The organism is Actinokineospora sp. NPDC051303, assembly GCF_055586285.1.
The window spans coordinates 171,026-281,243 of the sequence record NZ_JBVJIN010000002.1; the positions used below are offsets into that span (position 1 = coordinate 171,026).

General features: G+C 70.3%; 109 protein-coding genes and 4 tRNA genes (2 of these 113 cut by a window edge). 64 read left to right on the forward strand and 49 right to left on the reverse strand.

Annotated elements, in window-relative coordinates; genetic code table 11:
* The 7 genes from gyrA to ACZ6SD_RS02545 all read left to right on the forward strand — a co-directional run.
* Positions 1-1,988, forward strand: the 3' portion of a protein-coding gene (gene gyrA, locus ACZ6SD_RS02515) for a DNA gyrase subunit A (RefSeq protein WP_465315104.1). It extends 535 nt beyond the left edge of the window; 1,988 of the gene's 2,523 nt are visible here — the last part of the coding sequence; its start codon lies beyond the left edge, outside the window; its stop codon occupies positions 1,986-1,988.
* A gap of 31 nt (positions 1,989-2,019) precedes the next feature.
* On the forward strand, positions 2,020-2,856 hold the full coding sequence (locus ACZ6SD_RS02520) for a DUF3566 domain-containing protein (RefSeq protein WP_465315105.1): 837 nt from the start codon (positions 2,020-2,022) through the stop codon (positions 2,854-2,856).
* A gap of 57 nt (positions 2,857-2,913) precedes the next feature.
* Positions 2,914-2,987 (forward strand) — tRNA-Ile (locus ACZ6SD_RS02525).
* Positions 2,988-3,546: 559 nt separating this feature from the next.
* Positions 3,547-3,687: a DLW-39 family protein gene (locus tag ACZ6SD_RS02530; protein ID WP_465315245.1), complete on the forward strand. Its 141-nt coding sequence runs from the start codon at positions 3,547-3,549 to the stop codon at positions 3,685-3,687.
* Between the two features lie 39 nt (positions 3,688-3,726).
* Positions 3,727-3,802 (forward strand) — tRNA-Ala (locus ACZ6SD_RS02535).
* Between the two features lie 69 nt (positions 3,803-3,871).
* Positions 3,872-4,975 (forward strand): toll/interleukin-1 receptor domain-containing protein, encoded by a 1,104-nt coding sequence (locus ACZ6SD_RS02540; protein ID WP_465315106.1) that lies wholly within the window; start codon positions 3,872-3,874, stop codon positions 4,973-4,975.
* 79 nt (positions 4,976-5,054) lie between these two features.
* Entirely contained in the window at positions 5,055-6,056 is a 1,002-nt protein-coding gene (locus tag ACZ6SD_RS02545; RefSeq protein ID WP_465315107.1) for an alpha/beta hydrolase family protein, read from the forward strand.
* 57 nt (positions 6,057-6,113) lie between these two features.
* On the opposite strand, the gene ACZ6SD_RS02550 is transcribed toward ACZ6SD_RS02545, so the two are convergent.
* The gene (locus tag ACZ6SD_RS02550) at positions 6,114-6,536 is read right to left on the reverse strand and encodes a DoxX family protein (protein ID WP_465315108.1); all 423 of its coding nucleotides are present in this window, start codon (positions 6,534-6,536) and stop codon (positions 6,114-6,116) included.
* 149 nt (positions 6,537-6,685) lie between these two features.
* Between ACZ6SD_RS02550 and ACZ6SD_RS02555 the strand changes: the two genes are divergently transcribed.
* The gene (locus ACZ6SD_RS02555) at positions 6,686-7,228 is read left to right on the forward strand and encodes a DUF2020 domain-containing protein (protein WP_465315109.1); all 543 of its coding nucleotides are present in this window, start codon (positions 6,686-6,688) and stop codon (positions 7,226-7,228) included.
* 66 nt (positions 7,229-7,294) lie between these two features.
* Here the strand turns inward: ACZ6SD_RS02555 and ACZ6SD_RS02560 are convergent, their stop codons facing one another.
* A complete protein-coding gene (locus ACZ6SD_RS02560; RefSeq protein ID WP_465315110.1) occupies positions 7,295-7,987 on the reverse strand; it encodes a hypothetical protein in 693 nt (230 codons plus the stop codon).
* 118 nt (positions 7,988-8,105) lie between these two features.
* Here ACZ6SD_RS02560 and ACZ6SD_RS02565 point away from each other — a divergent pair, with 118 nt between their 5' ends.
* Positions 8,106-8,654: a peptidylprolyl isomerase gene (locus ACZ6SD_RS02565; RefSeq protein WP_465315111.1), complete on the forward strand. Its 549-nt coding sequence runs from the start codon at positions 8,106-8,108 to the stop codon at positions 8,652-8,654.
* A gap of 1 nt (position 8,655) precedes the next feature.
* Entirely contained in the window at positions 8,656-9,588 is a 933-nt protein-coding gene (locus ACZ6SD_RS02570) for a rhomboid family intramembrane serine protease (protein ID WP_465315112.1), read from the forward strand.
* Here ACZ6SD_RS02570 and ACZ6SD_RS02575 read toward each other — a convergent pair.
* Together ACZ6SD_RS02575 and crgA are read right to left on the reverse strand one after the other, a co-directional pair.
* Positions 9,585-9,998 (reverse strand): PH domain-containing protein, encoded by a 414-nt coding sequence (locus tag ACZ6SD_RS02575; RefSeq protein WP_465315113.1) that lies wholly within the window; start codon positions 9,996-9,998, stop codon positions 9,585-9,587. The genes ACZ6SD_RS02570 and ACZ6SD_RS02575 overlap by 4 nt on opposite strands.
* A 176-nt stretch (positions 9,999-10,174) precedes the next feature.
* On the reverse strand, positions 10,175-10,441 hold the full coding sequence (crgA, locus tag ACZ6SD_RS02580; RefSeq protein WP_091449932.1) for a cell division protein CrgA: 267 nt from the start codon (positions 10,439-10,441) through the stop codon (positions 10,175-10,177).
* A gap of 151 nt (positions 10,442-10,592) precedes the next feature.
* Here crgA and ACZ6SD_RS02585 point away from each other — a divergent pair, with 151 nt between their 5' ends.
* Both ACZ6SD_RS02585 and ACZ6SD_RS02590 read left to right on the forward strand, forming a co-directional pair.
* Positions 10,593-11,471: a class E sortase gene (locus tag ACZ6SD_RS02585; protein ID WP_465315114.1), complete on the forward strand. Its 879-nt coding sequence runs from the start codon at positions 10,593-10,595 to the stop codon at positions 11,469-11,471.
* Positions 11,471-11,626 carry a hypothetical protein gene (locus tag ACZ6SD_RS02590; protein WP_465315115.1) on the forward strand — a complete coding sequence of 52 codons (156 nt, stop codon included), beginning with the start codon at positions 11,471-11,473 and terminating at the stop codon, positions 11,624-11,626. The genes ACZ6SD_RS02585 and ACZ6SD_RS02590 overlap by 1 nt, the downstream gene beginning before the upstream one ends.
* On the opposite strand, the gene ACZ6SD_RS02595 is transcribed toward ACZ6SD_RS02590, so the two are convergent.
* Entirely contained in the window at positions 11,613-12,854 is a 1,242-nt protein-coding gene (locus ACZ6SD_RS02595) for an APC family permease (RefSeq protein ID WP_465315116.1), read from the reverse strand. The two genes, ACZ6SD_RS02590 and ACZ6SD_RS02595, sit on opposite strands and share 14 nt — an antisense overlap.
* A gap of 101 nt (positions 12,855-12,955) precedes the next feature.
* Here ACZ6SD_RS02595 and ACZ6SD_RS02600 point away from each other — a divergent pair, with 101 nt between their 5' ends.
* Entirely contained in the window at positions 12,956-13,618 is a 663-nt protein-coding gene (locus tag ACZ6SD_RS02600; protein ID WP_465315117.1) for an aminodeoxychorismate/anthranilate synthase component II, read from the forward strand.
* A 64-nt stretch (positions 13,619-13,682) separates the two neighbouring features.
* Here ACZ6SD_RS02600 and pknB read toward each other — a convergent pair whose 3' ends face one another.
* The 7 genes from pknB to ACZ6SD_RS02635 all read right to left on the reverse strand — a co-directional run bounded on the left by pknB (position 13,683) and on the right by ACZ6SD_RS02635 (position 23,347).
* Positions 13,683-15,677 (reverse strand): Stk1 family PASTA domain-containing Ser/Thr kinase, encoded by a 1,995-nt coding sequence (pknB, locus tag ACZ6SD_RS02605; RefSeq protein WP_465315118.1) that lies wholly within the window; start codon positions 15,675-15,677, stop codon positions 13,683-13,685.
* A gap of 106 nt (positions 15,678-15,783) precedes the next feature.
* Entirely contained in the window at positions 15,784-17,238 is a 1,455-nt protein-coding gene (locus ACZ6SD_RS02610) for a serine/threonine-protein kinase (RefSeq protein WP_465315119.1), read from the reverse strand.
* Positions 17,239-17,240: 2 nt separating this feature from the next.
* Entirely contained in the window at positions 17,241-18,731 is a 1,491-nt protein-coding gene (locus tag ACZ6SD_RS02615) for a penicillin-binding transpeptidase domain-containing protein (RefSeq protein ID WP_465315120.1), read from the reverse strand.
* Positions 18,728-20,197, reverse strand: a complete 1,470-nt coding sequence (locus ACZ6SD_RS02620) for an FtsW/RodA/SpoVE family cell cycle protein (protein WP_465315121.1) — start codon at positions 20,195-20,197, stop codon at positions 18,728-18,730. The genes ACZ6SD_RS02615 and ACZ6SD_RS02620 overlap by 4 nt, the downstream gene beginning before the upstream one ends.
* Complete coding sequence (locus tag ACZ6SD_RS02625) at positions 20,197-21,669, reverse strand: PP2C family protein-serine/threonine phosphatase (protein WP_465315122.1); 1,473 nt, start codon at positions 21,667-21,669, stop codon at positions 20,197-20,199. Before ACZ6SD_RS02625 ends, ACZ6SD_RS02620 begins: the two co-directional genes overlap by 1 nt.
* On the reverse strand, positions 21,666-22,124 hold the full coding sequence (locus ACZ6SD_RS02630) for an FHA domain-containing protein FhaB/FipA (RefSeq protein ID WP_091449922.1): 459 nt from the start codon (positions 22,122-22,124) through the stop codon (positions 21,666-21,668). The genes ACZ6SD_RS02625 and ACZ6SD_RS02630 overlap by 4 nt, the downstream gene beginning before the upstream one ends.
* A gap of 143 nt (positions 22,125-22,267) precedes the next feature.
* A complete protein-coding gene (locus ACZ6SD_RS02635; RefSeq protein WP_465315123.1) occupies positions 22,268-23,347 on the reverse strand; it encodes a DUF3662 and FHA domain-containing protein in 1,080 nt (359 codons plus the stop codon).
* A gap of 129 nt (positions 23,348-23,476) precedes the next feature.
* Here ACZ6SD_RS02635 and ACZ6SD_RS02640 point away from each other — a divergent pair.
* The 3 genes from ACZ6SD_RS02640 to ACZ6SD_RS02650 all read left to right on the forward strand — a co-directional run bounded on the left by ACZ6SD_RS02640 (position 23,477) and on the right by ACZ6SD_RS02650 (position 26,307).
* A tRNA-Leu gene (locus ACZ6SD_RS02640) sits at positions 23,477-23,559 on the forward strand.
* Positions 23,560-24,989: 1,430 nt separating this feature from the next.
* Entirely contained in the window at positions 24,990-25,622 is a 633-nt protein-coding gene (locus ACZ6SD_RS02645; protein WP_465315124.1) for a hypothetical protein, read from the forward strand.
* 10 nt (positions 25,623-25,632) lie between these two features.
* Positions 25,633-26,307, forward strand: a complete 675-nt coding sequence (locus tag ACZ6SD_RS02650) for an NAD(P)H-binding protein (RefSeq protein ID WP_465315125.1) — start codon at positions 25,633-25,635, stop codon at positions 26,305-26,307.
* On the opposite strand, the gene ACZ6SD_RS02655 is transcribed toward ACZ6SD_RS02650, so the two are convergent.
* Positions 26,271-27,587 (reverse strand): D-arabinono-1,4-lactone oxidase, encoded by a 1,317-nt coding sequence (locus ACZ6SD_RS02655; RefSeq protein ID WP_465315126.1) that lies wholly within the window; start codon positions 27,585-27,587, stop codon positions 26,271-26,273. The genes ACZ6SD_RS02650 and ACZ6SD_RS02655 overlap by 37 nt on opposite strands.
* Before the next feature lie 77 nt (positions 27,588-27,664).
* Here ACZ6SD_RS02655 and ACZ6SD_RS02660 point away from each other — a divergent pair, with 77 nt between their 5' ends.
* On the forward strand, positions 27,665-28,885 hold the full coding sequence (locus tag ACZ6SD_RS02660) for an amino acid deaminase/aldolase (protein ID WP_465315127.1): 1,221 nt from the start codon (positions 27,665-27,667) through the stop codon (positions 28,883-28,885).
* On the opposite strand, the gene ACZ6SD_RS02665 is transcribed toward ACZ6SD_RS02660, so the two are convergent.
* The 3 genes from ACZ6SD_RS02665 to ACZ6SD_RS02675 all read right to left on the reverse strand — a co-directional run bounded on the left by ACZ6SD_RS02665 (position 28,882) and on the right by ACZ6SD_RS02675 (position 30,940).
* Positions 28,882-29,436, reverse strand: a complete 555-nt coding sequence (locus tag ACZ6SD_RS02665) for a TetR/AcrR family transcriptional regulator (RefSeq protein WP_465315246.1) — start codon at positions 29,434-29,436, stop codon at positions 28,882-28,884. The genes ACZ6SD_RS02660 and ACZ6SD_RS02665 overlap by 4 nt on opposite strands.
* Before the next feature lie 813 nt (positions 29,437-30,249).
* On the reverse strand, positions 30,250-30,606 hold the full coding sequence (locus ACZ6SD_RS02670; protein ID WP_465315128.1) for a hypothetical protein: 357 nt from the start codon (positions 30,604-30,606) through the stop codon (positions 30,250-30,252).
* Between the two features lie 13 nt (positions 30,607-30,619).
* Positions 30,620-30,940 carry a hypothetical protein gene (locus ACZ6SD_RS02675; RefSeq protein WP_465315129.1) on the reverse strand — a complete coding sequence of 107 codons (321 nt, stop codon included), beginning with the start codon at positions 30,938-30,940 and terminating at the stop codon, positions 30,620-30,622.
* A gap of 216 nt (positions 30,941-31,156) precedes the next feature.
* On the opposite strand from ACZ6SD_RS02675, the gene ACZ6SD_RS02680 reads away from it, so the two are divergent.
* From ACZ6SD_RS02680 to ACZ6SD_RS02690, 3 genes are all read left to right on the forward strand, one after another.
* A complete protein-coding gene (locus tag ACZ6SD_RS02680; RefSeq protein WP_465315130.1) occupies positions 31,157-32,527 on the forward strand; it encodes a helix-turn-helix domain-containing protein in 1,371 nt (456 codons plus the stop codon).
* 42 nt (positions 32,528-32,569) lie between these two features.
* Positions 32,570-33,460: a phosphotransferase enzyme family protein gene (locus ACZ6SD_RS02685; protein WP_465315131.1), complete on the forward strand. Its 891-nt coding sequence runs from the start codon at positions 32,570-32,572 to the stop codon at positions 33,458-33,460.
* A gap of 141 nt (positions 33,461-33,601) precedes the next feature.
* Entirely contained in the window at positions 33,602-33,910 is a 309-nt protein-coding gene (locus ACZ6SD_RS02690; RefSeq protein WP_465315132.1) for a hypothetical protein, read from the forward strand.
* Positions 33,911-34,073: 163 nt separating this feature from the next.
* Here the strand turns inward: ACZ6SD_RS02690 and ACZ6SD_RS02695 are convergent, their stop codons facing one another.
* From ACZ6SD_RS02695 to ACZ6SD_RS02730, 8 genes are all read right to left on the reverse strand, one after another.
* On the reverse strand, positions 34,074-34,964 hold the full coding sequence (locus ACZ6SD_RS02695) for a VWA domain-containing protein (RefSeq protein WP_465315133.1): 891 nt from the start codon (positions 34,962-34,964) through the stop codon (positions 34,074-34,076).
* The gene (locus ACZ6SD_RS02700) at positions 34,961-35,488 is read right to left on the reverse strand and encodes an RNA polymerase sigma factor (RefSeq protein WP_465315134.1); all 528 of its coding nucleotides are present in this window, start codon (positions 35,486-35,488) and stop codon (positions 34,961-34,963) included. The genes ACZ6SD_RS02695 and ACZ6SD_RS02700 overlap by 4 nt, the downstream gene beginning before the upstream one ends.
* Complete coding sequence (locus ACZ6SD_RS02705; RefSeq protein WP_465315135.1) at positions 35,485-35,694, reverse strand: hypothetical protein; 210 nt, start codon at positions 35,692-35,694, stop codon at positions 35,485-35,487. The genes ACZ6SD_RS02700 and ACZ6SD_RS02705 overlap by 4 nt, the downstream gene beginning before the upstream one ends.
* Positions 35,695-35,776: 82 nt before the next feature.
* Positions 35,777-36,796: a copper resistance D family protein gene (locus tag ACZ6SD_RS02710; RefSeq protein ID WP_465315136.1), complete on the reverse strand. Its 1,020-nt coding sequence runs from the start codon at positions 36,794-36,796 to the stop codon at positions 35,777-35,779.
* Positions 36,793-37,338, reverse strand: coding sequence for a copper resistance CopC family protein (locus tag ACZ6SD_RS02715; RefSeq protein ID WP_465315137.1), 546 nt, complete (start codon positions 37,336-37,338; stop codon positions 36,793-36,795). Before ACZ6SD_RS02715 ends, ACZ6SD_RS02710 begins: the two co-directional genes overlap by 4 nt.
* 3 nt (positions 37,339-37,341) lie before the next feature.
* A complete protein-coding gene (locus ACZ6SD_RS02720) occupies positions 37,342-38,094 on the reverse strand; it encodes a YcnI family copper-binding membrane protein (protein WP_465315138.1) in 753 nt (250 codons plus the stop codon).
* Between the two features lie 70 nt (positions 38,095-38,164).
* On the reverse strand, positions 38,165-38,704 hold the full coding sequence (locus tag ACZ6SD_RS02725; RefSeq protein WP_465315139.1) for a hypothetical protein: 540 nt from the start codon (positions 38,702-38,704) through the stop codon (positions 38,165-38,167).
* A gap of 62 nt (positions 38,705-38,766) precedes the next feature.
* Complete coding sequence (locus tag ACZ6SD_RS02730; RefSeq protein WP_465315140.1) at positions 38,767-39,225, reverse strand: DUF6474 family protein; 459 nt, start codon at positions 39,223-39,225, stop codon at positions 38,767-38,769.
* A gap of 153 nt (positions 39,226-39,378) precedes the next feature.
* Here ACZ6SD_RS02730 and ACZ6SD_RS02735 point away from each other — a divergent pair, with 153 nt between their 5' ends.
* The 3 genes from ACZ6SD_RS02735 to ACZ6SD_RS02745 are packed head-to-tail and all read left to right on the forward strand — an operon-like array spanning position 39,379 to position 42,791.
* Positions 39,379-41,013 (forward strand): TM0106 family RecB-like putative nuclease, encoded by a 1,635-nt coding sequence (locus ACZ6SD_RS02735; protein ID WP_465315141.1) that lies wholly within the window; start codon positions 39,379-39,381, stop codon positions 41,011-41,013.
* A 54-nt stretch (positions 41,014-41,067) separates the two neighbouring features.
* Positions 41,068-42,153: an S-(hydroxymethyl)mycothiol dehydrogenase gene (locus ACZ6SD_RS02740; RefSeq protein ID WP_465315142.1), complete on the forward strand. Its 1,086-nt coding sequence runs from the start codon at positions 41,068-41,070 to the stop codon at positions 42,151-42,153.
* Complete coding sequence (locus ACZ6SD_RS02745; protein WP_465315143.1) at positions 42,153-42,791, forward strand: MBL fold metallo-hydrolase; 639 nt, start codon at positions 42,153-42,155, stop codon at positions 42,789-42,791. Before ACZ6SD_RS02740 ends, ACZ6SD_RS02745 begins: the two co-directional genes overlap by 1 nt.
* A gap of 183 nt (positions 42,792-42,974) precedes the next feature.
* Here the strand turns inward: ACZ6SD_RS02745 and ACZ6SD_RS02750 are convergent, their stop codons facing one another.
* Together ACZ6SD_RS02750 and ACZ6SD_RS02755 are read right to left on the reverse strand one after the other, a co-directional pair.
* On the reverse strand, positions 42,975-43,733 hold the full coding sequence (locus ACZ6SD_RS02750; RefSeq protein ID WP_465315144.1) for an SDR family NAD(P)-dependent oxidoreductase: 759 nt from the start codon (positions 43,731-43,733) through the stop codon (positions 42,975-42,977).
* A 102-nt stretch (positions 43,734-43,835) separates the two neighbouring features.
* Positions 43,836-44,798 carry an aldo/keto reductase gene (locus ACZ6SD_RS02755; RefSeq protein WP_465315145.1) on the reverse strand — a complete coding sequence of 321 codons (963 nt, stop codon included), beginning with the start codon at positions 44,796-44,798 and terminating at the stop codon, positions 43,836-43,838.
* A 98-nt stretch (positions 44,799-44,896) separates the two neighbouring features.
* Between ACZ6SD_RS02755 and ACZ6SD_RS02760 the strand changes: the two genes are divergently transcribed.
* Positions 44,897-45,844 carry an oxidoreductase gene (locus ACZ6SD_RS02760; RefSeq protein ID WP_465315146.1) on the forward strand — a complete coding sequence of 316 codons (948 nt, stop codon included), beginning with the start codon at positions 44,897-44,899 and terminating at the stop codon, positions 45,842-45,844.
* A 50-nt stretch (positions 45,845-45,894) separates the two neighbouring features.
* Here ACZ6SD_RS02760 and ACZ6SD_RS02765 read toward each other — a convergent pair whose 3' ends face one another.
* Positions 45,895-46,710, reverse strand: a complete 816-nt coding sequence (locus ACZ6SD_RS02765) for a helix-turn-helix domain-containing protein (RefSeq protein ID WP_465315147.1) — start codon at positions 46,708-46,710, stop codon at positions 45,895-45,897.
* Between the two features lie 221 nt (positions 46,711-46,931).
* Here ACZ6SD_RS02765 and ACZ6SD_RS02770 point away from each other — a divergent pair, with 221 nt between their 5' ends.
* Both ACZ6SD_RS02770 and ACZ6SD_RS02775 read left to right on the forward strand, forming a co-directional pair.
* Positions 46,932-48,704: a long-chain-acyl-CoA synthetase gene (locus ACZ6SD_RS02770; RefSeq protein ID WP_465315148.1), complete on the forward strand. Its 1,773-nt coding sequence runs from the start codon at positions 46,932-46,934 to the stop codon at positions 48,702-48,704.
* On the forward strand, positions 48,701-49,234 hold the full coding sequence (locus tag ACZ6SD_RS02775; protein WP_465315149.1) for a DUF1697 domain-containing protein: 534 nt from the start codon (positions 48,701-48,703) through the stop codon (positions 49,232-49,234). The genes ACZ6SD_RS02770 and ACZ6SD_RS02775 overlap by 4 nt, the downstream gene beginning before the upstream one ends.
* Positions 49,235-49,307: 73 nt before the next feature.
* On the opposite strand, the gene ACZ6SD_RS02780 is transcribed toward ACZ6SD_RS02775, so the two are convergent.
* From ACZ6SD_RS02780 to msrA, 4 genes are all read right to left on the reverse strand, one after another.
* On the reverse strand, positions 49,308-50,024 hold the full coding sequence (locus ACZ6SD_RS02780; protein ID WP_465315150.1) for a TIGR02391 family protein: 717 nt from the start codon (positions 50,022-50,024) through the stop codon (positions 49,308-49,310).
* A 233-nt stretch (positions 50,025-50,257) separates the two neighbouring features.
* Entirely contained in the window at positions 50,258-50,782 is a 525-nt protein-coding gene (locus tag ACZ6SD_RS02785; RefSeq protein ID WP_465315151.1) for a type II toxin-antitoxin system RelE family toxin, read from the reverse strand.
* 5 nt (positions 50,783-50,787) lie between these two features.
* Entirely contained in the window at positions 50,788-51,087 is a 300-nt protein-coding gene (locus tag ACZ6SD_RS02790) for a type II toxin-antitoxin system Phd/YefM family antitoxin (protein ID WP_465315247.1), read from the reverse strand.
* 50 nt (positions 51,088-51,137) lie between these two features.
* The gene (msrA, locus tag ACZ6SD_RS02795) at positions 51,138-51,806 is read right to left on the reverse strand and encodes a peptide-methionine (S)-S-oxide reductase MsrA (RefSeq protein WP_465315152.1); all 669 of its coding nucleotides are present in this window, start codon (positions 51,804-51,806) and stop codon (positions 51,138-51,140) included.
* A gap of 119 nt (positions 51,807-51,925) precedes the next feature.
* Here msrA and ACZ6SD_RS02800 point away from each other — a divergent pair, with 119 nt between their 5' ends.
* From ACZ6SD_RS02800 to ACZ6SD_RS02815, 4 genes are all read left to right on the forward strand, one after another.
* A complete protein-coding gene (locus tag ACZ6SD_RS02800; RefSeq protein WP_465315153.1) occupies positions 51,926-53,851 on the forward strand; it encodes a glycosyltransferase family 4 protein in 1,926 nt (641 codons plus the stop codon).
* The gene (locus ACZ6SD_RS02805; RefSeq protein ID WP_465315154.1) at positions 53,841-54,251 is read left to right on the forward strand and encodes a hypothetical protein; all 411 of its coding nucleotides are present in this window, start codon (positions 53,841-53,843) and stop codon (positions 54,249-54,251) included. The genes ACZ6SD_RS02800 and ACZ6SD_RS02805 overlap by 11 nt, the downstream gene beginning before the upstream one ends.
* Positions 54,248-56,068 carry a glycosyltransferase family protein gene (locus ACZ6SD_RS02810; RefSeq protein ID WP_465315155.1) on the forward strand — a complete coding sequence of 607 codons (1,821 nt, stop codon included), beginning with the start codon at positions 54,248-54,250 and terminating at the stop codon, positions 56,066-56,068. The genes ACZ6SD_RS02805 and ACZ6SD_RS02810 overlap by 4 nt, the downstream gene beginning before the upstream one ends.
* Before the next feature lie 149 nt (positions 56,069-56,217).
* Entirely contained in the window at positions 56,218-57,456 is a 1,239-nt protein-coding gene (locus ACZ6SD_RS02815; protein ID WP_465315156.1) for a flagellar basal body-associated FliL family protein, read from the forward strand.
* 27 nt (positions 57,457-57,483) lie between these two features.
* Here ACZ6SD_RS02815 and ACZ6SD_RS02820 read toward each other — a convergent pair whose 3' ends face one another.
* The gene (locus ACZ6SD_RS02820) at positions 57,484-58,815 is read right to left on the reverse strand and encodes an alginate O-acetyltransferase AlgX-related protein (RefSeq protein ID WP_465315157.1); all 1,332 of its coding nucleotides are present in this window, start codon (positions 58,813-58,815) and stop codon (positions 57,484-57,486) included.
* A 136-nt stretch (positions 58,816-58,951) separates the two neighbouring features.
* Here ACZ6SD_RS02820 and ACZ6SD_RS02825 point away from each other — a divergent pair, with 136 nt between their 5' ends.
* The 4 genes from ACZ6SD_RS02825 (at position 58,952) to ACZ6SD_RS02840 (ending at position 65,341) form a co-directional block, all read left to right on the forward strand.
* Positions 58,952-60,337: an MFS transporter gene (locus tag ACZ6SD_RS02825; protein ID WP_465315158.1), complete on the forward strand. Its 1,386-nt coding sequence runs from the start codon at positions 58,952-58,954 to the stop codon at positions 60,335-60,337.
* 121 nt (positions 60,338-60,458) lie between these two features.
* On the forward strand, positions 60,459-62,213 hold the full coding sequence (locus tag ACZ6SD_RS02830) for a hypothetical protein (RefSeq protein ID WP_465315159.1): 1,755 nt from the start codon (positions 60,459-60,461) through the stop codon (positions 62,211-62,213).
* 36 nt (positions 62,214-62,249) lie between these two features.
* Entirely contained in the window at positions 62,250-63,614 is a 1,365-nt protein-coding gene (locus tag ACZ6SD_RS02835; protein WP_465315160.1) for a DUF2252 domain-containing protein, read from the forward strand.
* Positions 63,615-63,715: 101 nt separating this feature from the next.
* Complete coding sequence (locus ACZ6SD_RS02840; RefSeq protein ID WP_465315161.1) at positions 63,716-65,341, forward strand: HsdM family class I SAM-dependent methyltransferase; 1,626 nt, start codon at positions 63,716-63,718, stop codon at positions 65,339-65,341.
* A gap of 49 nt (positions 65,342-65,390) precedes the next feature.
* On the opposite strand, the gene ACZ6SD_RS02845 is transcribed toward ACZ6SD_RS02840, so the two are convergent.
* Positions 65,391-65,466: transfer RNA gene (locus ACZ6SD_RS02845), tRNA-Gly, on the reverse strand.
* 226 nt (positions 65,467-65,692) lie between these two features.
* Here ACZ6SD_RS02845 and ACZ6SD_RS02850 point away from each other — a divergent pair.
* The 13 genes from ACZ6SD_RS02850 (at position 65,693) to ACZ6SD_RS02910 (ending at position 78,130) form a co-directional block, all read left to right on the forward strand.
* The gene (locus ACZ6SD_RS02850) at positions 65,693-67,222 is read left to right on the forward strand and encodes a sigma-70 family RNA polymerase sigma factor (protein WP_465315162.1); all 1,530 of its coding nucleotides are present in this window, start codon (positions 65,693-65,695) and stop codon (positions 67,220-67,222) included.
* A gap of 151 nt (positions 67,223-67,373) precedes the next feature.
* On the forward strand, positions 67,374-67,811 hold the full coding sequence (locus ACZ6SD_RS02855) for a DUF983 domain-containing protein (RefSeq protein WP_465315163.1): 438 nt from the start codon (positions 67,374-67,376) through the stop codon (positions 67,809-67,811).
* Between the two features lie 65 nt (positions 67,812-67,876).
* Complete coding sequence (locus ACZ6SD_RS02860; protein WP_465315164.1) at positions 67,877-68,740, forward strand: Fpg/Nei family DNA glycosylase; 864 nt, start codon at positions 67,877-67,879, stop codon at positions 68,738-68,740.
* A 72-nt stretch (positions 68,741-68,812) separates the two neighbouring features.
* The gene (locus ACZ6SD_RS02865) at positions 68,813-70,087 is read left to right on the forward strand and encodes a sensor histidine kinase (RefSeq protein WP_465315165.1); all 1,275 of its coding nucleotides are present in this window, start codon (positions 68,813-68,815) and stop codon (positions 70,085-70,087) included.
* Between the two features lie 19 nt (positions 70,088-70,106).
* Positions 70,107-70,439 carry a hypothetical protein gene (locus ACZ6SD_RS02870; protein ID WP_465315166.1) on the forward strand — a complete coding sequence of 111 codons (333 nt, stop codon included), beginning with the start codon at positions 70,107-70,109 and terminating at the stop codon, positions 70,437-70,439.
* Positions 70,440-70,550: 111 nt separating this feature from the next.
* On the forward strand, positions 70,551-71,423 hold the full coding sequence (locus ACZ6SD_RS02875) for a S49 family peptidase (RefSeq protein ID WP_465315167.1): 873 nt from the start codon (positions 70,551-70,553) through the stop codon (positions 71,421-71,423).
* Between the two features lie 114 nt (positions 71,424-71,537).
* On the forward strand, positions 71,538-72,347 hold the full coding sequence (locus ACZ6SD_RS02880) for a LytR/AlgR family response regulator transcription factor (RefSeq protein WP_465315168.1): 810 nt from the start codon (positions 71,538-71,540) through the stop codon (positions 72,345-72,347).
* Positions 72,344-72,736, forward strand: a complete 393-nt coding sequence (locus ACZ6SD_RS02885; RefSeq protein WP_465315169.1) for a hypothetical protein — start codon at positions 72,344-72,346, stop codon at positions 72,734-72,736. Before ACZ6SD_RS02880 ends, ACZ6SD_RS02885 begins: the two co-directional genes overlap by 4 nt.
* A gap of 31 nt (positions 72,737-72,767) precedes the next feature.
* Positions 72,768-74,561 carry a sodium/solute symporter gene (locus ACZ6SD_RS02890; protein ID WP_465315170.1) on the forward strand — a complete coding sequence of 598 codons (1,794 nt, stop codon included), beginning with the start codon at positions 72,768-72,770 and terminating at the stop codon, positions 74,559-74,561.
* A 282-nt stretch (positions 74,562-74,843) separates the two neighbouring features.
* The gene (locus ACZ6SD_RS02895) at positions 74,844-75,164 is read left to right on the forward strand and encodes a DUF485 domain-containing protein (RefSeq protein ID WP_465315171.1); all 321 of its coding nucleotides are present in this window, start codon (positions 74,844-74,846) and stop codon (positions 75,162-75,164) included.
* A complete protein-coding gene (locus ACZ6SD_RS02900; protein WP_465315172.1) occupies positions 75,161-76,834 on the forward strand; it encodes a solute symporter family protein in 1,674 nt (557 codons plus the stop codon). The genes ACZ6SD_RS02895 and ACZ6SD_RS02900 overlap by 4 nt, the downstream gene beginning before the upstream one ends.
* 70 nt (positions 76,835-76,904) lie before the next feature.
* Positions 76,905-77,228 carry a rhodanese-like domain-containing protein gene (locus ACZ6SD_RS02905; protein WP_465315248.1) on the forward strand — a complete coding sequence of 108 codons (324 nt, stop codon included), beginning with the start codon at positions 76,905-76,907 and terminating at the stop codon, positions 77,226-77,228.
* 2 nt (positions 77,229-77,230) lie between these two features.
* On the forward strand, positions 77,231-78,130 hold the full coding sequence (locus ACZ6SD_RS02910) for a DUF4328 domain-containing protein (RefSeq protein WP_465315173.1): 900 nt from the start codon (positions 77,231-77,233) through the stop codon (positions 78,128-78,130).
* A 309-nt stretch (positions 78,131-78,439) separates the two neighbouring features.
* Here ACZ6SD_RS02910 and ACZ6SD_RS02915 read toward each other — a convergent pair whose 3' ends face one another.
* A complete protein-coding gene (locus tag ACZ6SD_RS02915) occupies positions 78,440-78,739 on the reverse strand; it encodes a hypothetical protein (RefSeq protein ID WP_465315174.1) in 300 nt (99 codons plus the stop codon).
* A 406-nt stretch (positions 78,740-79,145) separates the two neighbouring features.
* Entirely contained in the window at positions 79,146-80,327 is a 1,182-nt protein-coding gene (locus tag ACZ6SD_RS02920) for a cytochrome P450 (protein WP_465315175.1), read from the reverse strand.
* Between the two features lie 107 nt (positions 80,328-80,434).
* Between ACZ6SD_RS02920 and ACZ6SD_RS02925 the strand changes: the two genes are divergently transcribed.
* On the forward strand, positions 80,435-81,391 hold the full coding sequence (locus tag ACZ6SD_RS02925; protein ID WP_465315176.1) for a DUF5926 family protein: 957 nt from the start codon (positions 80,435-80,437) through the stop codon (positions 81,389-81,391).
* Entirely contained in the window at positions 81,388-81,729 is a 342-nt protein-coding gene (locus ACZ6SD_RS02930) for a DUF952 domain-containing protein (protein WP_465315177.1), read from the forward strand. The genes ACZ6SD_RS02925 and ACZ6SD_RS02930 overlap by 4 nt, the downstream gene beginning before the upstream one ends.
* A 185-nt stretch (positions 81,730-81,914) precedes the next feature.
* Here the strand turns inward: ACZ6SD_RS02930 and ACZ6SD_RS02935 are convergent, their stop codons facing one another.
* The 3 genes from ACZ6SD_RS02935 to ACZ6SD_RS02945 all read right to left on the reverse strand — a co-directional run bounded on the left by ACZ6SD_RS02935 (position 81,915) and on the right by ACZ6SD_RS02945 (position 84,546).
* Positions 81,915-82,445 carry a ferritin gene (locus tag ACZ6SD_RS02935; RefSeq protein WP_465315178.1) on the reverse strand — a complete coding sequence of 177 codons (531 nt, stop codon included), beginning with the start codon at positions 82,443-82,445 and terminating at the stop codon, positions 81,915-81,917.
* A 267-nt stretch (positions 82,446-82,712) separates the two neighbouring features.
* Entirely contained in the window at positions 82,713-83,249 is a 537-nt protein-coding gene (locus tag ACZ6SD_RS02940; RefSeq protein WP_465315179.1) for a hypothetical protein, read from the reverse strand.
* Positions 83,250-83,319: 70 nt separating this feature from the next.
* The gene (locus ACZ6SD_RS02945) at positions 83,320-84,546 is read right to left on the reverse strand and encodes an arginine deiminase (protein ID WP_465315180.1); all 1,227 of its coding nucleotides are present in this window, start codon (positions 84,544-84,546) and stop codon (positions 83,320-83,322) included.
* 114 nt (positions 84,547-84,660) lie between these two features.
* Here ACZ6SD_RS02945 and ACZ6SD_RS02950 point away from each other — a divergent pair, with 114 nt between their 5' ends.
* Complete coding sequence (locus ACZ6SD_RS02950) at positions 84,661-85,227, forward strand: DM13 domain-containing protein (protein ID WP_465315181.1); 567 nt, start codon at positions 84,661-84,663, stop codon at positions 85,225-85,227.
* 250 nt (positions 85,228-85,477) lie between these two features.
* Here the strand turns inward: ACZ6SD_RS02950 and ligD (ACZ6SD_RS02955) are convergent, their stop codons facing one another.
* Genes ligD (ACZ6SD_RS02955) through ACZ6SD_RS02970 form a run of 4 tightly spaced genes read right to left on the reverse strand, consistent with a single transcriptional unit; the run spans position 85,478 to position 89,479 of the window.
* On the reverse strand, positions 85,478-86,392 hold the full coding sequence (gene ligD / locus ACZ6SD_RS02955; RefSeq protein WP_465315182.1) for a non-homologous end-joining DNA ligase: 915 nt from the start codon (positions 86,390-86,392) through the stop codon (positions 85,478-85,480).
* The gene (ligD, locus tag ACZ6SD_RS02960) at positions 86,382-87,836 is read right to left on the reverse strand and encodes a non-homologous end-joining DNA ligase (protein WP_465315183.1); all 1,455 of its coding nucleotides are present in this window, start codon (positions 87,834-87,836) and stop codon (positions 86,382-86,384) included. The genes ligD (ACZ6SD_RS02955) and ligD (ACZ6SD_RS02960) overlap by 11 nt, the downstream gene beginning before the upstream one ends.
* 35 nt (positions 87,837-87,871) lie before the next feature.
* The gene (locus ACZ6SD_RS02965; protein WP_465315184.1) at positions 87,872-88,678 is read right to left on the reverse strand and encodes a CPBP family intramembrane glutamic endopeptidase; all 807 of its coding nucleotides are present in this window, start codon (positions 88,676-88,678) and stop codon (positions 87,872-87,874) included.
* Between the two features lie 9 nt (positions 88,679-88,687).
* Complete coding sequence (locus ACZ6SD_RS02970; protein ID WP_465315185.1) at positions 88,688-89,479, reverse strand: DUF2470 domain-containing protein; 792 nt, start codon at positions 89,477-89,479, stop codon at positions 88,688-88,690.
* A 133-nt stretch (positions 89,480-89,612) separates the two neighbouring features.
* Between ACZ6SD_RS02970 and ACZ6SD_RS02975 the strand changes: the two genes are divergently transcribed.
* Positions 89,613-90,740, forward strand: coding sequence for a hypothetical protein (locus ACZ6SD_RS02975; RefSeq protein WP_465315186.1), 1,128 nt, complete (start codon positions 89,613-89,615; stop codon positions 90,738-90,740).
* Between the two features lie 144 nt (positions 90,741-90,884).
* Complete coding sequence (locus ACZ6SD_RS02980; protein ID WP_465315187.1) at positions 90,885-91,166, forward strand: hypothetical protein; 282 nt, start codon at positions 90,885-90,887, stop codon at positions 91,164-91,166.
* A 51-nt stretch (positions 91,167-91,217) separates the two neighbouring features.
* Here the strand turns inward: ACZ6SD_RS02980 and ACZ6SD_RS02985 are convergent, their stop codons facing one another.
* Positions 91,218-91,487 (reverse strand): hypothetical protein, encoded by a 270-nt coding sequence (locus tag ACZ6SD_RS02985; protein ID WP_465315188.1) that lies wholly within the window; start codon positions 91,485-91,487, stop codon positions 91,218-91,220.
* A 174-nt stretch (positions 91,488-91,661) separates the two neighbouring features.
* Here ACZ6SD_RS02985 and ACZ6SD_RS02990 point away from each other — a divergent pair, with 174 nt between their 5' ends.
* Positions 91,662-91,901, forward strand: coding sequence for a hypothetical protein (locus ACZ6SD_RS02990; protein WP_465315189.1), 240 nt, complete (start codon positions 91,662-91,664; stop codon positions 91,899-91,901).
* 110 nt (positions 91,902-92,011) lie between these two features.
* Here ACZ6SD_RS02990 and ACZ6SD_RS02995 read toward each other — a convergent pair whose 3' ends face one another.
* Entirely contained in the window at positions 92,012-92,542 is a 531-nt protein-coding gene (locus tag ACZ6SD_RS02995) for a hypothetical protein (protein WP_465315190.1), read from the reverse strand.
* An 84-nt stretch (positions 92,543-92,626) separates the two neighbouring features.
* Positions 92,627-93,802, reverse strand: a complete 1,176-nt coding sequence (locus ACZ6SD_RS03000) for a homogentisate 1,2-dioxygenase (protein ID WP_465315191.1) — start codon at positions 93,800-93,802, stop codon at positions 92,627-92,629.
* 70 nt (positions 93,803-93,872) lie between these two features.
* On the opposite strand from ACZ6SD_RS03000, the gene ACZ6SD_RS03005 reads away from it, so the two are divergent.
* Genes ACZ6SD_RS03005 through ACZ6SD_RS03015 form a run of 3 tightly spaced genes read left to right on the forward strand, consistent with a single transcriptional unit; the run spans position 93,873 to position 96,620 of the window.
* Positions 93,873-94,739 (forward strand): hypothetical protein, encoded by an 867-nt coding sequence (locus ACZ6SD_RS03005; RefSeq protein ID WP_465315249.1) that lies wholly within the window; start codon positions 93,873-93,875, stop codon positions 94,737-94,739.
* Positions 94,736-95,941, forward strand: coding sequence for a fumarylacetoacetase (gene fahA, locus ACZ6SD_RS03010; protein WP_465315192.1), 1,206 nt, complete (start codon positions 94,736-94,738; stop codon positions 95,939-95,941). The genes ACZ6SD_RS03005 and fahA overlap by 4 nt, the downstream gene beginning before the upstream one ends.
* Position 95,942: 1 nt before the next feature.
* Positions 95,943-96,620, forward strand: coding sequence for an IclR family transcriptional regulator (locus ACZ6SD_RS03015; RefSeq protein WP_465315193.1), 678 nt, complete (start codon positions 95,943-95,945; stop codon positions 96,618-96,620).
* A gap of 297 nt (positions 96,621-96,917) precedes the next feature.
* Here the strand turns inward: ACZ6SD_RS03015 and ACZ6SD_RS03020 are convergent, their stop codons facing one another.
* Entirely contained in the window at positions 96,918-97,517 is a 600-nt protein-coding gene (locus ACZ6SD_RS03020; protein ID WP_465315194.1) for a TMEM165/GDT1 family protein, read from the reverse strand.
* A gap of 323 nt (positions 97,518-97,840) precedes the next feature.
* Here ACZ6SD_RS03020 and ACZ6SD_RS03025 point away from each other — a divergent pair, with 323 nt between their 5' ends.
* The 4 genes from ACZ6SD_RS03025 (at position 97,841) to ACZ6SD_RS03040 (ending at position 104,655) form a co-directional block, all read left to right on the forward strand.
* Positions 97,841-99,313, forward strand: a complete 1,473-nt coding sequence (locus ACZ6SD_RS03025) for a cytochrome ubiquinol oxidase subunit I (protein WP_465315195.1) — start codon at positions 97,841-97,843, stop codon at positions 99,311-99,313.
* Positions 99,314-99,322: 9 nt separating this feature from the next.
* Entirely contained in the window at positions 99,323-100,330 is a 1,008-nt protein-coding gene (gene cydB / locus ACZ6SD_RS03030; protein ID WP_465315196.1) for a cytochrome d ubiquinol oxidase subunit II, read from the forward strand.
* A gap of 74 nt (positions 100,331-100,404) precedes the next feature.
* Positions 100,405-103,512 (forward strand): thiol reductant ABC exporter subunit CydD, encoded by a 3,108-nt coding sequence (gene cydD / locus ACZ6SD_RS03035; protein ID WP_465315197.1) that lies wholly within the window; start codon positions 100,405-100,407, stop codon positions 103,510-103,512.
* Positions 103,513-103,527: 15 nt separating this feature from the next.
* Positions 103,528-104,655 carry a GAF domain-containing sensor histidine kinase gene (locus tag ACZ6SD_RS03040; protein ID WP_465315250.1) on the forward strand — a complete coding sequence of 376 codons (1,128 nt, stop codon included), beginning with the start codon at positions 103,528-103,530 and terminating at the stop codon, positions 104,653-104,655.
* A gap of 212 nt (positions 104,656-104,867) precedes the next feature.
* On the opposite strand, the gene ACZ6SD_RS03045 is transcribed toward ACZ6SD_RS03040, so the two are convergent.
* The 3 genes from ACZ6SD_RS03045 to ACZ6SD_RS03055 all read right to left on the reverse strand — a co-directional run bounded on the left by ACZ6SD_RS03045 (position 104,868) and on the right by ACZ6SD_RS03055 (position 107,221).
* Positions 104,868-105,500 (reverse strand): response regulator, encoded by a 633-nt coding sequence (locus tag ACZ6SD_RS03045; RefSeq protein WP_465315251.1) that lies wholly within the window; start codon positions 105,498-105,500, stop codon positions 104,868-104,870.
* A 6-nt stretch (positions 105,501-105,506) separates the two neighbouring features.
* Positions 105,507-106,442 (reverse strand): type I pantothenate kinase, encoded by a 936-nt coding sequence (coaA, locus tag ACZ6SD_RS03050; protein WP_465315198.1) that lies wholly within the window; start codon positions 106,440-106,442, stop codon positions 105,507-105,509.
* 176 nt (positions 106,443-106,618) lie between these two features.
* Positions 106,619-107,221, reverse strand: coding sequence for a macro domain-containing protein (locus ACZ6SD_RS03055; protein WP_465315199.1), 603 nt, complete (start codon positions 107,219-107,221; stop codon positions 106,619-106,621).
* A 121-nt stretch (positions 107,222-107,342) separates the two neighbouring features.
* On the opposite strand from ACZ6SD_RS03055, the gene pheA reads away from it, so the two are divergent.
* The 4 genes from pheA to ACZ6SD_RS03075 all read left to right on the forward strand — a co-directional run.
* Positions 107,343-108,257, forward strand: coding sequence for a prephenate dehydratase (gene pheA / locus ACZ6SD_RS03060; RefSeq protein WP_465315200.1), 915 nt, complete (start codon positions 107,343-107,345; stop codon positions 108,255-108,257).
* Positions 108,254-108,862 (forward strand): histidine phosphatase family protein, encoded by a 609-nt coding sequence (locus ACZ6SD_RS03065; RefSeq protein WP_465315201.1) that lies wholly within the window; start codon positions 108,254-108,256, stop codon positions 108,860-108,862. Before pheA ends, ACZ6SD_RS03065 begins: the two co-directional genes overlap by 4 nt.
* A gap of 134 nt (positions 108,863-108,996) precedes the next feature.
* Positions 108,997-110,010, forward strand: a complete 1,014-nt coding sequence (locus ACZ6SD_RS03070; RefSeq protein WP_465315202.1) for an ATP-binding cassette domain-containing protein — start codon at positions 108,997-108,999, stop codon at positions 110,008-110,010.
* Positions 110,007-110,218, forward strand: partial view of an ABC transporter permease gene (locus tag ACZ6SD_RS03075; protein WP_465315203.1) — the beginning only. 598 nt of this gene lie beyond the right edge of the window; 212 of the gene's 810 nt are visible here — the first part of the coding sequence; its start codon is at positions 110,007-110,009; its stop codon lies off the right edge, out of view. Before ACZ6SD_RS03070 ends, ACZ6SD_RS03075 begins: the two co-directional genes overlap by 4 nt.

Sequence of the window (110,218 nt, forward strand, 5' to 3'; positions counted from 1 at the left end):
TCGGGATGGCGACCAATATTCCGCCGCACAACCTGCGGGAAGTCGCCGACGGGGTGGTGTGGGCGCTGGAGAACTGGGAGGCGTCCGACGACGAGACCCTGGCCGCGCTGATGACGCGGATCAAGGGGCCGGACTTTCCGACCAACGCGCTCATCCTCGGCACCCAGGGCATCGAGGAGGCGTACCGGACCGGGCGCGGCTCGGTGCGGATGCGGTCGGTCGTGGAGGTTGAGGAAGACGCCAAGGGGCGGACGATCCTGGTGGTCACCGAGTTGCCCTATCAGGTGAACCCGGACAACCTGATCGAGAACATGGCGCAGCTGGTCCGTGACGGGAAGCTGACCGGCATCTCCGAGATCGCCGACGAGTCGAACAAGCGCAGCGGCATGCGCATCGTCATCGGGCTCAAGCGCGACGCGGTGGCCAAGGTCGTGCTGAACAACCTGTACAAGCACACCCAGCTCCAGCACAACTTCGGCGTCAACATGCTGGCCCTGGTCGACGGGGTGCCGCGCACGCTGCGGCTCGACCAGATCATCCGGCATTACGTGAAGCACCAGGTCGAGGTCATCGTCCGGCGCACCCGCTACCGGCTGCGCAAGGCCGAGGAACGCGCCCACATCCTGCGCGGCTACGCCAAGGCCCTTGACGCGCTGGACGAGGTCATCGCGCTGATCCGCCGCTCTCCCAACGCCGACGAGGCGAAGGTCGGCCTGATCGAACTGCTCGACGTGGACGAGATTCAGGCCACCGCGATCCTGGAGTTGCAGCTGCGCCGCCTCGCCGCCCTGGAGCGGCAGCGGATCATCGATGAGCTGGCTGAGATCGAGCGCTACATCGCCGAGTTGCAGGCCATCCTGGACAGCCCGGAGCGGCAGCGGGAGATCATCCGCGACGAGCTGTTGGAGATCGTCGACAAGCACGGCGACGACCGGCGCACCCGGATCATCCCGTTCGACGGCGAGGTCTCCGTCGAGGACCTGATCGCCGTCGAGGACGTCGTCGTCACCATCACCCGCACGGGTTACGCGAAGCGCACCAAGACCGACCTGTACCGCGCGCAGAAACGCGGCGGCAAGGGCGTGCAGGGCGCCGCGCTCAAACAGGACGACATCGTGGCGCACTTCTTCGTGTGCTCCACCCACGACTGGATGTTGTTCTTCACCAACAAGGGCCGCGTCTACCGCGCCAAGGCCTACGAGCTGCCGGAGGCCAACCGCAACGCCCGCGGCCAGCACGTGGCGAACCTGCTCGCGTTCCAGCCCGACGAGCACATCGCCCAGGTCATCCAGATCAAGGACTACGCCGCGGCGCCGTACCTGGTGCTCGCCACCCGCGACGGCCTGGTCAAGAAGTCCCGGCTCATCGACTTCGACAGCAACCGCGCGGGCGGCCTCATCGGCATCAACCTGCGCGAGGACGACGAACTCGTCGGCGCGGTCCTCTGCTCAGCCGACGACGACCTGCTCCTGGTGTCCGCGGGCGGCCAGTCCATCCGCTTCCACGCCAGCGACGAGGCGCTGCGCCCGATGGGCCGCGCCACCTCCGGCGTCCTGGGCATGCGCTTCAACGCCGGTGACGAGCTGCTGACCCTCGGCGTGGTCAAAGAGGGCACGTTCGTGTTGGTCGCCACCGACGGCGGGTACGCCAAGCGCACCCCCATCGAGGACTACTCGGTGCAGGGCCGCGGCGGCAAAGGCGTGCTCACCATCCAGCACGACACCAGGCGTGGCAGGCTGGTGGGCGCGGTCATCGTCGAGCTGGAGGACGAGCTGTACGCGATCACCTCATCGGGTGGGGTCATCAGGACCACCGCCAAAGAGGTGCGCAAAGCGGGACGGCAGACCAAGGGTGTCCGTTTGATGAACCTGGGCGAAGGGACCACCCTGGTAGCCATCGCCCGGAGTGCGGAGGGGCCAGCCGAAGTGGCCGAGGTCGTGGAAGCGACCGACGCCGCCGAAGCCCCCGCGGCCGAGCCGACCGAGTAACACCGAACGCGCAGACGTAGGGAATCCGCTCGTGACACCACCCGAGAAGCCGGACACCGCCGGACCAGAGCCCGAGCACACGTCGGAGCGGACTTCGGTCATCGCCACCAGCGGCAAGCTCGACCCGCCCGGCCAAGAGCCGCAACCCAAGAACGACAACGACGACACCCCGGAAGACGCCACCGCCGAAAGTGACACCACGCCACCACCGTGGCAACGCGTCGCCGCCGACACCGAAGCCGCCGACCCCGCGGCGACCCGGCAGAAGCAACCGGACGCCGACACCACCCAGTCGATCCCCACCGCGGGCAACGGATTCGAGCCAGCGGCCTACCGGCCCGTGGACGAGACCACCGTCTCCGTCGAACGACCGGTCGTGACCGGCACCGCGGCAGGCCGCGTCTTCGGCGAACACACCCCGCCACGGGCTGCGGTCAACCTCGACAGCGGCGGCCTGCGCGCGGGCACCCAGAACCCGCCCAGCGCCCGCCGCCCCGGCCGCGGCCCCCGCCGCGCCAACCTGCAGATCCGCCGCTTCGACCCCTGGTCGGTGCTGAAACTGTCCCTCGTCCTCGGCGTCGCCCTGTTCTTCGTGTGGCTCGTCGCCGTCGGCGCCCTCTACGCCGTCCTCGACGGCATGGGCGTCTGGGACAAACTCAACGGCATCTCCAGCGAACTGCTGAACACCACCGACGGCACCGCCACCGGCCCCCTGATCAGCGCTGGCCGCGTGTTCGGTATCGCCGCCATCATCGGCGCCATCAACATCGTGCTGTTCAGCGCCCTGGCCACCGTCGGCGCCTTCGTCTACAACGTCTCCGCCGACCTCGCGGGCGGCCTGGAGGTCACCCTCGCCGAACGCGAGTAGGGGGGCCGATTTGGGAACGCGGCACGGCCTACGGTAACCTCTTGTCGCGTTCCACAAGGGCCTATAGCTCAGGCGGTTAGAGCACTTCGCTGATAACGAAGGGGTCGGAGGTTCAAGTCCTCCTAGGCCCACGGCCTCGGCCGACCCATGCTCGCGGAAAGCGCGAGCCGGGTCGGCCGTTGTTGTATCTGGGGGGCGACCCCCCAGACCCCCACGGTGCGGTCGGTGCTGAACCAGCGGGGCTCGCGCTTCGCGCATCGGGGTGAGTGCTGGTGGGGTGAGTGGCGGTGGTTCCTGTTTGCTTCCCCTCGTCCTGCTTGCTTCGCTCGCGCTCCTCGCGCTCGGTCTTGGGTCCTCGCTGCTTACCGGGGGTTCTCCTGCCCTCGCTCGCGCCTGTGCTCTTCCTCGGTCGTTCCTGTGCTTCATTGCTCCCTTGCTTGCTCGCTCCGCTTCTTCCTGCGGCTCCGGGCTCCTCTTCCCCTCGCTTGTCCGGTTCCTCTTCGTTCGCTCCTTCGCTCTCTTGCTGAGTCGCGCCGTCTGTTGCGCTTCCTCGCTTCCTCGCTCTCAGCTCCCTCCCTCCCTCCGCTTGCTTGTTGCCTTCTGCTGGTCTGGGTGGGCGGGGGTGAGGGGTGGGGGGTGTGGCAGACTGGTGGGGTCATTGGGTTGGTAGTGCCTTAAGGAGGCATGGACGTGAAGAAGCTGCTCGCGCTTGCCGTGGTCGCTGGTGGCGTCCTTCTGGTCGTGCGCCGGAAGAGTTCGGCGAAGGCGGAGGCGGCTTTGTGGCGTGAGGCCACCGCCCCTGCCGCCAACAACGGGGTCAAGAAGGCTTGATTGAGTGGTCGGCGCGGCCTCGGTGGTCGCGTCGGGCTAGGGGACGTAGCTCAATTGGCAGAGCACTGCCTTTGCAAGGCAGGGGTTAGGGGTTCGATTCCCCTCGTCTCCACCAGGTCTCGTGTGGGTGGCAGGAGTTTATCGCCGCCTGGGTGGGTGTTGGGGGCTCCACTAGCATGGGCGCATGTCGGTGGACAGCGTGGAGCGTCGGTACGACGTTTGTCTTTCCTTTGCTGGTGAGCAGCGGGCTTACGTGGAACGGGTGGCGGCCGCGCTGAAAGCGCGGGACGTGCGGGTTTTCTACGACACGTACGAGCAGGCCGACCTGTGGGGCGTGGACCTGTTCGAGCACCTGGACAAGGTTTATGGGAGCTGGTCTCACTATTGTGTCCTGTTCGCTTCGCGGGAGTATGCGGAGAAGGTGTGGACCAGCCACGAGCGCAAGAGCGCGCAGGCTCGGGCTATTAAGACCAAAGGCGACTACATTCTCCCGGCCCGGTTTGACCGGACGGAGATTCCTGGGCTTCGGGACACCCTGGGGTATATCGACCTCGATGGGGTGGAGCCGGAGAGGTTGGCGGAGCTGGTGGTCGCCAAGCTGTGTGGTGCGGGGATTCCGGTGGGGCGGCAAGAGGCCGCTGACATTGGGCCGCGGCTTGTTCAGACGCCGCGGAATCGGGGGGAGATCGAGAGGCTTGTCGCTGGTCGGCCTGAGTACTGGGAGTACCTGCTCTTCGGGGGTGAGGTGCTGGTGGCCAGGCAGGACATGCACGCGAAGCTGATGGACCACGAGATGAGGTTCGCCACCCGCGGCGCTTCGCTGCACTCGCGTGACGAGGCGGAGGAGCGGCTGCGGATGCTCATGGCGGAGCCGGTCGCGATCCTGGAAAACCTCATGAGGGTGTTCGACGAGCGGGTGCAGCGGCTCATTTTCGGGCAGCCGGGGGAAGCGGGGGACGTCAACAAGATTCGGCACGCCGCTGGGCGGTTTGTGCAGATTTTTGAGGAATTGGTGGACTGGACCCTGGTCACCCGGGGGATACGGGCTCCCGACGAGTTCGGGGATGTTTTTCAGAAGGCGGCCGCGGTGGCGGACCAGCCCATCGAGCAGATCAATTCCTTTGTGGACACCTTTGTCAGCCAGATAGACCGGATTCCGGAGTTGGTGGAGGCGGGTCAGGCGGACGGGCTGCGAGTGACGGTGCCATTCGAGATCACCTTCGATCCGGTGGTCATCGCCGAGTTGGAGGCCGAGATCGAGCGGGTGTTCAAGCGGCTTTCCGACTGACCAGGTGGGGGTTTTCCCTACCTGAGGTTGGGGGCTAGGCGGGTTCTGCCCGGCAGGCGCGGGCCATACGGTTTTGGGCATGAGTGTTGTGGCTTTGTCCATTGTGGGCAGTCTGGTGGTCGGGGGCGGGGTGGCGCCGGTGTTGCCGGAGCCGACGGGGGAGAGCGCGGTGGGGGTCGTCTCGCTGCGGCTCGTTGATCAGGGGCGGAAGGATTTCTTGGGGGGACAGCCGTTCCGCGAGCTGATGGTGGATGTGCACTACCCGGCGCTGCCGGGGACGGGGGAGCGCGCCCGGCAGATGACAGCGGGGGAGGCCGCCGCGTTCGGGGACCTGGCGGGGCGGTTCAACTACGGGGTCGAGCCGGGGACGTTCGACTGGGCGGCGGTGCGCACGCACGCTCGGCGGGACGCCGTGCCGGACACCCGGGGTGGGGCGCGGCCGGTGGTCGTCTACTCGCCGGGGCTGGGGGACTCGCGGACGTTCAACGGGTCGCTCGTGGACGACCTCGCCAGCCGTGGGTACGTGGTGGTGACCGTCGACCACACCTACGAGTCGTCCGGGGTCGAGTTTCCGGACGGGCGGGTCGCGCGGAGTGTCGTGTTCGACCGGGAGCCGACGATGGATCTGCTGCGCGGGATCGTGGACACCCGGGTGGCCGACGTCCGGTTCGTGATCGACGCCCTGCCGGACGGGCTGGTCGACCGGTCGCGGGTGGCGGTGGTCGGGCATTCCGCAGGCGGGTTCGCCGCGTTGCAGGCGATGCACGACGACCCGCGGATTCGGGCGGCGGTGAACTTCGACGGCCAGTTGTCGATCGGGTTCGAGGACGACGGGACGAACCTGTCCTCGGTGGCGACCGACGGGGTCGACCGGCCGTTCCTGCTGGTCGGCAGCAGGCCGCCCACCCCGTCGTGGCAGGCGCTGCTGGCGAACTCGACGGGGGAGCGGCGGGTGGCGACGCCCGCGAACGCGACGCACGCCTCGTTCACCGACGCCGAGGCGCTGCTGCGGCATGACCCGCACGGCCTGGTCGAGTTCACACGGCGCGCGGTCGCCGACTTCCTGGCGGAGCACCTCTAAGTTCCACGTGGAACCACGGGCGGGCGGGGACGGACCGGTCCCCGCCCGCCCGGCGCGTCAGCCCGCGACGGACGCCCGCTGGCGGGTGCGGTCGAACAGCATGTCCAGCGCCCACTTGCCGGGCCCGAAGAACACCACCAGCAGGAAGCTCCAGCAGAACATCGCCGACAGCTCGCCGCCGTTCTGCAGCGGCCACAGGCTCTGCGGCTGGTGGGCGACGAAGTACGCGTACGCCATGGAGCCCGAGCAGACCAGGGCGGCGGCGCGGGTGCCCAGGCCGAGTAACACCAGCGTGCCCCCGACGAGCTGGATGGCCGCGGCCCACCACCCGGGCCAGGCGCCGAACTCGGGGACCTGGCCGCCGCGTGGGCCGCCGAGCACGTCGAACAGGGTCGCGGCGCCGTGCGTGGCGAACAGCAGGCCGATGACGATCCGGAACAGGGCGAGCACGTGGGCCTTCGTTCGGTCGAACAGGTCCATGCCTGGCTCTCTTTCACTCGGGGCAGTCGGGTGAGCACGCGGGTGGACGTGGCGCGGGGCCACGTTCCTTCTAATGCCGGACGCTCCCCGCCCGGTTCAGACCAGTGGCCGTGACCACAGTTCCGGCGGTCTGATTGACTTGCCCCGCTATGAAACGAGCCGTGATCTTCGCCGCGCCCCTGCTCGCCCTCGCGGCGTGCGCAACCGACTCGACCGGCGGCCCGTCGCCGACGTCGACCCCGGCCCAGGCCGCCCCGCCGCCGGGCGCCACCGCCGCCGCGGTCGCGCCGCCGATGCCGGAGCCGGTCGCCGACGGCCCGTGCCCGTATCTGGAGAGCACGGACGTCGCCGACGCCAACGGCCAGCGGGTGACGAAGGTGCGCACGTCGGCGGACAAGCCGCAGCCAGCGTGCTTCTTCTACCGGCCGGACGGCAGCGTGCAGCTCACCGTGCGGATCTACGCCGGGGAGCCCGCGGTGGCCAAGGCGATCGTGGACGAGGCGGCGCCGATCGCGACGTCGAACCCCGCGTCCTCGCCCGCAGGCTGGAAGGGCGGCGCGCTGTCGGGCGACAAGGGCGCCGTGTACGCCGTCGCCAAGGCGGGGACCGCGGTCGTGGTCACCACGAACCAGGAGCAGACCATCAAGGCCCGCCGGATCACCGAGACCGTGATCGAGAACGCGGGCCTCTAGACAGGCCCTTGAGACAAACCAACGGCCGCGCCCCCGGCACCGGGGCGCGGCCGTTGTCGTGCGCGATCAGTTCTTCTCGGACGTGATCGGGTTCACCGGTGTCGGCTGGCCGTTGCGCTCCGCGGCGGCCGCGGTGGTCTCCGCCGCCACCGGCGGCACCGGGGTGACCGGCTCCGGGGCAGCCGTTGTCGGCTCCGGAGCGGCCTGCTCGGCCTTGCCGCGCAGCACCGCGGCGGCACCGGCGCCGACCGCGATCAGGACGAGCAGCCACGGCCACCGGCGACGCTTGTTCGCCGGGTCCTTGGCCGCTTCCTTCGCCGCCGCCCGCGCCGCCTTGAGCTGCTCGCGCAACTCGGCCCGGTACTGCTTCACCTGCGGCTTCAGGTCCTTCTTCAACTGCTTGACCTGCGCCTTCACCGGTCCAGCCGCCTGCACCGCTGAACGCATCGGCGCGGACTTGCTCGCGTCCTTGCGCGCCTGCTTGGCGGCCTTGGCCAGGTCCTTGCGGGCCCGCGCGGTCGTCTTCGCCAGCCGCTTGCGGGTGCGGCGGGTGGTGGCGATGACCTCTTCTCGCGCGACCTGCGCGGACTCGGCCAGCGCCTCGGCCACCTGCTGCGGGGCGACGCCCTTCGCGGCGAGCTTCAACTCCGCGGCGTGCGCCGCCTCGGCGCTCGCCTGTCCAGCGCGAACGGCACCTTGGCGCACCGCGCGCCAGCCGGTGCCGACGGCCTTGCCCACCGTCTCTCCGGCCCGGGTCATGGCTTCACCTCGTCATCAGTGTCATCGTCACTGTCATGCAGTGCTTAGACGGGACATTCCCGACCCATCAATCCTGCCCCTTCCAGACGGATCCTGCCGAAGATGGCACGATGAAGCGGTGGCAGACAGCAACGCATCCCTCGTTGGGACGAAGGTGACCGCCACCCTGCACACCTCGCAGGGTGACATCCGGCTCAACCTCTTCCCTGACCAAGCCCCGAAGACCGTCGGGAACTTCGTCGGTCTCGCGGAAGGCACCAAGCAGTACCAAGCAAAGAACGCCAAGGGGGAGACCTCTGGCCCCTTCTACGACGGTTCGATTTTCCACCGGGTCATCGACGGGTTCATGCTCCAGGGGGGCGACCCGACCGGCACCGGACGCGGCGGCCCCGGGTACAAGTTCGCCGACGAGTTCCACCCCGAGCTCCAGTTCAACCGCCCCTACCTGCTGGCCATGGCCAACTCGGGGGCGAACACGAACGGCTCGCAGTTCTTCATCACGGTGGCGCCGACGACCTGGCTGAACTTCAAGCACACGATCTTCGGCGAGGTCGCCGACCAGGAGTCGAAGAACGTGGTGGACGCCATCGGCCGCGCCGCGACGGGCCCCGGCGACAAGCCGGTCACCGACGTCGTGATCAACAAGGTCAGCATCGAGAAGCAGTGAGGTGAGCACCCCGCCGCATCAGCCTGACCCGCACGGGACGCAGGCGGGCCTGCCCGCTTGCGTCCGGCACGCGGGCCGTCCCACCGGGCTGAGCTGCACCCGGTGCGGCAGGCCCGCCTGCCCGGAATGCCTGGTCGAGGCCGCGGTCGGGTTCCACTGCGTCGACTGCGTCAACGAGGCCCGCCGCACGGTGCGGCGGCCGACGACGGCGGCGGGCGCCGAGCTGGCGAGCAAGCCGGTGCTGGCGCCCGTGCTCATCGCGATCAACGTCGCGATCTTCGTGCTGACCGTGGTGCTCGCGGGCGACCCGATCCACAACGAGCGCTCGGTGTTCTTCCACGCCCTCAGCGCGTACTCGCCCTCGATCGCCGACGGCCAGTGGTGGCGGGTGCTGACCAGCGGTTTCCTGCACTTCGGCATGATCCACATCCTGGTCAACATGATCGCGCTGTGGTTCCTGCGCGACATCGAGCTGTTGCTCGGCAAGGTCCGGTTCGCCCTGCTCTACGTCCTGTCGCTGCTCGGCGGCAGCGCGGCGGCCTACGCCTTCGGCAACCTGGGCGCGGAGGGCGCCGGGGCGTCCGGCGCGATCTACGGCCTGCTCGGCGCGCTGGTGATCGCGGTGATCCGGCTGGAGCGCGACCGGCACACCCTGATGACGGTGCTCGGCGTGCTCGCCCTGAACCTGGCCATCAGCGTCCAGGTCACCGAGATCTCCCTGTCCGCGCACCTCGGCGGCCTGTTCGTGGGCGTGGCGGTGACTGTCGGGATGCTCTACGCGCCGCCCGAGCGGCGGCCGAGGTGGCAGGTGGGCACGGTCGTGCTGGTGACGGTCGCGATCATCGGCCTGTTCGCCGTGCGCACGCCGCAGGTCGCCGAGGTGACCTACTGCGTCGACCCGACCAGGCCGCCCTGCTACCAGATCGTGCCCTAGGTCCGCAGCCGCAGGAGCTCGTCGACGACGTCGCGGGGGTCGGCGCCGAGGTCGAGTTCGCCGAGGATGACCAGCGCGGGGCGGGCGGCGTTGTCGGCGTCGATCTCGACGGCGGTGGACTCGCGGCCGAAGCGGCGGTTGCGCACCAGTCGGACGTTCACCTCGCCCCAGGACCACCGCCTGCGCCCGGTGAGCCCGCGCACGGTTAACCCGGTCGAGTCAGCGGCCAAGCGGGGGCGGGCGACGGTGCCGAACAGGGCCAGGGCACCGAGCATGACGGCGGCGACGGCGAGCAGCAGGGCTCCTCTGGGGTCGCCGATGAGCGCCGCGGCCAGCGCGGCGGCAGCGGTGAGCAGCCAGGCCACCCCCACGACCGGAGGTCGGGGCGCCCAGCGTGCCGAGCGGTCCATCGTCACCGGTCCCCATCGACGGCGCGGCCGGAGCGGTCATCCACGGAAGTTATCCACAGGAGATATCCACAATGGGGATGACTTACATCCATGTGGTTCAGTCACGCTGGGCCAAATGGGGTAACCAATCGGGCACTCGGCTGTGCACACCGTGGTGGGCAGCATCGAGGGGATGGTTACCGCCAGCGCATGGTCATCAGCAGCCCGGCGATCATCAGCGCGAAGCCGATGGCGAAGTTCCAGTTGTTCAGGTCCGCCATGAACCCGATCTTGTCGCCCGCGATGTAGTTCACGACCAGCCACGCCAGGCCGATCAGCATCACGCCAAGCATCACGGCGATGTAGAGCGGGTGTGACGGCCCCGCGGGCTTCACCTTCACCGGCGTGCGGCGGTCGGCCGGCGGTGTGTACACGGCCTTCTTGCGGACCTTGGACTTCGGCATGCTGTCCTCGCCTGACGTGGAGCGTTGGATGCGGTCGTGCTGGCATGGGCGCAACTGACGGCCAATGCAACACGTTAACGTAACTGAGCGGTCCGTCGAATCACCAGTCGCCAACGATGCGGATCCGCAAGCGATCCGAGAGGAGCCACCCGTGCGCGCGCTCGACCACAGCGACCCGGCCAGTGGCCTGGTCAGCCCTGGTCAGGGGCCGCGGCGGGCTGATCCGGTGCGGACGCTCCTGCGGGTCGTCGGCGAACTGTTCATCACCGCTGGCCTGGTGATCCTGCTGTTCGTCGTCTACGAGGTCTACGTGACCGACCTCGTCTCCGCGGGCAAGCAGCGCGACGCCACCGCGGCCCTGGACGACCGCTGGAAGGGGCCCGACCCCGTCGATCCGGCCGACCCCGAGCGCGTCGAGCGGTTCGAGGGGCTGAGCGAGGGCGCCGGGTTCGCGAAGATGCACGTGCCGGTCTTCGGCGCGGACTACTCGTTCACCATCATCGAGGGCACGACCGAGAAGACCCTGGAAATCGGCCCCGGGCACTACGTCGACACCGCCTACCCCGGCCAGCCGGGCAACTTCGCCGTCGCCGGGCACCGGGTCGGCAAGGGCGCCCCGTTCAACGACATCGACCTGCTGAACTCCTGTGACGCGATCGTGGTGGAGACCCGCTACCGCTGGTTCGTCTACCGGGTGCTGCCGAAGGCGGACGAGGTCGCGGGCTGGGCCACCGGCAGGGGGACCGACCCGCGCTGCCGCGACGTCGCCCCGCTCGGCGCCCCGTACGACCAGGTCGTGGGCCAGGAGATCGTCAGCCCGCTGCGCGGCGAGGTGATCGCCCCGGTCCCCAACCGCCTGGGCGCGCAGGTGAACGCCAGCGCGCAGGCCAGGCTGATGACCCTGACCACGTGCCACCCCCGCTTCTCCGACCGCCAGCGCCTGGTCGTGCACGCGGTGCTGGTGCGGGAGTGGGCCAAGGACCCGGCCAACCCCGGCGAGACGCCCCCTGAGCTGAAGGAGACGAGCTGATGTACGGGTGGATCTGGCGGCACCTGCCCGGCCCGATGGCCGTGCGGGTGCTTACCGCGGTGCTGTTGGCGGCCGGGGTGATCGCCCTGCTGATGTTCGTGGTGTTCCCCTGGATCGAGCCGAAGCTGCCGTTCAACCAGGTCACGACCCAGTAGCGCGCGCCCGGCTTCGGGCGGTCAGCGCCAGCCTGCCCAGCAGGCCGACGGCGAACACGCCGAGCCCGACCAGCTGGGACACGGTCGGCAGCGTGGCCACCAGCACCAGGCACGCGGCCAGGCCGACCAGGTTCAGCGCGCGCGGCCAGCGTCGCTGCGCGGCGGGCTGGCGGAACGCGCTGGCGTTGGCCACGGCGTAGTAGACCAGCACGCCGAACGACGAGAACCCGATGACCTCGCGCAGGTCGCCCACCAGGACCAGCCCGCACACCAGCGCGCCCACGGCGATCTCCGCGCGCAGCGGCACGCTGTGGCGGGCGTCGACCGCGGCCAGGAACGGCGGCAGGTCCCGGTTGCGGGCCATCGCCATGGTGGTACGGCCGATGCCGGTGATCAGCGCCAGCAGCGCGCCCAGGCTCGCCGCCGCCGCGCCGACCCGCACGACGGGCACGACCCCCGGCAGGCCCGCCGCGGTCACCAGGTCGGCGATCGGGGTCGTGGACGCGGCCAGGCGGTCCGGGCCAAGGACGAGCAGCAGGGTCACGCCGAGCAGCAAATAGACCAGGACCGCACCCGCCAGGGCGGCCATGATTGCCCGGGGGATGGTCTTGGCCGGGTCGCGCACCTCTTCGCCGAGAGTGGCTATGCGCGCGTAACCGGCGAAGGCGAAGAACAGCAGACCAGCGGCCTGGAGAATGCCTAACGGGCCGCCGATAGACCAGTTGGTCGGAGCGGCGGCAGGCAGCGATACCGCCGCGGCGGTAAGCAGCACTATGAGGACGACGACAAGCAGGGCCTTGGTCAGCGTGGCCGTGCGGGTGATGCCGAAGCAGTTCACGACCGTGAGGACGGCGACCGCGGCCAGCGCCACGGGCCGCTCCCAGCCAGGCGCGACATAGGCGGCGAAGGTCAGCGCCATCGCGGCGCAACTCGCGGTCTTGCCGACGACGAAACCCCAGCCCGCCGCGAAGCCCCACCACGGGCCGAGGACTTCCCTGCCGAAGACGTACGTGCCGCCGGAGGCCGGGTAGACCGCGGCGAGCTGCGCCGACGCGGTGGCGTTGCAGTAGGCCACGAAGCCCGCGAGGACCAGGGCGACAAGCAGACCGGCGCCCGCGGTGGCCGCGGCCGGGGCGAAGACGGCGAACACGCCCGCCCCGAGGATCGAGCCGAGTCCGATGGCGGTGGCGTCGAGCAGGCCGAGTCTGCGGGCCAAGCCTTGAGTCACGCGGGCGATGCTGTCAGCCCGGGAGGTCTTCGGGATAGTGGGTCCACGGGTCGGCCACCTTGTCCACGGAGTCGCCCGGCGGCGCACGGTACGTTGGAGCCATGCGCGTCTTGGTCGTCGACAACTACGACAGCTTCGTCTACAACCTCGTCCAGTACCTGGCGCAGCTCGGCGCCGACTGCGAGGTCTGGCGCAACGACGCGAAGGAACTTGAGCGGGAACTCGCCCGCCCCGACGCCCTGACCGGGTTCGACGGGGTCCTGGTCAGCCCCGGCCCGAGCACCCCGGAGCGCGCCGGGCTCAGCGTCGACGTGGTCAAGCGCTGCGCCCAGGCCCGGCTCCCGCTGCTCGGCGTGTGCCTGGGCCACCAGGCCATCGGCGTCGCCTGGGGCGCCACCGTCGACCGCGCGCCCGAGCTGCTGCACGGCAAGACCAGCCAGGTCCACCACAGCGGCTCCGGTGTCCTCGCTGGCCTGCCCGACCCGTTCACCGCGACCCGCTACCACTCGCTGACCGTGCTGCCCGAGACCATCCCGCAGGGCGAGTTCGAGGTCACCGGCCGCACCGACTCGGGCATCGTGATGGCCATGCGCCACCGCGACCTGCCCATCGAGGGCGTCCAGTTCCACCCCGAGTCCGTCCTCACCGACGGCGGCCACCGGATGCTGGCCAACTGGATGGCTGCCGCGGGCCACCCCGTCGCCGAGGCCACCGTCGCCGAGTTGGAGCGCGGTATGCGCGCGCTGACCAGCGCACTCAGCTAAGAGGTCAATACGCGAAAGGCGCCTACCGGAGGTCCGGTAGGCGCCTTTCGCACTGTGCTGTCTGTTACGGGAAGGTCGGTGTGGTGCTGGTCGACCCGCCGCCGCGCGGCTTGCCGACCGCGATCCCGATAGTGGTGTCCCGCTTGATCTTGCTGCCGGGCTCCTGCTGCTGTTCGAGGATCTTGCCGACCTCGTCGGCGTCACCCGGCCGCTCGACCACGTTGAACGACCCGTTCCAGCCCGCCTGCTTGAGCAGGGTCTCGGCCTCGGCGCGGGTGCGGCCCTCCAGGTTGGGCATCTCGATCTCGATGTTGCTGCCATCGGAGACGCTGAGCTGGATCGTCGTGCCCGGCTTGGCCTTGCCGTCCTTGGGCGCCTGGTCCACGACCTCGCCCACCGGCCGGTCCGAGGCCACGTCCCGGCGCTGCGGCCGGAAGCCCGCCTTGGTCAGGTTGCTCGCCGCGGTCTCGTAGTCCTGGCCGACCAGGTTCGGCACGTCGACCGAGTCCGGAGCCTTGCCGATGGTCAGCGTGACCTGGGTGCCGATGCTGACCGACTGCCCGACCGCCGGGTTGGTCTCGATGACCTTGTTCACCTGCGACTCGTTGTCGACCACCCGCTGCTCCACGGTCGGCGAGACCTGCAGCTGCGCCTGCTGTAGCTGCGCGGCCGCCTCGGACTGCGTCTTGCCAGCCACATCGGGCACCGTGACCTTGCCCGGCGGCGCGCCGATCCGCAGCGTGACCCGGGTGCCCTTGCTGACATCCGTGCCCGCGACCGGGGTGGTCTCGATGACCTTGCCGATCGAATCCGGCCCGCAGACGCCCGCCTGGCCGCCCGGACCCGGCTGGCACGGCACCGATTCGCGCTGCACCTGCAACCCCTGCGCCTCAAGCCGGGCGCCCGCCTCGGGGTCGGACAGCCCCCGGACGTCGGGCAGCTTGAAGGTGGTCGCGCCGGGCGGCGCCTCGTTGTCCCGGTTGAGCAGCAGGAACAGCAGCGCGACGAGCGCGGCGACGATGATCCCCACCAGCACGACCGTCCAGGTCGTGCGCCGCTTGCGTCTGTCTTCCTCGTCGTCGTCCGGGTACTTGCCGTAGTCGTCGTAGTCCTCGGCGAGCGCCTCCGGGCGGTGCCTGCCCCGGGTCTCCTGCTGGCGGCCCGCGCCCAGCACCGCGGTGCGGTCCTCGTCGGTCATCACCATCGGCGCGGCCGGACGCTGCCCGGAGAGCACGCGCACGATGTCGGTGCGCATCTCCGCGGCCGACTGGTACCGGTTCGCCGCGCCCTTGGACATCGCCTTGAGCACGATCGCGTCCAACTGCGGGCTGACCCGAGGGTTGAGCGCCGACGGCGGCTTCGGGTCCTCCCGGACGTGCTGGTAGGCCACCGCGACCGGCGAGTCGCCGGTGAACGGGGGCTCACCGGTCAGCAGCTCGAAGAGCACGCACCCGGTGGCGTAGACGTCGCTGCGCGCGTCGACGGCCTCGCCGCGCGCCTGCTCCGGCGAGAGGTACTGCGCGGTGCCGATGACCGCGGCGGTCTGGGTGACCGCGACCTGCCCGTCGGCGACCGCGCGGGCGATGCCGAAGTCCATCACCTTGACCGCGCCGGTCTTGGTGATCATCACGTTGGCTGGCTTCACGTCCCGGTGCACGATGCCGTGCCGGTGGCTGAAGTCCAGGGCCGCGCAGACGTCGGCCATGATCTCCATCGCGCGCTGGCCGGGCAGCGGCCCCTCGGTCTTGACGATGTCGCGCAGCGTCCGGCCGTCGACGAACTCCATCACGATGTAGGGCAGCGGCCCGGTTTCCAGCCGGGTCTCGCCGGTGTCGTACACGGCGACGATCGCGGGGTGGTTGAGCGCGGCGGCGTTCTGCGCTTCCCGGCGGAAGCGCTCCTGGAACTGCGGGTCCCTGGCCAGGTCCTGACGCAGCACCTTCACCGCGACCTCGCGTGAGAGCCGGACGTCACGCCCGCGGTGGACCTCGGACATGCCGCCATAGCCGATCGTCTCACCGATCTCATAGCGGTTGGAGAGCAGTCGCGGTGTGGTCATCGGTGCGTTGTCCCGCTCCTAGTCAAGTCCTGTCCCATCATGCCTGCTGTCCGTCCCGGCGACGGTCCGTCGTCTGTGTGGATTCCGGTGCGGATTTCGGTGCGGGTCATCCCGGCGGCCCGTTCTGCGGCCTGCACACGATTGTGACCTCCGCGCCCGCCTTCACCCGGCCCACCGGCGAGATTTCGACAACCAGGCAGGCCGCCGAGTCCACCGGCGTCGCGCCCGCCTCGGTCAGCACGATCGGCGACAGCCCCGCCCGGGACAGCTCGAACGCGGCGTCGGTGGCGGGTCGCATCGCGAAGCGGGTCGGGATGATGGTGACGGTGTCCTCGTCTTCCGGGGCCTGGCTGGTCGGTCGGCTCGGGCGGCCGCCGGGGGTCTGGGCCGGGGCGGTGCCGGGTTCCTCGCCGGGGAAGCCCGCGCCCGGCTCGGTCGTCTCGCTGGGCACGCCGGTCTGGTCCCCGGGGCTGTCGTCGCGGAAGATCGCGGGCAGGCCGAAGGCCAGTGCCGCGATCAGCGCCACCGCCAGCACGGCGATGGTCACCCACAGCCCGGTGCGACCCTGCCGAGGCGGGTGCGGCGGCGGTCCCATCGGGAACCCGCCCGAACCAGGGGCGCCTCGGCCGGGCGGGACCACGGGGACCATACCCGGGTGCGTGCCGTTCCCCTGCGCGCCGTGGTGCGCCGCGGCCATGGCCAGCCCCGACGGCGCGGGCAGCGGGTGCCCCGCGCGGACCGCGGCGACCGCGGCGGCGAACTCGCCGCCGTTGCTGTAGCGCTGCCGCGGGTCCTTGACCAGGGTCGCGTCGATGACCGCGCGGGCGCCCGGCGGCACGTCCGGCGGCAGCGGCGGCGGCAGGTCGCGGATGTGCATCATCGCGACGGTCACCGCGTTCTCCGACAGGAACGGCCTGCGCCCGGTCAGGCACTCGTAGCCGACCACGGCGAGGGAGTAGACGTCGCTGGCAGGCTCGGCCTCGTGCCCGAGCGCCTGCTCGGGGGCGATGTAGTGCGCGGTCCCCATCACCATCCCCGACCGGGTCACCGGCGCCGCGTCGGCCGCTTTCGCGATGCCGAAGTCGGTCAGCTTCACGACCCCGGCGGGGGTGATCAGGATGTTGCCCGGCTTCACGTCGCGGTGCACGTACCCGCGCTCGTGCGCGGCCTGCAACGCGTGGCCAGCCTGCTCCAGGATGTCGAGGGTGCGCTCGGCGCTGATCCGGCCCTCCTTGGCCAGGATCGCGGCCAGCGGGTCGCCCTCGACCAGCTCCATCACCAGGTACGCGGTGTCCTGCGGGCCGTCGACGATGGCCGCGGTCTCGCCGTAGTCGTGCACCGCGGCGATGCCCGGGTGGTTGATCGACGCGGTGGTGCGCGCCTCGGTGCGGAACCGGTGCAGGAACTCGGCGTCACCGCACAGCTCCGGTTTGAGCACCTTCACCGCGACCAGCCGGTCGAGCCGGGTGTCCGCGGCCTCCCACACCTCGCCCATGCCGCCGACCGCGATGCGCCGGGCGAGCCGGTAGCGGTCGGCGAGCAGCTGGCCCGAGGTGAGCATGGTCAGCGTCCCCCGTCCAGCACCGCGTTGATCGTCGCGCGGCCGATGGACGCGGACAGCTTGCCGCCGGTGGCGGCGACGTCGCGGCTCTCCACGACGACGGCCACGGCGACCACCGGGTTGTCGGCGGGGGCGAACGCGACGTACCAGGCGAACGGCGGGGTGTTCTTCGGGTCGTTGCCGGTCTCGGCGGTGCCGGTCTTGGAGGCGATGACGACCCCGTCGCGCTTGCCGTCGCCCTGGGTCTTGGCCTCGGACTGGATCATCATGTCGCGGAGCTGGTTCGCGGTGTCGCGGCTCATCGCGTCGCCGAGGCTGTCCTCGTCGAAGTTCGAGATCTGCGACAGCTCGGGGGCGAGCACCGACTTGACCAGCTGCGGCTTCATCCGCTCGCCGCCGTTGGCGATGGCGGCCACGATCTGCGCGTTCTGCAGCGGCGTGAGCCGGACGTTGAGCTGGCCGATCCCGCTCTGGTAGAGCGCGTTCTTGTCGTTGATCGTCATGCACTCGCCGCGCGGGCCGATGCAGGACTGGGTGACCGGCATCGGCACGCTCAGGTCTTCCTCGCCGATGCCGAACTTCTCCGCCTGCTCCCGCAGCTTGGCTCCGCCGAGGTCGTGCGCGAGCTGGGCGAACGCGGTGTTGCACGACAGCGCCAGCGCGGTCTCCATGGTGACCGTCGTCTGGCTGCCCGCGCAGAAGCCGCGGTTGTAGTTACGCAGGTCCGAGCCGCCGACGGGAATCCGGTCGGTCGCGGTGACCTGGTCGTCCTTGGTCTTGCCGTCCTCAAGCGCGGCCGCGGCCACGACCAGCTTGAACGTCGACCCGGGCGCGTAGGTCTCCGAGATCGCCCGGTTCAGCATCGGCTTGCGCTTGTCGCCGTTGTAGGCCGTCCACGCCTGCTCCTGGGCGCTCGGGGTGTGCGCGGAGAGCGGGTTCGGGTCGTAGGACGGCGTGCTGACCATGGCCAGGATCTCGCCGGTCTTCGGGTTCAGCGCGACGACGGAACCGGCGAAGCCCTTCTCCTCCATCGCCCGGTACGCCGCGGCCTGGGCGGCCGGGTTCACGGTCAGCTCGATGCTGCCGCCGCGCGGGTCGCGGCCGGTGATCAGGTCGGACAGGCGGCGCACGAACAGCCGGTCGTCGGAGCCGTTGAGGATCTCGTCCTCGGCGTTCTCCAGCCCGCCCGCGCCGTAGCGCTGCGAGTAGAACCCGGTGACCGGCGCGTACATCGGGCCGTCCTTGTAGACGCGCAGGTAGCGCAGCCGGTCGTTGGTCGGCGTCACGGTGGCGATCACCTGCATCTGGCCGTCCGCGGCCCGGGTGAGGATCTTGCCCCGCTCGCGGGAGTACTCCTCCAGCAGGACCCGCAGGTTGCGCGAGTCGGTGCGGTAGTCGTCGGCCTTGATGATCTGGATGTAGGTGGCGTTGGCCAGCAGCAGGATGATCATGCCGAGCATGGCGAGGCCGACGCGGCGCAGCGGGGTGTTCATGTCGGCCGCTCCACCAGGACGGTGTGCGCCTCGGCGATCGGCGCCTGCGGGACCGGCCGAGGCCGCGCCCCGGTCTGCGGCCTGCGGGCCGCGTCGGAGATGCGCAGCAGCAGGGCGATCAGGACGTAGTTCGCCAGCAGCGAGGAACCCCCGTAGGACAGGAACGGCGCGGTGAGGCCGGTCATCGGGATCAGCTTGGTCACCCCGCCGACGACCACGAACACCTGCATGATCAGCAGGAACGACAGGCCGCCGCCGAGCAGCTTGCCGAAGGTGTCGCGCACGGCCAGCGCGCTGCGCATCCCGCGCAGCGCCAGCACGGTGTAGATCATCAGCAGCGCGGCGAGGCCGATGAACCCGAGTTCCTCGCCGATCGCCGCCGCGATGAAGTCGGTGTTGGCCAGCGGCACCAGGTCGGGGCGGCCCGCGCCGAGGCCGGTGCCGCCGACGCCGCCGGTGCCCAGGCCGAACAGCGCCTGGGCGATCTGGTAGCCGCCGCCCGGGTCGTCGTAGGTCGCCAGCGGGTCGATCCAGTTCGCCACGCGCTGCTGCACGTGGGTGAACAGCTGGTAGGCCACGATCGCGCCGCCGACGAACAGGCTGAGCCCGACGATGACCCAGATGACCCGCTCGGTGGCGACGTAGAGCATCACCAGGATCGTGCCGAAGAACAGCAGCGACGTGCCCAGGTCCTTCTGGAAGACCAACACGCCAAGCGAGACCGCCCAGGCGAACAGGATCGGCCCGAGGTCGCGCGCGCGCGGCAGGTCGACGCCGAGCACCCGGCGGCCCGCGGCCATGAACAGGTCGCGTTTGGACACCAGGAACGCCGAGAAGAAGACCAGCAGCAGGATCTTCGCGAACTCACCCGGTTGCAGGGTGAACGGCCCGAACTTCAGCCAGATCTTCGCGCCGTTGACCGTGGGGGCGATGATGCTCGGCAGGAACGCGGGCAGCGCCAGCAGCACCAGCCCGACCAGGCCGAAGGTGTAGCTGTACTTGGTCAGCGTGCGGTGGTCCTTGATCAGGATCAGCACGACGAGGAACAGCACCAGCGCGACCGTCGTCCACAGGATCTGCCGGGGCACGTCGTTGTTGATCTCGTTGCCCTGGCGCAGCGCCTTCTCGGCCTCGGCCAGGTCGATCCGGTAGATCATGACCAGGCCCAGCCCGTTGAGCAGCGCGACGCACGGCAGGATCAGCGGGTCGGCGTACGGGGCGAACCGGCGCACGGCGACGTGCGCCACCGCGAACAGCCCGAGGAACGCCAGCCCGTACCAGAAGATCCGGAACGTGAGCTGCTGCTCCTGGTTCGCCTCGACCAGCATGAGCGCGCCGGAGACGACGACCGCGGCGAAGCCGAGGAGGAGGAGCTCGGTGCCCCGGCGTGTGGGCGGCGCGCCGTCGGGGCCTGCGCTGCTCTGCCCGGCCGCCGGACCAACCGCGCCCTGGACCGGAGATGCCATCAGCCGCCGCCCTTGTCCTCGTCGCGCGGGTTGCGGCAGTTCACGCCCGGCTGGGGCTGCGCTTGCGGCACCGTCGAGGTCGCCGCGCCCGTGCTGGGCACGGTCGTGGTCGGCACAGCGGTCGTGTTGGGGTCGGCGGCCGTGGTCGGGGTGACGGAGGTCGTGGTCACCGGCTGCCCCGGCGGCGTGCCGGGCTGCTGCTCACCGGTCGGCTCGGTGGTCCTGGACGCGAAGCTCGCGCAGTCGGGCAGGCCGAACTTGCTGCGCAGCTCACGCACGTACTCGCGGGCCGCGACGATGTTGTCGAAGGTGTTGGTGCCCGAGCGCACCTCGTCCTTGCCGAACTGCTCCAAGTCCTCGACGTAGAACCGGTCGCAGTTGGCCGCGGCCGGGTCGCACGAGCCCTGCGCCTGGCTGTTGAGCGACAAGCCGAGCACGCTGCCGCGCACGCCCTGGAAGATGGCGATCTCGCCGCCTTCGCCCTCGCCGACGAAGTACTGGTTGTTCACCCAGACCTTGGCCGCCACCGCGCCCGCCGCGAGCAGCAGCGCGACCAGCACCAGGCCGATCACCAGCCGCACCCGCTTGCGCCGCTTCACCCTCGGGTCCGGGGGCTCCGGCGGCTGCTCGGGCTTGCGCGGCTCCGGGCGCGGCGTGGTGATCGCGCTCGCCCGCGACGCCGACGAGTCCGGCGGCGGCGTCTCGTCCGAGCCGTTGCCCGCGGCGCCGCCCACGATCGGGTGGTTGTCGCCGTAGTCGATGTCGACCACGTCGGCGACGATCACCGTCACGTTGTCAGGGCCGCCGCCCCGCAGGGCCAGCTCGATCATCCGGTCCGCGCACGCCTGCGGGTCCGGGATCTGGATGGCCTCGCTCAGCGTCTCGTGGCTGACCGGCCCGGACAGGCCGTCCGAGCACAGCAGGTAGCGGTCGCCCGCCCGCGCCTCGCGCACCGTCAGGCTCGGCTCCACCTCGTGCCCGGTGAGCGCCTTGAGCAGCAGCGACCGCTGCGGGTGCGTCGCGGCCTCGTCCTCGGTGATCCGGCCCTCATCGATCAGCGACTGCACGAACGTGTCGTCATGCGTGATCTGCGTGAACTGGCCGTTGCGCCGCAGGTAGACCCGCGAATCGCCGACATGCACCAAGCCGATCCGGTTCCCCGCGAACAGGATCGCCGACAGCGTGGTGCCCATGCCGTCCAGGTCGGGGTCGCTGGCCACCAGCTCGGCGATCGCGCCGTTGCCCGCGAGCGTGGCCTCCCGGAGCTGCCCGAGCAGGTCCTCCCCCGGCTCGTCGTCGTCCAGCGGCGCCAGCGCGGCGATGACGACCTTGCTGGCCACCTCACCGGCCACGTGGCCGCCCATGCCGTCGGCGAGGGAAAGCAGGCGTGGGCCCGCGTACACGGAGTCCTGGTTGTTGGAACGCACCAGGCCCCGGTCGCTTCGGGCCGCGTAACGAAGAACAAGGGTCATGAGCGCAGCTCGATCACCGTCTTGCCGATACGGATCGGGACACCAAGTGGGACCCGGAGGGGTTGGGTGACCTTAGCCCGGTCCAGGTAGGTCCCATTAGTCGAGCCCAGGTCTTCCACGTACCAGTCCGTTCCGCGCAGCGACAGCCGCGCGTGCCGCGTCGAGGCGTAGTCGTCGTCCAACACCAGCGTCGAGTCGTCCGCCCGACCCATCATGATCGGCCTGCCGTCCAGCGTGATGCGTGTCCCGGCGAGCGCGCCATGGGTCACCACCAGCTGGCGGGGAGCCTTGCCCCGCACCTTCTTGGCCGACGAGCGGCGGAAGCCGGGCATCGCCACGCGAAGCCCGGACGCGGCGTACAGGTCCGACCGGACCACCCGCAGCGCGGCAAGCACGAACAACCAGAGCAGGGCCAAAAAGCCCGCTCTGGTCAGTTGCATCACCAACTCTGGCACTTGTTGTGACCGCTCCCGCTTCTCACGCTGTCCGCTCGACGCGCGTCCAACTCGACATGAGGACTGCCCGGGCGTGCGCCCCGGACAGCCCTCAAGACGTCTGGTCGACCTCGCGCGTTGCTCGCCCGGCCCGACCCTTCCACTCAGCCCTGGGTACGGAACACCAGCGACGAGTGGCCGATCCGGACGACGTCGCCGTCGGCGAGCTGCCACGTCTGCACCGGAGTTCCGTTGACGGTGGTGCCGTTCGTCGACCCCAGGTCGGCGAGGGTGGCACTCTGACCGTCCCAGGTGATCTCCAGGTGCCGCCGCGACACACCGGTGTCCGGCAACCGGAAATCGGCGTCCTGACCGCGGCCGACCACGTTCCCGCCCTGCTTGAGCGAGTAGTTGCGGTTCGAGCCGTCGTCAAGCTGCAGACTCGCCGAAAGCTGCCGGGGACCGGTCTGCACAGCGGGCGGGGCGTACCCCTGCTGGGCGTACGGGTCCTGGCCGTAGGCCTGCTGGCCGTAACCCTGGTCGTAGCCGCCCTGCTGGCCGTAGCCCTGCTGCTGGCCGTAACCCTGGTCGTAGCCCTGCTGGCCGTAGCCCTGGTCGTAGCCGCCCTGCTGGCCGTAGCCCTGCTGGTCGTAGCCACCTTGCTGCGGCTGCTGGCCGTAGCCCTGACCGTAGTTGGGATCGTTGCCGTACGCGCCCTGCTGGCCGTACCCGTACTGCTGCTGTCCGTACGGGTCGCTCTCTGGCGCCTGGCCGTAGCCGGGAGGCTGGCTCATGGATGGGTCTCCTGCGTTGCGGGGTTGTGCCTGCCGTCTGCCTGCCGGTTGGCCTGCACCCACGACGTGAGGCTTCACGTCGGGGTCGACGGACGAGCGGGTTCGGAACTGTCCGGTGTGCAGCGCGTCGGAGCGCTCCAGGGAGACTACGACGTCACCATAGGTGTCCCATCCGTGCTCGGCGAGATGTTCCGCCACACAGTCCGCGAGCAGCGTTTTCATGCGCTCTTCGTCGCCCGCGAAGTTCTGGTGGTCGGCCGGGCCCAGTTGCACCACGTAGTGGTTGGGCGCCAACAGCCTCCCACCAGCCAACTCGCGGACGTTGTCCTCGCCTTCACGCTGCAGCGCCTGCGCCACTTCCTGGGGCACGACGTTGCCACCGAACACGCGCGCGAAGGTGTTGCCCACGACGTCCTCAAGCTTGCGGTTCAGCCGCTGTCCGATGCCCATGAGCCCTCCCTCCACGTGTGCTCCTGCACCGATCGTATCCGGGCGCGCCATGCAGGACACGGGTATGTGCAAACCAGGTTTTCGGGCGTGCTAGTCTTTCGCATGTCCCACTGAGGGACACCACCACTCGGGCGAGTGGCGGAATGGCAGACGCGCACGGTTCAGGTCCGTGTGTCCGAAAGGACGTGGGGGTTCAACTCCCCCCTCGCCCACGGCCTCGGCTGACCCATGCTCGCGGAAAGCGCGAGCCGGGTCGGCCGCTGTTGTTTCTGGGGGGCGACCCCCCAGACCCCCACGGTGCGGTTGGTGCTGAACCAGCGGGGCTCGCGCTTCGCGCATCGGGGTTTGTGAGTCGGGGTTGTTTGGGCTGGGCCTGCGCTGCCTCGTAGTGGCCGTGAAGTCTTCGCAGTGGTCCTTGGGGACTTGCTTCGGCCTTGTGCCTCGCGGCCTCCTGGTCGGCAGTTCGCTGCGGCTTGCCCTCTGGCGGCTTCCTCCCGTGCCTGTCTCTTCTTCCCCGGTCTTCTCGGTCCTGTCTTTCCTCTCCTCTCGCTTACGGCCTCGTCTTGCCTCCGTCCATGCCTCGGTGCCTCCCCTTATGGCGGTTCGTCGGTTCGTCGGTTCGTCCGGCCTCCGCCCTTCGCCTCTCCTCCGCCCTCCGCCCTCCGGCTCTTCCTCGCTCTCACGCGCTCCGCGCCTGCTCGTTCGCTCGTCGTTCCCTTCCTCCTCGCCCCTTCCTCCTCGCCCCTGGCTCGCTCCCTCGCTCCCGCTCGCTCTCCTTCCCTCTTCCTTCCTCGGTCCCTCCCTCCCTCGGTCCCTTGGCAGATCCTGCCCGCTGTCTCTGCCCTCTTGAGGGCGTCCCTGCCGTCGTTTCTCTGGTCCTGCTTTGCGCTACTTCCGGTCTCTCCCTGCTCCCGCAACCCCTCCGGTCCCGCAACCCTTGCTCTCCTTCCCTTGCCGTTCGTCCCTCGCTTGGTCCCTTGGGGGCTCCGGTCGTTCGTTGGTTCTGTCTTGTCAGGGGTGCGCCTTCCAGCAGCCCGCCTGCTCGGTCGTGTGCGGCTGTGTGCGTGTGGGGTGGCTTGCTTGCGGGTGGTTCGGGGTTGGGTTGGGTTTTGGATGGATCTTGGGGTTGGTTTTGCGGAGGTCCGTTCGGCTGGCCGTTCGTCTCTTGGTGGGGGTGTTGCTGTTGGGGGGTGGGGCGTTGGCGGGATTGGGTGGGGTGGGGTCATGGGGTGTTTGGGGTTTGGGGTGGGGAAAAGGGGGAGCGATTTGGGGAAAATGACAGGGGTGGGGTTTGCGGGTGGGGTGGGGTCGGCCGGGTGGGGGTAGGGGGTGTGGGCCGGATGGGGGAATGGGGGAGGCGGGGAACCTGGGGGCTGGGTTGTTCGTTGGGGCACTGTGGGTAGTTTTCCGGTCAACCGCCTGGCCGGGGGCTCACCCGGACGGCAGCACAGCCGGGCCGAAGTCTGAATACCGGTCGGCGACCGGTCACCGACCGCTTCGCGCCGCCGGTCGCACGGGGGGTGGTTCACCCTCTTAATCGCTGGGGGCTTCCTGGTACTCAATTGAAGTACCAATCGACACCGCGTTGACCGGCACGCAACCTGATGCGGCTGGCTCCGGTGGAAGAGAAGGGCGGAAGTTCGTGACCGGCATTCCAGGGCGCACAGCGGTAACCGAGAATCTCAAGGCACTGCCTGCGCAGCTCACTCCGCCGGTCGAGTTGCCAGCCGGGGTGGACGAGTTGGCTGCTTCCGCGGTGGGGGCGTTGAGCTGGCCGGGGGTGGTGCTGCCCGAGATGACGTTGTTCGGGCGGCGGGTGTGTCTGGTCGCCGAGTTGAAGGCCGATGTGCACGCCGAGCGGATCTGCCTCGGGCAGGAGCCGGTCACCGATCGGGCCAGTGTGGCCACTTGGGCGTTCCCCGAACTGCACGGTCGGGTGCCTGAGCCCGCCGTTCGGGTGGTGGGGGCCATCGCGGTCGCGCGGCACTGGCGCACGGGGTTGGCGAACGCGGTGCCGTTCCTTCGGTTTGGGGACGCCGCGATGGTGTTGCCGACCTCGGCGGTGCTCACCCACGACTACCTCGCCAACTGCCTGCCCCGAGCCCGCGCCTACGGGGTCGCGATCGTCAGCGCCGAGCCCGACGCCCAGGTCGACCTCGACCTGCCGGGGCGGCAGGACCGGGCGTTCCCGGAGGCCGACGCGCTGTACCGGTGGGTCAGCGAGCTCGCCTACGACCAAATCCTCGACACGGCGACGGTGCCGTCCTCGTCGTAGGGTCGTCCACATGCGACTCGTCATAGCCGGGGGACACGGCAAGATCGCGCTGCTGCTCACCAGGCTCGCCGCCGACCGAGGCGACACCGTGATCGGGTTGGTCCGCAACCCCGACCACGTCGAAGATGTGCGCGCCCACGGTGGCGACGCGGTGGTCCTCGACCTCGAAAAGGCCGAGGCCGAGCAGACGGCCGCGTTCCTCGCCGGGGCCGACGCCGTCGTGTTCGCCGCTGGCGCCGGGCCGGGCAGCGGCATCGCCCGCAAGGACACCGTCGACCGGGCCGCGTCCGCGTTGGTCGCCGAAGCCGCGCGGCTGGCCGGTGTGCTGCGCTACCTCCAGATCAGCGCCATGGGCCTCGACCGCGCCGACGACCCCGCGACAGACGCGGTGTTCGCCGCTTACCTGCGCGCCAAGGCCGCGGCAGAACAGGACCTGCGCGCCCGCGATCTCGATTGGACGATCCTGCGGCCCGGCAGGCTCACCGACGACCCGATGACCGGGCGGGTGCGGCTGGGCCAGTCCGTCGACGCCGGATCGGTGAGCCGCGCCGACGTCGCCGCCGTGGTGCTGGCGCTGCTGGACGAGGTCGACTCGTCCGGGCTCACCCTCGAACTGGTCGCGGGCGACACCCCGATCACCGACGCGGTTCAGGCCGTCGTCGCGCCGAACACCCTGTCGCAGTAAGGGTTCGAGAACCGGCGATCCGGGTCCACTTCGGACCGGACACGGAGGAAGTCGGCGAACCTCGGGTACCGGGCGCGCAACGCCGCCGCGTCAAGCGAATGCATCTTGCCCCAATGCGGCCGACCGCCCACCGCGCCCACAACCGCCTCGAACAAGTCGAAGTACGCCCGATAGGGCATACCGACGTACTGGTGCACGGCGAGGTACGCCGAGTCGCGCCCATACGCCGTCGACAGCCAGATGTCGTCCCGCGCCGCCACCCGCACCTCGACCGGGAACATCACCGGATCGGTGAGCGCGGGCACCCGGACCCGCAGTTCCGCCAGCACTTCGCCCAGCGCCGCCCGCGGAATCGCGTACTCCGACTCGACAAAACGCACACGCCGGTTCGTGACGAACACCTTGTGCGAGACATCGCTGTAAGAGCGCGGCGACAGCACTGACGCGGACAGTTTGTTCATCGGGCGCACGAGACTCGGCGCGCGGCGGCCGATTCGGCACAGCGCGCCGAACGCGGCGTTTTCCAGGACTTCGTACTCCACGAACTTCCGCAGCGGACTCAGTGGTTGCGGCGCGGTTCCGGCGGGCAACCGGTTGTTGCGCTTGGTCAACGCATTGCGGCCGTAGGGGAACCAGTAGAACTCGAAATGATCATTGGTCGCGCAGTGCTCGTCGAGCCGGTCGAGCACCGCGTCCAGCGGCTCCGGCCGCTCCTGCGCGGCCAGCGTGAACGACGGCTCGGTCCGCAGCGTCACCGTGCTGATGACGCCGAGCGCGCCGAGGCCGACCCGGGCCGCGGCGAACAGGTCCGGGCGCTCGGTCGCGGAGCAGCGGACTGCCGACCCGTCCGCCAGGACCAGTTCCAGGCCGCTGACCTGCGTCGCGAGGCCGCCCAGCCGCGCGCCGGTGCCGTGCGTGCCGGTGGAGATCGCGCCGGAGATCGTCTGCGCGTCGATGTCGCCCAGGTTGGCCATGGCCCGGCCGAGGCCGTCGAGTTCGGCGTTGAGGGCGGCGAGGGTGGTGCCCGCGCGGACGGTCACCTCGCCGGTCTCCCGGTCGGCGGCCGCGATGCCGGTCCAGTGGGACAGGTCGAGCGCCAAGCCGTGCGCGGCGCCGACAGCGGTGAACGAGTGGCCGCTGCCCCGGGCGCGCACGGTCGTGCCGCGCTCGGCGGCCCAGGTGACGGCCGCGCTGATCTCGGCGGTGTCCCGCGGCCGCCGCACCGCCGCCGCGACCGCGGTCTCGGTGCCTGCCCAGTTGCGCCATGCCGCGCCCGTCATCCGCACCTCCCCATTGTCCGATGAAGTTAAGTGAAACGTCTTCACATTTCAAGTGTCGGTGTCGTACCGTTGTCGTCGTGTCCCCGACCGCGCTGCGCCGTCGTCTCGATGGAGCGACCAGGCACCTCGACCCGCCACTGGCCGTGGTCGATCTCGACGCGTTCGACCGCAACGCCGCCGACCTGACGCGCCGGGCCGATGGCAAGCCCATCCGGGTGGCCAGCAAGTCGGTGCGCTGCCGGTACCTGCTTGAGCGGGTCCTGCGCGCGCCAGGGTTCCAGGGGGTCATGAGCTACGCCCTCCGCGAAGCGCTGTGGCTCATCCGCACCTGGGCGGACACCGATCTCGCGGAAACCGACATCCTGGTCGCCTACCCGACCGTCGACCAGGCCGCGCTGCGCGACCTCGCCGCCGACGACCGCGCCCGCCGCACGGTGTCGATCACCGTCGATTCCATCGCGCACCTGGACCTGGTGGACGCCGCGCTCGGCGCGGGCCACCCCGAGATCCGCGTGTGCCTGGAACTGGACGTGTCCTGGCGTCCGGTGTTCGGCAGCCGGAAGGTGCACATCGGGACACACCGCTCCCCGGTGTTCACCGCGGAGCAGGCGCGCGCCCTGGCCGAGACCGTGTTATCCAGGCCGGGTTTCCGGCTGGTCGGGGTGATGGGATACGAGGGCCAGATCGCCGGGCTGGGCGATGTGCCCTCGGGCAACCCGCTGCTCGGCGCCGCTCGACGGTGGATGCAAGACCGTTCGGCGCGCGAACTGGTCCGTCGCCGCGGCGCCGCGGTGCGGGCGGTGACCGCGCTGTGCCACCTGGAGTTCGTCAACGGCGGCGGCACCGGCAGCATCGAGGTGACCCGCGCCGACCGCTCGGTCACCGAGATCGGCGCGGGCTCCGGACTGATCGGCCCGACCCTGTTCGACAACTACAGCCGCTTCAGCCCGGCCCCCGCCGTGCTCTACGCGGCGCCGGTGGTCCGCAAACCCGGCCCGGGGCTGGCCACCCTGTTCGGCGGCGGCTACCCGGCCTCCGGTCCCGCGAACCACGCCCGCCTGCCGCGGCTCTACCTGCCGGAAGGCTTGAAACTGACGGCCATGGAAGGCGCGGGCGAGGTGCAGACCCCGGTCGCGGGCCCCGGCGCCGACGCCCTGCGGGTCGGCGACCGGGTGTGGCTGCGCCACGCGAAGGCGGGCGAGCTGGCCGAGCGGTTTGCCGACTACCACCTCATCGAGGGCGACCGGGTCACCGGCGCCACACCCACCTACCGCGGCGAAGGTCGCGACTTCGGCTAGCGCGAAGCCTCCATCTGCCCGGACAGGTAGCCGCGCACGACCATCTTGGCTTCGCTGATGATGGTGTCCTCGGGGAACAGCTTGCGCCGGAAGGCCAGGTTGAGGATGCCGTCGGCGATCTCGTTGGCCACCGCGACCGGCAGCCGGATCTCCTCCAGCGGGATCTGGAACCGGTTCGCCAGCAACCCGGCCATGGTTTCGGCGATCACGGTGTTGTTGTCCCGCCTGCCGTCGATGAGCCGCAGGTCGACCTCGTCGCCGAACCGGATCCGCCGGAACCCGGGGATCTCGCGGTACATCTCGACGTAGATGTCGAAGATGACGTCGGCCCCGTCCCACCAGTGCGCGAGGTCGGCCTCGTCAAGCCTGCGGGCGATCTCGGTCATGAAGTGGTCGAGGTTCTGCTGCGTCAACGCCTGCACCACGGCCCGCTTGTCCGGGAAGAACTGGTAGAGCGACCCGACGGCCACCCCGGCCCGCTCGGCGATGAGCGTGGTGGTGACCCCGTCGTAGCCGAGTTCGTCGACCAGCTCCGCACAAGCCGCGAGCATCTTCTGCACACGCTTGGCGCTGCGCTGCTGCACGGGCTGACGGCGAAGTGGGGTAGGGCTGGCCACTGCGTCTCCTCCTGGTCGCTGACGTCCATCCTGCACGTTCAACGACCGAGCAAGACTCTCGAAGTGCCCCGCCCCCCACTTCCGAGAACAAATCCCAAAACTACCGCCAAGTAACAAATCCACCCCACCAGAAACCCCAGAGAAACCCAAGGCCAAGCCCCGTACCAAAACCGAAACACCAGAACCCAACACGAACCCAGCGACACCAGAAGACGGGCAGCCACCGACACGCAACGACGACGGGGAGACGGCCGATGCGCCAAGAGCGCTCAACCAGGAGGACACCGAAGTGGTACCGCAGAGAAGTGGTACCGCGGACCGGTGCCGGTCGGGGGAAGTGAAGCACATCAGCACCGGCCCGCGGAGCAACACGACCCGGCCCCAAGACCGAGCCAAACCTACAAACCCGACCACCACAGCCAGGCCAAACCTACGAACCCGACCACCACAGCCAGGCCAAACCTACGAACCCGGCCACCACAGCCGAGCCAAACTTCCCAACCCGGCCACCGCAGCCGAGCCAAACCTGCCAACCCAGCCCACCGGGGCCGAGCCAAACCTGCCAACCCAGCCACCCCGGTTGGGGGTCCGGGGGCGAAGCCCGCCGGCTGGGGCGTGGGGGCTTGGCCCCCACAAGACACTGGAGTCCGCCTCCCGGCCCGCGCTTTCCGCGGGCACACTTCCCCCAAGGCGGACGGCGACCGAACTCCGCATCGTCCGGGGGAACGGCGGAGTTCGGATCGCCTGCTAGCGGGCGCCTGCCGGTTGGCGGCGGGAGGTCGCCTTCGCGGGGGCGTCTCGGGTGTGGCGGGTGGGTTGCTGTTGTGGGGCCAAGCCGCCCGCGACGAGGTGTTCGTAGGCGGCTCGCCAGACTGAGCACGGGGCTTTCTGCTGACGCCAGCGGGTCGAGCAGACCGGGCAGTTGCCTCGGTCGTCCGGCTCGTGGGCGGCCAGCATGGCGCGCCAGCCTTCGGTCAGTCGTGGGAGTTCTGACCGCGCGACGGACAGCAAGGACGGCGCGTCCGCTCGGTTGGCCAGTTCGGTGAGCATGTCGAGGCGCTCCCACACGGCGCTGCGCAGGACCTGGCCGAGTATCTCGTCCACCTAAACGTCACCGTCACCTTTCCGCCTGCTCGGCGGCTTCACGGAGCGCGACCCGCAGTTGGCCGAGTTGGCCCGCTGTCAGGACCGCGGTCTCTCCAGGGGGCCCGACCAGGACCACCTTGTTCTTCTCGACGAGCACGGTGAGGCACCGGTCGCGGTTGATCACGTCGCCGCAGCTGACGCGCCAGACTCGGCGTTCGCCGACGGAGCCGTGCAGTCCGCCACGGAGGTCGTGGTGGTGGTCATGGACATCGCGGAGATCGCGGTGGTGCTCGTCGAGCCTGCGGGCGGGCTGGCCCGCCGCGGGGCTGGTGGTCGACCGGAGCAGTTCCACGTTCTCGGTTTCCCTCCGTGCTCGTACGCTTACAACGAACTACATTGATGCGTGAGGAACGAGATTGGAGTGTCACAGCGCCGATCGGCGTTCGTTTCACGTTAAGCGGTCGAGGAAGTTCGGTCGGGCCGATCAGGCTCGCCGATCCGCCCTTCTCGCTGCTCGTGAAGTGCGCTTACTCTGCGTTTGACGCCCAGCGGACTGTGAGGGGTCGGAATGAACTCGATCGGATCTCAGAGTTCTCCCATACCGTCGGACGCCTGGGAGGAAGCCGAGATGCGGGCCGCGCTCGCCGCGCGGGAGGTCAGTTCCGTGTATCGGCTGCTTCGTCGCACTGGTGTCTCGCAGCGCCAGATCGCGGCGATGACCGGCCAGTCGCAGTCCGAGGTGTCGGAGATCCTCAAGGGTCGTCAGGTGATGGCCTACGACGTGCTCGCCAGGATCGCCGACGGACTGGGTGTCCCGAGGGGATACATGGGCCTCGCATATGACGAAGTCACCGCGGTTCGCGTCGCGGTGACGCGCGAGGCCTCGCGTTCTGAGGAGAGCGAAGAGGTGAAGCGTCGGGAGTTCCTGGCACACGCGGCCGCCGTCACGGTGGGCGCGAACGTGCTGGGCACCAACTCCGGGGCGTGGGTCTCCAATCCCGTCCAGACCCCCGCGCCCGGCCGGATCGGCATGACCGATGTGCGTCAGGTGGAGGCGGCGACGAGAGCCCTGCGGTCGCTGGACTATCAGTACGGCGGCGGTTTCTGTCGCGACGCGGTGGTCGCGCAGCTGTCCTGGGGACAGCAGATGCTCGGCGCGTCCGGCCCGGACCACGTCAAGCAGCGCCTGCACGTCGCGCTGGCCGACCTGCACAACCTGGCCGGGTGGACGTCGTTCGACATCGGTCTGACCGACTCGGCGCGCAACCACTTCGGCAAGGCGCTGGAACTGGCGAAGGCCGGTAAGAGCGAGCCGTTGGTCGCCAACATCCTGTACCGGATGGGGCGGGTCTACCTGCACAAAGAGTCCCCGGACGACGCGCTCAAGATGTTCCAGCTCGGCCAGATCGCCGCGCAGGAGTCCGGCTCGGAGCTGGCCGTCGCGGTCATCTGCGCGAACCAGGCGTGGGCGTACGCGCTGATGGGGCACAAGGACCAGACGATGAAGCTCATCGGCCGCACCCGCGACGAGTTCGCACGGGCCAACACCGAGGAAGCCGAGGACTGGGTCAAGTTCTTCAACGAGACCGACGTGTACGCCATGATCGGCACGGTGCACACGGTGCTGGCGCAGACCTCCGACCCGACGCACACGAAGTTCGCGATCCCGGCGCTGTCGAAGGCCATCGACTCCTACGGTGAGGAGATGACCAGGAGCAAGGCGTTCAACCTGGGCGCCCTGGCCACGAACCACCTGCTCGAAGGCGATATCGACCATGGCGCCCGGATCGGCCGCGCCGCGGTCGACTTGGCCGAGAGCCTCAAGTCGAGCCGGGTCAAGGACCGGCTGCAGCCGCTGCTCGCCGAGGCGAACAAGCGCCGCAACAACCAGGACGCGCGTGATCTCGCGGACCAGATCACCAATCTGAGCGTGGCCTGACCGGAGTTTCCGGCTGGGCCGAAAGCAGGGCAGTGGGCACTGTTGGCCACGGATGGGCTGTTCACCAGGGAAAACCTGCGCGCCGCGCTGGCTGCCGTGTGCGCGGAGACCGGGTTGGACCATGCCGGGGCGAGCCTGCTGCGGTTCACCAACAACGCCGTTTTCCGGCTGGCGCACGACCCGGTGGTCGTGCGGATCGTGGGGTCGGTGTCGCTGCGGCACCGGGTGCGCAAGGTCGTGCGGGTCGCCCGGTGGTTCGCTGAGCAGGACGTTCCCGCGGTGCGGCTGGTCGCGGGCCTGGAGCAGCCCGTCTTCGTCGGCGACTACGCGGCGACGGTGTGGGACGCGGTCCCCAAGATCGGCAGGCAGCCCAACGCCGGTGACCTGGCCAGACTGCTGCGCACGGTGCATTCGCTGCCGCCGCCCGCGCTGCCGGAGTGGGACCCGCTTGACGACATCCGCCGCAGGCTCGGCGAGGCCGAGGGCCTCGACGGCGACGAGTTGCGGTTCCTGCGGGACCGGTGCGACGAGGTCGCGGCCCGGTTGACCGGTCTGGAGTACGCGCTGCCCCGCGGGTTCGTGCACGGCGACGCCCACCTGGGCAATCTCATCCCGGCGCCGGACGGCCCGGTGCTGTGCGACTTCGACTCAAGCTGCGTCGGCCCCCCGGAGTGGGACCTGACCCCGCTGGCGGTCGGCGTGAGCCGCTTCGGCGAGCCGACCGCGCGGTACCGCGAACTGGCCGTCGGCTACGGCTTCGACGTCACCCGATGGGCTGGCTTTCCGGTGTTGCGGGAAGTGCGCGAACTGAAACTCATCACCAGCGTGCTGCCGATCATGAACAGCAGTCCGGAAGTGCGCCCTGAGCTGCTTAGACGCCTCCGGGATTTCCGTATCGGCGACACCACCGCCCGCTGGTCGCGTTACACCTGAGCGCGGCGCGGGTGGCCGCCGGCGTATTTCGGCCGTAACAATGAGCGCACGGTGAACGAATTCACGGGCAACTGGGGACGGCCGGCCTTTCCGACCGGGTTCCGAGCTACCGTCGGTATCGGTTCGACCCGAGGTGGTCAGATGGTCAGGTCGCTGCGCAGCATGGTCCGGGTCGGCGAGCGCGCCCAGCGCGCCTTGGCGTCGGCGGCGATGCTCGATGACGTGGTGGCCCACCAGCTCCCGCTGTTGGCGGCCCTGCCGGAGGACAGCAGGCGCCGTTCGGCGGATTACCTGGCCGAGCTGGTCATGCTCGCGCAGTCATATCGGCACTACGCCCGCGGCTGGATCACCAAGCGTGAACTCGACCGGCGGGGCCGGATCGCGGTGACCCGGTTGGACCAGCTCCGCCGCAGCAGGCCCATGCCGGTGCAACTCACCGAGCAGGACTGACCATTCGGCGTTGGGCCGATCGGTGGACTGTCCCCAGGCCCGGCTTGAGTCATCCACACCGCCGAACGCCGAGCGGCCCCACCACGTCGGCGAACGCGCGTTATCCCCGGTTTCCTGTGGATAACTCGCCGAAATTGTCCACAGCTGTGGACAACTAGTCCCATCACGGCGGGTCGAGCACCGGCCCCAGCAGCGACGCCTGCCCCAGTCCGGTGACCGTGCCGCCGGTGATGGCGGTGATCTGGCGCAGCGCACCAGTGTCGACGTCCGGGTCCAGGGTGATGAAGTGAATGGGCAGGGGACGACGTGTGCCTGCCAGGGGCCGGAGTTGGTCCAGTAACGACTGGAGCGAGAGGTCGCCCTGGTTCGCACCGTCAGTGATGACGACCATCTGGTTGGACCGGGTGACCGACCAATCTTTCGTCGCTGACAGATAGGCGGCGAGCACGCTGTCGTAGAGGCGGCTGTTCCCGCTCGGCTGGAGCGAGTCGATCTGTCTGGACACATCTTGGTGGTTTTCGCGGAGGCGACCGAGCGGGACAAGAATCGAGCGGGTGTCCGAGAAGGTCCACACACCGAGTTCCGTGGTGCTGGGGAGGGTTCGCAGATCCGCTGTGAGGCGGGTCCGCACCAAGTCCAACTTCGGGGCGGTGCCGACGTACTTGTCCGCCGATGGCATCTGTTCCGCCATGGACATGCTGGTGTCCAGGACCAGGGTGATGCGGTGCGGGAGCGCGGCGGCGGGGCCGATCAGGGGCGGGCTCGTGCCTTCGCCCAGGGTCCAGTAGGTGGTGGTCAGGATGGCGACCAGCAGGGCGGACACCAGGGTCGGGAGTAGCGGCCTGCGCTTGCGGCGCCGGGGTGGGACGCGTGGGGCGGGCACGCCGTTGGTGATCGCGGCGAGGCCCGCGTCGAGGGGCAGGCGGGTGTCGAGGTCGGCGACGAGGTCGGCGTGGGCGGCTGGGGCGGGCTCGGTGATCTCGCGCAGTCCCGCGGTCAGGTCGAGGTGGGCGGTCAGGTCGGCGACCAGCGCCTCGTGGGGGCGGCGGGTCATGAGTCGCCCCTGAGCAGCTTGTCCAGCGTCTGCCGCGCCTTGCGGAGGTTGGCCCGGACGTTGTCCCCGCTGATGTCCAGGATCCCGGCGATCTCCCGAGGGTGGTAGCCGTCGGCTGTCCAAGCCATCACCTGGCGTTGGCGCGGCGGTAGTTGGGCCAACGCCCGGCGGTAAGCCTGGCTGGTCTCGCTGAAGAGGACTTCGCCTAGCGGTGAGTTGTCGTCTATTGGCGCGCGGTCGGGGATCTCGTTCGTGGGGAACTCGGTGCTGGCCAGGTGCTTCGCCCAGTTGCGCGAGACCACGGTCCGCACATAGGTCTTCGGGTGGTCGATGGTGTCCCAGCGGCGGTAGACCTCGATCATCGCCTCTTGCGTCAGGTCTTTCGCTGTCGACAGTTGGACACCGAGGACCAGCAGGAACGCCACCACCCGGGGTGTGTGCTCGCGGTAGAACCGCTCGAAGCCGGGGCGATCGGGCACCGCGACCGACCCCTTCCGCCGGGCGGCGACCGCTCGGCTGGTCATCTTGGCCGCCGTTGGTCGACAACCACCACGGTTCCGCGCCGCTCGTAGCGCACCAGGCCGTCGGGGGCGGCCTGGGTCAGGGCGCGCAGGGCTGTCAACCGGACCCGCTCTTGGGCGAGCCGGTCGCGGGCCAGGCCCCGCCAGATGAACGCTCCCTGGGTCAGGAACGTGACGAGCATCCCGCACACCGCGATCATGTCGGCCACCGCGCACCTTCTTCGCTCCGAAGATCCTTCGATCACTTAGAGGGGCGCGGAGCACTAACCGTGAACCGGTGAGCGCGAACTGTCAGGACACGGGCGCCCGGGTGAGGATGACCGCGAAGCCGAAGGCCAGGCCCATCACGGCCAGTTCGAGGCCCGCCCAGCCCACCAGCGCGGTGTGCTTGTGGGCGACGATGGCAGGCATGAGCCGCCAGCGGATGTTCGCGCCGAGCCCGGCCAGCGCCACCAGGCACGCCGTCTTGAGCAGCAGCAGGATTCCGTAGCTGGTGGTGAACAGGCCCGCGACCAGGGTGAACTTCGGGCTCACGGCCAGTTCGACCAGGCCGTTGAACAAGCCCGTCGCGGTGACGACCGCCAGGCAGACGGTGGCGAGCTTGGAGAACCGGGGCAGCGCGTGCGCCAGTAGGGTGCGGTTGCTGGCGAGCAGCACGACCAGCGCGCCGAGGCCGCCGGTCCACGCCACGGCGCTCATGACGTGCAGTTCCATCGAGATCATCGTGAAGTCGTGCCACTGCCAGTTCGTCGCGTGCCCGGTGACCGGGAGCGGCAGCAGCGCGAACAGCGCGACCGCGGCCCGCAGTTCCGCGGGCACCGACTCGCCGACGCGCACCGCCCACAGCGACAGCCCGAAGCTGAGCAGCGCGAACACTGCGACGAACAGCAGCGCCTTGCCCGCGCCCACCGTGCCGACGTAGTCCACGACAGCGCTAAGCGACACGTCTTCGCCGGGGTGCAGGTCCGCGGTTTGCAGGACCAGGGCGACCAGCGCGGTCACGGTCCACACCAGCGCGCTCGCCATCGCGACCCGGCGGGCGCCCGCCAGCACCGGTTCGGCGAGCTTGGGGCGGTCGAAGCCGATCACCAGGGGCAGCAGGCACAGCCCGACGGTGACCACGGCGGCCATGTCGAGCAGCACGCGCACGATCGGGAGGCCGACCCGGACCACCACGCTCGGCTCCGGCAGCCCGGGGATCGGCTCGGTCGTGACGATGGCCAGGCCGACGAGCACGCCGACGACCGAGGACACGACCAGGACGGTCGCCAGGTGCGGCCGGGCCGCCGCGGTGGTCCGGGTCTCGCTCACGTCGCCGACCCCCCGACCCGCATGGCCAGCACGATGCCCGCGCCGAGCAGCGCGACCGCGCCCGCGATCCACACCCACACGGGCACGCCGTCGCTGTCGCCCTCGGCGTCCTCGGCGGCGCCCGCGGCGGTTTCGGCCGCCGGGCCGGGGGTGCCGGTGCCCGCCTTGGTCAGCGCGAACTGGATTTCCCCGCTGACCGGGTGCCCGTCCGCCGACATGACGCGGTAGCCGATCCGGTAGTCCCCGGCTGGGCCGAGGGGGCGGACCGGGACCGACACGGTGTTGCCGCGGACGGCGGCCTTGCCGTCCTGCCACTGGCCCTTGCCGTCCGGGCCGACCACGACGACCGAGTTGAGCTTCTCACCCGGCTGCACCGGCTGGTCGAAGGTCAGCTCGACGGTGGTCGGACCGGTGTCGACCGACGCCCGGTCGGCCGGGTTGCTGGAGACGAGCTGGTTGTGCGCGGAAGCGGTGCCCGCGAGCCCGACGAGGGCGAAGATCGCCACCGCGAGCGCCGCCACCGCGCGGCTGAGAGTCCGCACCGCTTACTCGCCCGCCTTCGCCGCGGCCACCTGCCGCTTGGCGCGCAGGGTCGCGCCCGCGCCGAGGCCGAGGCCGAGCGCGCCGACGGCGAGGCCAGCGCCGCCGAGCCAGCGGGCCGTGTTGTCCTCGCTGGTCGCCGTCACGGCTTCGGTGTGGCTGTCGCCGCTGGTGGCCGCCGTGGCGGTGTGCCCGTCGCCCTCGGGCTTGGTCAGCGCGACGACCGGCGCGGGCCGCTCGGGCTCCTCCGCGCCCGCGGCGGGCGGCGGAGCGTCCCAGGCCACGACCTTGCCGCTGTCGTAGGTCTGGATCGCGGGGATGACGAGCTGGTCGGTGTTCTCCGGGAGCCTGCCCGCGGAGACCTCGAACTCGCCGAACTCGCCGGGGCCGATCCGGGTGCCCGCGGCGGCGGTCCAGACGACCGAGGTGACCGACTCGGTGATCTCGGCGCCGTGCACGGTGACCGGCGTCTTGAGCTTGGCCTTGGTGATCTGCGCGGTCCAGCCCGGGGTGGGCTTGGTGCGCACGGCGGTGAGCGGGTACTCCTCCGGCAGCTTGATCTCCAGCTTGACCGTGCCCGCGGCGTCGTCCTCGTTGGGCACCCGGAATGTGATCTTGGTGTAGCCGCCCTGGGCCGCGGCCTCACCGATGACCTTGGCGGTGACGTGGGCGGACGCGACGCCGGTGCTGAACAGCGCCGCGGTGCCGGTGGCGGCGAGCAGGACGCCCGCGCGGGCGACAAAGCGGTAAGTCGACATGGGGATTTGTCTCCTGAGGTACGCGAAAGGGCGAGCCCACGCGCGGGGCTCGGTTGGGGGATGCGTGCGGTCAGGAGGTGCGCGGCGGGCCGCGGCGGCAGAGGACTTCGCGGAACACCACCGTGAGCAGGTGCCCGCCGCCCGCCTGGATCGGCGCGGGACGGGGCGCGGCCGGTGTCGGCGGCAGCGCCACCACCAGCGCCCGGACCAGCCCGGCCACGGCGGCGGCGATCATGGCCAGCGCTGTCGACGCGCTGGTCAGCAGTGCCGCGCTCAGGACAGTGGCCACCGCGTGCGTGGCAAGCATCAGCCCACCGTCCGCGCCGGGGGCCTCCGGGTGCGCTGACGTGATGTCGGTAAGTAGGACGTGCAGGCTGTACTGGCTCACGCCCAGCAGAGCCGCCATCGCCCACAGCCCGCCGCGCCGGTCGGCCACCGCGGTGCCCGCCCAGGCGACCAGCGCCGTGAGCACCAGGGTGAGCGCCGCGTCCGGCACGCCGCCGCCCGCCATGCCGTGCGCGGCGACCGCCAGCGCCGACGACGAGAGTCCCAGCAGGACGGACCGCACGGCACGGAAAGCGCGCTGCGGTGTCGCTCGGCGGGGGCTCACAGCTCACCAGGGTAAGCGGACGCGCGGTGTGCGCTGAACCACGTACCGGGTAAAGAACCTGATCAGACGCCGAGCGCGTGCAGCAGCCGGTCCTCGATCCGGTCGAGTTCGGACCCGACCGCCCGGTGCGCGGCCTTGCGGCGCGGGGTCGGCATCCGCTCCGCGGCCCGCACCGCCGCGGCGAGTTGCCGCAGCGTGGTCTCCGCGTCGTCGGCGAACGCCACGTCCTCGGCCGGGACGTGCTGCTTCGCGCGCAACTCGTTCAGCCCGGTCGCCACGCCCGAGATCCGCGCGTGCAGCGCCCCGCCCCGGCCGGAGTACCGGCCGAGGTCGTCGACCGACACGCCCAGCCTGCGGGCCTTGCGCCGGTCCCACCGCTCGCGCACCGCGGCCGCGCCGCGCACCACGAACGGGGTGACCACCGGGATCACCGCCGGGCCGATGACCTTGGCGATCGCGATCGCGTTCTTCGCCTTGCCCGGTGTGATCCGCGGCGAGCCGACCGCCTTCTTCCGCGCCATGTGTGCCTCCCGCGCTCGATGGGGAAGAACCTACTGGCGGTGATCGGCGCGGGCACATCGGCCAGTCCATCGGCTAGTCCATCGGCCAGCCACAGCCAGCTGGTTGGGCGGACTGTCCCTGGTCTGTCGGTCCACGCAACTAAGCTGCACTCTGTGACTGCCAAGGTGCTCCTCGACGCCGGCGTGGTGAGCCGATGCAGGCGTCGGGTGCACCTCGAACACGACCCGGCCATGCGCGACGCTCCGCGCGCCGCCCCCGACCCCACGGGGGAGCTGCGCAAAGCCGACGCGATGGCGCATCGGCGGATGGTCGCCGACCAGCTCGCCGAGCGGTTCTCCGGGGACTGGGTAGAGATCCCGCCCGGGTCGAGCGCCGAGCGGGAGGCGGCCACGGCCGAGGCGCTGGCCGCCGGGCGCGGGTTCATCTGGGGCGCGCAGCCGCCGCGCGACCTCGACGGCGGCAGGCGCGGCTCCATCGACCTGCTGGTCCGCACCCCGCACGGGTACGTGCCGGTGCTGGTGGTCCGGCACAAGGTCACCGACCCCGGCACGGGCGCGCGCACGTCCCCGCTGGCCGAGCTGGCCGTGGTCGGGGGCACGCAGGACGCCCGGCGCAAGGTCCGGCCGCAGCCGCGCGACCAGCTCCGGCTCGCCCACATCCGCAGGCTGTTGCAGGCCAGCGGGCACGCCGACGAGCGGCACGCGCTCGCGGGCGTGATCGGCCTGGAGGGCGACGTCGTCGTCTGGCACGACCTGGAGGCCCCGACCTGGCCGGGCGGGCGGACGGCGCTGGCCGAGTACGACGCCCGGTTCGCCGACCGGGTCGCGGTGGCCGACGCGGCGGCCACCGGTGGCGACCCGCTGGCCGAGCCGACGCGGATCGTGGAGTGCCGAAGCTGCCCGTGGTGGCCGGTGTGCGAGGCGACCCTGCTGGCGGCCCGCGACGTCAGCCTGGTCGTGCGCGGCGAGGACGCGGCGCTGCTGCGCGCGGCGGGCGTGCCGACGGTGGACGAGCTCGCGGGCGTCGACCCGCTGGACAAGGACATGCCGCCGCTGGTCGGGATGCCGCTGGTGGACGCGGTGGGGCTCGCCCGCGCCTGGCTCGCCGACCTGACGGTGGTGCGGCGCACCGAGCGGATCGACGTGCCGCGCGCCGACGTCGAGGTCGACGTCGACATGGAGAGCTTCGGCGACGCGGGCGCTTACCTGTGGGGGGTGCTGCTCTCCGGCGTGGATATCGGCGAGCCGAGGGGCTACCGCGCCTTCGTCAGCTGGGACCCACTGCCCACAGTGGACGAAGCGCGGTCGTTCGCCGAGTTCTGGCAGTGGTTAACGGCGGTCCGGAAAGCGGCGGCGGATCGCGGGCTCACCTTCCGCGCTTACTGCTACAACGAGTTGGCGGAGAACCGTTGGCTCTTGGCGTCGGTGAAGCGCTTCGCGGGTCGCCCCGGCATCCCGGCCAAACGCGAAGTCCTCGACTTCATCGAGTCCGACCAGTGGTTCGACCTGTTCGGCAGCGTCCGCGAGCACTTCCTGTGCTCGCACGGCAAAGGTCTCAAGACGATCGCCCCGGTCGCGGGCTTCAAGTGGCGGGACGACGAGGCCAGCGGCGAGAACTCGATGCGCTGGTACCGCGACGCGGTCGGCCTCGACGGCGGCGAGCCCGACCACGCCCAGCGCAGGCGGTTACTGGAGTACAACGAGGACGATGTGCGCGCCACGGCCGCGCTGCGGATCTGGATGACCTCCCCGGCGGTCACCGAGATCCCCTATGTGGGCGACATCTGACCGCGGGCGACCTCCAATACGGTTGGCGGACAGCCGACTCGACGAGGAGCGCGAATGCCACAACAGGTCCAGGGCGTCATCGCCCGCGCTAAGGGGCAGCCGGTAAGCGTGGAGACGGTCGTGGTGCCCGACCCGGGGCCGGGTGAGGCGGTGGTGCGCGTCCAGTCCTGCGGGGTGTGCCACACCGACCTGCACTACCGGGAGGGCGGTGTGAACGACGAGTTCCCGTTCCTGCTCGGGCATGAGGCCGCCGGGACCGTGGAGTCGGTCGGCGACGGCGTCACCGACCTCGCGCCGGGGGATTTCGTGATCCTCAACTGGCGCGCGGTCTGCGGCCGGTGCCGCGCGTGCCGCAAGGGCAAGCCCTGGTACTGCTTCGCCACGCACAACGCGGCCCAGCCGATGACGCTGGCCGACGGGACGCCGCTGTCGCCCGCGCTGGGCATCGGCGCGTTCATCGAGAAAACCCTCGTCCACAGTGGACAGTGCACGACGGTCGACCCCGACGTCTCGCCCGCCGCGGTCGGGCTGCTCGGCTGCGGGGTCATGGCCGGACTCGGCGCGGCGCTCAACACCGGCGCGGTAAGCCGAGGCGACAGCGTCGCGGTGATCGGCTGCGGCGGCGTCGGCGACGCGGCCATCGCGGGCGCCCGGCTCGCGGGCGCGACCACGATCATCGCCGTCGACGTCGATCCTCGAAAACTGGAGTGGGCCAACGGATTCGGCGCCACCCACACCGTCGACGCCACCGCGGCCGACCCGGTGGCCGCGATCCGGGAGCTCACCGGCGGCTTCGGCGCCGACGTGGTCATCGAGGCCGTGGGCCGCCCGGAGACCTGGAAACAGGCGTTCTACGCGCGTGACCTCGCGGGCACCGTCGTCCTCGTCGGCGTGCCCACCCCCGACCTGCGAATCGAGTTGCCGATGATCGATCTGTTCTCCCGGGGCGGCGCCCTCAAGTCGAGCTGGTACGGCGACTGCCTGCCCTCCCGCGACTTCCCCCACCTGGTCGACCTCTACCGGCAGGGCCGCCTCGACCTCGACGCGTTCGTCTCCGAGACCATCGGCCTCGGCGACGTCGAGCAGGCGTTCGACCGGATGCGCGGCGGCGACGTGCTGCGCTCGGTGGTGGTCTTCTGATGGACGCCCGCATCGACGCACGTATCGACCATGTGGTCACCTCCGGCACGTTCAGCCTCGACGGCGGCACCTGGGACGTCGACAACAACGTCTGGCTCGTCGGCGACGACCGCGAAGTCGTGATCATCGACGCCGCCCACGACCCCGACGAGATCCTCGCCGCCGTGGACGACCGCAGAGTCGTCGCGATCATCTGCACCCACGCCCACGACGACCACATCAACGCGGCGGAAGACCTCGCCAGGGTCACCGACGCCCTGGTCATGCTGCACCCCGCCGACGAGGAACTGTGGCGGCACGTCTACCCCGACGACGACTTCGAGCCCCTGCACGACGGCCAGGAGATCGAGGTGGCCGGCGTCCTGCTGCAAATCCTGCACACCCCCGGCCACTCACCCGGCGGCGTCTGCGTCTACGCGCCGCAGCTGAACGCGGTGTTCAGCGGCGACACCCTGTTCGAGGGCGGCCCCGGCGCCACCGGCCGCTCGTTCAGCGACTTCCCCACGATCATCGACTCGATCACCGAGCGCCTGCTCACACTGCCCCCGGAAACCATCGTCCACACCGGCCACGGCGACTCCACCACCATCGGCGCGGAAGGCCCGCATCTGGCCGAGTGGATAGAGCGGGGGCACTGACCGCGGCCACGGGTAACCAGACCACGCACGCCAGGTGGTGCTGGTCGGCGAGGACCAGCCGAGCAAGCCTGCCGCTCTCACCGGAAACGCCTCGGCCGAAGACGTCTAGCAGTACAACCGGGCCCCGCACGGCGCGGGAAGCTTCATGCGGGGCGTCCGGTCACTGCTGGACGAGGTGCGGGACTACCTCGGGGCCATGCGCAGCGAGCCGTCGAGGCGGATCACTTCGCCGTTGAGGTAGTCCTGGTCGATGATCGACAGCGCCAGGTTGGCGAACTCCTCCGGCTTGCCCAGCCGCTTCGGGAAGGGCACGCCCTCGGCGAGGGCCGCGCGGAACTCCTCGCTGACGGTGGCGAGCATCGGGGTGTCGATGATGCCGGGGGCGATGGTCAGCACCCGGATGCCGACCGAAGCCAGGTCGCGGGCGGCGGGCAAGGTGAGGCCGACGATGCCGCCCTTGGAGGCGGCGTAGGCGGCCTGCCCGATCTGGCCGTCGAACGCGGCGACGGACGCGGTGTTGATGATCACGCCGCGGGCGCCGTGCTCAAGGGGCTCGGTCTTGGCGATCGCGGCCGCGGCCAGGGTGACCACGTTGAAGCTGCCGATCAGGTTCACCTCGACGACCTTGCGGAACAGGCCGAGGTCGTGCGGGCCCTTCTTCGACAGGATGCGCGCCGACGGTCCGATGCCCGCGCAGTTGACCACGAACCGCAGCGGCGCGCTGGCGCCCGCCGCCTCGTCCACCGCGGCCTGGACCTGCTCGGGGTCGGTCACGTCGGTCGCGACGTAGGTGATGCCCTCGACCTTGGGGGCGTTGTCGATGGACGCGGGCAGATCGAGCGCGTACACCGACGCGCCCTTGGCCGCGAGCGCCAGCGCGGTGGCGCCACCCAGGCCGGACGCGCCTCCGGTGACGATGGCCGCGGTCCCGTCGATCTGCATTGTCGCTTTCCCTTCGCCCGCGCCCGTGCCCTCGCACGGTCCTCGCGGACCGAGGTTAACGCCCGTTCAGCTTCGGCCCCACTCCGATGTGGCCCAACCCATCTACCGGCGCATCGGAGGGCAGATCTCGTCTATGGCGGCCAGGTCTTCCGCCGTGGGCCGCCACCTCGCCGCCCGCGCGTTCGCCAGGACCTGCTCCGGGGCGGTGGCCCCGGCGATCACCGAGCCCACCGCGGGCTGCGCGGCCAGCCAGCCGATCGCGAGGGTGGCCATCGTGATGCCCCGCTCGTCGGCGAACGCGCGCAGCTTCTCGATCCGGTCCCACGGCGCGTCGGCGAGCAACCGCTTTCGGCCCGCTAATCGGCTGCCTTGCGGCGGCTCAACGTCGCGGGCGTACTTGCCGGTCAGCAGGCCGTTGGCCAGCGGGAAGTACGGCAGCACGCTCATCCCGAACTTCGCGCACGCGGGCAGCACCTCGCGCTCGGTCTCGCGTTCGAGCAGCGAGTAGTGGTTCTGCGAGGACACCAGCGGGCGCAGCCGCTCGGTCCGCGCGGTCCAGCCGACGTCGGCGATCTGCCAGGCGGCCAGGTTGCACACTCCCGCGTAGCGCACCAGGCCGTCGCGCACGAGGTCGTCCAGCGCGGACAGGGTCTCCGCGAGCGGGGTGCCCGGGTCGGGGCGGTGCAGCTGGTAGAGGTCGATCCAGTCGGTGCCGAGCCTGCGCAGCGACGCTTCGGCGGCGCGCCGGATGTAGCGGCGGGAGCCACGCGCGCCGAAGTCGGGGCCGTTGGCACCCTGCATGTCGACGCCGAACTTGGTCGCGATGACCGCGTGGTCGCGCCTGCCGGACAGCGCCTGGCCCAGCAGTTCCTCGCTGCGGCCGCGGGGCGCGCCATAGACGTCGGCCACGTCGAACAGGGTCACCCCGGCCTCAAGGGCGGTGTGGACCAGCGCCCGCGACCCGGCCAGCGACTCGGCGGCCGTCCCGGGTCTGCCCAGGTTGTTGCAGCCCAGGCCGACGGCACTGACCACCAGTCCGGACTCGCCCAGGTGACGAAGCTCCACCCGACAAACCCTATGGGGCACCGTGCGTGGGAACCAGCACTATCCGTTAACCCGATCCAGGCCCTCAATAGGGGACTCGGTAGGGCAGGCTATGCCGCATGAGCACGACACCCGAAGGCGATCCGGGGGCGGCGCCCCCGGGCTGGACCGCCGCCGACATTCCCGACCAGGTCGGCCGCACCTTCATCGTCACCGGCGGCAACAGCGGCCTGGGCTTCGAGACCAGCCGCGAACTGGCCCGGCGCGGCGCCCAGGTGATCCTCACCGCCCGCGACCCGGACAAGGGCGCGGCCGCGGTCGCCGCGATCCTGGACGAGCAGCCAGACGCCCAGGTGGAGACCCGCCTGGTCGACCTCGCCGACCTTGAGTCCGTCGCGGCGTTCGCGGGCACCATCGACCAGGTGGACGTCCTGATCAACAACGCGGGCGTGATGATGCCCCCGCGCGCGGTCAGCGCCCAGGGCTACGAGTTGCAGTTCGCCGTCAACCACCTCGGCCACTTCGCGCTTACCGCGATGCTGTTGGACGTGTTGAAACAGGGCCGGGACCCGCGCGTGGTCACCGTCAGCTCTTACCTGCACAAACGCGGCCGCATCCACTTCGATGACCTCCACGGCGAGCACAACTACTCCCGGTCCGGCTACTACACCCAGTCGAAGCTCGCGAACGTCGTGTTCGGCCTCGAACTGCACCGGCGGCTGCGGGCCAACGGCTTCGCGGTGGCCAGCGTCCTGGCCCACCCCGGGTACGCGGCGACCAACCTGCAATCGGCGGGCCCGACCGGCGTCGCCAAGCTGGCCCTGAAAGTCTCCAACCGGATCTTGGCGCAAGAGGCGGCCATGGGCGCGCTGCCGCAGCTTTACGCCGCCACCAACCCCGACGTGGAAAGCGGCCAGTTCATCGGCCCGGACGGGCGCAAAGAGCAGAAGGGCTACCCGAAGATCGTGTGGCCCCTCGAAGCCGCCCGTGACCGTGAACTGGCCAAACGCCTCTGGGACATCAGCGAGGAACTGTCCGGCCTCAGCTTCGGCCTGGCCGTCCGCTGAACTGCCGTCGACCGCGGCTCCCCGCGCCGCGGGGAGCCGCCCGCCACCGCTCACCGCGCCGCGCGCGCCATCCCGTCGACCAGCGCCACGGACCGCGCCGGGTCGAGCGCCGCCTCGGTCAGCGTCTCGAACGTGGCCACGCAGGTGCGGATCTCCGCGTCCTTCTCCAACAGCACCGACCCCGCGATGTGCTCGACGTAGCCGATGTCGGAGTGGTCGGACCCGGCGAAGCTGAGCACGGCGAACGAGCCGAACAGCCCGGCCACCTCGGTCTGGTCGGCCGGGAGCACTTGGAACGTCACGCTGTCGGACTCGGCGAGCTTGACGATGTGGCTGAGCTGCTGGGCCATGAACGGGCCTTCCGCGCGCAGCACCCGCTCGTCGACGATCGCGTGCAGCAGCAGCGGCGGGTCCTCGGTGAGCCGCTGCACGCGGCGCTCCTGAACGCTCAGGGTGTTCTCCCGGTCCGCGGCGGGCAGATCGGCGGAGAAGTGGCGGCAGTAGGCGGAAGTCTGCAAGAGGCCGTGCAGCATCCCGACCTGGAAAGACCGGATCGAGGACGCCTGAGCCTCCAGCGGGACATAGCCGCGGTCGCTGAGCCCGTAGGCGCGCCACCAGCCCTTCTGCTTCGCCTGCTCCCACATCGCCAGGTAGGTGTCGCGCTGGTCGTCGGGGACGCGGTAGAGGTCGAGCATCGCCCGCAGCTCGTGGAAATTGGGCATCTGGAACGTCTCAAGGCGGCTGACCTTGCGGTTGCTGAACCGCAGCCTCCTTCCAGCTTCCTCTTGCGTCATCCGGTTCCGCTGCCGGAGGTCGCGCAGAGCGCGCGCCAGAACTCGGACGCGGAGATTGGGTTCGCCTGTCATGCACACTCCTGGTGTCGGGGTTCTCCGATCAGTGTCCGGCGGGAAAACGCAGACCAGGATTCCTGAACTCGGTGTGCGGGCCCGGCGATGCGCGGCGCCGGCGGTCAACTCCGTCCAGGCGGATCAAAGCTGGGGTGAGAACTCACCGCGGAGGACAAAATCCCTGCTCAGAGCGTCGCATCTCTAGCCCGCCTACCTACTTGTCCGTAGCATCACCGCGTATGGATGCAACGGAGCAGCTCGCGGGCAAGCGGGTCCGCACCACCGACGTGCTGCGGGCACTGCCGAGCATGGCCCTCGACGGCCCGAGGATGGCCTTCGGCGCCGTCGCGCTGCTGACGATGCGCCCAGCCGACCGGGAATCGATCGGCCACATCTTCCAGCGCGCCGCCGCCAAGCACCCCAAGCGCCCGTTCATCCGGTTTGAGGACCGCGAGATCACCTACGGCGAGGCGAACACGATCGTCAACCGGTACGCCGCCGTGCTCGCCGACCACGGCGTCCACCCCGGGCACACCGTGGGCATCCTGGCGGGCAACCGGCCGGAGACGCTGCTCGCCGCGCTCGCCGCGGTGAAACTCGGTGCCGCCGCCGGGATGATCAACACCAACCAGCGCGGCGACGTCCTCGACCACAGCCTGCGGCTGCTCGACGGCACTGTCCTGGTCGTCGGCAAGGAGTACCGCGACGCGCTGGCGGGCGTCGAGACTCGCAGCATCGAGATCCCCAGCGTCCTCGACCTCGACACCCTCGGCGACACCGCCCGGTCCTCGGCGAACCCGGACACGACCGAGCAGATCATGGCGGGCAGCACCGCGTTCTACATCTTCACCTCGGGCACCACCGGCCTGCCCAAGGCCAGCGCCATGTCGCACTTCCGGTGGCTCAAGAGCATGACCGGCATCGGCGGGCTCGGCGTGCGCCTGCGGTCCAGCGACACCCTCTATTGCTGTCTGCCGCTCTACCACAACAACGCGCTCACGGTGTCGCTGTCGTCAGTGCTGTCCGCGGGCGCCACCCTGGCCCTGGGCAGGTCGTTCTCCGCGTCCCGGTTCTGGGACGACGTCGTGCGCACCAAGTCCACCGCGTTCTGCTACATCGGCGAACTCTGCCGCTACCTGCTCAACCAGCCGGTCCGCGAGGCCGAACGCAAGCACAAGGTCCGCGTCGTCGTCGGCAACGGCCTGCGCCCGGAGATCTGGGACGAGTTCGCCAAGCGGTTCGGCATCCGCCGCATCGCCGAGTTCTACGGCGCGAGCGAGTGCAACCTCGCGTTCATCAATGCACTGAACATCGACCGCACCGCCGGGATGTGCCCGCTGCCGTTCGCGATCGTGGAGTACGACGCCGACACCGGCAAACCGCGGCGCGAGGGCGGCAGGCTCCGCAAGGTGAAGTCCGGCGAAGTGGGCCTGCTGCTCACCAAGGTCACCAGCCGCGCCCCCTTCGACGGCTACACCGACCCGGAGGCCACCGAACGCAAACTGGTCCGCAACGGCTTCAAGGACGGCGACTGCTGGTTCGACACCGGCGACCTGGTCCGCAACCAGGGCTTCAAGCACGTCGCCTTCGTGGACCGCCTCGGCGACACCTTCCGCTGGAAGGGCGAGAACGTCGCCACCACCGAGGTCGAAGGCGCCATCGGCGAACACCCCGACGTCGAACAGGCCGTCGTCTACGGCGTCGCCATCCCCGGCACCGACGGCAAGGCAGGCATGGCCGCGGTGAAACTCCACGACGGCGCCCACTTCGACGGCCCAGCCATGGCCGAACACCTCGCGGCCAGACTCCCCAGCTACGCCGTCCCGCTGTTCGTCCGCGTCATCAACGAGGTGGAGCAGACCTCCACCTTCAAATCCCGCAAAGTCGACCTCCGCGACGAGGGCTACTCGGAGAAGGTCACCGACCCCCTCTACGTCCTCAACGACGGGAAATACCTCGACTTCTACCCGTCGTACGCCCAGGAAGTGGCGGCGGGCAAGATCCGCGTGTGAACGCATACGCAGCCCTCTTGCGCGGAGTGAACGTCGGCGGCCGCACCAAAATCGCCATGGCCGACCTCCGGTCCCTGCTGACCACCCTCGGCTACACCGACGTCCGCACTGTGTTGCAGAGCGGCAACGCGGTCTTCACCGCCCCGGAAACCGACCCGGCCACCCTGGAATCCACCATCGAGAAAGCCCTGGCGGCCGAACTCGGCCTGACCACCCGCTGCCTCATCCGCACCGGCCCCGAACTCCAGACAGTCCTCACCGCCCACCCACTAACCGAAGTGGCGGACAACGGCTCCAAGATGCTCGCGGTCTTTTTGTCCGAAACCCCAGACGCGGCATTGGTCGCCGAACACAATCCCGTCGCCTTGGACCCGGAAAACATCCGCCTCGGCGACCGCGTCGTCTACCAGTGGTGCCCGGCCGGAGTCGCCGAAGCCCCCGCCCTGGTCCCCTTCCTCGAACGGAAATGGCGCCTCACCGCCACCGCCCGAAACTGGAACACCGTCACCAAACTTGCCGCCATGCTCTGAGGTCTGTTTCGGGGTCGAGCCGTAGAACATTGCGTAAGAATCACGAACCTCCCGATCCGAATACCGCGCTCTTCTAGTCCAATTCCACGGTCGCTATCGCCGCACGTTCTATCCAGCGGGCAAGCAGGCTAAATCCGGCAAGGCATTCCAGTGCTTCGTGTTCACTCAACGGGTTTTCCGTGGGACTGACATGGTTGAGCGGGTTACGAACTGCTGCGTAGAGTCCTACGCCTACGTTCATCGCGCCAACATGTCGGTCCCTGAAGAGATCCGGGTTCTCGGGGCCGCACAGACGAAGACGGTTCTTGCCAGGTTTAGGTTTTTCCAGTGAGAAAGACTCCTGTATCAGTTTTGTCTCCCCGAGGTCCTTGCGACCGACCTTTGCTTGGAGGCGTGAGTTGACGTTGATGACGGCAGCCCATAGTGCTGCGCCGTGATTCCCGCTCAACCAGTGGGGCCGAGCCGCTTCCCATACCCACGGATGCAGTTCTGAAGCGTCAATGACCGGTGTGTCATCAAGCTGTAGTTTTTCCCGTATTTCAGCGCCACGCTCGATCTCGAAGATGCATCTTCGGGCGGTTGTCTCATCTACATATCGGGGATATTCGCCGAACAATGCTTCATGTATACGTTTGACGGCGAACGCCTGTGTGTCCCGCTCATGTTTTTTCCCACGCGCGCGCGTCTTTGCGTTCGGCGTGATCTCTTCTGGAGGCAGGGGGATGCGTTCATGCAACCGGAGGTATCTCTTCAACTCGCTGAGCGCCCACTTTGGATCCTTGACAACCATATTTGCACCTTCAGATTCTGGGACAGTCTTGTGTGTTAGTTCTAGGTCCAATCTAGATCAAGGCGTTCGTCCGTTTTTGGCAGGTCTGGCCATCCTCGGTGACTTCACCTGGAGTGTTGATTCAGATTTCTCCACAGGAATCAGTGCCATTTGCAGATGGCGGTCGCACTGGCGGATCTGCCTGGTCACCCCGGGGGCATCGACGAGACCTCAACATGACGACAAGCCTCGCACTACTTTCGCGGCGAAGTCATGAACTTCTCCCACAGCAGCACCGCTTGTTCGAGGTCGAGCGCCGCCACTTTTTCGGCAGGGAGACCGGCGGATTTGACGAGTCGTTGAGCAAGCCAGTCCGGGACCGGCTCCGGGCGAGGCTCTTCCTCCGCCGCAGCGACATCTCCAGCCAATCGAACCAACTTGGAGATGACGTTTGCCAGCCGTAGCAACGCAGGACCTTGATCCGGGATGGCGGCGACCCGGGCGGCGGCTTCGGCGTACACCTCGGCGTCCGACCTGACACCAACGCACCAAACCTCGCAGACTTCAACGGAGCCCGAGTCGTCAATGCGGTAAACGACACGCCAGTGATTCCGGCCGACCACGAGCTTGCGGTAGCCGGTCAACTGGCCACCGAGGGGGAACCCTGCTTCGGGGTTGTCGAAAAGGATTTTGATCTTTTTCAGTACCTTGGGCGCGACGTCAGGACCGAGTCGGCGCAAGTCGTCAATGGCCGCGTCGGTGAAGAGAATGTCCGGCATTCTCGTCAGTCGTCGTCCTCGATGGCGGCGAGCGATTCTCGAGTGTGTCCGAAGGCCGTCAGTACGTCATCGAAAGAGGTTCGCCGTCCGTTGTCCGCGGCCGATCGCGCGAGCACGAGGGCCAAGTCTCGGAGGTCTTCGGCTGCTGCCTCCAGCTCGCCCAGGCGGCTCACGCTCACGAGAGCGGCCACCGGACGGTGATGGCGGGTGACAACCAAGTCTTCGCCCTGTTCCGCGTCAGCCACGAGACCGGCGACACCTCGCCTACTGGCTTCGGTGACGCTGATCTCGCGCGCCTGCCTCATCGTGGTCACACCACAAGTGTACAGAAAACTACACAGATTCCCAGGGGCTTCTAGCCCTCGCGGACTCCGAGGCCGATGGGGCAGCTCACGCCGGTGCCGCCGATGCCGCAGTAGCCGTTGGGGTTCTTGGCGTCGCTGAGGTACTGCTGGTGGTAGTCCTCGGCGTAGTAGAACGGGCCGGTGGGGGCTACTTCGGTGGTGATGTGGCCGTGGCCCGCGCGGGTGAGGGCTTCCTGGTACGCGGTGCGGCTTTCCTCGATGGCCGCCTTCTGCGCCTCGTCGGCGTAGTAGGCGCCGGAGCGGTACTGGGTGCCGACGTCGTTGCCTTGGCGCATGCCCTGGGTGGGGTCGTGGCCTTCCCAGAAGACCTTCAACAGCGCTTCGTACGTCACCACTGACGGGTCGAAGACGACCAGGACCGCTTCCGTGTGGCCGGTGAGGCCGGAGCAGACCTCTTCGTACGTGGGGTTCGGGGTGTGGCCAGCGACGTAGCCGACCGCGGTCGAGTAGACGCCGGGGGTGCGCCAGAAGGTGCGTTCGGCGCCCCAGAAGCAGCCCATGGCGAAGACGGCGGTCTGGTGGCCGTCGGGGAACGGCGGCACGATGCGCCGGTCGGGGTGGACCGCGTGGTGGGTGGGGGTCCGCAGCGGGGTGGACCTGCCCGGGAGGGCCTGGTCCGCGGTGACCAACTGGGTTTTGTCTCGCCCGAACAGCGCCATGACCCCACTGTACGTGGGTTGCGGGGTAACGAATCGGCTATCTCATCTCGGCCGCTTCTGGCCGCCGAGTACGGTTCTGGCTGGCTCGGTGGGGGAGAGAACGAGGTAGAGCAGCGATGATGACGGTCCACACCGCGGGCGTGTTGCCGCCGGACCGGCCGGTGGGCCACCTGTTCGAGTTGGCGGGGTGGACGACCGGGGTCGCCCGGTTGGACGAGGTGGCCGTCGTGATCGGCGGTATCGACGCGAACCTGCATGTGGCGGAGTGCCCGGGGGCGCCCGCTGGCGCGTTGCAGTGGCGGGCGCGGCCGAGTTCGCCGGTGCCGACGGGGACGAACCTGGTGGTGGTGCACGGGCCGGACCGCACGGTGGCGTTGACGCAGTGCGCGGTCGAGGTGGGCAGGCTGCCCGGTGAGGACCCGTTGTGGCTGGGTGAGCTGGAGTCCCCCAACGCGGACAAGGTCGCTCTCGGCAACGTGGTCTATGTGTGCGGTTGGGCGTTGTTGAACGGCCGCGCGCCGAGTCTGGTCGAGGTGCTGGTCGAGGGCGGTGGCACGGTCCGCGCCCGGACGCGGTTGCCGCGCGCGGACGTGCCGGTGGAGTTCCCCGGGTTCGGGGACGCCGCGATCAGCGGGTGGGAAGCGCGGGTGCCGGTGGACCTGGCCGCGGGTGAGGAGCGGACCCTGTCGGTGCGGGTGCGGTACCGCACCGAGGGGCAGGGCGAGTACCTGTCGCCGAGTCGGGCGTTCACGCTGCGCAACCCGGCGGCCGACCCGGAGGACGCCGAGCTGGCCGACGAGTTGGCCGCGGAGACCACCCGCGCGATGACCCGGGTGCACGCCGTCACCGACCCGCGGCACGTGCTCGTCTACACCCACAGCCTCAGCCTCGGCGGCGGACAGCTGTGGTTGCAGCAGCTTCTGGAGGGCATGGTCAACGACCATGGCTGGAAAGCCAGCCTGGTCAGCGAGACCGACGGCCCGCTGCGCGCCGACTGCGCCGAGCTGGGCATCCCGGTGCACGTGACCACGCACTACCGGCATGCGACCGTGCCGGACTACGAGGGGCACGTCGCCGAGCTGGCCCGGTTCGCGAAGTGCTCCGGCGCGGGGGTGGCGCTGGTGAACACCCTCGGCGGGTTCGTCCCGGCCGATGCGGCCAAGCGCGCGGGCCTGCCCACGGCGTGGGTGATCCACGAGAGCTTCGCGCTGCCGGACTTCGCCTACCAGAACTGGGGGCCGCTGCGCCCGCCCCCCGCGGTGTGGGCGCGGTGGGAGTCGACGCTGGCCGAGGTCGACATGCTGCTGTTCGTCGCGGACGCGACCCGCGAGATGTTCCTGCCCTACAGCAAGCCGGAGCGCTGCCGCACGGTCCGCTACGGCACGCCGATGGTCAAGCACGGCGGCCGGACGCGCCCCGAGGTGCGCAGGCAGTCCCGGAACTCGCTCGGGTTCACCGACGACGACGTGGTGCTGGTCAACATCGGGGTCGCCGAGTCCCGCAAGGGGCAGGGGCCGCTGATCAGCGCGATGGAGCGGGTCCGGGAGCGGCACCCGCGGGCGCGGCTGAGCATCGTCGGCCTGCACCCCTCGCCGTACGGGCTGGCGCTGGAGGACACCGTCAAGCGCGCGGGCCTGGAGAAGACCGTGCACCTGGTGCCTGTGCAGCGCGACCCGACGCCGTGGCTGTACTCGGCGGACATCTTCGTCAACAGCTCCGACATCGAGTCCCTGCCGCGGTCGATCCTCGAAGCGGTGTGCTGCGGTGTGCCGGTCGCGGCGACCGACGTGTTCGGCGCGCGCGAGATGATCGTCGACGGTGAGACCGGCTGGTTGTACGAGACCAACGACGTGGACGCGCTTACCGCGACCCTCTTGCGCGCGTTGGACACCAAGCCCGCGCGGCGCAAGGAGATGGCGCGGGCCGCGCACCGGAAGCTGGCCGACTGGCTGGACCCGGCTGGCTACGCGCGGGAGTACTCCGAGATCCTGACCGAGCTCGCCGAGCGCGGGCGCACGACCACAGGGGGCGGCCATGTCCGATGACCGGGCGCAGGCGGCGGACGACCGGGACCGGATCGCCGAGCTGACCGAGCTGGTGGCGGCGCTGACCGAGGAGAACCGGGTCGCCGTCGCGCGTGCGCAGGCGCTTACCGCCGACGTGGAGACCGGGCGGCGGGAACGCGACCTGCTGCGCGCCGAGCTGGCCTTGTGCCGCGAGGAGCGCGACCGGCTGCGGCTGAGGCTTCTCGACGCGGAGCTGGCGCTGGCCGCGGGCGAGGTGGACGACGGGCAGAAGACGGACGCCACGGACGCGCAGCGGGCGCTGCTCGCCGAGCACCGGGCGAGCGAGTTGGCGCGGGAGCTGTCGGCGACGCGGGAGACGGTGAGCTGGAAGGTGACCAAGCCGCTGCGCGCGGTGCGCCGCAAGATCGGGCAGTCGTGACCGGTCCCGACCTGTGCATGGTCTCCGCCGAGGGCGGGTCCGCGTTCATGGCCGAGCTGCTCGACGTCGTCGCCGACACCGTGCGGCGGGTGGGCGGCCGGGCGCGGACGGCCGTCGGCAAGTTCCCCGACCCCGAGCCGGACACCGTCTACGTGGTGGTGCCGCACGAGTACTTCGTGGTCACCCCCGACGCGCACTACCCCAGCGCCGAGCTGTGCCGCCGGACCATCGGGTTCTGCGTTGAGCACCCGGGCACGGCGACCTTCGAGCGCAGCGCGGGCCTGGTGGGGAGCCTGGCCGCCGCGGTCGACATCAACGAGACCTCGGCGGCCGAGCTGCGCGCGCGGGGCGTCGACGTTGAGCTGTTCCAGCTCGGCTACAGCCCGCTCTGGGACGCCTGGGGCGGCGACCCGGACAGCCCGCGCGATATCGACGTCACGTACCTGGGCACCGCTGAGCGCCGCCGGTCGATGCTGCTCGGCTCTTACGCGGGAGACCTGGAGGGTCTCAACGCGCGGCTGCTGACGCCGCCGCACGAGATGATGGACTCCGCGCGGGTCGATTTCCTGCCGGGCCGGGCCAAGCACGAGCACCTGGCGCGGTCGCGGTTCCTGCTGAACCTGCACCGCGAGCAGAAGCAGACCCTGGAGTGGGTGCGCACGCTGGAGGCGATGTGCAACGGCGCCGTCGTGGTCAGCGAGCTGTCCACCGAGGTTGAGCCGCTGGTCCCCGGCGAGCACCTGGTGCTGGCCCGGCCGGAGTCGCTGGGCGCGGTCGTCGCGGCGCTGGCCGAGGAGCCGGAGCGGGAGCGTCGGCTGCGGCAGGCCGCCTACGAGTTCGTCAAGCGGCTCGACACCGCGCGCTCGGCCCGCACGCTGATCGAGTTGGCGGCCACGGTCCTCGACGGCCGGGCGACGCCCCCGCCGGTGGCGGTCGAGTCGGCTCGCGCGCTGGCGGGGGCGCTGCGCTCGCCGGAGAACGCGCTGGCGATCGACACGCCGTCGTGGGATGTGCGGTTCGCGGGCGACCGGACGGTGGCCGACCCGGCCGCGCCCGCCGCGTCGGGGGCGGCGGGCCGGACGGCGCAGAAGGCGGCGACGGCTCGCCTGCGCGCCGAGAGGCACTGGGTTCCCGCAGCGACCGACCGGGTCTTCGCCGACGTCGAGCGGGTGGACGTCGACGTCTTGATCGTGCGGAGACCGGGAGAGGTGGACCCGGACGATCTGGTTAACGACATCTTGGTTGGCACTGTCTTGCCTAAGAGGGTGCTGGTTTGCGAAGACGGCGTCGTGCCGCTGAGCAAGCCCCGCCCGGTGGACCTGCTGACGCATGCGGCGCCGATGGGTCGCGGGGTAAGCCGCAACGCGCTGCTGGCGCGGTCGTCGGCGCGGTGGCTGCTGGTGCTCGACGGCGGCACGCGCGCTTCCCGGTTCCTGTTGGAGCGCCTCTGGCCCGCCACCGATTCGGCCGATGTCGTGCACTGTCCGGTGGGGGACCCGGTGGAGGGCCTGGTCAGCGCGCTGCCGCCGGAGGACCGCCGACTGCGCGCGATCCCGTATCTGGGTAGCGGATACCTGGTTCGGCGCGCGGTGGTCGACCGTCTGGGCGGCTGGTCGGAAGACCCGCACCTCGACGGCCTGGAGGACCACGTGTTCTGGCGGGCGGTCGCCCTCGACGGGATCGCGAGCGCGCTGGTGCAGCAGGTGCTGCTGCGCCGCACCCGGCCGGACCCGCCCGCCCGGCCGCTCGACCTGGATCCGCGCCGGGTCTGGGCAGCGGTTACCGCCCAGTCGGAGGGTCGGAAACCCGGGCAGTGACGACTTCGCGTAACCGATTCACCGACTAGGTCACGAGTTGACCCTCGCGGGTCAGCCGCGAGCACGAACCGTGCACAATATGCAAGCTCCGGTGCGTCGTGTCAGGACAAGACGCGGTCGGCCGGGATAAAAGGGGAAGGGGCCACAGCGTGTCCTGGCAGGAGGAACTGCGCGCACTCGACGAGGAGCTGGCGACCGGACGGCTCTCGGCTGACGAGTACCGCGTCCGTCGCGACCACGTCCTCTCATCGGCCGCGGGCACACCGTCACCGACTCCGGCTCCGCCGCCGGTGACCAGCCAGAGCGAGCAGACGCAGACGATCCAACCGGTCAGCCCGCCGCCGGGGCAGCCCGTTCCGCCGGTCCCGGGGGAGAACCCGGACAAGACCCAGGTGGTCAACGTCGGCGAGGTCGAGCGGACCCAGGTCGTCGGCGGCTGGCAGACCGACCGCCCGCACCAGAGCGGGGAGGCCGAGCGCACCCAGGTCGTGCCGGGTGTCCCGCCGCAGCAGCACCAGCAGTACCCGGGCGGTTACCCACAGCAACAGCAGCAGCAGAACCCGTGGGGCCAGCCGCCCCCGCCGCGGCAGCAGCCGGACGAGATGAGCCCGCCGTGGCAGGGCACGGAGTTCCCGCCGCTCGCGGTGTCCGGCAGCCCGGACTGGGTCCGGCAGGGCCCGGAGGTCTTCGACGACAGCGCGCCGTCCGGCGGCAAGCGCGGGCTGATCATCGGCCTGGTCGTGCTGGTGCTGGCCGGTCTCGGCGTCGGCGCGTACTTCGTGTTCTCCGGCAAGGGCGACGAGCAGCCGCCGGTGGCGCAGTCGACCTCGCAGGCGCCGCCGAAGCCGACCACCACGACCAAGCCGCGGCCGACCGACCCGAACGTGGCCCTGTTCGAGGACATGCCGAACCCGCCCGCGAGCCAGCAGAAGGACGGCAAGGTCGCTGACGTCGCCGAGCTGGTCTCGCTGAAGCTGATCAGCCAGGCCGAGGCGGACCTGCTGACCACGGCCGGGGTGACCAAGGCGCCGTGGAAGTCCGCGGTGCGCAAGGCGCCCGAGGAGGGGCCGACCGCCGACGCGCTGCAGGCGATCGTCATCCCGACCAAGAGCCCGGCCGACGCGCAGAAGCTGCTCACCGACCTGCGCACCGCCCAGGAGGCCGCGGGCCTGATCTTCATCCCGGAGCCGCTGCCGAACATGCCGCCGAGCGTGGTGTTCGAGAAGCTGGTCGTCGCCGAGCAGGCCGTCTACCGGGGCCTGTACGTGTCCGGCTCCAACGTGGTGCGGATCAACGCGGTGCAGACGCCGTTCCAGAACGAGGCGGCGCTGAGCGGCAGCTACCGCAACCACACCGAGGCGATGCTGCGGGCCTTCCCGGCCGAGTGAGTCCCAGGTCTTGGCCGTCGCCGCCGGTTACCTTCGGGGATGGGCGGCGACGGTCTCGATCATCCGGTTCACGTAACCGGGGTTGGTCACCGGGCTGACCCCGCCTGCGAGGTGCCGTTCGACCACCTCGATGACCACGGTGTCGGCGGGAATGAGCCGGTCGGCCACCCCCTGGGTGTTCTTGGTGAGCTGCTCGACGTGGGTGATCGTGATGTCGGCGAAGACCGCGGCGAGGTAGCCGGTGGCGAAGCGGGTGTAGGAGTCCGCGAGCATCGCGGTCTTCGCGGGGATCATCCCCGGGCCCGCCGTGTGCTGGAACGTCAGCGTCGTGTGGAAGTCGCCGCTGATCCAGTTCGTGCGGTCGTCCTCGCCGCCGTCCGGCGCGAGGCCGAGCATCCTGGCCCGGTTCTGCCCGGTGACGCCGATCAGGTTGGGCAGGTCGGCCGGGCCCTGCCAGTCGCGGCCGGGCAGCACTTTCCATGTCCCCGCCGCGCCCGGGTTCAGCACGTTGGTCAGGGCGCGGGTCATCAGCAGGCCGCCCTCGAAGGTCCAGTGCGTGTCCTGCTGGAAGTACAGCGGGTGGTTGACCCGGTCGGACTCCTGGCGCAGCGCGCCGCGTAGGTCGATCACGCCGCGCTCGGCGATCATCGCGCGCCAGAACTTGTCGCTCGCCTTCGCGGCGCAGTCTTTGCCGGTGTACTGCTTGGGCAGGTAGTACGGCTCGATCGTGGTCTTGTCCGGTGCGATGACCAGCACGAACCGGCGGCCGGACTGCTCGACCGCGTCCCGCAGCCGGGCGATGTTGGCCACGACGTCGGCCAGCGGCTGCGCGGGCTGGCACTTGCCCTGCACGTCGTAGCCCAGGTACAGCCAGTCGTCGCGGCCTTCGATCACGGACTGGTAACCGTTGGCGACGACCTCGGAGTCGCGTTCCTGCCGCTGCGGCGCGGGCGGCTGGCTCGTCGGCGGCGGCGCCACCGGCCCGACCGGCTGCGTGTCCCGGCCGAGTTTCGGCCGCTCGCCGAAGACCTCGCGGCTGACCCAGTCGGACACGGCGATCGCTTCCGCCTTGAACGACAGGTGGTCGTTCGCCCAGGAAGACAGGTTCGGTAAGAACTGCCAGCCGTCGAGTGGACTGGGGAACTCGGCGAGGCGGCGGTTCTCCGTGGTCTGCGGCGAGCCGAAGACCGGCAGCGACACGAGCGGCGCGAAGAAGAACACGACCATACTGGCCAGCGCGAGCCGCTGGGCACCGTGTCGTGGCCGGTAAAGCGAGTGCTCCCTGGGCAGCCACGACTCGTGGACCGGTGGCAGTGTTCTGCTCTCTGTCCTGCCCTCGGCGTGCTCGGTGCTCGACACGTCGACCCCCCTTGCGTCGCTGATCACGGTAGCCCACACGGGTGAGCGGTCGACACGTGTCGACCGCTCAGTGCGTCGCACCACGTCCCCTAGTTATTCGCTTTCCAGTTGTTCGGTAAGCCTCGAACATGAGGTGGTGCGTAACAACCAAGCGATCACCCTTGCCACGGTTCTACTCGCCGTCCTGATGTTCCCGATCACCCTTACCGGAGCATCGATAGCACTGCCGGACATCCGTGAGGCGCTGCACGGCGACCTCGCCGCCGTGCAGTGGGTCGTCAACGCCTACAACACGACCTTCGCGGGCTTCATGCTCGCCGCGGGCGGCCTCGCCGACATCCTCGGCAGGCGGCGCGTGTTCGCCTTCGGCACCGCGCTGTTCGCCTCGGGCGGCCTGCTCAGCGCCATCGCGCCGAACCTGCTGGTGCTCGACGTCCTGCGCGGCATCTCCGGCATCGGCGCGTCCGCCGCCGCGACCAGCGCCATGGCGATCCTGTCCAGCGCGTTCACCGGAGCCGCGCGCGCCAGGGCGTTCAGCCTGTTCGGCGTCGCGATCGGCTTCGGGCTGGCGTTCGGGCCGTCGGTGTCGAGCCTGCTGATGACCGCGCTGGGCTGGCAGGCGGTGTTCTGGCTGCCCGCGGCGGTGGGCGTGGTGTCGCTGCTGCTCTCGCCGCTGCTGCCGGAGTCGCGCGATCCGGCCGCGCGCCGCGTCGACTGGGCGGGCACGGTCACCTTCACCGCGGGCCTGCTGCTGATCATCACCGGGTTCATCGAGGGGCCCGCGCTGGGCTGGACAAGCCCGCTTGTCGTGGCCGCGTTCGCCGCGGGGGTGCTGCTGCTGGCCGGGTTCGTGGTGGTCGAGCGGCGGGTCGCGCAGCCGATGTTCGACTTCGACCTGCTGCGCGCGCCCCGGTTCGTTGCCGCGGCGCTCGCGGCGGCGGCGTTCGTGACGGTGATGGTCCCGCTGCTGGTGTACCTGCCGTCGTACCTGACGGCGGTGATGGGGCAGAGCCCGCGGGCGGCGGGCGCGACGCTGATCCTGATGACCGCGCCGATCCTGGTGCTGCCGCTGGTGGCCGGGGCGCTCACCCGGCGCGTCCCGGAGAACGCGGTGCTGCTGACCGCGCTGGCGTTGCTCGGTCTCGGCCTGGTCTGGCTCACCACGATCAGTGCCGAGAGCACCGCCCTGGGACTGGCGGGACCGCTGCTGACCATGGGCGCGGGCGTCGGGCTTTCCACCGGGCTGGTGGACGGGATGGCGCTGAGCAGCGCGGGCCCGGGCCGGTCCGGCGCGGCGTCGGGCATGTTCGGCACGTCCCGACTGGCCTTCGAGACCATCGGCATCGCGGTGATCGGCTCCATCCTCGCCTCGGGGACCGAGGGGCGGCTGGCGGGCGCGGGCTACACCGACGCGCTGCGCCTGTCGCTGTGGCTGATGGCCGCGCTGATCGTCGCCGTGATCATCGTGTTCGTCACCCTGACCAGGCGTTCCGCGCGGACGCTCGCGACGGTGGCGACCTGAGCGCGGCCGCGCCCTCGGAGTTATCCACAGGGGTTGTCCACATGTGCACAAGTGTTCGATAGCCTTGCTGTGGTTTCATTCGTTGGTTCGCCGGGCCGGGGGAGTCGCAAGGGGGTGTCCAGTGGCGCAAACCGTGCTGACCGCAGAGACCGCACAGGCGGCGGCCGTTCCGCCGACCCCGCGGTCGACCAGGTCGCTGGTCCCGCCGGTGGCCGCGGTGCTCGGCGGCACGCTGCTGATCGCGCTGCACGCGCTGGTCTACAGCTACTGGATGGTCGACGACGCGGCGATCACCTTCAGCTACGCCCGCAACGTCGCCGACGGGCTCGGGCCGGTGTTCCAGCCGGGGGCGGAGCCGGTGGAGGGGTACTCGAATCCCACCTGGCTGGCCCTGCTGGTGATCGGGAAGTGGCTGCACCTGTTCGACCACGGCGCCCTCTTCGGCATCCCCGATTACGTGCTGTTCCCCAAGGGCGTCGCGCTGCTGTGCTGCGCGGGCATCCTCATCGCGTTCTACTCCGCCGCGCGTGTGGTGTCCCGGCGCCCGGCGTGGGTGACCTTCGGCGCGGGCGCGCTGCTCGCGGCGATCCCGTCGTTCGTGATCTGGTGCTTCTCCGGGCTGGAGAACTCGCTCTACGGGCTCGCCGTGGCCGCGTTGGCGTGCGGGCTCGTGCGGACCGTCGTGCGCGACCGGACACTGGCCTGGAAGGTCGCGGTCACCGCTGGGCTGCTGGCCGCCCTCGCCGCGCTGACCAGGCCGGACGGCCTCATCTACGGCGCGGTGTACCCGATCGTGGTGCTGCTCCACTTCGACCGGAGTGCCGTCCTGGCGCAGATCCGGGCGGTCGCGCTGTCCCTCGCGGCGTTCGCCGTTCCGGTCGGCGCGTACTTCCTGTGGCGCAAGGCCGAGTTCGGGATCTGGCTGGCCAACACCGCCGTGTCCAAGCGGCAGGGTTTCCCGGAACTCGCGTTCTTCGGGCGGGCCGGGCTGCTGTTGGCCTACGCGGGCGCGTTGGCGGTGTTGACGCTGGCGCTGTGCGTGGGCATCGCGCTGACCCGGTCCGCGGTGCTGCGCAACGCCATCGTCACGCTGCTGGTGCCGCTGGCATTGGCGATCGTGGCCTACGCGCTGCTGGAACCGGACTGGATGGGCGAATACCGGTTCGCGACGCCGGTGTGGGTGCTGGCGGCGTTCGTCGCGGCGCTGTCGGTGGGCGCGGTGCTGGAGCACGCGGGGACGCGCGGACGGGTCGCGACCGTGGGCACGCTGGTGCTGGTGATGATCCCGGCTGGCGACGGGTTCGCGGCCGCGGCCGAGAAGTTCCGGGACAACCCGACCGTGCCCATGTGCAGCGTGGCGACCCGGTATGGGCGGACCTTCAACGGGTATGCCGACGTGCTCGGCATCCGCGAGGGGACGTTCGTCGCACCCGACATGGGCGGCGCCGGGATGACGAGCAGGCTCGCCCTGGTCGACATGGTGGGCCTGGTCGACAAGCGGCTCGGCGCGCTGTGGGGCGAGTGGGACATGGCCGGGGTCCGGAACTACATCTTTGACGAGGTCAAGCCGACGTTCATCCACTCGCACACCGTGTGGAGCGATCACACCGGCCTGCTCATCGACCCGAGGATGATGCGCGACTACGAGGTCATCTACACGACGAACTACGGGCCGGAGTCGTTCGACCGCAAGGAACTCGACGGCGACTTCGTCCGCAAGGACGCCGTGTCGAGCCCGGAGAAGCTGCAAGCCGTGCGGGAGTACGCGGTGCAAAAGATGCGGCCCGCCGAGCACATGAGCGGGTTGTCACCGCGCGGCAAGTGCGGTGAGACGTTGTCTCCCGGCCAGCTTCCGTGGCCTGCGACACCCAACTGACCCGGACGGCGGGCGCGTGCCGCATGATTCCGCCTCATGGGTGAACCAGCGGGGTTAGGGCGGCGGTTGGTCGAGCCGAGGGAAGTGTTCGCCCAGGGGCGGGCGCTGCGGGAGCGCGCCGCGCACCAGGCGCATCGGAACGTGACGCTGGCGGCCGACCGGCCGGAGGTGGCCGACTACGTGACGGCCACCAACGCGGGCCGGTTGCCGGAGCTGGCGCCGCTGCGGGTGGGCCGGATGCTGGCCTCGCCGTTCGCGTTCTTCCGGGGCGGCGCCGGGCTGATGGCGGGCGACCTCGCCGCCGGGCCGCGCAGCGGGCTCGACGCGCAGCTGTGCGGGGACGCGCACGCGGCCAACTTCGGGCTGTACGGGACGCCCGAGGGCCAGATCATCATGGACATCAACGACTTCGATGAGACCGTGCCCGGCCCGTGGGAGTGGGACCTCAAGCGGCTGGCCACCAGCATCGTGCTCGCGGGCCGCGAGGGCGGGGTGTCGGAGAAGGGCTGCCGGGAGGCCGCGGAAGACGTCGTGCGGTCGTACCGGAAAACGCTTGACCACCTCGCCGAGCTGCCGTTCCTGGAGTCCTGGACGGCGCTGGGGGACGAGTCCGTCCTGACCCAGGTCGCCGCGGACGCCCTCATCGATGACTTCGCCAAGGCGGCCAAGAAGGCCCGCAAGAACACCAGCGCCCGGGTGGTCGCCAAATGGGCCCAGCGCGGCCCGGACGAGCAGACCCGGTTCGTGACCGATCCGCCGGTGCTGACCCGGGTGAGCGAGCAGGTGGCGGACGCGGTGGTCGCCGCCCTGCCCGCCTATGTGGACACCTTGCGGGAGTCCCGCCGGAACCTGATCATGCGGTACGCGGTGTCCGACGTGGCTTTCCGCGTGGTCGGCACGGGCAGCGTCGGGCTGCGCAACTACCTGGTCCTGCTGTGCGGCAACGTTGACGACGTCCTGGTCTTGCAGGTCAAGGAAGCCCAGCCGTCCGCCCTGGCCGCCCACCTCGGCGTCCCACCGGCCAAGCACGAGGGCAAGCGGATCGTGCACGGCGCCCGGCTGGTTCAGGCCGAGAGCGACCTGTTGCTGGGCTGGACGACCGTCGAGGGACGGCACTACATCGTGCGCCAGTTCCGCAACCGCAAGGGCGAGATCGACCCCACCACTCTCGAACGCGACCACCTGGACGACTACGGCCGCTTCGCGGGCGCCCTGCTGGCCCGGGCCCACACCCGCTCGGTGGACCCGCGCCTGTTGTCCGGCTACTGCGGTGCGGCGTTGGACGACGCTATCGGCGGACACGCCATGGACTACGCCGACCAGACCGAGGCCGACCACGCCGCCCTCACCGCCGCCGTCCGCGCGGGTCGCCTGACCGCGATCGTCGAAGACCCGGACTGACAAACGCGGCGGCCTCGTCCGCGTGGAGCGCGGGCCACGGGACGGCCACAGTGGAGGGTGAAGATCGCCGGTGGACGGCCGCGTGTGGCACGCTCCTCCCGATGCCCACCGACACCCGCAAGCGCCTCGGCGCGCACTACACACCCGTGGGGTTGGCGCGGTTCCTGGCGCGGCGCGTCGCGCGGCAGGTCGAGGGGCCGGTTCGGGTGCTGGACCCGGCCTGTGGGGACGGCGAACTGCTGGCCGCGATGGCCGAGCTGGTCCCGGCGGCCGAGTTCGTCGGGTTCGACCTGAACGCCGACGCGGTGGCGGTGGCGCGCGGGCGGCTGCCGGGGGCGCGGATCGAGCAGGGGGACTTCACCGAGATCGGCGAGGCGCTGCCCTCGGCCGCCTTCGACGTCGTGATCACCAACCCGCCGTACGTGCGCACCCAGGTGCTCGGCGGGGCCGCGGCGGCGCGGTTGTCGGCGAAGTTCGGGTTGCGCGGCCGAATCGACCTGACCCACCCGTTCGTGGCGATGGCGCCGCGGCTGTTGCGGCCCGGCGGGGTGTTGGGCCTGTTGTGCAGCAACCGTTTCCTCACCACCCGTGCGGGAGCGAACGTGCGGGAGTTGTTGGGGGACCGGTTCGCGGTGCGCGAGGTGTTCGACCTGGGCGACACCCGGCTGTTCGAGGCGGCGGTCCTGCCCGCTGTCGTGGTCGCGGTAAACGCCGAGCAGTCCCCCGTGGACGGACCACCCGTCGCTCTCTTCGCGAGTGCTTACCAAGTGGACGGTGACGCGCCCAACGGCGACCTCTTCGACGCGCTTACCGCCGATGCGGACTCGCACGTGCGGGTCAACAACCGGGCGTTCGCCGTGTCCGTGGGGACCTTGGCCAGGGGGACGCCCGACCAGCCGTGGCGGCTGAGCACCCCGGACCGCGAACGCAGGCACCTCGCCGTCCGCGAGCGCACTTGGCGGACGCTGGGCGACCTGGCGCGCATCCGGGTCGGCATCAAGACCACCGCCGACCCGGTGTTCATCAGCGACCAGTGGGACCGCCTGCCGCCCACCCGCAGGCCGGAGCCGGAGCTGCTGCGCCCGCTGCTCACCCACGAGGACGTGGGCGCCTGGCGCCCGCCCGGCCCGCCGCGCGCCCAGGTGCTCTACCCGTACCTGGACCTGCCGCGCCGCGCTGTCGTGGACCTGGCGAACCACCCGCGGGCCGCCGCTTACCTGAACCTGCACCGCGAGCGGTTGGCGTCTCGCCACTACCTGACCGCGGCGGGCCGGGAGTGGTTCGAGATCTGGGTCCCGCACCGGCCCACGCTGTGGCGCGCGCCGAAGATCGTGTTCCCGGACATCAGCCCGGAGCCCCGGTTCACCGTCGACCGCAGCGGCGCGGTGGTCAACGGCGACTGCTACTGGATCAGCGTCCCGGAACTCGACGGCGGTGGCAGCGGTGATGGTGGCGACGGTGCTGACGATCTCGCGCATCTGGTCATCGGCGTCGCCAACTCCGAGTTCGGCGCCCGCTTCTACGACGAGGTGTGCGGCAACCGCCTCTACGCGGGCAGGCGCCGGTGGATCACCCAGTACGTGGCCCGGTTGCCGCTGCCCGACCCGGCCACCCCCGCCGCCCGGGAGATCGTCCACCTGGCCCGCCTGCTGACCCAGGCGCCCGACCGGCGCTGGCTGCCGCGCCTGGAGCGCGCCGTGCGCGCGTCGTTCGGCCAGGCCGACTGAACGACCCGGGTAACGACGAAGGCCCTGTCTCGGTGAGACAGGGCCTTCGTGGAGCGGACGACGAGACTCGAACTCGCGACCCTCACCTTGGCAAGGTGATGCGCTACCAACTGCGCTACGTCCGCGTGCCCCGGTTGCCCGGTGCGGGATGAACTATACCGATACCTCAGGCGGCCCCGTCACGGAGGGGTCCCCGCCCGGACTCCGGAGCCCCGGATGGCCCAGTACGGATGTCGGGGGCCGTCTTAACGTTCTTCACGTTTATCCACCGCTGGACAGGTGGATGTGGCATCTTGTTCATCATTGTCAAGGCGGCACTGGCACGACGGCCAGGAGGAGGTACCGGGCCGGATGACCGGGACTCACCGGCCTGCTGTCGGCGGGCGTCGCGACGGGGCGGACACCGAGCACGATCCGGCCGCCGGGTGTGACGACCTCGCCCTCCTGCGCCGCCTGCGCGCCGGTGAGGACGCCGCGTTCGGCGAGCTGTTCTCCCGGCACAGCGACGCCGTGCGCCGGTTCGCGCTCGGCCTGGTCAGCGACCGCGCCGAGGCCGAGGACCTGACCGCGGAGGCGTTCTTCCGGGTGTTGCAGGCCGTCCGCCGCGGCTCCGGGCCGGTCGACAACGTGCGCGGCTACCTGCTGATCGTCGCCCGCCGGGTCGCCTGGGAGTGGAACGGCCGCAGGCGCGACGTCCCAGTGTCCGACGAGGAGTTGAACCACCGCGTCGGCGCGGACCCGGACACCTCGGGCCAGTCCACCGAGCGCACCCTGATCACCCGGGCGTTCACCAGCCTGCCCGAGCGGTGGCGCAGCGTGCTGTGGAAGGTCGAGGTCGAGGGGGAGCGGCCCTCGGTGGTCGCGGTCACCTTCGGGCTGAGCGCCAACGCGACCGCGGCGCTGGCCCGCCGCGCCCGGCAGGGGCTGCGGGCGGCGTACCTGCAGGCCCACCTGACCGTCGAGCGGGGGTCCACGGGCTGCCGGTCGGTGCTGGAGAAGCTGGGCGCGTACACCGCGGGCAGCATCCGGGGCGCTGAGCGGCGCAAGGTCCGCGCGCACCTGTCGACCTGCGCCTCGTGCGCGGCGATGCACGCCGAACTGCGCGACGTGTGCTCCGGTCTGCGGGCGCACGCGGCGTACCTGGCCGCCCCGGCGGCCGGGCTCGCGCTCTGGCAGCACGCGGGCGTGGCCGCGGGGTCCGGCGCGGCGGTGAACGGCGTGCTGGCGAGCGCGAAACTGCAGGTCACGCTGGCGGCGACCGCGGCGGCCGCGGTCGGGGTGTTCGGCCTCGCGCTGGTGCCCGGGGGGACCTCGGGCAAGCCGGTGGCCGACGACTTCGACGGCACCGGCCCGTCGCGGCTGGTGACCACCCAGTTCTCGACCACCCACCCGCCCGCGCCGCCGCCCGACCCGACCGACTTGACCATCGCCCAGCCGGGGCGGGCCGAGGAGCGCATCGAGGCGCCGCCGCGGGTCGCCAAGACCACGCCGCCGCCCGCGCGCCCCCAGGCGACGACGCCTGCCGACCAGGTCGTCCCGACGTCGGAGAGCGGCGCGCCCGCCCAGACCACGTCCGAGGTCGCGCGGGTCGACCTGGACATCGCCGCGGCGCCGGACGACTACGACGAGTCGCTGCCGGTCGTCTTCGAGCAGAGCTACCTTGAGAGTCAGTGGTCGATCTTCGACTGGTACGACGTGATCACCGAGACCACCCGGGTCACCCGGGTGAACTCGGCCAACCAGACCACCGTCGCCACCACGCGGGCCGAGTACACCCAGCACCGCACGCCGCCCGCGAGCGAGCCGGAGCGCCAGGTCGAGTCCACATCGCCGCCGCCGGAACCGGTGGAGCCGACGACTTCCGGGCCGCCGGACAGTTGATCACCCGGCGGTCTCGTGCGTATCGTCTTCGCCGAGAGGATGTCGGGCATTTCACCCGTTAAGGTCAACGTCGAGGCGGTAACGTTATCTCTCGGTGTTGTAACGGAAAGTGGTGTCCTGATTACCCGTATGCCGCGCCGGAGGGCAGGAGATGACGCGTCAGGTACGCGACGTGAACGGCCGACTGTGGACCGTGCACGGCACGCTTGAGTGGCGGACTCCGGCCACCGAGGACGACTTCGAGCACGACGTCGCCGCCGGGTACGTCCCCGGTGTCGTGATGACCGCGCTGATCTCGGTCCTGGCCATCGTCCTGGTGTCCTGGATGCCCCCCGACGTCTACGTGCCCGGATGGCTGATCGTGGCGCTGGTGGCGCTGGGCCTGTTCTTCCCGGTCCGCTGGGCGCTGCGGCGGCCGTGGCGGCTGGTCGCCGAGACCGGTGACGACGGCGACGGCGAGCCGACCGAGCGCTGGGTGGGCACGGTCCGCGGCTACTTCACCGCGCGCGGTGAGATCGCGAAGGTCGCCAAGAGCATCGGCCAGGACACCCAGCCCAGCTACGAGGGCGTGCTCAAGCCCGTCCCGTAGTCCCCCGGCTATTTTCCCTGGCCTTCGGGCATGACAGCGCGCCCGGCAGCGGCGAGACTGGGGGCGTGCCGGAACTCCCCGAGGTCGAGGCCCTAGCCCACCACCTGCGCGAACACGCCGTCGGCCGCACGGTCGCCCGGGTCGACGTCGCCTCGCTCAGCGTGCTCAAGACAGCCAGCCCGCCGTGGACGGCGCTGCACGGCAGGCCGGTCACCGCCGCGGGCAGGCACGGCAAGTACCTCGACCTCGACTGCGACGGCCTGCACCTGGTCACCCACCTGGCCCGCGCGGGCTGGCTGCGGTGGGCCGACACGATGGCCGCGGCGCCGCCCCGGCCCGGCAAGGGGCCGCTCGCCCTGCGGGTGCACCTCGGCCCACCCGGGCAGGGGCCCGGGTTCGACCTCACCGAGGCGGGCACCAAGAAGGGGCTCGCGGTGTGGATCGTGGAAGACCCACAGGAGATCGAGCAGATCGCCACTCTTGGGCCGGACGCGCTCGCTCTTACCCGCGACGAGTTCGCCGAACTGCTCTCCGAGCGGACAGAGCGGCTCAAGACAGCGCTGACCAGCCAGCGGTTGATCGCGGGCATCGGCAACGCCTACTCCGACGAGATCATGCACGTGGCCAAGCTGTCCCCCTACGCCACCGCGGGCAGGCTTGACGACGACGCGGTAGACCGGCTCTACGCGGCCACCCGGTCAGTGCTGACCGACGCCGTCACCCGCTCGGTCGGCCAGGACGCCGCGCGCCTCAAGGGCGAGAAGCGCTCCGGGCTGCGCGTGCACGCCCGCACCGGCCTGCCCTGCCCGGTCTGCGGTGACACCGTCCGCGAGGTGTCCTTCGCCGACAAGTCGTTCCAGTACTGCCCGACCTGCCAGACCGGCGGGAAGCCGCTGGCGGACCGCAGGATGTCCCGGTTGCTCAAGTGACGGCGGTACCGTGATCGGGTCCTTGTCACACCTGTCCTTGTCACACCTTGGGTGGAACGGGAGCATTGCCTGGTGGCCCAGTTGCTGACCGAGCGCGCGTTCGTTGGCGTCGTCGCCACGCTGTTCGTGCTGGGCTTGTTCGTCGTGCTCTGCCGACCGCGCAAGTCCGGCTCGGTCCACGACGCGGTGCTCGACACCGTGCAGCGGCTGTCCAAGGCCGCGCCCGAACTGCGCAACGGCCTCACCGAGCAGGCCGCCGACCAGGCCACCCAGCACCTGCTGCAGATGCTCAAGTGCGTGGCCATCGGCATCTCCGACGCCGAGGGCAGGCTGCTGTCCTGGGACGGCGCGGCCAACGAGCACTACGTCGACCTCGAAGAGCAGATCGTCGAGGTCGTCCGGCACGGCCACCGCGAGCACGTCCAGCACGAGAACCTGCAGTGCCGCCGTCGCGGAAGCTGCCCGATGCGCACCGCGGTGATCGTGCCGCTGATCATCAGCGGCCAGGTCGAGGGCGCGCTGATCGTGGTCGGCGGCGTCGACAGCAAGCGGCTGATCCGCGCCGCGGACGAGGTCGCCACCTTCCTGTGCATCCAGTTGGAGCTGGCCAAGCTGGAGGAGTCCAAGCAGCAGTTGGCCCGCGCGGAGATCCGGGCGCTGCGCGCGCAGATCTCGCCGCACTTCATCTACAACACGCTGAACACGATCTCCTCGCTGATCCGCACCGACCCCGAGCAGTCCCGGGAGCTGTTGCAGGACTTCGCCGACTTCACCCGCTACTCCTTCCGGTCCTCCGGCCTGTTCGCCACCCTCGCCGACGAGCTGAGCAACATCGACCGCTACCTGACCATCGAGTGCGCCCGCTACCGCGAACGGCTCAACGTGCGGCTGCGGATCGCGCCGGAGGTGCAGTCGGTGGTCGTGCCGTTCCTGGTGCTCCAACCGCTGGTCGAGAACGCGGTCCGGCACGGCATCGCGAAGAAGCCCGGCGGCGGCACGGTCAGCGTCTTCGCCCACGACAACGGCTCCGAAGCCCTGATCGTCATCGAGGACGACGGCGTCGGCATGGACGCCGACCGCCTGTTCGAGGACCTGCGCGACGCCCACAAGACCGGCTCCCACGTCGGCGTCGGCAACATCAACCAGCGGATGCGCCAGGTCTTCGGCGACGAGTACGCCCTGATGGTCGAGACCGCGCCCGGCGCTGGCATGAAGATCACGCTGCGGGTGCCCAAGTTCTTCCCCGGCGTCCGCCCCGATCTCCCGGACTACTCCGACGACGACGAGGACATGGACGGACCGGGCGGCCCATTTCCACCCCCGCAAGCGGCCCACAGCACCACCTGAACCGATTTAAGGTGAGCCCATGACAAACCTTGATGACCTGGAGGCCCGCTTGTCCGCGGTCGAACGCAAGGTCGCTGCGGTCCAGCAGGACGCGGCGGCAGCCCGAGTGCTGGCAGGCGCCGCCGACCGTGACGTCGCCGAGTTCCGCCAGGTGCTGAACGGGCACACACAGGTGCTCAACGCGTTGCGGGAAACCCAGGTGGAGCACTACGCCGAGATGCGCGCGGGCTTCGCCCGGGTGGACACGGAGATAGCCGATGTGCGCGCCGAGATGCGCGAGGGCTTCGGCAAGATGAGTGTGGGCATGGCCCAGATCACCGGTCTTCTGGAAACGCTCATAGACAAGGAATAACCGGGTTCTCAGGAAGGCGTACGTACCGTTGGGCGGTATGAGCGAGCTTGCGAGCGAATCATCGACACAGTGCGTAGGCGCGCCAGGCCACCGGACTTGTGAGGTGGCCTGGTGAGTGTGACCGAGAAGTTTGTCGCGCGGCTGCCCAAGATCGCTGACCGGGGGGACCGCACGCCGGTGGTCGCCGTGGTCAAGTTGCACGGGGTGATCACGCCGACGCCATCGCCGCTGGCCCGGGGCGCGATCAACGTCAACACCGTGGAGTCCGCGCTGACCAGGGCGTTCGGGCACGAGCGGCTGGTGGCGGTGGCGTTGGCGATCAACTCGCCCGGCGGGGCGCCCACGCAGTCGGCGCTGGTGGCCGAGCGGGTGCGGGAGCTGGCGGCGGAGAAGTCCGTGCCGGTGCTGGCGTTCTGCGAGGACGTGGCCGCGTCCGGCGGTTACTGGCTGGCCTGCGCCGGCGACGAGATTTACGCGCACCCGTCGTCGCTGGTCGGGTCGATCGGGGTGGTCTCCGCCGGGTTCGGGCTGTCGGGGCTGTTGGAGCGGTTCGGCGTGGAGCGGCGGGTGCACACCGCCGGGACCCGCAAGGTGCGGCTCGACCCGTTCCAGCCGGAGAATCCCGAGGACGTGGCCTGGCTGACCGGGTTGCAGGGGCAGCTGCACGAGCAGTTCGCCGGGTGGGTCCGCGAGCGGCGGGCGGGCAAGCTCAACGGCGAGCATGACGACCTGTTCTCCGGCGAGGTGTGGACCGGGGCCAAGGCGCTCGACCTCGGCCTGGTCGACGGGCTGGGATCGCTGCGGTCGGTTGTCGCCAAGCGGTTCCCGGACGCGGAACTCGCGGTGGCCGAGCCCAAACGGGCGCTGCTGGCCCGCCTGGGCCTCGCGGGCGGTCCCGGGCTGGGGATCTCGACTGCGGACCGTGTGCTTGCCGCGGTGGAAGCGCTGGAGAGCAGGGCCGCTTGGTCGAGATTCGGGCTGTAGCGACCGGGAAGATCAACTCTGGGTAGCCGTTTGCTCGCTCGATTCACTCGGTGGGCTGTCAGCAGGATTGACCATGGACAGGCGACGTGGGTAATCGGCAAGATTGCGATCACCGTGAGTACATCGAACAGCTCCCCCGGTCTCGTCGTCCTAGCCGTCGACGACGAGAAAGACGGCATGGACATGCTCGTCGAACGACTGAACGGCAACCGCCACGTGCGTCGCGTCCTCAAGGCGTTCGACGCGACGGAGGCTCTGCTGCTGCTGGCCGGAGACGACGACGAACTCGCCGCGCGCAAGGAGGCCGGTCTCTCGGTCGTGGACGCGGTGTTCGCCGACCTGGACATGCCTGGCCTCACCGGCATGGAGCTGGCCCGGGTCTTGGCCGGGTTCAAGCCCGCCCCGGTGCTGGTCTTCGTCACCGCGCACAGCCACGAGGCGGTCGCCGCCTTTGAACTCGGCGCCGTCGACTATCTGCTCAAGCCCGCGCAGCAGAACCGGATGGACAAGGCCATGGAGCGCGTCCTGGCCAAGCTCCACCAGGACGGCCCCGGAGGTCCGGCCGCGGTCACCGAGCAGCGCGACGACGAGGTGATCCCGGTCGAGCTCGCGGGCACGACGAAGCTGGTGTCGCGCGCCGCGGTCCGCTGGGTCGAGGCGCAGGGCGACTACGCGCGGCTCTACACCTCCGACGGCTCGCACCTGGTGCGCATCCCGCTCGCGCAGCTGGAGGAACGCTGGGAGAAGGCGGGCTTCGTCCGCATCCACCGCTCCTACCTGGTGCCGATCTCGCTCATCACCGAACTGCGCATGGGCGGTTCCGGATACTCCGTGGTCATCGGCCACGAGGAGAAGGTGCTGCCGGTCAGCCGCAGGCACACCCGCGAGCTCAAAGACCGGCTGGTGCGGGGTTCCGGGCCATGAGCGAGCGGGGTGAGGACACTGCTCCCGCCGCGCGGCCCCGCCGCAAACGCGTCGTCCTGGCCGACTCGCGCGCCCCGGTGACGGTGCTGCGCACGGTGATCGAGCTGGAGGAGCAGACAAGCTGGGCCGAGGAAGTGGTGCGCGGGTTCATCCGCACCCAGTTCTGGACCGCGATCCGGCTCGCCGGGATCGTCTTCGCCGTGTTCGGCAGCCTGCCGCTGGTGTTCTTCCTGGTTCCGGAGCTGTCCGAGGTGAGCGTCGCGGGCGTGTCGCTGCCCTGGTTGCTGTTGGGTGTCATGCCCTTCCCTCTGTTGTTCGGCGTCGGGTATTGGTACAACGTGCTGGCTGAGCGGCACGAGCGCGACTTCGTCGACATGGTCGAGAAGTAGCGGCTTCCCGACGAGTGGAATCCGGACGAGCTTGACTCTGAACCTGTGGGCCGTGGCGGGAATCGCGCTGGTCGGCCTGGCCACGTTCTCCCTGGGTTTCCGCAGTTCCCGCCTGGCCAGCACCACCCAGGACTTCCTGGTCGCCCGGCGCACCGTGCGCTCCCGGCGCAACGCGGCGGCCGTCTCGGGGGAGTACCTGTCGGCCGCCTCGTTCCTCGGCGTCGCCGGTCTCGTGCTCAAGGACGGCGCGGACGCCCTGTGGTACCCGATCGGCTTCACCGCGGGCTACCTGGCGCTGATGCTGTTCGTCGCCGCCCCGCTGCGCCGCTCCGGGGCGTACACGCTGCCCGACTTCTGCGAGGCCCGGCTCGGCTCGCGGGGACTGCGCGGGCTGTCGACGGGGTTCGTGGTGCTCATCGGGATGCTCTACCTGGTCCCGCAGTTGCAGGGCGCGGGCATGACCCTGCACCAAGTCCTGCCGTCCGCGCCGCCGTGGGTGGGCGCCGCGGTGGTGGCGGTCGTGGTCATCGTCAACGTCTTCGGCGGCGGCATGCGGGCCATCACCGTCGTGCAGGCGTTCCAGTACTGGCTGAAGCTGTTCGCGATCGCCGCGCCGACGTTCGTCATGTGCGCGCTGTTCATCGGCGACGGCGGTGTGCGCGGTCTTGAGGCGACAGGGCTGTCCGAGCCCCTACCGCCCCGGTTTACCAGCGCGGCGGTAGTGCGGGTGGAGACCGACGTCGTGGTGCGGGCAAACGAGAGCGTGCGACCCTTGGCCGTTGGCCGCGTCGACGGCGCCCCGGCCAACGGGCACTCGTACTGGGGCCCGGGCACCACGCACACCATCGAGCGGGGCACCGAGCTCCGGTTCGCCGCGGGCGAGTCGGTCCCGGTGGTCGAAGGCGCGCCGAGCGACAACCAGAGCTGGCTGCGCCCGGTGTCCGGCACCGGCGACCTGCTCACCACGTACTCGCTGATCCTGGCGCTGTTCCTGGGCACCATGGGCCTGCCGCACGTGCTCGTGCGCTTCTACACCAACCCCGACGGCCGCGCGGCCCGCCGCACGACACTGCACGTGCTCTTGCTGCTCTCGCTGTTCTACGTGTTCCCGATGCTGATCGGCGCGCTGTCGCGGGTCTACACCCCGGAGCTGCTGGTCACCGGCACCACGGACGCGGCGGCGCTGGTGCTGCCGATGAAGATCGCGCCCGGCCTGCTCGGGCAGATCCTGGGGGCGGTCACCGCCGCCGGGGCGTTCGCCGCGTTCCTGTCGACCTCGGGCGGCCTGGTGGTGAGCGTGGCCGGGGTCCTCTACACCGACTGGCTCAAGAAGTGGGCCCGGGACTTCCGGCTCGCCAGCGGCATCGCGGGCGGGGTGCCGCTGCTGCTGGCGCTGGTGTTGAAGCAGGGGGACATCTCGATGAGCATCGGGATGACCTTCGCGCTGGGCGCGTCGACGTTCTGCCCGGTGCTGGTGCTGGGGATCTGGTGGCGCAAGATCACCTGGATCGGCGCGGCGGCCGGGATGATCACCGGTGGCGGGCTGGTGCTGGCCGCGTTGGCCGTGACGATCTTCAGCAGGTTCACCGGGGACTGGGCGCCGGAGTACCTGCAGCAGCCCGCGCTGGTGACCGTGCCGGTCGCGTTCCTGGCCGTGGTGGTCATGAGCAAGGCGACGCAGAGCCGGATTCCGGCGGACACGAACCGCATCCGGATGCGCATGCACGCCCCGGACCGGCTCGGCTTCATCCGCGACCGGGACATCGCCCGGTTCGGCAGCGCGGCCGACCGGACTCGGCTGGCGAATGGCCGACACCGGCGCTGAGCCCGATCGGGTCGGCTGCTAGGCCACAGAAGGGCGATAAGTTCCCCGCCTCGGCAATTACGCGCCGTTGCTGTTTCACGAATGGGTGAAAAAATCTTCACCCGATTAAGTTATGAACTCAAGGTAATTGCGGCATTGTGATGCGTGACACAGTATTTGTTCCGTCAACGCTTCACCCGTCAGCTTGGCGAGATCGCCCCGATCGGTTGGTTACAGCAACAGGCAGGAGTCCTATCGTTTCGACCCGAAGCCAAAAACGTACGGAGGGTCACTGTGTCCATCATGAGCACCGAGGAAACGGAATGGGTGCGAGCGCAGCGAAGTGCGGAGTTCGTCGAACTCAAGCGGAGACTGCGCCGGTTCGTCTTCCCGATGACCGCGGCGTTCCTGCTCTGGTACCTGCTCTACGTCCTGCTCGCCGACTACGCCCACGGGTTCATGGCGACCCCGCTCGTCGGCAACGTCAACGTCGGCCTCGCGCTCGGACTCCTGCAGTTCGCCTCGACATTCCTCATCACGTTCCTCTACGTCCGCCACGCCGACCGGCACATCGACCCGCTCGCGGCCAAGATCCGCCACGACCTGGAGGGTGACGACCGATGAGCGCAGCGCACGTCACCTCGGCCGAAACCGGGCTAGCCGGTTTGTCTGGGCTGTCCGCGCAGACAGCCCAGACAGCCCAGACGGCCGGGTCCAACGCCTGGCTCAATGTCGGCATCTTCGCCGCCTTCGTCGCCGTCACCCTGGTCGTGGTTTTCCGCGCCAGCCGCAACACCCGGACGGCGTCGGATTACTACGCGGCTGGCCGTGCCTTCACCGGCGCGCAGAACGGCATCGCCATCTCCGGGGACTACCTGTCCGCGGCGTCCTTCCTGGGCATCGCGGGCGCCATCGCCGTCTACGGCTACGACGGGTTCCTGTACTCGATCGGGTTCCTCGTGGCCTGGCTGGTGGCGCTGCTGCTGGTCGCCGAACTGCTGCGCAACACCGGCAAGTACACGATGGGCGACGTCCTGAGCTTCCGGATGCGCCAGCGCCCGGTCCGCGCCGCCGCGGCCACCTCCACCCTGGCGGTGTCGTTCTTCTACCTGCTCGCGCAGATGGCGGGCGCGGGCGGGCTCGTGGCGCTGCTGCTGGGCATCGAGAGCAAGGTCGGGCAGGCGCTGGTGATCGCCGTCGTGGGCGCGCTGATGATCCTGTACGTGCTCATCGGCGGCATGAAGGGCACCACCTGGGTGCAGATCATCAAGGCGGTCCTGCTGATCAGCGGCGCGGCCGTGATGACGGTCTGGGTGCTCGGCAAGTACGGCATGAACCTGTCCACCCTGCTCGGCGCCGCGGTCGAGAACAGCCCCAAGGCGGGGGAGAAGGTCCTCGAACCCGGCCTGCAGTACGGCGCGACCGAGGTGACCAAGCTCGACTTCCTGTCCCTTGCCGTCGCGCTGGTGCTGGGCACCGCGGGCTTGCCGCACATCCTGATGCGCTTCTACACCGTCCCCACCGCCCGCGAGGCCCGCCGCTCCGTGGTGTGGGCCATCGTCCTGATCGGCGTGTTCTACCTGTTCACCCTGGTCCTGGGCTACGGCGCGGCCGCGCTCGTCGGGCCAGCCGAGATCCTCGCCGCCCCCGGCAAGGCCAACTCCGCGGCGCCGCTGCTCGCCGCGGCCCTGGGCGGGCCGATCCTGCTCGGCTTCATCGCCGCGGTCGCCTTCGCCACGATCCTGGCCGTCGTCGCGGGCCTGACCATCACCGCATCGGCGTCCTTCGCGCACGACATCTACGCCAACGTGATCAAGCGCGGCGCCGCGGACGACAAGGACGCCGAGGTGCGCGTCGCCCGGATCACCGCGGTCGTCATCGGCGCGGTCGCCATCGTCGGCGGCATCATCGCCAACGGCCAGAACATCGCGTTCCTGGTCGCCCTGGCGTTCGCCGTCGCGGCCTCGGCCAACCTGCCGACGATCCTGTACTCGCTGTTCTGGAAGCGGTTCAACACCGCGGGCGCGCTGTGGAGCATCTACGGCGGCCTCACGGTCTGCGTGCTGCTGATCGTGTTCTCCCCCGCGGTGTCGGGCAAGTCGTCGGCGATGTTCCCCAACGCCGACTTCGACCTGTTCCCGCTGCAGAACCCCGGCTTGGTCTCCATCCCGGTGTCGTTCCTGCTCGGCTGGCTCGGCACGGTCCTGTCCAAGCCTGGCGACGCGGTCAAGCACGCCGAGATGGAGGTCCGCGCGCTGACCGGCGCCGGCTCGGAGAAGGCGACCGCCCACTGAGCGGCACGGGACGCGGCGGGCTTCACCCGCGCCGTACGGGTGGACGTGGCAGCATCGATGTGTGCAGCCCATGAACCCGCCCGCCGTGTCCTGCGCCGACGTCCCCGAGGACGCGGTCCTGCTCGACGTCCGGGAACAGGACGAGTGGGACGCGGGCCACGCCCCCGGCGCCGTCCACATCCCGATGAGCGAACTCGCGGGCAGGCTCGCCGACGTGCCCAATGACGGCGAGGTCTACGTGATCTGCCGGATGGGCGGCCGCTCCGCCCGGGTCACCCAGTACCTCAACGGCAACGGCTGGGAAGCCAAGAACGTCGACGGCGGCATGCAGTCCTGGGCGGCGCTGGGCCGCCCCATGGTCACCGACTCCGGCGCGGAACCGCAGGTCATCTAGCCGTGCCCCCGTCGCCCCGGTTCCAGTGGGTGGCCACCCCACCGCCCGGGGTCGGCGCCCCCGTCGCCCCGCGGCCGCGGGTCCCGTACCTGGGGCCGCCGTCGTACCGCACCCCGCCCCGCTGGGGCTTCCCGGCCCTGGCATGGCGCTGGCCCACCTCGGTCCCCGGCGTCGCCGAAGCCCGCGAAGAGGCCATCGAACGCGTCCGCGGCCGCGCCCGACTCGCGGTGTCGGCACTGTGGGTCCTGGCCGTGGTCACGGTGCTGGCCGCGGCCGCGGAAGTGTGGCGGTACATCCTGCTGCTCCAAAGCCGCACCGGCGCGCTCGCCAGCGACACGGTGCAACTCTCCGACAGCCTCGTGGTCACCGGCTCCGTCCTGGCCATCGCGGGCGGCCTCATCGCCACCGCGACGGTCCTGTCGTGGCTGTTCGTCGCCCGCCGCGCCGCCGCCGACGCCGCCGGATACGACCCGGCCCGCCCCGACTGGCACATCGTCCCCGGCCTGCTGGTCCCCGGCCTGAACCTGATCGTCCCCGGCACCCTGCTCGCCGAGCTGGAACACGCCGTCCTCCGCAAACCGGCGGACGCCCGCCCCACCCCCACCCCCCTGGTCCGCTGGTGGTGGACCGCTTGGGCAGCCAGCGGCCTCCTCTTCGCCGCGACAATCACCTGGCGCTTCCGTGATTCGGTCCAAGCCCAAGCCGACGGCGTCCTCCTCACCGCGACCACCAATCTGGCCGCGGCCCTGGTGGCGACCCTCACCGCCCTGGTGATCACCCGCCTGTCGACCCTGCTGGCCCCCCTCGACCCCACCACCCTCCGCCTCATGCGCGTCATCCACATCAACGGCGCCCCCGAACCACCCCTCCGCCCCACCCGCCCAGCAGGCTCCGCCCGCTGACCCACCGCTGCGGCCCACCACCCAACCGGGCCCATTTCCCACCCCCTCCCGGCGTGTCTCCCCGCACCCACGGCGAGTTATCCACAGCCCCCGGCGAGTTCAGGCGGTGGAAGCATCTGATTCGAGGTGTTCGGTGAATACCTCGCTGGGCTTGCGCCAGTTGTGGATCTATGGGGTCGATCGTTGATCTCGGCGGCGATGATCGCCTCGGTGACGGTCAGTGAGTCCCATCCGGCCAGGGCACCAGGATGAGGAACCGGCTGGTCCGCTCCACCAGGGTGGCCACGGCGGTCTTGCCCGCCTTGCCGATCACCAGATCCCCTCCCAGTGCCCGGACACCACGCGGCCGAGGGCTTCGGCGGGGCGTTCGTGGAGGTAGCGGGGTTCTTTGATCCGCGGTGCGGGGATGGCCGCGGCCCTCGACGCGCCGTGGGACCCGATCGCAGCGCGACAAGCTGCGCGGCGCAGTGTGGCGACCGGCTGGATGTAGACCCACTGGTAGATCGCTTCATGACTCACCCGGCAAGCATCCAGCAGCTCACCGTGATCACAGGTCACCCGCGCCGCGATCGACGCCGGTGACCAACCCCGCCGCAGCCACGCGGTCACCGTGGCCAACAAGCGCGAACACCGCTCCGCCGCCATCACCTTGGTCCAGGCCGAGGCGGCACCCCGATCCGCCCCCCCACGGCCCGATACCCAACCCGCCCACCATGACGGGCGACCTCACGCGACAAAGGAAGCTCTGAGCTGTCGTTTCGCTGGTCAGGTGCGGTGCTCGCCCGCCAAGTTCTCGTCAAGGCCACCCTCACCCGCAGACACACCCGCTCATCTGCCAAGCCGCAGGCAGCCTGCCAAGTGCTCGATTGGGTGCAGTGGTTTCTTCGGGGGAGAAGGAAGATCGCTAAGCTGGCCGCGCGTGTGAGGCCGGAGGCTTCCCACGCTCTTTCACACGGGCGATCTTCCTTCGTAGGGGCCCTGGAGAAACCACTGCACCCAATCGAGCAAACCCCCGCTAACAGCCCACCAACAAAGCCCGCACCCCCCGAATCACAAACTCAGGCCGTCGCTCCACCGCAACCACCCGCAACCCCGGCAGTCGAACCACCAACGCCCGCAAAGCGGCAGCCACCTCCACCCGAGCCAACGGCGCCCCCACGCAATAGTGAATCCCCGCCCCAAACCCAAGGTGCGGATTCGGCGACCGCCCCACGTCCAACCGATCCGGCTCCGGAAACACCAACGGATCCCGCCCAGCCGCCCCCAGCAACGCCGCGATCTTCTCCCCAGCCGCCACCCGATGCCCGCCAATGGTCACCGGAGCCACTGCGGTCCGCTCGAAAAGCTGCAACGGCGCGTCGAATCGAATTAGCTCTTCCACCGCCGTAGGCAGCAAAGCGGAGTCGGCGACCAACCGGTCCCACTGCTCCCGGTGCCGCAGCAAAGCCAGAACCCCGTTGCCGATCACGTTGACCGTCGCTTCATGCCCCGCCATCAGCAACAGCACGGCCGTGGCCACCAGCTCGTCCCGCGTCAGCCGATCAGTGCCGTCCCGCGCCGCCACCAGATCGCTGATCAGGTCCGCTTGAGGCGACACTGCCCGCCGGTCTGCCAACTCGCCTAGGAAGTCGGCGAACTCTCGGGACGCCTGTTCCGCCGCGGCGGCCACGGGGGCAGGCACGTCGTATTCGTACATTTTCACGATCGCGTTGGACCACGGTCGCAGGTTCGGCCGGTGCTCGTCCGGCACGCCCAGCAGTTCGCCGATCACTTCGATCGGGAGCGGCGCGGCGAGGTGCTCGATCAGGTCGGCTGAGCCGTCGGCCGCCATTCGTTCGGCCAGGGTCGCCACCATGCGGTCGGCCATGGCCTCGATTCGGGGGCGCAGTCGTTCGGTGTGGCCTCGGGCGAACGCGGTCGAGATCAGGCCGCGGAGTCGGGTGTGGGTTGGCGGTTCGCTTTCCAGCAGCGAGTTGCGGTGCAACAGGTTGAACGCGGCGAACGCCTCGACCGGGGCGGCGTCCGTCCACAGGCGACCCAACGCGCGGTCGCGCAGCACCGCCGAGCACGCTGCGTGCGAGACGGTGACCGGGAGGCCGAGGCCGTCGTGGTGGTGCACCTCGCCGGTGGCGCGCAGGGCGGCGAAGGCCGGGTACGGGTCGGCGATGAACTCGGGATCTCCGGGATCGAAGCTCATCCCGCCACGGTAGTTGCCGCTCCGCCGCCACCCGAGCCGCAGCGCGCCGGAGCTGATTGGATAGCGTTTCCCGCATCGTTCACCCGGTTCCGACGAGGAGTTCGCAGATGTCCAGGCGATCCGCCGTGAAGAGCGCGCGCAAGGCCAAGACCGAGGACCCCTCCGGCATCGCTCCACGTCAACCGTGCCCGTGCGGCTCGGGCAAGCGCTACAAGGCGTGCCACGGCTCGGCGGGCGGTGTTGTGGACATCCCCGTCGCCCGGCCGTTCGAGGGGCTCGCCGCGGAGTGCGAGTTGATCGCGCTGCGCGAGTTCGTGCCGTCCGGCACCGCGGCGCTGCCGCTGGCCGAGAGCGACCGAGAGATCACCCTGGCGACCGTGCTGCCGATGGCCGCGGCCGCGCTGATCCGCGCGGACGGTGTCGCCTACGTCGGCCTTCAGGTGCAGACCCGGTCGAACGACGTGAGCCGTGACCTGGCCCGCGCGGTGCGCTGGGCGCTGGCGGCGAAGCCGGGCGACGTGCTCGGCGCCGTCGGCCCGGAAACCGACCCGGGTGACAAGCCGGAGCGCCTCCAGGACCTGCTCGACCCCAAGGCCACCCTCGAACCGACCGTGCACGCCGACTTCGGCTGGTGGATGCCCGAGGGCAGCGAGCCGACCGGCGAGGTCGCGTTGTCGCTGGAGCGGGCCAACGGCGCCATCCTGCCGACCGAGCGCATCGGCGCGGCGGCCTACTGGGTCGACGCGGGCGAGAAGGCGCACCTGCGCTGGGTCCGCCCGGAGCCGGAGGACGACCTGCTCGCCGCGCTGGCCCGGCTGCACGCCCGCGGCGAACTCGGCCTTGGCGAGGGGTCGCGGTACGCGGGCTCGTTCCGCGCGCACGGCCTGCTGGTGCCGGTCTGGGACCTCGACCGCGAGTCGCACGCCCGCGAGTGGCTCACCGGCGTCGAGGAACTGGGCGCGCGCATCGACGCGGCGCTGGCTTCCCTGGCCGCCGAGCCGCTGACCAGCGACGAGCGCCGCGCCCGCGACGGCCTCCTGGGCAGGCAGATCACCATCCGGTGATCCTGCACATCATCGAGCGCGCCGCCTGGCCTGCCGAGGAGGTCCGCGCGCCGAGCCTGGACACCGAGGGCTTCCTGCACTGCTCCGACCCGGGGACCGTGCACCTGCCCGCGAACCGCCTGTTCCGCGGCCGCACCGACCTACTGCTGCTGGAGATCGACCCGGCGAAGCTCGGCGTTCCGGTGCGGTGGGAACCCGGGTCGCCGCCCATTCTGGACGGGCCGTGGTTCCCGCACGTGTACGGCCCGGTGCCCGCGGCGGCGGTCGTCGCCGCGCACGACTTCCCACCGGGCGACGACGGTCTGTTCGTTCTGCCGCCGGGGTTGTCGCAGCGGTAGCACCCGGCGGCTGGACCGCGGTCGCGCTTCAAAGCCGCCGACCCCGGTGGAGTTCGATCGTCACCAAGACGGGTGTTTCGCCTGCGTGCACGCGGCGTGGGTGAGGTGTCCCGTTCGCCCGGGACCACGGTGTGAAACCGTTGAGGGGGCGGACCGGGTGGTCCGCCCCCTCAACAGCGGCGGTGTCAGACCGTCCCGCCCGCTGCGCGTGGCGCCGTCGGGTCGTCGGTGTCCACGGCGACATGCTCGCGGGCGAGGTAGTCCTCGACGTGGAACATGTTGCCGTTGGCGCGCTTGACGACGTTGAGCAGTGTGGTCATGGCGGCGACCTCCTCGACCTGCTCCTTGAGGAACCACTGCATGAACTGCTCGCCCCGGTAGTCGTCCTCGTCCCGGGCGACCTTGGCCAGCGTGATGACGTCGTCGGTGACGGCCCGTTCCTGTTGCAGCGCCAATTCGATCAGATCGATGGGGTCGGCGAACTCGTTGCGCACCTCGTCGATGCCCGGAATCGACACCGGAATGCTGTTGTCCAACAGGTACCGGGTGATCATCATGGCATGATTACGCTCCTCCAGTGCCTGGCGGTAAAAGTACTTCGCCAGCCGCGGAAGATCCTGCCCGTCGAACCACACCGCGAGGGCGGTGTACTGCTGCGACGCGGTGAACTCGTTGCGGATCTGCACCTGCAGAAGCCGATGGAACTTGGCGGTCATGGCATCGAGAATACGCCGACCTCGGGGGGTGCGCGCAATCCGAACAAGCCTTTTGGTGCGGTATCTAGATCACGTTAGGTAAGGCTGTGGAATGCTTATTCAGGTTAGGCATTCCTAATTTCGACTCCGCTCCGACGGAACTGTCACCCGATCTCGTGACAGTCGGTCGCACGGTATGTGGTGTAGAGTAGGAGCCAGCCGAGGCCGCTAGGCCGAGGAAGTGAGCCCGGGCAGGACTCGTCGGACGGCGAGCGCCCGGGCTTCGCGCTATCCACGGTCGGACACCTCGCACACGGTCCCCACGATGGGCTCGATCCGCCTGCGCCATTCACCCCCCGCGCCCCAGCACCAGGCCACCACGTCGGGCACCCACAGGCAGGGTTCCTCATGCGAGGGCAGGTGCTCGTAGGCGAACGGCGGGATGCCCGCCCGCGCGGCGACCGAGCTGATCACGGCCCGGTCACCCCGGTCGGCCGCGTCGCCGCGTGAGTCGAGCACCAGACGGGTCAGTCCGACCGGGTGCGCCGCTCGCACCAGCTCGCGCAGCGCGCGCTGTCGCACCGGCTCCGACTTGCCCCTGCCCAGGTAGATCCGCGCCTCGACCGGCGCTTCGACCACCGCGGCCGCGATGTCCTTCTGCACCGCGTCGCGCTCGTGCTTGAAGTGGATTCGGCGCGCGCCAGGCACGCGGAGTCCTCGCATCAGGTTCCGGACGGCGCCGAGCCGGGTGGGTGGGATCAGGACCGCCGCGAGCAGGTAGGTGCTGCCGCGGCGGGATTCGTCGACGAAGACGTGCACGGTCACCCGAGGAACATCGGCACGAGTGTTGGCTCACCCGTCAGGTTCGGGCGGGAGTTCCCTCGAAAGTGATCGTCTACAAGGAATCCCGCGCGACCGGACACGACATGCAGCGGGGGCCGCCGCGGCCGGTGCCGAGTTCGGAGCCGCTGATCCGCAGGACTTCGACGCCCGCGTCCTCCAGGCGGGAGTTGGTCTCGACGTTGCGTTCGTAGGCGACTACCACGCCCGGGGCGAGGGCCAGGGTGTTGTTGCCGTCGTCCCACTGCTCGCGTTCCGCGGTGACCGGGTCGAGGCCGGTGTCGATGACCCGCAGGTGGTCGATGCCCATCGCGGTGGCGGCCGCGGTGAGGAACGGGTCAGGGCCGTCGACCTGGACGCCGCCGGAACCATTGGGGCGCAACGTGTACGCGCGCAGCGTGTCGCGGATCGCCGGGTACATCACGACGGCGTCGCGGTCGACCATGGTGCACACCGTGTCCAAGTGCATCGTCGCCCGGTCCTGGGCGATCGGGACGGCGAGCACCGTGTGCGCCAGGCCGTCGGAAAACGCCGACCGGGCAAGGGATTCCGCGCCCGCCGGGGTGGTGCGCTCGCCGACGCCGATGGCGATGACCCCGGGGGACAGCAACAGCACGTCGCCGCCCTCGACGGGAGCGGAATGCGCGCCGTACGCGCGGCCCGCGGCGCGGAACCGCGGGTGGTAGGCGTAGATCACGTCCAACAGCGCCGTCTCCCGCGCCCGCGCGGGCATCGCCAGCGACGCGATCGCCACCCGGTCGCCGATCCACACCGACGAGTCGCGGGTGAACAGCAGGTTCGGCAGCGGGTCGACCACGAAGTCGTGCGGATGATGCATCTTGCGCACCAGCGACGCGCCCTCGGCCGCGGGCAACTCCTCGAAGGTCATGCCGCCCATCAGCACATCGGCCAACCCCTTCGCGTCCACAGTGGACAAATGGGAGGCGAGCGCGTCGGCGAGTTCGTTGCCGAGCCTGCGCCGGTCGACCGCGGTCCGCGCCGCCGCCGCGTGGGCGCGCTCGTCGGCCAGCGCCACGACCAGGCTCTCGGCCAGCAACAGCACCTCGACCCCCCGCGCGCCGAGCACCTCGGCGAACGCGTCGTGCTCGTCCTGCGCCCGGTCGACCCAGGGGATGCTGTCGAACAGCAACTGGTCGTTGTTGCGGGGCGTGAGACGCTTGAGTTCGTTGCCCGGCCGGTGCAGCAGCACCGTGCGCAGCGGGCCGACCTCGCTGTCGACGCGCGGCGCGGGGCGCTCGGCGTCCGAGATGGGGACGGTCACCAGGCGAGCGTAACGACTCGGTAAGGAAAAAGCGGCCTGGCGGCGGGCAGAATGGCCGAAGAAGTCGGTGGTCGCGGTGTTTGAGGATGGATCGTTAAGCGAAGGGCGAGTGTGATGCGCGGTTTGTTGCGTCGCAGGGTGGTTCAGGTCGCGCTTGTGGTCGCGCTGGTGCTTGTGGTGGGCGGGTTGTGGGCGTTCCAGCCGTGGCGGCTGTGGACCCGCAGCACGGTTGATGAGGCGCTGCCTGTGGGCTTCGCTTCGGTCACGACGACTGTTGCTCCCGCTGCGTCCGCTCCCGCCTCCGATGTGGCGACCTCCGCCGCCGTGCCGACTATGGCCGGGCCGCGAGTTCTTGCTGAAGGGGTGTTCGTGTCTCAGGAGCACGCCACTAGTGGCGCGGCTCGGGTGCTTGAGCAGGGTGGGAGTCGGGTTTTGCGGCTGGAAGGGTTTTCCACCTCTGATGGGCCTGATCTGCATGTGTGGCTGTCTGATGCCGAGGCGGGCGGTTCTTGGGGCAAGTACGACGATGGTCGGTATGTTCGGCTGGGAAAGCTCAAGGGCACTGATGGGAATCAGAACTACGCTATTCCCGCTGATGTCGATCTGACCGGTCTTCGCAGTGTGGTTATTTGGTGTGACCGCTTCAATGTCTCGTTTGGGTCGGCGGCTCTTGCTCTTTGATTCGCTTGTGCGGGCTGGGTTTGGGTGCGTTGGCTCGATCGGGTGGACCGGCTTGACACGGGGACCCCTCGGGCGACCGTCGTGGGAAAAGCTGGGTGGGGAGGCTTCGCCCCCACGACCACGGCAAGTTTACGGTCGCCCTTCCCCGTATCAAGCCGGTCCACCCGATCGAGCACCTTGGGTGGGGGGTGCGTCGCCGGTGGCGTGCCGGGAGTGCTTGGCGTTGCCGGGTGATCGGGTGTCGGTGGGGTTAGCGGGGGAGTTTGGGGCCTTTGTTGGTGAGTAGGGGGGCGAAAAGGTCGCCGTGGGTGGTTAGTCGGTCTAGGACGTCGTCTGCGGTGAAGGTGAGGTCTTGGGGGGAGTGGCAGGTGGCTACCTCGTCCCAGGTGATGGGGGTTGACACGGTGGGGTGGGGGCGGGCACGCAGCGAGTAGGGGGCGACCGTGGTTTTCTTCGGGTTGTTCTGGCTCCAGTCGATGAAGATCTTGTGGGGGCGCAGGTTTTTCGCCATTCGGGAGGTGACGAGGGTGGGGAGGGTTTTCTCCAGGCGTTCGGCGAGGGACTTGGCGTAGTCGGAGGTGGTGGTGTCCGAAGTGGTCGTCACCGCCGCGTACAGCTGCATTCCCTTGGAGCCGCTGGTTTTCGCCAGCACCTCAAGGCCGTCTTCGGTCAGGGCCTCGCGCAGGTGTTGGGCCACTTCGCAGCATTCGACGATGGTGGCGGGTGGGCCGGGGTCGAGGTCGAACACCAGGCGGTCCGGGGGCCGCTTGCCGCCGCGCGGGCCGACAGTCCATTGTGGAACGTGGAGTTCCAGGCCCGCCTGGTTGGCCGCCCAGACCAGGGACGGCAGGTCGCACAGCAGCGCGAAGTCGAGGGTTTCCGCGCCGGTGGTGCTGCCGGGGGTCTCTATGGTGACGGTGCGAATCCAGTCCGGCGCGTGCCGGGAGGTGTTCTTCTCGAAGAAACCCGGGGCGGCCACGCCGTCCGGGAAGCGGCGGAAGGTGACCGGGCGGTCGACCAGGTGCGGGGTCAGCACAGGGGCGACGCGACTGTAGTAGTCGATCACCTCCGCCTTGGTGAAGCCGTCCTCCGGGTACAGCACTTTGTCCAAATTGGACAGCCGAAGTCTTCTGCCCTCGACTTCCACCAGCACTTCACCGGCCATCGCCGTGCCACCCTTCGACATCCTCCGGCCGCTTGTCCGGACGCAGCCCCCGCCACGACGGCGCCCGCATCCGGCCGTCGGCCGTCCAGTCCCGGAACACGACTTCCCCCACCAGCGACGGTCGAACCCACCGCGCGCCTCTCGCCCGTTCGCGCGGGACCGGGGTGGTGAAGGGGCAGGTCTTGCGTTCCAGGCGGAGCAGCTTCGCCATGAGCGTCCGCAGCATCTCGTCGGTGAAACCGGTGCCGACCTGCCCGACGTACCGCAGGCCCTCGGCGGAGGGGACGCCGAGCATCAGGGAGCCGAACACGTCGCCGCGCCTGCCCTCGCCGGGGCGCCAGCCGCCGATGACGACCTCGACGGCGCGCAGGTCGGTGATCTTGATCCAGTCTGAGGTGCGTTTGCCCTGGTGGTAGCGGGAGTCCAGGCGCTTGGCGATGATCCCTTCCAGCGCCTGGTCGCGGGCGGTCGCCAGCACGGCTGGCCCCTCGCCGGGGTAGCTCGGCGAGGTCTGCCAGTGCGGCCCGCGCAGGCCAAGGTCGACCAGCAGGGCTCTGCGCTCGGTGTAGGGGAGCGCCAGGCAGGAGCGGCCGTCGAGGTGCGCGACGTCGAACACCACGTAGGTGACCGGCAGGTCGGCGGCCAGTTTGCGGGTCAGCCGCTCCTCGGTGACGTGCATTCGCCGCTGCAACGCGGCGAACGAGGGCTTGCCCTCGGCGAAGGCCACGATCTCGCCGTCGAGCCACACCTGGGTGCTGCCCAGTTCCTCGCCGAGCAGCCGCAGTTCCGGGTAGGTGCCGGTGATGTCGTTGCCGCTGCGGGCGAACAGCCGCAGCCGACCGCCCTCGACGCGGGCCAGGGCGCGGACGCCGTCCCACTTGAACTCGTACGCCCACTGGTCGTCCTCGTCGGCGGGCGGCAGCGCGCCGGGGGTGGCCAGCATCGGCGCGATCTTGTCCGGCAGCGGCGCCCAGTCGGGCCGCTGCGGCGGGTCGGAGCGGCGGACCATCCAGTCGCGGGCGGATTTGCCGCCGTGGAAGAAGGTGTACTTGCCGCGCACGCGCTCGCCGGAGAACACGACGGCCACCTCGCGGTCGCTCCACTTGACCGTTTCATACGTGCCCCGGTCCCAGATGAGCATCCGGCCGCCCCCGTACTCGCCCCGCGGGATCTCACCCTCGAAGGTCGCGTACTCCATCGGGTGGTCCTCGGTGTGCACGGCCAGCCGGATGTCGCCCGGCTCGGTCGGCAGGCCCTTGGGGACCGCCCAGCTCACCAGCACGCCGCCGCGTTCGAGCCGCACATCCCAGTGCAGCCTGCTCGCGTGGTGCTCCTGGATGACGAAGGTGTTGTCGTCGCCATGCGGGAGGGTGTCCTCGGCGGGCACGGGCTCCGGGGTGCGCCCGGCGTCCCGCTTCCTGCGGTACTCGCCGAGACCTGCCATGTCCTCTTAGTACCCGCGTCGGCGACCACCCGCAATCAGGGCAGCCAGGACACCTTGCCGCGCAGCAGCGAGTAGCCGACGAAGGCGACGAAGTCGAGCAGCGTGTGCGCCAGCACCAGCGGCCACAGCCGGTTCGCGCGCTGCCACACCCGGCCGAACACCAGGCCCATCACCACGTTGCCGACGAACCCGCCGAAGCCCTGGTACAGGTGGTACGACCCGCGCACCACGGCCGAGACCAGCAGCGATGAGTTCTCCCCGAAACCCAGGTGCCGCAACCGGCTGATCAGATACCCGACGACCAGCATCTCCTCCGCCCACGCGTTGCCCGCCGCGAGCAGGGTCAGCGCGACCGGCCGCCACCAGGTGTCGTCCAAAGTGGACGGAGCGACCGCGAGGTTGATCCCGATGGCGTGGCTGACGAGGTAGAAACCCAACCCGGGCAACCCGATCAGCGCGGCCAGGCCGACCCCGGCGAGCGCGTCGGCGCGCTTGCGGCGCGCGTCGAGGCCGATGTCGGCGAACCGCATTCCGGCGCGGTAGAGCAGGTAGGCGCCCAGCGCGCCCCACGCGGTCAGCCGCACCACGCCGAGCAGCTGCTTGAGCAGGTCGAGCACGCCCACGTCGGCCTGCGGCACGTTGATCGCCACCGTCTGGTCGCCGAGCGCGACCGGGGCGAGCAGGGCGTCCACCAGCGACAGCAGGCTGCTCAGCCCGGACAGGCCGAGGGTGACCGCGAAGACGATCACCAGTTCGGTCCACGCCAGCCGCCGCTCGCGCGGGTCGGCGATCAGGTCGGCGCCCGGTCGGCGCGGGGCGAGCCAGGCGCGCAGCGTTGCCACAGCGGCAAGCTACCGGGTGCGCTGCTCGGCCAGGAACGGGCAGCCGACCAGCCTGCGCAGCTCCACGCTCAGCTCGGCGGCCGTGCGCACCGGCCGGGAGAACGCCAGCCGCACGTCGTGGTCGGCGTCGGCGGCCTCGACCCGCAGCCGCAGGCCGAACCGGTCCAGGCCGAGCGGCCGCACGTGCCCGCCGCGCAGGTTGTCCGGCAGGTGCCGGACGAGGGCGCCGACGACGTCGGTGTGCGAGACCTCCAGGTGCCGCAGCCAGCCCGCCTCGAACGCGGCGAACGGGTCGGGCTCGGCGGTGGCGAAGGCGTCCAGGGCGACCGCGTGCGTGCCCTCGGCGTCGGCCAGCACCAGCGACGCGGGCACGAGCCGGAGCAGGGCCGCGCCGTGGCCGAGGTCGAGCAGCCGGGGGTCAGGTCGGGTCTCGGCGACGTCGACGGCCAGCCCGCGGGCCTCGTCGTCGCCGAGCGCGCGCAGCCAGCCGGTGATCCACAGCAGGCCGCGGATCGGCTCGCGCAGCGGCACCGGGGCCGGGTCGGCGAGTTCCACCATCATGGCGAGTTCGCCGCGCGGCGCCTGCCAGGCCGCGGCCACCAGTTCGTGGTCGGCGGGCAGCAGCACGCTGACCGAGGCGTCGGCGTGGACGTGGTGCAGCAGCGGTGAGACCCGGTCGGCTCTGCCCGGGTCGCCGCCCGCCGGGACCACGGCCGCGCGGCCGCCCAGCGCGGCGATCGTCTTGGCCCGCTCGGCCGGGTGCGGCGTCGGGGGACGGGGCGCGTCTGCTGCTCTGGTCACTGCCACACCTCCTACTTAGGTAACCCTAACTTGAAGCGGGTCGTGCTGGGAAGCCGATGGCTCGCGCATTCCACTGCCTGGACATTTCCGGGTGACTACGCTGCCGGAGGTATCGGACGGGAGGAGACCCGCCTTGAGCGAGATCGGTCAGCGTAAGACCGGCCGACGTGAGGCGCCCGCGGTGGAGCCGCGGACGGACCGTCCGGCGATCGAGGACCCGGCGACCGCCCGCGCCCTGACCGGTCTGCGTCTGTCGCTGGTGAGCCTGCCGGTCGCGGTGCCGCTGTTCGGCGTGCCCGCGGTCTGGCTCGCCCTCGCCGGGGCGGGCTGGATCGCGGTCGCCGCGCTGGCCGTCGCGGCGCTGGCCTTCCTCATCGCCACCATCCTCACCGTGCTGATCAGCGGCTTCTGGATCGGCCCGGCGAGCCGACTGCTGCGCGCCCAGCCCTGGCGGCCCGCCGCGGTCACGGTCTTCCGCCCGACCCGCGGCTTCCCGCGCGCCCGGCTGCTCGTCCGAGAAGAAGACGGTACCGCGAAAAACCTGCTCGCCCCCGCACTGCCCTGGCCCGCCCAGCAGGTGCTCGCCCGGACCGGGCGCGTGTGGCTGGTCGGCCCGGACGCGCGCGGGTGGGCGGCGATCCGCTCGGCGGGCCTGGCGCTGCCGCTCGGGCAGGCCAGGGTGACGGCCGAGGACGTGTCGACGGGGTACCAGGTGGGGGTCGAGCAGCCCGCCCCGGTCCGCGCGCCGCTGGCCGCGGCCGACGCCGTGCTGTCCCGGGTGATCGCCACGCCGCGCAGGCGCTCCCGCACCGAGTTGGTCGCGCCCGCGCTGCTGCTGGTGTTCGCCGGATTCGTCGTGGTCGACCTCGTCGGCCGGGGCATCCGGCCCGACCAGGTGTGGCTGGCGGTGTTCGTCGGCCTGGGCACGGCGGGCCTGCTCGCGCTGCTGGCCTGGCGGGTCCGGCGCGTCCTGTACTGGGTGAAGGTCGACCGCCTCCTGGCGGCTGGCCCGTGGACGCCGGTCCCGGCCGAGTTCGCCGCGCCGACCCGGGTGCGCCGGGCTGGCGCCGTGGGTCGGGCGACGCTGCCGGACGGCCAGGTCGTCCCGGTCACGCTGCGCAGGTCGGGTCACGCGCTGCGGGCCAACATCGCGGCGACCGGCCTGCTGTGGACCGCAGGCCAACCCACGGCGGGTGGTGAAGCGGCCGTGGGGCTGCCGGGCTATCCGTTCCTCACCGTGGCCCGCTTCGGGGCGCCTTAGCGGGCGCGCGCGTGGTCTCGATCGGTTAGGGAATGTCACCCACAAGCATGATCAACACCGATTCGGGATGGTGGCTCTGACATGGTCTTGGCTCGCCTGCCGTGGAAACCGGCCGGGTTCCACAACAATGTCGAGAGGACAGCAATGATTTCCCGATTCGCTCGCCGCGCCGCGGTGACCGCGATGATCGCTCTGGCGGCGACGGTTGCCCCCGTCGCCCTCGCCGCTCCGGCCCAGGCCACTCCCGACCAGTGCATCAGGCACCTCGGCGGCCACGGTCTGCACACCGACCAGATCATCGTGGCCTGCGCCCTGGGCGGCGACGGCCGCTACGACGAGTGCGTGAAGCTGCTCGCCGACATCCTCCCCGACGCCGCGACCGTCGACGAGGCGTGCCGCCTCGCGGACGTGAAGGGCGACGCCTGACCGTGCTCTAAGAAATGCCGGGACGCGGTGCCGTCCCGGCATTTTCTTTTTCTAAAAGATTTTCACGATCTGGTCGACGCCGTCCGGGTCGCGGATGATCACCTTGTTGCCCGCCCGGAGTTCGGCGTCGATGAACTCGTAGATCGACAGCGCCCGGTTGACCAGGTCGACCTTCTTGAGCCCGGTGCGCTCCTGCAACTTCGCCACCGCGTCGGCGGCCTCGGCGACCAGGGCCACGTTCAGCCGCTCGACGGCGCCCGGCCGCGCGACCTTCTCGGTGTCCGACGCCTCGCTCGTCTCCCGGCTCATCTGCTGGTCCACCTCCCGTTCCTCTGCCTGTGCGCACTGCGGGGGTTGCCCGAGACGAGTGGCGCGCCCGCGTCGCTCGTCTCGGGTGGAAAGGGGGGTTCCCATGGGTCCCCAGCACCGAGTCCGGAGCGCCACGGACAGGACGATTCACCGAAGGACCCGGAGGAACCCAGTCACGCGGCGCGGGTGACGATCGAGAAAGCCGACCTGCGGGTGGCCTGGGAAGTGCCCGCCGCGCAGACCGGCGGGTTCCTGCGCGCACTCGTCGTGGTCGTCGCGGCGGTGGGCGCGGCACGGGGTCCTGTGCTGACGCTCAGCGCGCTTCCGTCAGGCTTCCCCGCTTGGGGCGGCGTGGCGGTCGTCGCGGGACAGCTTGTCGTCGCGGTCGTCGCCATCGAGGCGGCCCGGCGAGGCGGACAGGGTTAGTCCGGTGGTGGCCCGCAACCCCACCTCCGGGCGCCTTGATCGTCAAGCGGCAGCATTCAGGGGGCGTCCGAGCATTCGGGCGCCCCCCGCCGCGTCTCCGGGGGCGGTAGTCAGCCGACGGTCGGGCGGGTGGTTTCCTCGGTCTCGGCGACGGTGCGGCGGATGACGTCGAGGTAGTCGGCCAGGTCGGCGAGGACGTCCGGGTCCGCGTCCGCCAGGTTCTCGACGCGGGACACCAGGTCTTCCAGGGCCAGTGCGCCGTATTCCAGGTGGGCCAAGACCTCGGGGTGCTCGTCGGCCCGGGCCGCGAGGGCGTGCAGAGTGTTGACGGCGTCCTCTATGCCGGTGGCCATGTCCGCGAGCCAGTCGGATAAGGAGTCCGCGGTCAGTGCGGTCGATGCGGTGTGGAAGTCGGCCTCCGCGGTGACCGCGCGGTCCAGCCACATCTGCTCCGGGACGGTCTCCGCCGCGGGCTCGGCGTTGGCGCGCGCCCAGACCATGATCACCGCGCGGCCGCAGAGCACCGCGGCGCCCACGGCGATGACGGCCGCGGCGGGCAGGTTGATCGCCCCGGCGACCGCGGCGGCGCTCACCGCCAGCAGCAGGCCCCACGGGTCCGCCAGTTCCTTCGCGTAGGACATGTGCCGGTGCCCTCCAAGCTCCGCCGACGAGACCGTCATTATGCGGGCGAAAAGGCGCGTTGATCAGACTTCGCGCGCAACCATTCAGTCCCAGTTCGGACCGCGCCTGCTCCATGACCACGCGTAACGGGAATCTTCGCATTCACCAGCGGCCGTACCGAGTTCGAGCGGCCGGAAAGTGTCCACCATGACGGCCGTTTCGTTGAAATAATCCACGCCGATCGACGCCTCGGCCGCGCCCGGCTGCGGGCCGTGGGTGAAACCGGACGGGTGCAAGGAAAGGGAGCCGATGCCGATGCCGGAACCCTTGCGCGCCTCGTAGTCGCCGCCCACGTAGAACATCAACTCGTCGGAGTCGACATTGGCGTGGTTGTAGGGCACCGGAATCGACTCGGGGTGGTAGTCGACCTTGCGCGGCACGAACGAGCACACCACGAAGTTCGGGCCCTCGAAGGTCTGGTGCACCGGCGGCGGCTGGTGCACCCGGCCGGTGATCGGCTCGAAGTCGCCGATGTGGAACGCCCACGGGTACAGGCAGCCGTCCCAGCCCACCACGTCGAACGGGTGATTGGCGTACGTGAGCCGGGTCAGGCCCGCGCGGTGGCGGACCAGGACGTCGACATCCTCGCCATCGGCGAGCAGCGGCTCGCTGGGGCCGCGCTGGTCGCGCTCGCAGTAGGGCGAGTGCTCCAGGAACTGCCCCTTGGTCGACAGGTAGCGCCGCGGCGGGCCGATGTGACCGGACGCCTCTACGACGTAGAGCCGCATCTCGCCGTCCGGGACGACGCGGTAGGTGGTCGAGGTCGGGATGACGACGTAGTCGCCGTCAGCGACCCGCAGGGCGCCATAGACGGTCTCCACAGTGCCGCTACCGCCCTGCACATAGAACAGCTCGTCGCCTACCGCGTTCCGGTAGAGCGGACTGGGCTGGGTGGCGACAGTGAAGCCGATCACGACGTCCGCATTGCCCAGGAGAGTCCGCCGCCCGGTCACCGCGTCGGCGTCGGCGGACCACTTGAGGTCCTGGGTGCGCAGGTGCCGGGGCTTGAGCGGGTGGTTTGGCGTCAGCGCGCCGCGGAAATCCTCGACTACCTCGGCGTTCACGATCGCGGTCGGCAGGTGCCGGTGGTAGAGCAGCGCCGAATCCGAGGAGAAGCCCTCGACGCCCATGAGCTCTTCGGCGTAGAGCGAACCGTCCGGTGAGCGGAACTGGGTGTGCCTCTTTCGGGGGATCTCCCCGACGCGGCGGTAGTGCGGCATGACTCCTCCAAAAAAGTCCGGATAACGGACATCTTTGTTCAGTAGCCGATACGCTACTAGCGTGTCAGCCGTGTCAAGCGCCGTTCCTCTCCCAGCGCCCGGTCCAAGAGGCATCCCGCCGCTGTTCGCGCGGTTTGTCGACGACGCCGCTCTCTTCCCACCGGGCAACGCAGCCATGCCCGACGCGGTCCGCCTGCACCTCGCGGGACGGGACGGCGAGCACGCGGGCGTGCTGGGCGTGTTCCTGTGCCAGGCGTCCCGGCTGCCCGAGCTGATCACCGAGTTGGTGAAGGCGAAGCCCGCCAAGCCGGTGGCGCTGTCGCTGGTGACCGACACCGGGCTCGGGGGCGTGCCCAAGGCCCTGTCGATCGTGGAGTCGCGCGCCGAGCTGCTCGCGTTGCGCATGGTCGAGATGCCCGCCCCCGCCGACGTGGACGACGTGTGGCTGGAACGGGTCAACGAGTTCGTGCCCGAGGACGTCATCCGGGTGGTCGAGCCGCGCCGCGGTGGCCCGGAGTGGCTGGAGGGCATCCGCCGGGTGGTCGAGCACGGGAGCTGGCCCAAGATCCGCTGCGGCGGGGTGAGCCGCGAGGCGTTCCCCAGCGTGGACGAGGTCGCCGACTTCCTCGCGGTCATCAGCGCCGGTGAGGCGTCGTTCAAGGCCACCGCCGGGCTGCACAACGCGGTCCGGTACACCGACGAGCAGACCGGGTTCACCCACCACGGGTTCCTGAACCTGCTGGTCGCCACCGCCCGCCTGCTCTCCGGCGGCGACGTGCGCGGCGCGCTCTCCGAGACGGACGGCGCGGTGCTTGCCAGCGAGGCGTCAGCGCTGTCGGACCAGGCGGCGCACGCCGTCCGAGCGGTTTTCGGCTCCTACGGCTCGTGCTCGCTGCGGGAGCCTGTCGAGGATCTGGAGGGGCTGGGCCTGCTGTGACCGCGCCGCGCTCCTGGATCGAGGACCCCGAGTTCGCCGCCGACCGCCCGTTCGGCCCGCAGACGCTGCCCTACGGCGTTGTGGACACGGCTTCCGGGCAGGCCGTCGCGGTGCGCGTGGGCGACCACGCCCTCCCGCTGCGGCCCCTCGCCGACGAGTTCACCTCCGAGCTGGCCGACCTGGTCTCCGCCGACTCGCTGGACCCGCTGCTGGCCGCCGGTAGACCTGCCTGGTCCGCTCTACGCGCGCGCGTACGCGAACTGGTCACCGCTACCGCCGCGCCGGACAGCGCCGAACTGCTGCCGTTGGCCGACACGCGTGCCCGGCTGCCGTTCACCGTGGGCGACTACGTGGACTTCTACTCGTCGCGCCACCACGCGGAGAACGTCGGCCGCATCTTCCGGCCGAACGGCGAACCCCTCCTGCCGAACTGGACTCACCTGCCGGTCGGCTACCACGGCCGGTCGGGCACGGTCGTCGTCTCGGGCACCGAGGTCGTCCGCCCGCACGGGCAGCGCGCGGGCGACGGGGGGCCGGTGTTCGGCCCGACGACCCGCCTCGACATCGAGGCCGAAGTCGGCTTCGTCTGCGGCGGCCCGGTCGCCCGCCGGGTGCCCACCGCTGCGGCGGCCGAGCACATCTTCGGCGTCGCGCTGGTCAACGACTGGTCGGCGCGCGACATCCAGTCCTGGGAGTACGCCCCGCTCGGCCCGCACCTGGGCAAGTCGTTCGCCACCTCCCTGGGCGCCTGGATCACACCGCTGGAGGCGTTCGCGGTGGCCCGCGTCCCGGTGCCCGACCCCGGCCACCCCCGGCTGGACTACCTGGTCGAGGACCAGTCGTGGGGCCTGGACATCACCTTGACGGTGACCTGGAACGGCACCGTCGTCACCCGCCCCGAGTTCGCGGGCATGGCGTACTCGTGCGCCCAGCAACTCGCGCACATGACCGTCAACGGCGCCACCGTCCGCCCCGGCGACCTGTTCGCCTCCGGCACCGTCTCCGGCCCCGAGAAGCGCCAACGCGGCTCATTCCTCGAACTGAGCTGGGGCGGCAAGGAACCGGTCACCCTAGACGACGGTGCCCAACGCACGTTCCTCGAAGACGGTGACACGGTCGTCATCACCGCCACCGCACCCGGTCCGGACGGGTCGGTGATTGGCCTGTCGGAGGTCGCGGGAACCGTCGTGGCGGCGGTCTGACATGCCGGGCATCCGCTCGTCCGGCCCAGCGCCGCGGCCGTCCGCGCCCGCCACCAAGGAAAGCTCGCTGACCCTGGACCGCGGCCTCGCCCTGCTCCAAGCCGTCGCCGACGCCGACACCGAGGCCCCCACCATCAGCGACCTAGCCACCGCCATCGGCGCCAGCCGAGCCGCGGTCTACCGCCTTTTGGTCCCCCTTCAAGCCCGCGGCTTAGTGCGGCGGGAAGGCTCAAAGGTCCGCCTAGGCCTAGGCCTGCTGCAACTAGCCGCGAAAGTCGCCCCCCAGCTCCGCATCGCCGCCCTCCCCGCCCTCCGCGAACTCGCCGAAGCGGTCGGCGCCACCGCCCACCTCACCGTCGCAGACGGCGACGAGGCCCAAGCGGTAGCCGTAGTAGAGCCAACGTGGACCACCTACCACGTCGCCTACCGCGTAGGCACCCGCCACGGCCTCCACCGCGGCGCAGCGGGCAAGGCCATCGACCTACGCCCCGCAGGCCCCGCCTGGATCGGCACCGTCGGCGAACTCCAACCAGGCGCCTACGGCATAGCAGCCCCCGTCCGCGGCGTCCCCGGCCTCCGAGCCAGCGTCGGCGTAGTCACCTTCGAACCCCTAGACGGCGAGACAGTAGGCCCCAAGGTCGTCACCGCAGCCCTCCTAGTAGCAGACGCCCTACGCTGACCCGCCCCCCAAAAAAAACAGACCAGACCAACCAACGATCCCGCCCCCTGCCAGCCGCACCCGCCCGGTCAAGTGCCCGACGAGAACGGCCCAGCGAATCCACGCTCCTGCCAAGCGGCACCCGAAGCTGCCAGGTGCTCGATGGGGTGGAGTGGTTTCTCTGGGGGAGAAGGAAGATCGCTAAGCTGGCTCCGCGCGTGTGAGGCCGAAGGCATCCCACCCGTCTTTCACACGGCGATCTTCCTTCGTAGGGGCCCCAGAGAAACCACTCCACCCCATCGAGCCAACTCCAAAGGCTCAGGCGAAGAGAGCCTGATACCCGGCAACCAACGCGAAAGCAGCGAACACCGCTCCAGCGACGCGTTGGATCAGATGTGGCTTGATGCGCTCGGCGATCTTCCTGCCGACCAGGACCGCAATACCAGCGACCGACACCAGAGCCAGCCAAGCACCAAGACCAACCCACACCGGCGCCGCATACTTAGCGCTAAGACCAGCCGTAGCGATCTGCGACGCATCCCCCCACTCCGCCGCGAAAAGCACGCCAAACGACGTCAAAGCAGCGCGCACGAAGGGCACGGCCGGCTGAGCGTCGGCTTCTTCGCCCAGACCGTCCTCAGCCTCAGAAAACCCCTCCCGCAACAGAAGAAACGCCCCCACAGCGAACAAGACCGCGACAACCCCCGCAACCACCTGATCCGGCAAAAGCGTAAGCACCCCACCAAACGCCGCAGCGATCACACACTGCACCGCGAACGCGGCGCTAACCCCAACGAACACCGGCCATGCCCGGTAGCGGGTAGTCAGGATGAGAGTGGCCACCAGCGTCTTGTCCGGTAGTTCCACAACGAACACCAACGCGAAAGCGCTGGCGAACGCGATCAGGGCTGTGCCCACGGTGAATCCTCTACGTCCGGGCCCGGACGGAGGAAGGCGAGTCTTCTCCGACCGGGCATGAGTGAACCCGGCCGGAGGTCTCGTTCGCCCGCTCCTGGAAGCGGGTGAGGCACCGGACTCGCATGCGAGTCAGTATGTCGATGTCCTCGCCGGGCCACCCGTCCACGGACGTGCGGCCGTCGGAACTACTCCCCTCTGGCTGCGTCGATCCTAACCGCCGATCCCTCCGTTGTGGACGTGTCTCCCCTCACGGGACCTACGTCCCGTCCGCGCGGGACCCGGGCACCTACTGTCTTGGCGCGCGGGAGGACAGGCTGGGCAGCGTGGATGTACTGGAGCTCGCGCGGTGGCAGTTCGGCATCACCACCGTCTACCACTTTTTGATGGTCCCGCTGACCATCGGCCTGTCGGTGCTGGTCGCCGGGATGCAGACGGCGTGGGTGCGCACGGGGGACGTGAAGTACCTGCGGATGACCAAGTTCTGGGGGAAGTTGCTGCTGGTCAACTTCGCCATGGGCGTGGTGACCGGGATCGTGCAGGAGTTCCAGTTCGGCATGACCTGGAGCGAGTACTCCCGGTTCGTCGGGGACGTGTTCGGGGCGCCGCTGGCGATGGAGGGGCTGGTCGCGTTCTTCGTGGAGTCCACGTTCCTGGGGTTGTGGATCTTCGGGTGGGACCGGCTGCCGAAGCGGGCGCATCTGGCGTGCGCGTGGGCGTTCAGCCTGGCCACGATCGCCTCGGCGTACTTCATCATCGCGGCGAACTCGTGGATGCAGCACCCGGTCGGCGTGGAGCTGGTCGACGGGCGGCCTCGGCTGACCTCGATCTGGGCGGTGCTGGGCAACAACACCGCGCTCAGCGCCGTGCCGCACGCCGTCGCCGGGTGTTTCGCGGTGGGGGCCGCGTTCCTGGTCGGCATCGGCGCCTGGCACCTGTGGCGGCGCCGTGACGACGACGGGCCGGTGTGGCGGGCGTCGGTGAAGCTCGGCGGGTGGGTCGGTGTGGTGTCGTTCGCGGCGCTGGCGATCACCGGGGACCTGCAGGGCAAGCTGATGTTCGAGCAGCAGCCGATGAAGATGGCCGCCGCCGAGGCCCTGTGCCATACCGAGAAGCCCGCCGCGTTCTCGGTTTTCGCGGTGGGCGATGTGACCCGGCCGGACTGTGAGAACGTCAAGTCGATCACCGTGCCCGCGCTGCTGTCCTTCCTGGCGCATAGCGACTTCACCACCGAGGTGCGCGGCATCGAGCAGCTTGTCGGGGAGTACCGAGAGCGCTACGGAGCCAACTACCCGGTCGACGAGCGGCTGGGCGAGCTGTCCGGCAAGCCGATCGACTACGTGCCCAACCTGCCGGTCACCTACTGGGGCTTCCGGTTTATGATCGGCTTCGGGGCGCTGGCCGCGCTCGCGTCGGTCGCGGTCCTGTGGTTCACCCGAGGCGGCCGCGTCCCGGAAAGCAAGTGGTTCCCCCGGCTCGCGCTCGCCGGGATCGCGACACCGTTCCTGGCCAACAGCTTCGGCTGGATCTTCACCGAGATGGGGCGGCAGCCGTTCGTCGTCGCACCCAATCCGTCCGGTGTGGACGGTGTGTGGATGTTCACCGCGCGCGGCGTCTCCGGGCTGACCAGTGGCGAGGTGCTGACCTCGCTGATCGCGCTGACCGCCGTCTACGCCGCGCTGGCCGTGGTCGAGGTGTTCCTCATCGCCCGCTATGCCCGCGCGGGCGTGGCCGGGGTCATGCCGCCGGACAAACCGGAATCCGACAAGCCGAGCGACACGCTCGCGTTTGCCTACTAGGAGTCCACTGTGGAACTCTCGGTCGTCTGGTTCTGCGTGATCGCCCTGCTCTGGTTGGGTTATCTGTTCCTGGAGAGCTTCGACTTCGGCGTCGGGATGCTGCTTCCCGTGCTGGCCAAGGACAACACCGAACGCCGCGTCATGGTCAACACCATCGGCCCGGTGTGGGACGGCAACGAGGTCTGGCTGATCGTCGCGGTCGGCGCCACCTTCGCCGCGTTCCCCGGCTGGTACGCCTCCCTGCTGAGCGCGGCCTACCTGCCGATCCTGGTCGTGCTGCTCGGGCTGATCGGCCGCGGCGTCGCCTTCGAGTACCGCGGCAAGGTCGACAGCGAGCGCTGGCGGCGGAACTGGGACCGGGTGATCGTCACCGGGTCGTGGCTGCCCGCGCTCGGCGTCGGACTGCTGCTCGCCACCATGATGTTCGGCCTCCCGCTCGACGCGGGCGGCAACCGGGTGGGCTCGCCGTTCGCCGCGTTCACCCCGGCGGCGGCGCTGGGGGCGCTGGCCGTCGCCGGGTTCTCGCTGGCGCACGGCGCGGTGTTCCTGGCGCTCAAGACCGACGGCGACATCCGGCGCCGGGCCCGCGCGCTGGCGCTGCGGCTCGGGCCGGGGGCGCTGCTGCCGCTGGCCGCGCTGCTGGTCTTGGTGCAGCTTGAGTCCGGCTCGCTGTGGACCTGGCTCGCGGTCGGCGTGGCCGCGGCGGCGGGCGCGGTGGCGTTCCAGCGGCTCGCCCTGGGGCGGGAGGGGCAGGCGTTCGCCGGGCTGGGCGTGCTGATCGCCGCGTCGGTGGTCGCGCTGTTCGGCGCGCTCTACCCGAACGTGCTGCCCTCGACGCTCGACCCGGCGTTCTCGCTGACCGTGGCCGACACCGCGTCCAGCCCGTACACCCTCCAGGTCATGAGCTGGGTCGCGTTGTTCGGCACGCCCGCGGTGTTGGTCTACCAGGGCTGGACGTACTGGGTGTTCCGCAAGCGGGTCAGCACCGCGCACATCCCGCCGGTGCACGTGCCGTGAACCCCGTGAACTCTCCCGAGCGACCTCGACCCGCCAGTCGGCTCGGGAGGGGGCCGCTCGGCGCGCTGCCGGGGTTGTCCCCGTCGGCGCGCCGGGCGCTGCTCGCCTGCGGCGTCCTCGCCACCACGACCGCGGCCGCCCTGGTGGTCCAGGCGTGGGCGCTCGCCTCGGCCCTGGCGGGGGTGGTGAGCGGGCGGGGGATGCAGTCGGGGGCGCTCACCGTCCTCGCCGGGGCGGTCCTCGTGCGGGCCCTGCTGGGCTGGGCGACGCAGGTCGTCGCAGCGCGGGCCGCCGCGGGAGCCAAGGAGGAGCTGCGCGGGGTGCTGCTCGACCGGGCGCTGGCGCTGGGGCCGGAGTGGATCGCCGAGCGGGGGCCGGGCGAGCTGACCGCGCTCGCGACCAAGGGGCTCGACGCGCTCGACGCGTACTTCGGCACTTACCTGCCCGCGTTGGTCACCGCTGTCGTGGCGCCGTTAGGGGTGGGCGCGGTGATCCTGGCCGTCGACTGGCCCTCGGCGGTCGTGGTCGCCCTGACCGTGCCGCTGATCCCGCTGTTCGCGATCGTCATCGGGCGCTACACCGAAGACCGGGTCGGACCGGCCGCCGCGGCGACCGAGCGGCTGTCGGGGAACCTGCTGGAACTGGTGCGCGCGCTCCCGGTGCTGGCCGCGTTCCGGCGGGCCGAGGCGCAGGCCGAGACGGTGCGGGCGGTGTCCGAGGCGCATCGGCGGGGGACGCTCGGGGTGCTGCGGGTGGCGTTCTCGTCGGCGTTCGCGCTGGAACTGGTGGCGACGCTTTCCGTGGCGCTGGTAGCGGTGGTGATCGGGGTGCGGCTGGTCGGGGGAGACCTGTCGCTGGCGGTCGGGCTGTTCGTGCTGATCGTCGTCCCCGAGTGCTACCTGCCGCTGCGGGCGGCGGGGGCGGCGCACCACGCGAGCGAGGACGGGATGGAGGCGGTCCGGCGGGTCGCCCAGATCCCGGTCGCGCCCGTGCCCGGCGGGCGGGCGGTGCGGGAGTTCGGGGAGATCCGGGTCGAGGGGCTGCGGGTGCGGCGGCGGGACGGGTTCGCGCCGGACGGGTTGTCGCTGGTCGTGCGGCCGGGGGAGGTCGTGCGGCTCGACTCGCCGAGCGGAAGCGGTAAGTCGACATTTTTCGGCGTCTTGCTCGGCTTCGTGTCCCCCTCCGACGGAAACGTGCTGGTCGACGGCGTGTCGCTGAGTGAGATCGACATGTCGACTTGGCGGCAAATCGTCACCTGGGTACCGCAAAAGCCGGTTTTCGCGGAATCCACCGTGGCGGCCGAGATCGGGCCGGTGCCCGCCGAAGAACTGCGGGCGGCAGCGGCTGATCTTCGGATTGGTGAACTGCTGGATCGCAGGATTGATGAACTCTCCCAGGGGGAGCGGCAGCGGGTGGCTCTGCTGCGGGCACTGCTGCGGCCGGGCACCCGGCTGCTGCTGCTCGATGAGCCGACCGCCGCCCTCGACCCCGCCACGGCCGCGCTGGTGATGGCGGCCGTCGACCGCGCGGCGCATCGGGGGATCGCCGTGCTGCTGGCCACCCACCGGAGGATCGACGGGGGAGTCGAACCGGTGGGCGCTCCCAGCGCGGCCGTGGCGGTGGCCGACACCGCGGTGACCCGGACCGGACGGCTGCGTGACCTGATCAGCGGGCGGACGCTCGCCGGGGCCGCGCTGGCCGCGGGGTCGCTGACCTGCGGGGTGCTGCTGGCGGCGCTGTCGGCCTGGCTGATCGCGAGGGCGTCGCAGCAGCCGCCGCTGCTGACGCTGTCGGTGGCGATCGTCGGGGTGCGCACGTTCGGGCTCGCGCGCGCCGGTCTGCGGTACGTCGAGCGGCTGGTCACGCACGACGCGGCGTTCCGCACGGCGACCGGCTCGCGGGTGCGGCTGTGGGGAGACCTCGTGCGGCTGGGGCCCGCGCGGACGCTCGGTCTGCGCCGGGGAGAAGGGCTGCGCAGGCTCGTGGACGACGTCGACGCGGTGCGCGACCTGACCCCGCGCGTGCTGGTGCCGCCGCTGGTCGCGGTGGGGGTGGCGGTTGCGGCGGTGGTTGTCCAGGCGGTGATCCTGCCGGTCGCCGGGCTGGTGCTGGCCGTGGCGGTGCTGGTCGCCGGGGTGGGCGCGCCGCTGGTCGCCGTGGCGGTGGAGAAACGGGCCACGAAAGCGCTTGCGGCGGGGCGGCGGGCCGTCGCGGGCGGAGTGTTGACGCTGTTCGACTCGGCTGCCGACCTCATCGCGTTCGGTCGGCACACCGCTCGGCGCGCGGCGCTGGCCGACGCCGATGCCGCGCTGGTCGCGCGAGCCCGCAGGCAGGCGTTCGGGGCGGGCGCGGCGCTGGCTCTGATCACCCTCGCGCTGGGGATGGCCACGGTCGTGTCCACCGCGCTCGCCGCGACTCGGGTCGATCCGGTTCTTGTGCCGATCGTCGCCCTAGTGCCGCTCGCGGTCGCCGAAGCGCTCGCGCTGCTGCCTCCCGCCGTCACGCATCTGCCCGCCCTGCGCGCCGCCCACACCCGCACCGACGCGGCGCCCTGCCCGGCGCGGTTCGCGATCGGGCCCCAGGTGCGGCTCGACGGGGTGGACGTGCGCTGGCCCGGCGCCGATCGGCCCGCGCTGCGGGGCGTGGACGTGCGGATCGAGCCGGGCGCGCATGTCGCGGTCGTGGGCCCGTCCGGGGCGGGCAAGTCCACGGTGATGGCGTTGCTGCTGGGGTTCCTCGACGCCGAGCGCGGGTCGGTGACCCGGCCCGCGACTGTCGCCTGGTGTCCACAGGAGCCGATGCTGGTGGGCACGTCGATCCGGGAGAACCTGCGGCTGGCCGCGCCCCACGCGAGCGACGACGACCTACGGGCGGCTCTTAGGCGGGCGGAAGCCGGTCACCTGGATCTGGACGCGCGTGCGACCGCCGTGTCGGGAGGCGAGGCCCAACGGATCGCTCTTGCGCGCGCATTGCTCGCCGACGCTGAACTGGTGCTGCTCGATGAGCCGACAGCGCACTTGGACATCCCCACGGCCCGCCGGGTCCTCGCCGGGGTGCGGGAGACCCTGGCAGGCCGCACCGTCGTGCACGTGACCCACCGGGCTGAGGAAGCCGACGAGGCCGATGTGATTCTCGTGGTGTCCGGCGGCGAGGTGCGCGAGGCCGCGCGCGTGAGGGCCTAACCTGGGATGCGACTCATGGATCCCACTCTTGCCGCGCGGACCCTCACCGCGTCCACCGAGATCGCCACGGCGGCGCTGTCCGGGCGCGACCCGGACGCGGTGCTGGACTTGGTGGTGCGCGCGGCGGCCGAGCTTGCCGAGGCCGACCTGGGGCTGGTGATGGTCGGCAGCGGGGACGGGCCGCTCGTCGTGGAGGCCGCGTACGGCGCCCGCGACTTCGACCCGGTGGGGCTGGTGCTGTCGCCGCGGTCGTCAGCGGCTCGGGTCGCCCGTGGTGGGGTTCCCATCGTCACCGACGACATGGTGAGTGATCCGCGGACCGCGCCTTATGTGCCCGCCGAGTTGCGCGGGTTCGGGCCGTTCGCGGCGGCGCCGTTCGGCACTCGGGAGAGTCGGCTGGGGGCGTTGACGGTGTATCGGCGGCGTTCCGGGAAGCCGTTTATGCGGGGGACGGTGGAGGTGCTTACCGCGTTCGCTGCTCAGGCGGGGCTGGTTCTGGTTCTCGCCGATGGCGCCAACGCTCGGCAGCGGGTTGGCGTGTACGAGGAACGTGAGCGGCTTGCCCGCGACTTGCATGATGTCATCGTGCAGCGGTTGTACGCGGCTGGGATGCAGTTGGATCTGCTTGCGCGTCGGCCTGCCAAGAAGCTTGCGAAGGCTGATGCGGCTCGGTTGGGGGATGCGGTGGACCAGTTGGACGCTGCTATCGCTGATGTGCGTGCTGTTGTGCGGACGTTGCGCAATCCTGATCCCGAGGAACCTGCTGATCTTGCTGATTCGGTTCGGGCGGAGATTGGTATCGCTCGGGAGCTGTTGGGGTTTGAGCCTTCGTTCGATTTATCTGATGATATTCGGGATGTGCCGGTGGTGGTTGCTGATCACACTCGGGCGGCGTTGCGGGAGGCGTTGTCGAATGTGGTTCGGCATGCTGGTGCGCTTCGGGTCGCTGTTCGTGTTCGGCGTGAGAAAGACGTTCTGCGGTTGACCGTCGCTGATGATGGGTGTGGGATTCCTCAGGGGGTTACTCAGCGGGGGCTCAAGAATCTTCGGGAGCGTGCGGAGAAGTTGGGTGGGCGGTGTGATGTTCGGTCTTCTCCGCGTAGTGGGACTACTGTGGTGTGGGAGGTTCCTCTTCGTTCTTGAGTCGGGTGGATTGGGGGCCCGATTGGGTGGAGTGGTTTCTCTGGGGCCCCTACGAAGGAAGATCGCCGTGTGAAAGACGGGTGGGATGCCTTCGGCCTCACACGCGCGCAGCCAGCTTAGCGATCTTCCTTCTCCCCCAGAGAAACCACTCCACCCAATCGGGCACTTGGCGGGCGTGGCCTGCGGTTGGCAGGCGGGCTGGTGGTGGGGTGTCAGGTCAGCGGGGGGTGGCGGCGGGCTATCCAGGCTACTGCTTGGGTGCGGCGTTCCATGCCTAGTTTGGCCAGTACTGAGGTGACGTAATTTTTGACTGTTTTTTCGGCTAGGAATAGGCGTTCGGCGATTTCTCTGTTGGAGAGTCCCTCGCCTATTAGTTCCAGTACTGCTCGTTCGCGTTCGGTTAGTCCTGCCAGGTCGTCGGGTTCTGCTGTGCGGCGCATTCTGTCTAGGACTCGGGCTGTGGTGACTGGGTCCAGGAGTGACCTGCCCGCTGCTACTTCTCGGACGGCTGTCACCAGGTCTTGGCCGCGTACCTGTTTGAGCAGGTAGCCTGCCGCGCCTGCCATGATGGCTTCTACCAGGGCGTTTTCGTCGTCGAACGCGGTGAGGACCAGGCAGTGGGGGGCTGGGGTCAGGGACCGCAGGGAGCGGCACAGGGCCACGCCGTCGCCGTCGGGGAGGCGGACGTCCACTACGGCTACGTCTACGGGGACCGCGTTCGCCCGGGTGAGTGCTTCCGCGACGCTTCCCGCTTCGGCGGTGACTTCGATGCCGTCTTCGCCGTCTAGGAGGTCTCGTAGGCCTCGGCGGACGACTTCGTGGTCGTCTACCAGCAGGACGCGGATCACGGGTCAGAGCTTACGGAGTCGGACGCGGCTGATGCGGTGGTCGGCGCCTTTGCGCAGGACCAGGGTGGCGCGGGGGCGGGTGGGGAGAATGTTGTTGATCAGGTTGGGCTCGTTGGTCTGCTTCCACAGGCGGACCGCTTCCGCCTGGGCTTGGGCGTCGGTGAGGGCGGCGTAGTGGTGGAAGTGGGAGGCGGGGTCGGCGAAGGCGGTGTTGCGCAGCGCCAGGAAGCGGTCGACGTACCAGCGTTCGATGTCCTCGGAGTGGGCGTCCACGTAGATCGAGAAGTCGAACAGGTCGGACACCGCCAGCCGGGCGCCGGGCTGCAGGACGTTGAGGCCCTCGACGATCAGGATGTCCGGCCTGCGGACCACCTGTTCCTCGTCGGGGAGGATGTCGTAGGCGAGGTGGGAGTAGACGGGGGCGCGGACTTCCTCCGCGCCGGACTTCACCTCGGAGACGAACCGCAGCAGGGCGCGGCGGTCGTAGCTCTCCGGGAAGCCCTTGCGGCTCATCAGCCCCCGCCGCAGCAGCTCGGCCTTGGGGAACAGGAAGCCGTCGGTGGTGACCAGGTCGACGTGCGGGTGGTCGGGCCAGCGGGCCAGCAGGGTGCGCAGCAGCCGGGCCGTGGTGGACTTGCCGACCGCGACGCTGCCCGCGATGCCGATGACGAACGGGACCTTGCGGCCCGCCCGGGTGTCCTCGCCGAGGAACTCGGTGGTCGACTCGTACAGGCGCTGCCGGGCGGCGACCTGGAGGGAGATCAACCGGGACAGGGGCAGGTAGACGTCGACCACCTCTTCGAGGTCGACCGGGTCGCGCAGGCCGCGCAGCCGCACCAACTCGTCCAAGGTCAGCGGCAGGGGCGTCGACTTGCGCAGTTCACGCCACTGCTCGCGGCGGAGCTCGACGTACGGACTCAGCTCGCGCACCCGCGCCATGTCCGACTCCTCGCCGAGTTGTGATGGGCGTGCCTAGCGTCAACGTAGGTGCTCCGCACAGGTTTGCGCTGTGACCGATTACACCGATCGGGGGACCTATGGTGTGGCGCACGTGACGTTTCGGTGAACGCCTGATTTATGAAACACCCGCTGACCTGCGGCGAGGTGATCAGCGCTCAGCTTTCGAGGAAAATCTCGTCCCACGCCACCGAGACCTGCCGCGCGCACACCTGCGGTGGCACCCGGCCGACGCCGGTGCCCAACCCGGGCATGGCGATGGTGTGGACCGCGGCGCGGACCGGGCTGCCGTCGTCCAGGGTGCCATCGCGCCAGAGGCGGAAGACGGCCTTCGCGGCCAGGTACGGGTGGACGGTGTCGTGCGCCAGGATCTGCGACGGCTCGCGCATCGTCGGCGCGACGATCAACCACGCCGGGGCCACCGCGTCGGTCGGCACGATCAGCGCCTCGCCGACCGGCAACTCGCCGCCGTGGTAGGCCAGCACCGCGCTGCGCACCCGCTGCTCGGCGCCGGGGAAAGCCCGCGCGTACACCGCGTCGATGCCGCCGCGCATCCAGCCGAACGAGTTCGCCGGGGACACCACGGCCTGCGCGGACACCTCCAGCACCGACCCTCGGTGCACCCGGACGTCCGGCCTGCCCTCGGCCGCGGTCTCCCAGGCCGCGGCGAGCGACTCGCTCACCGCGCACAGGACCAGGTCTGGGGTGCCGGATATCCGGCGGGGCACCGCCGCCGTCCCGGTCTCCGAATCCGCGGTCACGCTCCCAGCATGGCATCTGGGAGACACCGGCGGTAACCGTTGTTTGGCAATCAACGGAACAACGTTGGGCACCATCGACGGTCTGTGACAGGAGTTCCCCGATCGTGCGTAGGGTGAGCGCGTGCCGAGAATCGCCTATTTCGGGCCCCGAGGAACCTTCACCGAGCAGGCCGCCGCGGCGTTCGACGCGCACGCGGAGCTGGTTCCACTGCCGACGATCCCGCTTGCCGTCGCCGCGGTACGCGCGGGTGAGGCCGACCTGGCGTGCGTGCCGGTGGAGAACTCGGTGGAGGGCGCGGTGTCGGCCACGATGGACACTCTCGCCGGGGACGCGCCCGTCGTGGCGGTCGCCGAGCGCGTGCTGCCGGTCCGGTTCTCCGTGCTGGCCCGTCCCGGTGCGACGTTCGCGGACGTGCGGACCGTGGCCAGCCACCCGCACGCGCTCGCACAGGTCCAACAGTGGCTCGGTAAGCACATGGCGGACGCGACCCAGATGGCGTCGACCTCCACGGCGGCCGCCGCTGTCGGCGTGCTGGCCGGGGAGTTCGACGCGGCCGTCACCGCCCCGGTCGCGGCCACGCACTACCCGCTGGCGGAGCTGGCGACCGACGTCGCCGACGAGCCGGACGCGGTGACCCGGTTCCTGGTGCTCTCCCGTCCCGGCGCGCTCCCCGAGCCGACCGGGGCCGACCGGACGTCGGTGTTCGTCGTCGTGTCGCACCGGCCGGGGGAGCTGGCCGCGATGCTCACCGAGCTGGCGATGCGCGGCATCAACGTGTCCCGGATCGAGTCTCGCCCACTGCGTAACCGGTTCGGCGAGTATCGCTTCTATCTGGACTTCGACGGCCACATTGCCGAGCAGCGGGTAGGCGACGCTCTCGCCGCGCTGCACCGCCGCAGTCAGCGCGTGCGGTTCCTCGGCTCTTATCCCAAAGCGGACGGTGTGGCGTCGACAGCGACGGACGGGACCGGCGACGCCGACTACCGTGAGTCGGCGACCTGGCTGGCCGCGCTGCGCCGAGGGGAGGACACGTGAGCCTGCGGGTCATGCTGATCCGGCACGGCGAGACCCCCTCGAACGTGCGGCACCTGCTCGACTCCCGCCCGCCCGGGCCGCCGCTGACCGAGATGGGCCGCAGGCAGGCCGCCGCCCTCGCCGAACGGCTCGCGGACGAGCCCGTGATCGCCGTCTATGCCAGTGTCGCCACGCGCGCGCAGGAGACCGCCGAACCGTTGGCGAAGACGCACGGGCTGCCGGTAGTGGTTGTCGACGGCGTGCACGAGCTTCAGGTCGGCGACTTGGAGGGCCGCTCGGACGACGCCGCGCTGACGCTGTTCGGCCAGGTCTTCGCCCAGTGGGCCGAAGGCGACGTGACCGCGGCGATGCCCGGCGGCGAGAGCGGCGAAGAGATCCGCGCGCGCTGCTTCGCCGCGCTCCGCGCGATCCAGGAGAGCCACCCGGACGGGTTGGTCGTGCTGGTCGCGCACGGCGGCGTCATCCGGCTCGTCGCCGACTGGCTGTGCGACAACATCGGCGCTCAGCTGGCCAACGCGCGACCCCTGCCCAACACTGGGCACGTGCTGATGGAGTGGCGCGAGACCGGGTGGCACTGCCTGGAGTGGACCGGGGTCGACCTCTAGGCCCTAGGTTCCTCACCCTCAGTGGTGTGAGTTGGGCCGATCGGGTGCTGCTCTCGACGAAAATGGGCCGACTTTGTCGGTGGCCCGGTTTACCCTCCGGGCACTGACTCATTCGGACTATCCAGGGAGGGCACATGCCCCCGCCCGCGTCCTCGATCGCTGTGCGCGCGGAAGCGTTGGTCAAGACCTTCGGGTCGACCCGCGCCCTCGACGGTGTCGATCTAGAGATCCCCGCAGGCACCGTTCTCGGTCTGCTCGGCCCCAACGGGGCCGGGAAGACCACCACCGTGCGAATCCTCACCACTCTGCTGCGCCCGGACTCCGGGCGGGCCTTCGTCGCGGGCCACGACGTGGTGGCCGATCCGGACGCCGTTCGGCGCTCGATCGGCCTGTCCGGCCAGTACGCGGCCGTGGACGAGCACCTCACCGGTTACGAAAACCTCTACATGGTCGGCAGGCTCTACGGGAAGAACCGCACCGACGCGGCGGCCCGCGCCCGCGAGCTGCTGACCCGGTTCCGGCTCCAGGACTCCGCGGACCGGCCAGCCAAGACCTACTCCGGCGGCATGCGCCGCAGGCTCGACCTCGCGGGCGCGCTGGTCGCCGAGCCAGCGGTCGTCGTGCTGGACGAGCCGACCACCGGGCTGGACCCGCGCGGGCGGCTCGACACCTGGGAGGTCATCGGCGAACTGGTCGCCGATGGCGCCACGGTCCTGCTCACCACGCAGTACTTGGAGGAGGCCGACCAGCTTGCCGACAAGATCTTCGTGATCGACCACGGCAAGGTCATCGCCGACGGCACAGCCGACCAGCTCAAGGCCCAGGTCGGCGGCGAGCGGCTGGAGATCATCGTGGGCGAGCCGGGCGAGTTGGCCCTGGCCGCCCAGGTGCTGTCCGAGGTCGGCTCCGACGAGCCGGTCACCGAGGAGCACCAGCGGCGCGTGCACGTCAAGGTCGACACCGGCCCGAAGGCCCTGGTCGAAGCGCTGCGCAGGCTCGACCAGCAGAGCGTCACCGTCCTCGATGTCGCCCTGCACCGCCCGACCCTCGACGACGTGTTCCTCTCCCTGACCGGCCATTCGGCCGAGGACGAGCCCGCCGCCGAGCCCGAGGGCAAGCGCACGGGCAGGAAGGCGAAGTCCCGATGACCACGATCTCCGCGAGCACCCGCGACAGCGGTGTCGTCACGTGGCGCAACCTGATGAACGTGCGCCGCCAGCCGGACTTGCTGCTGGGCGCGACCCTGCAGCCGATCATGTTCGTGCTGCTGTTCGCGTTCGTCTTCGGCAACAGCATCGGCAACGACCCCGATGCCTACCGCGAGTTCCTGATGGGCGGCATCTTCGCCCAGACGGT

Excerpts from the sequence above, each read along its gene's own strand:
- ACZ6SD_RS02540 (WP_465315106.1), top strand. The coding sequence starts at position 3,872 with ATGTCGGTGGACAGCGTGGAGCGTCGGTACGACGTTTGTCTTTCCTTT.
- ACZ6SD_RS02545 (WP_465315107.1), top strand. The coding sequence starts at position 5,055 with ATGAGTGTTGTGGCTTTGTCCATTGTGGGCAGTCTGGTGGTCGGGGGC.
- ACZ6SD_RS02550 (WP_465315108.1), bottom strand. The coding sequence starts at position 6,536 with ATGGACCTGTTCGACCGAACGAAGGCCCACGTGCTCGCCCTGTTCCGG.
- ACZ6SD_RS02555 (WP_465315109.1), top strand. The coding sequence starts at position 6,686 with ATGAAACGAGCCGTGATCTTCGCCGCGCCCCTGCTCGCCCTCGCGGCG.
- ACZ6SD_RS02560 (WP_465315110.1), bottom strand. The coding sequence starts at position 7,987 with ATGACCCGGGCCGGAGAGACGGTGGGCAAGGCCGTCGGCACCGGCTGG.
- ACZ6SD_RS02575 (WP_465315113.1), bottom strand. The coding sequence starts at position 9,998 with ATGGACCGCTCGGCACGCTGGGCGCCCCGACCTCCGGTCGTGGGGGTG.
- crgA (WP_091449932.1), bottom strand. The coding sequence starts at position 10,441 with ATGCCGAAGTCCAAGGTCCGCAAGAAGGCCGTGTACACACCGCCGGCC.
- ACZ6SD_RS02590 (WP_465315115.1), top strand. The coding sequence starts at position 11,471 with ATGTACGGGTGGATCTGGCGGCACCTGCCCGGCCCGATGGCCGTGCGG.
- ACZ6SD_RS02600 (WP_465315117.1), top strand. The coding sequence starts at position 12,956 with ATGCGCGTCTTGGTCGTCGACAACTACGACAGCTTCGTCTACAACCTC.
- pknB (WP_465315118.1), bottom strand. The coding sequence starts at position 15,677 with ATGACCACACCGCGACTGCTCTCCAACCGCTATGAGATCGGTGAGACG.
- ACZ6SD_RS02610 (WP_465315119.1), bottom strand. The coding sequence starts at position 17,238 with ATGCTCACCTCGGGCCAGCTGCTCGCCGACCGCTACCGGCTCGCCCGG.
- ACZ6SD_RS02615 (WP_465315120.1), bottom strand. The coding sequence starts at position 18,731 with ATGAACACCCCGCTGCGCCGCGTCGGCCTCGCCATGCTCGGCATGATC.
- ACZ6SD_RS02620 (WP_465315121.1), bottom strand. The coding sequence starts at position 20,197 with ATGGCATCTCCGGTCCAGGGCGCGGTTGGTCCGGCGGCCGGGCAGAGC.
- ACZ6SD_RS02625 (WP_465315122.1), bottom strand. The coding sequence starts at position 21,669 with ATGACCCTTGTTCTTCGTTACGCGGCCCGAAGCGACCGGGGCCTGGTG.
- ACZ6SD_RS02635 (WP_465315123.1), bottom strand. The coding sequence starts at position 23,347 with ATGGGCATCGGACAGCGGCTGAACCGCAAGCTTGAGGACGTCGTGGGC.
- ACZ6SD_RS02650 (WP_465315125.1), top strand. The coding sequence starts at position 25,633 with ATGCGACTCGTCATAGCCGGGGGACACGGCAAGATCGCGCTGCTGCTC.
- ACZ6SD_RS02655 (WP_465315126.1), bottom strand. The coding sequence starts at position 27,587 with ATGACGGGCGCGGCATGGCGCAACTGGGCAGGCACCGAGACCGCGGTC.
- ACZ6SD_RS02665 (WP_465315246.1), bottom strand. The coding sequence starts at position 29,436 with ATGCTCGCGGCTTGTGCGGAGCTGGTCGACGAACTCGGCTACGACGGG.
- ACZ6SD_RS02680 (WP_465315130.1), top strand. The coding sequence starts at position 31,157 with ATGAACTCGATCGGATCTCAGAGTTCTCCCATACCGTCGGACGCCTGG.
- ACZ6SD_RS02690 (WP_465315132.1), top strand. The coding sequence starts at position 33,602 with ATGGTCAGGTCGCTGCGCAGCATGGTCCGGGTCGGCGAGCGCGCCCAG.
- ACZ6SD_RS02695 (WP_465315133.1), bottom strand. The coding sequence starts at position 34,964 with ATGACCCGCCGCCCCCACGAGGCGCTGGTCGCCGACCTGACCGCCCAC.
- ACZ6SD_RS02700 (WP_465315134.1), bottom strand. The coding sequence starts at position 35,488 with ATGACCAGCCGAGCGGTCGCCGCCCGGCGGAAGGGGTCGGTCGCGGTG.
- ACZ6SD_RS02720 (WP_465315138.1), bottom strand. The coding sequence starts at position 38,094 with ATGTCGACTTACCGCTTTGTCGCCCGCGCGGGCGTCCTGCTCGCCGCC.
- ACZ6SD_RS02730 (WP_465315140.1), bottom strand. The coding sequence starts at position 39,225 with ATGGCGCGGAAGAAGGCGGTCGGCTCGCCGCGGATCACACCGGGCAAG.
- ACZ6SD_RS02740 (WP_465315142.1), top strand. The coding sequence starts at position 41,068 with ATGCCACAACAGGTCCAGGGCGTCATCGCCCGCGCTAAGGGGCAGCCG.
- ACZ6SD_RS02745 (WP_465315143.1), top strand. The coding sequence starts at position 42,153 with ATGGACGCCCGCATCGACGCACGTATCGACCATGTGGTCACCTCCGGC.
- ACZ6SD_RS02750 (WP_465315144.1), bottom strand. The coding sequence starts at position 43,733 with ATGCAGATCGACGGGACCGCGGCCATCGTCACCGGAGGCGCGTCCGGC.
- ACZ6SD_RS02760 (WP_465315146.1), top strand. The coding sequence starts at position 44,897 with ATGAGCACGACACCCGAAGGCGATCCGGGGGCGGCGCCCCCGGGCTGG.
- ACZ6SD_RS02765 (WP_465315147.1), bottom strand. The coding sequence starts at position 46,710 with ATGACAGGCGAACCCAATCTCCGCGTCCGAGTTCTGGCGCGCGCTCTG.
- ACZ6SD_RS02770 (WP_465315148.1), top strand. The coding sequence starts at position 46,932 with ATGGATGCAACGGAGCAGCTCGCGGGCAAGCGGGTCCGCACCACCGAC.
- ACZ6SD_RS02780 (WP_465315150.1), bottom strand. The coding sequence starts at position 50,024 with ATGGTTGTCAAGGATCCAAAGTGGGCGCTCAGCGAGTTGAAGAGATAC.
- ACZ6SD_RS02785 (WP_465315151.1), bottom strand. The coding sequence starts at position 50,782 with ATGCCGGACATTCTCTTCACCGACGCGGCCATTGACGACTTGCGCCGA.
- ACZ6SD_RS02790 (WP_465315247.1), bottom strand. The coding sequence starts at position 51,087 with ATGAGGCAGGCGCGCGAGATCAGCGTCACCGAAGCCAGTAGGCGAGGT.
- msrA (WP_465315152.1), bottom strand. The coding sequence starts at position 51,806 with ATGGCGCTGTTCGGGCGAGACAAAACCCAGTTGGTCACCGCGGACCAG.
- ACZ6SD_RS02800 (WP_465315153.1), top strand. The coding sequence starts at position 51,926 with ATGACGGTCCACACCGCGGGCGTGTTGCCGCCGGACCGGCCGGTGGGC.
- ACZ6SD_RS02805 (WP_465315154.1), top strand. The coding sequence starts at position 53,841 with ATGTCCGATGACCGGGCGCAGGCGGCGGACGACCGGGACCGGATCGCC.
- ACZ6SD_RS02835 (WP_465315160.1), top strand. The coding sequence starts at position 62,250 with ATGGGTGAACCAGCGGGGTTAGGGCGGCGGTTGGTCGAGCCGAGGGAA.
- ACZ6SD_RS02840 (WP_465315161.1), top strand. The coding sequence starts at position 63,716 with ATGCCCACCGACACCCGCAAGCGCCTCGGCGCGCACTACACACCCGTG.
- ACZ6SD_RS02850 (WP_465315162.1), top strand. The coding sequence starts at position 65,693 with ATGACCGGGACTCACCGGCCTGCTGTCGGCGGGCGTCGCGACGGGGCG.
- ACZ6SD_RS02855 (WP_465315163.1), top strand. The coding sequence starts at position 67,374 with ATGACGCGTCAGGTACGCGACGTGAACGGCCGACTGTGGACCGTGCAC.
- ACZ6SD_RS02870 (WP_465315166.1), top strand. The coding sequence starts at position 70,107 with ATGACAAACCTTGATGACCTGGAGGCCCGCTTGTCCGCGGTCGAACGC.
- ACZ6SD_RS02885 (WP_465315169.1), top strand. The coding sequence starts at position 72,344 with ATGAGCGAGCGGGGTGAGGACACTGCTCCCGCCGCGCGGCCCCGCCGC.
- ACZ6SD_RS02895 (WP_465315171.1), top strand. The coding sequence starts at position 74,844 with ATGAGCACCGAGGAAACGGAATGGGTGCGAGCGCAGCGAAGTGCGGAG.
- ACZ6SD_RS02900 (WP_465315172.1), top strand. The coding sequence starts at position 75,161 with ATGAGCGCAGCGCACGTCACCTCGGCCGAAACCGGGCTAGCCGGTTTG.
- ACZ6SD_RS02905 (WP_465315248.1), top strand. The coding sequence starts at position 76,905 with ATGAACCCGCCCGCCGTGTCCTGCGCCGACGTCCCCGAGGACGCGGTC.
- ACZ6SD_RS02920 (WP_465315175.1), bottom strand. The coding sequence starts at position 80,327 with ATGAGCTTCGATCCCGGAGATCCCGAGTTCATCGCCGACCCGTACCCG.
- ACZ6SD_RS02925 (WP_465315176.1), top strand. The coding sequence starts at position 80,435 with ATGTCCAGGCGATCCGCCGTGAAGAGCGCGCGCAAGGCCAAGACCGAG.
- ACZ6SD_RS02935 (WP_465315178.1), bottom strand. The coding sequence starts at position 82,445 with ATGACCGCCAAGTTCCATCGGCTTCTGCAGGTGCAGATCCGCAACGAG.
- ACZ6SD_RS02950 (WP_465315181.1), top strand. The coding sequence starts at position 84,661 with ATGCGCGGTTTGTTGCGTCGCAGGGTGGTTCAGGTCGCGCTTGTGGTC.
- ligD (WP_465315182.1), bottom strand. The coding sequence starts at position 86,392 with ATGGCCGGTGAAGTGCTGGTGGAAGTCGAGGGCAGAAGACTTCGGCTG.
- ligD (WP_465315183.1), bottom strand. The coding sequence starts at position 87,836 with ATGGCAGGTCTCGGCGAGTACCGCAGGAAGCGGGACGCCGGGCGCACC.
- ACZ6SD_RS02980 (WP_465315187.1), top strand. The coding sequence starts at position 90,885 with ATGATTTCCCGATTCGCTCGCCGCGCCGCGGTGACCGCGATGATCGCT.
- ACZ6SD_RS02995 (WP_465315190.1), bottom strand. The coding sequence starts at position 92,542 with ATGTCCTACGCGAAGGAACTGGCGGACCCGTGGGGCCTGCTGCTGGCG.
- ACZ6SD_RS03000 (WP_465315191.1), bottom strand. The coding sequence starts at position 93,802 with ATGCCGCACTACCGCCGCGTCGGGGAGATCCCCCGAAAGAGGCACACC.
- ACZ6SD_RS03015 (WP_465315193.1), top strand. The coding sequence starts at position 95,943 with ATGCCGGGCATCCGCTCGTCCGGCCCAGCGCCGCGGCCGTCCGCGCCC.
- ACZ6SD_RS03040 (WP_465315250.1), top strand. The coding sequence starts at position 103,528 with ATGGATCCCACTCTTGCCGCGCGGACCCTCACCGCGTCCACCGAGATC.
- coaA (WP_465315198.1), bottom strand. The coding sequence starts at position 106,442 with ATGGCGCGGGTGCGCGAGCTGAGTCCGTACGTCGAGCTCCGCCGCGAG.
- ACZ6SD_RS03070 (WP_465315202.1), top strand. The coding sequence starts at position 108,997 with ATGCCCCCGCCCGCGTCCTCGATCGCTGTGCGCGCGGAAGCGTTGGTC.